The organism is Kitasatospora sp. NPDC001175, assembly GCF_053598215.1.
On the sequence record NZ_JBSFJU010000034.1, the window covers coordinates 1 to 87,277 of the forward strand.

General features: G+C 71.7%; 76 protein-coding genes, 4 pseudogenes and 1 riboswitch. Of the genes and pseudogenes, 32 read left to right on the forward strand and 48 right to left on the reverse strand.

What is annotated here, in order from left to right:
- Nucleotides 1–56 precede the first annotated feature (56 nt).
- On the reverse strand, nucleotides 57–461 hold the full coding sequence (locus tag ACWDAK_RS23340) for a cupin domain-containing protein (RefSeq protein ID WP_427394638.1): 405 nt from the start codon (nucleotides 459–461) through the stop codon (nucleotides 57–59).
- Nucleotides 462–515: 54 nt separating this feature from the next.
- The gene (locus ACWDAK_RS23345; RefSeq protein ID WP_449806497.1) at nucleotides 516–950 is read right to left on the reverse strand and encodes an alpha/beta hydrolase fold domain-containing protein; all 435 of its coding nucleotides are present in this window, start codon (nucleotides 948–950) and stop codon (nucleotides 516–518) included.
- On the opposite strand from ACWDAK_RS23345, the gene ACWDAK_RS23350 reads away from it, so the two are divergent.
- Both ACWDAK_RS23350 and ACWDAK_RS23355 read left to right on the forward strand, forming a co-directional pair.
- Nucleotides 901–1,329, forward strand: coding sequence for a TetR/AcrR family transcriptional regulator C-terminal domain-containing protein (locus ACWDAK_RS23350; protein WP_427394637.1), 429 nt, complete (start codon nucleotides 901–903; stop codon nucleotides 1,327–1,329). The genes ACWDAK_RS23345 and ACWDAK_RS23350 overlap by 50 nt on opposite strands.
- Nucleotides 1,330–1,427: 98 nt before the next feature.
- The gene (locus tag ACWDAK_RS23355; RefSeq protein WP_427394636.1) at nucleotides 1,428–2,045 is read left to right on the forward strand and encodes an SUKH-4 family immunity protein; all 618 of its coding nucleotides are present in this window, start codon (nucleotides 1,428–1,430) and stop codon (nucleotides 2,043–2,045) included.
- On the opposite strand, the pseudogene ACWDAK_RS23360 reads toward ACWDAK_RS23355, so the two are convergent.
- Nucleotides 1,943–2,224: pseudogene (locus ACWDAK_RS23360) on the reverse strand (transposase); the annotation flags it as partial. The gene ACWDAK_RS23355 and the pseudogene ACWDAK_RS23360 sit on opposite strands and share 103 nt — an antisense overlap.
- 345 nt (nucleotides 2,225–2,569) lie before the next feature.
- On the opposite strand from ACWDAK_RS23360, the gene ACWDAK_RS23365 reads away from it, so the two are divergent.
- Nucleotides 2,570–4,219: a phospholipase D-like domain-containing protein gene (locus ACWDAK_RS23365; protein ID WP_427394635.1), complete on the forward strand. Its 1,650-nt coding sequence runs from the start codon at nucleotides 2,570–2,572 to the stop codon at nucleotides 4,217–4,219.
- Nucleotides 4,220–4,360: 141 nt separating this feature from the next.
- Here ACWDAK_RS23365 and ACWDAK_RS23370 read toward each other — a convergent pair whose 3' ends face one another.
- Both ACWDAK_RS23370 and ACWDAK_RS23375 read right to left on the reverse strand, forming a co-directional pair.
- Nucleotides 4,361–5,833, reverse strand: a complete 1,473-nt coding sequence (locus ACWDAK_RS23370; protein WP_427394634.1) for a glutamate synthase subunit beta — start codon at nucleotides 5,831–5,833, stop codon at nucleotides 4,361–4,363.
- A gap of 270 nt (nucleotides 5,834–6,103) precedes the next feature.
- A complete protein-coding gene (locus tag ACWDAK_RS23375) occupies nucleotides 6,104–7,474 on the reverse strand; it encodes an amidase (protein ID WP_427394633.1) in 1,371 nt (456 codons plus the stop codon).
- Nucleotides 7,475–7,823: 349 nt separating this feature from the next.
- On the opposite strand from ACWDAK_RS23375, the gene ACWDAK_RS23380 reads away from it, so the two are divergent.
- Entirely contained in the window at nucleotides 7,824–8,489 is a 666-nt protein-coding gene (locus tag ACWDAK_RS23380; RefSeq protein WP_344639356.1) for a response regulator transcription factor, read from the forward strand.
- Nucleotides 8,490–8,612: 123 nt separating this feature from the next.
- Here the strand turns inward: ACWDAK_RS23380 and ACWDAK_RS23385 are convergent, their stop codons facing one another.
- Both ACWDAK_RS23385 and ACWDAK_RS23390 read right to left on the reverse strand, forming a co-directional pair.
- On the reverse strand, nucleotides 8,613–9,983 hold the full coding sequence (locus ACWDAK_RS23385) for a TrpB-like pyridoxal phosphate-dependent enzyme (protein ID WP_344639357.1): 1,371 nt from the start codon (nucleotides 9,981–9,983) through the stop codon (nucleotides 8,613–8,615).
- Between the two features lie 134 nt (nucleotides 9,984–10,117).
- Nucleotides 10,118–11,098: a DMT family transporter gene (locus ACWDAK_RS23390; RefSeq protein ID WP_344639358.1), complete on the reverse strand. Its 981-nt coding sequence runs from the start codon at nucleotides 11,096–11,098 to the stop codon at nucleotides 10,118–10,120.
- 182 nt (nucleotides 11,099–11,280) lie between these two features.
- Here ACWDAK_RS23390 and ACWDAK_RS23395 point away from each other — a divergent pair, with 182 nt between their 5' ends.
- From ACWDAK_RS23395 to ACWDAK_RS23420, 6 genes are read left to right on the forward strand one after another with little or no spacing between them, the layout of a single operon-like run.
- On the forward strand, nucleotides 11,281–12,432 hold the full coding sequence (locus ACWDAK_RS23395; RefSeq protein WP_427394632.1) for an aminotransferase class I/II-fold pyridoxal phosphate-dependent enzyme: 1,152 nt from the start codon (nucleotides 11,281–11,283) through the stop codon (nucleotides 12,430–12,432).
- On the forward strand, nucleotides 12,422–13,003 hold the full coding sequence (locus tag ACWDAK_RS23400) for a DUF6190 family protein (protein ID WP_344639360.1): 582 nt from the start codon (nucleotides 12,422–12,424) through the stop codon (nucleotides 13,001–13,003). Before ACWDAK_RS23395 ends, ACWDAK_RS23400 begins: the two co-directional genes overlap by 11 nt.
- The gene (locus tag ACWDAK_RS23405) at nucleotides 13,000–13,866 is read left to right on the forward strand and encodes a dihydrodipicolinate synthase family protein (protein ID WP_427394631.1); all 867 of its coding nucleotides are present in this window, start codon (nucleotides 13,000–13,002) and stop codon (nucleotides 13,864–13,866) included. Before ACWDAK_RS23400 ends, ACWDAK_RS23405 begins: the two co-directional genes overlap by 4 nt.
- Nucleotides 13,863–14,726: an iron-containing redox enzyme family protein gene (locus tag ACWDAK_RS23410; protein ID WP_344639362.1), complete on the forward strand. Its 864-nt coding sequence runs from the start codon at nucleotides 13,863–13,865 to the stop codon at nucleotides 14,724–14,726. Before ACWDAK_RS23405 ends, ACWDAK_RS23410 begins: the two co-directional genes overlap by 4 nt.
- Nucleotides 14,723–15,025 (forward strand): Rieske (2Fe-2S) protein, encoded by a 303-nt coding sequence (locus ACWDAK_RS23415; protein WP_344639363.1) that lies wholly within the window; start codon nucleotides 14,723–14,725, stop codon nucleotides 15,023–15,025. Before ACWDAK_RS23410 ends, ACWDAK_RS23415 begins: the two co-directional genes overlap by 4 nt.
- A 6-nt stretch (nucleotides 15,026–15,031) precedes the next feature.
- Nucleotides 15,032–15,775, forward strand: a complete 744-nt coding sequence (locus ACWDAK_RS23420; protein WP_427394630.1) for a DsbA family oxidoreductase — start codon at nucleotides 15,032–15,034, stop codon at nucleotides 15,773–15,775.
- Nucleotides 15,776–15,858: 83 nt separating this feature from the next.
- On the opposite strand, the gene ACWDAK_RS23425 is transcribed toward ACWDAK_RS23420, so the two are convergent.
- From ACWDAK_RS23425 to ACWDAK_RS23435, 3 genes and pseudogenes are all read right to left on the reverse strand, one after another.
- Nucleotides 15,859–16,794 carry an oxidoreductase gene (locus tag ACWDAK_RS23425; protein WP_344639365.1) on the reverse strand — a complete coding sequence of 312 codons (936 nt, stop codon included), beginning with the start codon at nucleotides 16,792–16,794 and terminating at the stop codon, nucleotides 15,859–15,861.
- Nucleotides 16,788–17,309 (reverse strand): annotated as a pseudogene (locus tag ACWDAK_RS23430) (NAD(P)H-dependent oxidoreductase); the annotation flags it as partial. The pseudogene ACWDAK_RS23430 and the gene ACWDAK_RS23425, both read right to left, overlap by 7 nt.
- Before the next feature lie 88 nt (nucleotides 17,310–17,397).
- Nucleotides 17,398–18,009 carry an ArsR/SmtB family transcription factor gene (locus ACWDAK_RS23435; RefSeq protein WP_427394629.1) on the reverse strand — a complete coding sequence of 204 codons (612 nt, stop codon included), beginning with the start codon at nucleotides 18,007–18,009 and terminating at the stop codon, nucleotides 17,398–17,400.
- Between the two features lie 123 nt (nucleotides 18,010–18,132).
- Here ACWDAK_RS23435 and ACWDAK_RS23440 point away from each other — a divergent pair, with 123 nt between their 5' ends.
- The 3 genes from ACWDAK_RS23440 to ACWDAK_RS23450 all read left to right on the forward strand — a co-directional run bounded on the left by ACWDAK_RS23440 (nucleotide 18,133) and on the right by ACWDAK_RS23450 (nucleotide 21,961).
- Nucleotides 18,133–19,398, forward strand: a complete 1,266-nt coding sequence (locus ACWDAK_RS23440) for an MFS transporter (RefSeq protein WP_427394628.1) — start codon at nucleotides 18,133–18,135, stop codon at nucleotides 19,396–19,398.
- A gap of 164 nt (nucleotides 19,399–19,562) precedes the next feature.
- A complete protein-coding gene (locus ACWDAK_RS23445) occupies nucleotides 19,563–20,426 on the forward strand; it encodes a hypothetical protein (RefSeq protein ID WP_427394627.1) in 864 nt (287 codons plus the stop codon).
- Nucleotides 20,420–21,961: an oxidoreductase gene (locus ACWDAK_RS23450; protein WP_344639367.1), complete on the forward strand. Its 1,542-nt coding sequence runs from the start codon at nucleotides 20,420–20,422 to the stop codon at nucleotides 21,959–21,961. The genes ACWDAK_RS23445 and ACWDAK_RS23450 overlap by 7 nt, the downstream gene beginning before the upstream one ends.
- Before the next feature lie 753 nt (nucleotides 21,962–22,714).
- Here ACWDAK_RS23450 and ACWDAK_RS23455 read toward each other — a convergent pair.
- Both ACWDAK_RS23455 and ACWDAK_RS23460 read right to left on the reverse strand, forming a co-directional pair.
- On the reverse strand, nucleotides 22,715–23,638 hold the full coding sequence (locus ACWDAK_RS23455) for a hypothetical protein (protein WP_344639368.1): 924 nt from the start codon (nucleotides 23,636–23,638) through the stop codon (nucleotides 22,715–22,717).
- Between the two features lie 3 nt (nucleotides 23,639–23,641).
- On the reverse strand, nucleotides 23,642–24,235 hold the full coding sequence (locus ACWDAK_RS23460; protein ID WP_427394626.1) for an RHS repeat-associated core domain-containing protein: 594 nt from the start codon (nucleotides 24,233–24,235) through the stop codon (nucleotides 23,642–23,644).
- 167 nt (nucleotides 24,236–24,402) lie between these two features.
- On the opposite strand from ACWDAK_RS23460, the gene ACWDAK_RS23465 reads away from it, so the two are divergent.
- Nucleotides 24,403–24,996 carry a hypothetical protein gene (locus tag ACWDAK_RS23465; protein ID WP_427394625.1) on the forward strand — a complete coding sequence of 198 codons (594 nt, stop codon included), beginning with the start codon at nucleotides 24,403–24,405 and terminating at the stop codon, nucleotides 24,994–24,996.
- Between the two features lie 227 nt (nucleotides 24,997–25,223).
- Here ACWDAK_RS23465 and ACWDAK_RS23470 read toward each other — a convergent pair whose 3' ends face one another.
- Nucleotides 25,224–25,400: a hypothetical protein gene (locus ACWDAK_RS23470; RefSeq protein WP_427394641.1), complete on the reverse strand. Its 177-nt coding sequence runs from the start codon at nucleotides 25,398–25,400 to the stop codon at nucleotides 25,224–25,226.
- Here ACWDAK_RS23470 and ACWDAK_RS23475 point away from each other — a divergent pair.
- A pseudogene (locus tag ACWDAK_RS23475) lies at nucleotides 25,332–26,223 on the forward strand (integrase core domain-containing protein). The gene ACWDAK_RS23470 and the pseudogene ACWDAK_RS23475 overlap by 69 nt on opposite strands.
- Nucleotides 26,224–26,340: 117 nt before the next feature.
- Here ACWDAK_RS23475 and ACWDAK_RS23480 read toward each other — a convergent pair.
- A complete protein-coding gene (locus ACWDAK_RS23480) occupies nucleotides 26,341–27,102 on the reverse strand; it encodes a hypothetical protein (RefSeq protein ID WP_427394624.1) in 762 nt (253 codons plus the stop codon).
- 378 nt (nucleotides 27,103–27,480) lie between these two features.
- Between ACWDAK_RS23480 and ACWDAK_RS23485 the strand changes: the two genes are divergently transcribed.
- The 4 genes and pseudogenes from ACWDAK_RS23485 to ACWDAK_RS23500 all read left to right on the forward strand — a co-directional run.
- Entirely contained in the window at nucleotides 27,481–27,930 is a 450-nt protein-coding gene (locus tag ACWDAK_RS23485) for a sugar 3,4-ketoisomerase (RefSeq protein WP_344639372.1), read from the forward strand.
- The gene (locus ACWDAK_RS23490) at nucleotides 27,927–29,102 is read left to right on the forward strand and encodes a DegT/DnrJ/EryC1/StrS family aminotransferase (RefSeq protein ID WP_427394623.1); all 1,176 of its coding nucleotides are present in this window, start codon (nucleotides 27,927–27,929) and stop codon (nucleotides 29,100–29,102) included. Before ACWDAK_RS23485 ends, ACWDAK_RS23490 begins: the two co-directional genes overlap by 4 nt.
- Before the next feature lie 52 nt (nucleotides 29,103–29,154).
- Nucleotides 29,155–30,252: an XRE family transcriptional regulator gene (locus ACWDAK_RS23495; protein ID WP_427394622.1), complete on the forward strand. Its 1,098-nt coding sequence runs from the start codon at nucleotides 29,155–29,157 to the stop codon at nucleotides 30,250–30,252.
- An 83-nt stretch (nucleotides 30,253–30,335) separates the two neighbouring features.
- Nucleotides 30,336–30,590: pseudogene (locus ACWDAK_RS23500) on the forward strand (transposase); the annotation flags it as partial.
- 149 nt (nucleotides 30,591–30,739) lie between these two features.
- Here the strand turns inward: ACWDAK_RS23500 and ACWDAK_RS23505 are convergent.
- Together ACWDAK_RS23505 and ACWDAK_RS23510 are read right to left on the reverse strand one after the other, a co-directional pair.
- Nucleotides 30,740–33,025: a tetratricopeptide repeat protein gene (locus ACWDAK_RS23505; protein WP_427394621.1), complete on the reverse strand. Its 2,286-nt coding sequence runs from the start codon at nucleotides 33,023–33,025 to the stop codon at nucleotides 30,740–30,742.
- Nucleotides 33,026–33,126: 101 nt separating this feature from the next.
- The gene (locus ACWDAK_RS23510) at nucleotides 33,127–33,603 is read right to left on the reverse strand and encodes a hypothetical protein (RefSeq protein ID WP_427394620.1); all 477 of its coding nucleotides are present in this window, start codon (nucleotides 33,601–33,603) and stop codon (nucleotides 33,127–33,129) included.
- A gap of 1,274 nt (nucleotides 33,604–34,877) precedes the next feature.
- Here ACWDAK_RS23510 and ACWDAK_RS23515 point away from each other — a divergent pair.
- Nucleotides 34,878–35,198 carry an integrase core domain-containing protein gene (locus ACWDAK_RS23515; RefSeq protein ID WP_427394619.1) on the forward strand — a complete coding sequence of 107 codons (321 nt, stop codon included), beginning with the start codon at nucleotides 34,878–34,880 and terminating at the stop codon, nucleotides 35,196–35,198.
- Nucleotides 35,199–35,372: 174 nt separating this feature from the next.
- Here the strand turns inward: ACWDAK_RS23515 and ACWDAK_RS23520 are convergent, their stop codons facing one another.
- From ACWDAK_RS23520 to ACWDAK_RS23540, 5 genes are all read right to left on the reverse strand, one after another.
- A complete protein-coding gene (locus tag ACWDAK_RS23520) occupies nucleotides 35,373–36,854 on the reverse strand; it encodes an MFS transporter (protein WP_344639421.1) in 1,482 nt (493 codons plus the stop codon).
- A gap of 755 nt (nucleotides 36,855–37,609) precedes the next feature.
- The gene (locus ACWDAK_RS23525) at nucleotides 37,610–37,984 is read right to left on the reverse strand and encodes a roadblock/LC7 domain-containing protein (RefSeq protein WP_344639378.1); all 375 of its coding nucleotides are present in this window, start codon (nucleotides 37,982–37,984) and stop codon (nucleotides 37,610–37,612) included.
- Between the two features lie 101 nt (nucleotides 37,985–38,085).
- On the reverse strand, nucleotides 38,086–38,517 hold the full coding sequence (locus ACWDAK_RS23530) for a roadblock/LC7 domain-containing protein (protein ID WP_344639379.1): 432 nt from the start codon (nucleotides 38,515–38,517) through the stop codon (nucleotides 38,086–38,088).
- A 52-nt stretch (nucleotides 38,518–38,569) separates the two neighbouring features.
- Nucleotides 38,570–39,454 (reverse strand): transcriptional regulator, encoded by an 885-nt coding sequence (locus ACWDAK_RS23535; protein ID WP_344639380.1) that lies wholly within the window; start codon nucleotides 39,452–39,454, stop codon nucleotides 38,570–38,572.
- Nucleotides 39,454–39,837 carry a hypothetical protein gene (locus tag ACWDAK_RS23540; RefSeq protein WP_344639381.1) on the reverse strand — a complete coding sequence of 128 codons (384 nt, stop codon included), beginning with the start codon at nucleotides 39,835–39,837 and terminating at the stop codon, nucleotides 39,454–39,456. The genes ACWDAK_RS23535 and ACWDAK_RS23540 overlap by 1 nt, the downstream gene beginning before the upstream one ends.
- Before the next feature lie 507 nt (nucleotides 39,838–40,344).
- On the opposite strand from ACWDAK_RS23540, the gene ACWDAK_RS23545 reads away from it, so the two are divergent.
- Nucleotides 40,345–40,908, forward strand: a complete 564-nt coding sequence (locus tag ACWDAK_RS23545) for a DUF4291 domain-containing protein (RefSeq protein WP_427394618.1) — start codon at nucleotides 40,345–40,347, stop codon at nucleotides 40,906–40,908.
- Nucleotides 40,909–41,152: 244 nt separating this feature from the next.
- Nucleotides 41,153–41,902, forward strand: a complete 750-nt coding sequence (locus ACWDAK_RS23550; protein WP_344639383.1) for a hypothetical protein — start codon at nucleotides 41,153–41,155, stop codon at nucleotides 41,900–41,902.
- On the opposite strand, the gene ACWDAK_RS23555 is transcribed toward ACWDAK_RS23550, so the two are convergent.
- Nucleotides 41,896–43,596: an alpha/beta hydrolase gene (locus ACWDAK_RS23555; RefSeq protein ID WP_344639384.1), complete on the reverse strand. Its 1,701-nt coding sequence runs from the start codon at nucleotides 43,594–43,596 to the stop codon at nucleotides 41,896–41,898. The genes ACWDAK_RS23550 and ACWDAK_RS23555 overlap by 7 nt on opposite strands.
- A gap of 176 nt (nucleotides 43,597–43,772) precedes the next feature.
- Here ACWDAK_RS23555 and ACWDAK_RS23560 point away from each other — a divergent pair, with 176 nt between their 5' ends.
- Nucleotides 43,773–44,504 carry a CPBP family intramembrane glutamic endopeptidase gene (locus tag ACWDAK_RS23560; RefSeq protein ID WP_344639385.1) on the forward strand — a complete coding sequence of 244 codons (732 nt, stop codon included), beginning with the start codon at nucleotides 43,773–43,775 and terminating at the stop codon, nucleotides 44,502–44,504.
- A gap of 481 nt (nucleotides 44,505–44,985) precedes the next feature.
- Nucleotides 44,986–46,701 (forward strand): AMP-binding protein, encoded by a 1,716-nt coding sequence (locus tag ACWDAK_RS23565; RefSeq protein WP_427394617.1) that lies wholly within the window; start codon nucleotides 44,986–44,988, stop codon nucleotides 46,699–46,701.
- Nucleotides 46,702–46,738: 37 nt separating this feature from the next.
- On the opposite strand, the gene ACWDAK_RS23570 is transcribed toward ACWDAK_RS23565, so the two are convergent.
- A complete protein-coding gene (locus ACWDAK_RS23570) occupies nucleotides 46,739–48,208 on the reverse strand; it encodes an NADH-ubiquinone oxidoreductase-F iron-sulfur binding region domain-containing protein (RefSeq protein WP_344639387.1) in 1,470 nt (489 codons plus the stop codon).
- Nucleotides 48,205–49,116: a hypothetical protein gene (locus tag ACWDAK_RS23575; protein ID WP_427394616.1), complete on the reverse strand. Its 912-nt coding sequence runs from the start codon at nucleotides 49,114–49,116 to the stop codon at nucleotides 48,205–48,207. Before ACWDAK_RS23575 ends, ACWDAK_RS23570 begins: the two co-directional genes overlap by 4 nt.
- Before the next feature lie 325 nt (nucleotides 49,117–49,441).
- On the opposite strand from ACWDAK_RS23575, the gene ACWDAK_RS23580 reads away from it, so the two are divergent.
- Genes ACWDAK_RS23580 through ACWDAK_RS23590 form a run of 3 tightly spaced genes read left to right on the forward strand, consistent with a single transcriptional unit; the run spans nucleotide 49,442 to nucleotide 53,309 of the window.
- A complete protein-coding gene (locus tag ACWDAK_RS23580) occupies nucleotides 49,442–51,382 on the forward strand; it encodes a LodA/GoxA family CTQ-dependent oxidase (RefSeq protein ID WP_344639389.1) in 1,941 nt (646 codons plus the stop codon).
- Between the two features lie 14 nt (nucleotides 51,383–51,396).
- Nucleotides 51,397–52,593, forward strand: coding sequence for an NAD(P)/FAD-dependent oxidoreductase (locus ACWDAK_RS23585; protein WP_427394615.1), 1,197 nt, complete (start codon nucleotides 51,397–51,399; stop codon nucleotides 52,591–52,593).
- Nucleotides 52,590–53,309 carry a hypothetical protein gene (locus ACWDAK_RS23590; RefSeq protein WP_344639391.1) on the forward strand — a complete coding sequence of 240 codons (720 nt, stop codon included), beginning with the start codon at nucleotides 52,590–52,592 and terminating at the stop codon, nucleotides 53,307–53,309. The genes ACWDAK_RS23585 and ACWDAK_RS23590 overlap by 4 nt, the downstream gene beginning before the upstream one ends.
- A gap of 163 nt (nucleotides 53,310–53,472) precedes the next feature.
- Here the strand turns inward: ACWDAK_RS23590 and ACWDAK_RS23595 are convergent, their stop codons facing one another.
- From ACWDAK_RS23595 to ACWDAK_RS23610, 4 genes are read right to left on the reverse strand one after another with little or no spacing between them, the layout of a single operon-like run.
- The gene (locus ACWDAK_RS23595) at nucleotides 53,473–54,117 is read right to left on the reverse strand and encodes a protein-L-isoaspartate(D-aspartate) O-methyltransferase (protein ID WP_344639392.1); all 645 of its coding nucleotides are present in this window, start codon (nucleotides 54,115–54,117) and stop codon (nucleotides 53,473–53,475) included.
- A 23-nt stretch (nucleotides 54,118–54,140) separates the two neighbouring features.
- On the reverse strand, nucleotides 54,141–55,568 hold the full coding sequence (locus tag ACWDAK_RS23600) for an RtcB family protein (RefSeq protein ID WP_344639393.1): 1,428 nt from the start codon (nucleotides 55,566–55,568) through the stop codon (nucleotides 54,141–54,143).
- A gap of 5 nt (nucleotides 55,569–55,573) precedes the next feature.
- Nucleotides 55,574–56,557 (reverse strand): CapA family protein, encoded by a 984-nt coding sequence (locus ACWDAK_RS23605; protein ID WP_344639394.1) that lies wholly within the window; start codon nucleotides 56,555–56,557, stop codon nucleotides 55,574–55,576.
- 27 nt (nucleotides 56,558–56,584) lie between these two features.
- Nucleotides 56,585–57,037 (reverse strand): archease, encoded by a 453-nt coding sequence (locus tag ACWDAK_RS23610; RefSeq protein WP_344639395.1) that lies wholly within the window; start codon nucleotides 57,035–57,037, stop codon nucleotides 56,585–56,587.
- Between the two features lie 245 nt (nucleotides 57,038–57,282).
- Between ACWDAK_RS23610 and ACWDAK_RS23615 the strand changes: the two genes are divergently transcribed.
- Both ACWDAK_RS23615 and ACWDAK_RS23620 read left to right on the forward strand, forming a co-directional pair.
- Nucleotides 57,283–58,794, forward strand: a complete 1,512-nt coding sequence (locus ACWDAK_RS23615; RefSeq protein ID WP_427394614.1) for an alkaline phosphatase family protein — start codon at nucleotides 57,283–57,285, stop codon at nucleotides 58,792–58,794.
- Nucleotides 58,791–59,378, forward strand: a complete 588-nt coding sequence (locus ACWDAK_RS23620) for a hypothetical protein (RefSeq protein WP_427394613.1) — start codon at nucleotides 58,791–58,793, stop codon at nucleotides 59,376–59,378. Before ACWDAK_RS23615 ends, ACWDAK_RS23620 begins: the two co-directional genes overlap by 4 nt.
- An 82-nt stretch (nucleotides 59,379–59,460) precedes the next feature.
- Here the strand turns inward: ACWDAK_RS23620 and ACWDAK_RS23625 are convergent, their stop codons facing one another.
- The 4 genes from ACWDAK_RS23625 to ACWDAK_RS23640 form a co-directional block, all read right to left on the reverse strand.
- Nucleotides 59,461–59,889, reverse strand: a complete 429-nt coding sequence (locus ACWDAK_RS23625) for an Hsp20/alpha crystallin family protein (RefSeq protein ID WP_427394612.1) — start codon at nucleotides 59,887–59,889, stop codon at nucleotides 59,461–59,463.
- 201 nt (nucleotides 59,890–60,090) lie between these two features.
- Nucleotides 60,091–60,231, reverse strand: a complete 141-nt coding sequence (locus ACWDAK_RS23630) for a hypothetical protein (RefSeq protein ID WP_344639399.1) — start codon at nucleotides 60,229–60,231, stop codon at nucleotides 60,091–60,093.
- Nucleotides 60,232–60,350: 119 nt separating this feature from the next.
- Nucleotides 60,351–60,524: a hypothetical protein gene (locus ACWDAK_RS23635; RefSeq protein ID WP_344639400.1), complete on the reverse strand. Its 174-nt coding sequence runs from the start codon at nucleotides 60,522–60,524 to the stop codon at nucleotides 60,351–60,353.
- A complete protein-coding gene (locus ACWDAK_RS23640) occupies nucleotides 60,524–60,802 on the reverse strand; it encodes a hypothetical protein (RefSeq protein WP_427394611.1) in 279 nt (92 codons plus the stop codon). The genes ACWDAK_RS23635 and ACWDAK_RS23640 overlap by 1 nt, the downstream gene beginning before the upstream one ends.
- A 288-nt stretch (nucleotides 60,803–61,090) precedes the next feature.
- Nucleotides 61,091–61,264: riboswitch (M-box (ykoK) riboswitch) on the reverse strand.
- Between the two features lie 174 nt (nucleotides 61,265–61,438).
- Between ACWDAK_RS23640 and ACWDAK_RS23645 the strand changes: the two genes are divergently transcribed.
- Entirely contained in the window at nucleotides 61,439–63,529 is a 2,091-nt protein-coding gene (locus tag ACWDAK_RS23645; protein WP_427394610.1) for an N-acetylmuramoyl-L-alanine amidase, read from the forward strand.
- Nucleotides 63,530–63,689: 160 nt separating this feature from the next.
- On the opposite strand, the gene ACWDAK_RS23650 is transcribed toward ACWDAK_RS23645, so the two are convergent.
- The gene (locus tag ACWDAK_RS23650) at nucleotides 63,690–65,120 is read right to left on the reverse strand and encodes a pyridoxal-phosphate dependent enzyme (RefSeq protein WP_427394609.1); all 1,431 of its coding nucleotides are present in this window, start codon (nucleotides 65,118–65,120) and stop codon (nucleotides 63,690–63,692) included.
- A gap of 145 nt (nucleotides 65,121–65,265) precedes the next feature.
- On the opposite strand from ACWDAK_RS23650, the gene ACWDAK_RS23655 reads away from it, so the two are divergent.
- The gene (locus ACWDAK_RS23655) at nucleotides 65,266–65,667 is read left to right on the forward strand and encodes an MmcQ/YjbR family DNA-binding protein (protein ID WP_427394608.1); all 402 of its coding nucleotides are present in this window, start codon (nucleotides 65,266–65,268) and stop codon (nucleotides 65,665–65,667) included.
- Between the two features lie 50 nt (nucleotides 65,668–65,717).
- Here the strand turns inward: ACWDAK_RS23655 and ACWDAK_RS23660 are convergent, their stop codons facing one another.
- The 11 genes from ACWDAK_RS23660 to ACWDAK_RS23710 all read right to left on the reverse strand — a co-directional run bounded on the left by ACWDAK_RS23660 (nucleotide 65,718) and on the right by ACWDAK_RS23710 (nucleotide 79,565).
- Nucleotides 65,718–66,467 carry a succinate dehydrogenase/fumarate reductase iron-sulfur subunit gene (locus tag ACWDAK_RS23660; protein ID WP_344639405.1) on the reverse strand — a complete coding sequence of 250 codons (750 nt, stop codon included), beginning with the start codon at nucleotides 66,465–66,467 and terminating at the stop codon, nucleotides 65,718–65,720.
- Nucleotides 66,464–68,386 carry a fumarate reductase/succinate dehydrogenase flavoprotein subunit gene (locus ACWDAK_RS23665; RefSeq protein WP_344639406.1) on the reverse strand — a complete coding sequence of 641 codons (1,923 nt, stop codon included), beginning with the start codon at nucleotides 68,384–68,386 and terminating at the stop codon, nucleotides 66,464–66,466. The genes ACWDAK_RS23660 and ACWDAK_RS23665 overlap by 4 nt, the downstream gene beginning before the upstream one ends.
- A 10-nt stretch (nucleotides 68,387–68,396) precedes the next feature.
- Nucleotides 68,397–69,215 carry a hypothetical protein gene (locus tag ACWDAK_RS23670; RefSeq protein WP_427394607.1) on the reverse strand — a complete coding sequence of 273 codons (819 nt, stop codon included), beginning with the start codon at nucleotides 69,213–69,215 and terminating at the stop codon, nucleotides 68,397–68,399.
- A 369-nt stretch (nucleotides 69,216–69,584) separates the two neighbouring features.
- Complete coding sequence (gene polX / locus ACWDAK_RS23675) at nucleotides 69,585–71,312, reverse strand: DNA polymerase/3'-5' exonuclease PolX (protein ID WP_427394606.1); 1,728 nt, start codon at nucleotides 71,310–71,312, stop codon at nucleotides 69,585–69,587.
- A 370-nt stretch (nucleotides 71,313–71,682) separates the two neighbouring features.
- Nucleotides 71,683–72,477: an amino acid ABC transporter permease gene (locus ACWDAK_RS23680; protein WP_344639409.1), complete on the reverse strand. Its 795-nt coding sequence runs from the start codon at nucleotides 72,475–72,477 to the stop codon at nucleotides 71,683–71,685.
- Nucleotides 72,474–73,121 (reverse strand): amino acid ABC transporter permease, encoded by a 648-nt coding sequence (locus ACWDAK_RS23685; protein ID WP_344639410.1) that lies wholly within the window; start codon nucleotides 73,119–73,121, stop codon nucleotides 72,474–72,476. The genes ACWDAK_RS23680 and ACWDAK_RS23685 overlap by 4 nt, the downstream gene beginning before the upstream one ends.
- A gap of 5 nt (nucleotides 73,122–73,126) precedes the next feature.
- Nucleotides 73,127–74,074, reverse strand: coding sequence for a glutamate ABC transporter substrate-binding protein (locus ACWDAK_RS23690; protein WP_427394605.1), 948 nt, complete (start codon nucleotides 74,072–74,074; stop codon nucleotides 73,127–73,129).
- A gap of 115 nt (nucleotides 74,075–74,189) precedes the next feature.
- The gene (locus ACWDAK_RS23695) at nucleotides 74,190–75,722 is read right to left on the reverse strand and encodes an ABC transporter substrate-binding protein (protein ID WP_427394604.1); all 1,533 of its coding nucleotides are present in this window, start codon (nucleotides 75,720–75,722) and stop codon (nucleotides 74,190–74,192) included.
- A 19-nt stretch (nucleotides 75,723–75,741) separates the two neighbouring features.
- Nucleotides 75,742–77,832: a P-loop NTPase family protein gene (locus ACWDAK_RS23700; protein WP_427394603.1), complete on the reverse strand. Its 2,091-nt coding sequence runs from the start codon at nucleotides 77,830–77,832 to the stop codon at nucleotides 75,742–75,744.
- Nucleotides 77,833–78,064: 232 nt separating this feature from the next.
- Nucleotides 78,065–79,255, reverse strand: a complete 1,191-nt coding sequence (gene glgA, locus ACWDAK_RS23705) for a glycogen synthase (protein ID WP_427394602.1) — start codon at nucleotides 79,253–79,255, stop codon at nucleotides 78,065–78,067.
- A 121-nt stretch (nucleotides 79,256–79,376) separates the two neighbouring features.
- Nucleotides 79,377–79,565 (reverse strand): hypothetical protein, encoded by a 189-nt coding sequence (locus ACWDAK_RS23710; RefSeq protein WP_449806495.1) that lies wholly within the window; start codon nucleotides 79,563–79,565, stop codon nucleotides 79,377–79,379.
- 258 nt (nucleotides 79,566–79,823) lie between these two features.
- Between ACWDAK_RS23710 and ACWDAK_RS23715 the strand changes: the two genes are divergently transcribed.
- Nucleotides 79,824–81,164, forward strand: a complete 1,341-nt coding sequence (locus ACWDAK_RS23715) for a helix-turn-helix domain-containing protein (RefSeq protein ID WP_344639415.1) — start codon at nucleotides 79,824–79,826, stop codon at nucleotides 81,162–81,164.
- Nucleotides 81,165–81,327: 163 nt separating this feature from the next.
- Here ACWDAK_RS23715 and ACWDAK_RS23720 read toward each other — a convergent pair whose 3' ends face one another.
- The 4 genes from ACWDAK_RS23720 to ACWDAK_RS23735 form a co-directional block, all read right to left on the reverse strand.
- The gene (locus ACWDAK_RS23720; RefSeq protein ID WP_427394601.1) at nucleotides 81,328–82,719 is read right to left on the reverse strand and encodes a phosphomannomutase/phosphoglucomutase; all 1,392 of its coding nucleotides are present in this window, start codon (nucleotides 82,717–82,719) and stop codon (nucleotides 81,328–81,330) included.
- Between the two features lie 32 nt (nucleotides 82,720–82,751).
- Nucleotides 82,752–84,977, reverse strand: a complete 2,226-nt coding sequence (gene glgB / locus ACWDAK_RS23725; RefSeq protein WP_427394639.1) for a 1,4-alpha-glucan branching protein GlgB — start codon at nucleotides 84,975–84,977, stop codon at nucleotides 82,752–82,754.
- A 241-nt stretch (nucleotides 84,978–85,218) separates the two neighbouring features.
- Nucleotides 85,219–86,727, reverse strand: a complete 1,509-nt coding sequence (locus tag ACWDAK_RS23730; protein ID WP_427394600.1) for a maltokinase N-terminal cap-like domain-containing protein — start codon at nucleotides 86,725–86,727, stop codon at nucleotides 85,219–85,221.
- Nucleotide 86,728: 1 nt separating this feature from the next.
- Nucleotides 86,729–87,277, reverse strand: a 549-nt coding sequence (locus ACWDAK_RS23735; protein WP_449806496.1) for an alpha-glucosidase C-terminal domain-containing protein, incomplete at its 5' end; no start/stop codon positions are given.

Consider the following 87,277-nt stretch of genomic DNA (forward strand, 5'->3'; position numbering starts at 1 on the left):
CAGATTCGACAAGCGCGGCTACGTCTACCTCGGCACCGTCACCGCAGCCGCACTCGTCATCTGGCTTCGCTCGTGATCGCCAGGACACTGCCTAGGCGGCTGCCTTGCGGCAGGGTGACGCTCAGGATGTCGCCCGGGGCGTCCAGTTCAATGCGGTGCCAGCGCCCGCGCGGCACGATGACCGCCTTTCCGGCCGCGAGTTCGACCTCCTCCTGCTCCCCGCCCGCCCGCAGGGGCCGGAAGCAGAGGCGTATCCGGCCGGTGAGGCAGGAGACGACCTCGTCCGCGCGGGTATGGATTTCCCAGTGGTCGGCGTGGAGGTCGGCGTCGGTGGCGACGTGGAACGCCATCACCTGCCAGCCATCCCGCTCGGGGTCGAAGGTCGGCTGCTCGGCGCGCACCTGGCCGTCGGGGCGAAGGTGTAGAAAGGACTCGAAGAGATCGATCGTGGTGATGGTCATGTCGGCATCTCCTTCTCTCCGTTGACGTTCGTCCCTGGTCTGTGGCCGTCTCGTTCAGGCCAGGGCGCGGCGCAGGACTGCGGTGAGCTCGTCGATCTGTCGCCGGGACACTTCGGCGGATACCGCCGCCGGTGACCCGTGGAAGGTGCCGGCCCACTGGTGCAGGTCGACGGGTACGCCGGCCTGCAGAAGCCGCAGCGCGTAGGCGATGGCCTCGTCGCGGTTCGGGTCGAACTGCGCGGTGGCGATGTGGGCGGCCGGCAGGCCGGACAGGTCGGTGGCCCGTGCCGGGGCGGCGTACGGTGAGACGGACGCCGCGTCCGGACTCGGGCCCAGGTAGTGCCGCCACGATGCGGAGACCTTCTCCCGTGTCATGAACCGAGTTGCGGTGAAGTGCCTTGCCGACCACGTCTGCTGACGGTCGTCGAGCGCGGGCTGGTTGAGTAGTTGGAAGCGGATCGAGGGCCCCTGCCGGTCGCGTGCCCGCAGTGCGGCGGCGGCCGCGAGCCGCCGCGCGGCGCAGGTGCGCGCCGAAGCCGGATTCCCGCCGAATCGCGCCTGGGAGCACACCTTCGCGGTGTTCTACTTCATCCTCGGCCACACCATCGAGGAACAGGCCCAGTCCCGCATGCCGACCGGCGACAACTGGACGGCACGTCTGGCGGCCGCCGGGCTGGACACCAACGACCCGCTCGCAACGGGACTGAAGACACTGGCCGCCACCGACCCCAGCGAGCGGTTCTCCTACGGCCTGCGCGTCTTCCTCGCAGGGGTCCAGCAGCACGCACCCGAGGCCGCAGTCGCCCGAACGAGGCAGAGACCACCCGCGATTCCTGATCTCCTTCTCAACAGGGCGAAGGTTCTCTGATGCGGCACTGCTGGACTTGAATGCGTGATGTCGGTGCAGCGCGGCGGCGACCAGCCCGCGAGTTCCCGGTGCCGGTGGGGTGCGAGGAAGATATTCGCGTGAGCCAGGACCTGCCGCCGTTGCCGCTGCCCCACTACGCCGTCGTCCGTATCGGCTGTTCATCAGGGGTGCCCGCCGAGATCGCCGATGAGCTGCTGCAGATCGGCGTCCCGGCCGGGCTGATCGGCTACGAGTACCGGCCGCTGAGCGAGGCGGCTCTCCTGGGCCAGATCGGCGACAGCGGGTTGGTCGTCTTCGGTACCAGTGGCCTGTTCGGACGAATCGGCATCGACGTGGCCTCGCGTCGCGTGGCGCACATCCCCAGGGCCGACTACGCGACCGCCAGTCATGTGAACAGGGACCTCGAAGCCTTCCACCGGTGCGTCGCGGCCGTGATCGCCCGTTTCCCGTTCTACGAGGAAGGCGAGGAGGAGAGATCGCAACAGGTGGCGGACGAGCTTCGCGACCTCATCGCCGCCCTCGATGACACCGCACTCGCGCACAACGGGTTCTGGGAGACCATGTGCGACGACGTCGAGATGGGCGACTACGCGACCTGGGGGGATGAAGCACCTCAGTCCTCCAGCGTCAGGCCGGTAGCCGCGAGACAGCCGTCGACCAGCTCCGGACGGTACTGGATCCGCTTGAGCCGGCGCTTCACGGCCCGGGTGATCTGACTGAGGTCGGCGGCGGCGGCGAGGTTGCCGATCTCGCGCTTCACCGGCGACCGGATTCCCTCCTGGGGATTGAGGTCGGGAGCGTCTGCGGGCAGATGGAAGACCGTGAGCCACTCGGCGTTTGCCTCGATGAACTCGCGTATTCCCGTGGTCAGATGAAGGCGGGGGTTGTCCCGGACGCCGCGCCCGGCCTACCGGTACCGTGCTCGCTCGGTTCCTCTCCGGCTTCCTCGCCGAGGAGGCGGAGATCCGCACCTGAGGGCCCACACCCGAGGCCGACCGGGGTCCGATCCGGAACTCGCCACCGGATGGCCGCCGGCGGCGGTCCCGGCCGCCTGCCGACCGCGCCCACCCCCGCCGGTCGGCGGGGAGTGCCGTCAACCCCCGGGGAGAGTGGCGGAGTTGGGTGGTCCAAGCACTATGACATGAGCCCGCCATTCGGCGGGTACTGACGAAAAATCAGCTTACCGTACAGTAAATGCACAGTTAACACTCAAACCGTTTTCCGAAGGACCACACACACCTTGTTCCGCCATCAGCCCCGCCGTCTGCGCCGAGTCACCGGGACGGTGCTCGCCGGCGCCGCCATCTTCGGTGCGATACCCGCCGCCGCTCCCGCCTTCGCGGACGACGCCGCCTCGGCCGCCGCCGGATCGGCGACCCCGCACCTGGACGCCGTCGAGAAGACGCTGCGTCAGGTCTCTCCCGGCCTCGAAGGCTCCGTCTGGCAGCGCACCAGCGGCAACGCGCTGGACGCGCCGGCCGGGAACCCGGGCGGCTGGCTGCTGCAGACCCCCGGGTGCTGGGGCGACGCGAGCTGCGCCGACCGGCCCGGGACTCAGGCGCTCCTGGCGAAGATGACCGAGAACATCGCCGGGGCGACCCGCACCGTCGACATCTCCAGCCTCGCCCCGTTCCCGAACGGCGCCTTCCAGGACGCCATCGTCGCCGGGCTGAAGGCCTCGGCGGCGGCCGGGAACAAGCTCCAGGTGCGTATCCTGGTCGGGGCCGCGCCGCTGTACAACATCAACGTCCTGCCGACCTCCTACCGTGACGAGCTGGTCCGCAAGCTGGGCAGCGCCGCACCCAGCATCACCCTGACGGTGGCCTCGATGACCACCGCCAAGACCGCGTTCTCCTGGAACCACTCCAAGCTGCTGGTGGTCGACGGCCGCAGCGTGGTCACCGGCGGTATCAACGGCTGGAAGGACGACTACATCGACACCACCCACCCGGTGTCCGACGTCGACCTCGCCCTCACCGGTCCGGCCGCCACCTCGGCCGGTCGCTACCTGGACACCCTGTGGAGCTGGACCTGCCGGAACACCGGTGTGTTCTCTGCCGCCTGGTTCGCCTCCACCAACGGCTCCGCCTGCCTGCCGACCATGGAGCAGGACCGGAATCCGGAGGCCGCGCCGGCCACCGGCAGCACCCCGGTGATCGCGGTCGGCGGCCTGGGCGTCGGCATCCGCGACAAGGACCCGCTCTCCACCTACCAGCCCGCGGCGAAGCCCTCCGGAGGGACCAGCTGCGGCCCGGTCAACCTGCACGACAACACCAACGGCGACCGCGACTACGAGACGGTCAACCCGGAGGAGAACGCCCTGCGCGCGCTGATCGGCAGCGCCGAGGGCCACATCGAGATCTCCCAGCAGGACGTGAACGGCACCTGCCCGCCGCTCCCCCGCTACGACGGCCGCCTCTACGACACCCTCGCCACCAAGCTGGCTGCCGGGGTCAAGGTGCGCATCGTGGTCAGCGACCCGGCCAACCGCGGTGCGGTCGGCAGCGGCGGCTACTCGCAGATCAAGTCCCTGTCGGAGATCAGCGACACCCTGCTGGCCCACCTCGGCAAGCTGAACGGCGGCGACGCCGGGGCTGCGCGGACCACCATGTGCCAGAACCTCCAGCTGGCCTCGTTCCGCGCCGCGCCGACCGCCACCTGGGCGGACGGCAAGCCCTTCGCCCTGCACCACAAGCTGGTCTCGGTGGACGGCTCCGCCTTCTACATCGGCTCCAAGAACCTGTACCCGGCCTGGCTGCAGGACTTCGGCTACATCGTCGAGGACAGGACGGCTGCGGCCCAGCTGAACACCGGGCTGCTCGCCCCTGAGTGGAAGTACTCCCAGGACACCGCCACCGTGGACTACACCAAGGGCCTCTGCAAGGGCTGACCTGACCCGTCCGGGGAACCGCGCGACACCTCGCGGTTCCCCGGCAGCCCGGGTGGCGCGGTGGGCGCAGGCGCCGCACCGTGACGGCCGGAACGCGGCGGGCAGCGGTAGCCGGGCGCGTCGACGCGGTGATCGGGCGGCCTACGCGGTGAGCGGGCGGTCCGCCGGGCTGACCGGCGCGAGCAGCTCGGTGGAGCCGGTCAGATAGCGGTCGACGGCGGCGGCCGCCGAACGCCCCTCGGCGATCGCCCAGACGATCAACGACTGTCCGCGACCGGCGTCGCCCGCGACGAACACTCCGTCCACACCGGTCGCGTACCCGCCGTCCCGCGCGAAGTTCCCGGCGCCGTCGAGGCCGAGGCCGAGCTGCTCGACCAGGCCGCTGCCGGGTTCAGGACCGGCGAAACCGAGTGCCAGCAGCACCAGTTCGGCCTCGATGGCCTGCTCGGTGCCCGGCCGGGGACGCCTGGTCCCGAGCTCGGCCTCGGCCAGACGGACCGCGCGCACCCGCCCCTGCCCGTCCCCCTCGAAACGCACCGTGGTGGCGGCGAACCGGCGCGGATCCCGCGCTCCGGCCAGCTCCCGCGCCTCCTCGTGCGAGGTGGTGACCCGGTACACCTTCGGGTGCACCGGCCACGGCTGGCCCTCGGCACGCCGCTCGGGCGGGCAGGGATTGATGTCCAACTGGGAAACCTCGGCGGCCTGTTGGCGCAATGCCGTGCCCAGGCAGTCGGCCGCGGTGTCCCCGCCGCCGACGATCACCACCCGCCGACCCTCGGCCGAGATCGCCGGGCTGCCGTCACCGGCCACCGCCCGGTTGGCCTGCGGCAGGTACTCCATGGCCTGGTGGATTCCCGCCAGTTCCCGTCCCGGCACCGGCAGTTCGCGGCAGACGGTGGCGCCCACCGCGAGAACCAGCGCGTCGTAGCGCGACCGCAGTTCGTCGGCGCGCAGTTCGGAGCCGACCGCGATCCCCGTACGGAATCGGGTGCCCTCGGTCCGCATCTGGTCGATCCGGCGGTCGAGGCGGTGCTTCTCCAGCCTGAAGTCCGGGATGCCGTAGCGGAGCAGTCCGCCGATCCGGTCGGCCCGCTCGTAGACGGTGGTGGTGTGGCCGGCCCTGGTCAGCTGCTGCGCGGCGGCCAGTCCGGCGGGGCCGGACCCGACGACTGCGACGGTCCGGCCGGACAGCCGTTCCGGCGGCTGCGGCTGCTCGAAGCCGGACTCCCATGCCCGGTCGGCGATCGCCAGCTCGATGTTCTTGATCGTGACGGCCTCGGAGTCGATGGCCAGCACGCAGGCGCTCTCGCAGGGCGCCGGGCAGAGCCGTCCGGTGAACTCCGGGAAGTTGTTGGTCGCGTGCAGCCGAGCGCTCGCGCTCCGCCAGTCCTCGGCCGAGACCAAGGTGTTCCACTCGGGGATCAGGTTGCCGAGCGGACAGGCGTCGTGGCAGAAGGGTACGCCGCAGTCCATGCAGCGGGCCGCCTGCCCGCTGATGATCGGCAGCAGTGCCCGTTCCCGGTAGACCTCCGCCCAGTCCCGGATCCGATCGGGTACCGCCCGCCGCTCCCGGAGTCTGCGGGGGTTGTTGAGGAATGCCTTCGGATCGCCCATCGGTCCGCCTCCAGCGTCTGCGCGCACGACACCGGGCCTGCCGGCCGCGCACCCCTCCGCCACGGGAACGGTGTGCGGCGCCGTCTGGCCACCGTACGCCCGTACGGGCCGGACCGGAAACCGCGGCGCCCGCCGGGAGCCATGGACGGTTTTGGAGCGGGAGAGTCCGGATCTGGACCGCGACTGCCCGCCGAGCACGGGTGGGACCGACCGGCCCGGCTCGCGGCCGCCCGCAACTGCCCCGAAGACGCCCGGCCCCGGGCTCCCGGCTCAGCGCGGGAGGTCCAGCGCCGTCCGCGGCCAGGGGCGGCGCTCCTCCAACTCCTCCGCCAGCCCGAGCAGCAGCCGCTCACCGCCGGGCGGTGCCACCAGTTGGACGGACATCGGCAGGGACTCGGCGAAGCCGGGGTGCTGTCCGGCCGGCAGCGCGAGCGCGGGCCAGCCGGCCAGGTTCCACGGGTGACTGAACGGCGCGTACCTGGCGTTGGACAGGACGTTGCCCGTCCAGCCCCGGGTGTGCCAGCGGTGCGCCGGCGGCGCCGGCTGCGCCAGGGTGGGGGTGACCAGCACGTCGTACCGCGCGAAGAACTCCTCCAACCGCCGCTGCCAGGCCGTGCGCTGGGACCGCCGGACCAGTCCGGCCCGAGTGACGGCCCGGCCGAGCGCGGCATGGCGGCGGGTACGCGGAGCGAGCAGTTGCGGGTGCAGCCCCCGCGCGTCGGCGGCCGTCCCGGCCAGCCAGCGGCCGACGGAGGCGGCCCCCAGCCACCACGGATAGGGCGCCTCGGCGCGGGCCACCCGGTGCCCCGCCCCGGCGAGGTGGCGGCCGGTGTCACGGACCGCGGCGGCCAGCTGCGGGGCGGCCGGGATCCCGGGGGTGGGGCAGTTCACGGAGAGCGCGATCCGCAGCGGGCGCCCCTCGGTCCCGACCTCACCGATCGGGTCGTCGAAGCCGGCGAGGACCGCAAGCATCAGCCGGGCGTCGGCGGCGCAGGTGGCGATCGGCCCGTTCTCCGACATCCCGGACCAGCCGTCGTGCCCCAGATCGGCGGGAACCGACCCATGGCCCGGCTTGAGGCCCAGCACACCGCAGTTGGCGGACGGTATCCGGATCGAGCCCATCCCATCGTTGCCGAGCGCGATCGGCACCATCGCGGCGGCCACGGCGGCGGCGCTGCCGCCCGAGGAGCCACCGGCGCTCCGGCTGAGGTCCCAGGGGCTCCGGGTGGTGCCGAAGACGCTGTCGGTGGTGCCGAAGACACACAGCTCGGGCACGTTGGTGAGGCCCACGACCACCGCTCCGGCGGCCCGCAGCCGGCGCACCGTCTCGTGGTCGGCGGTGGCAGGCGCATCCGAGGTCGCGGCCGAGCCGTTCCGGGTCGCCTCACCCGCCACCGGCAGGTTGTCCTTGACCGCGACCGGAACCCCGGCCAGCGGCAGCGCCGCCAGGTCGTCGCGGTCGGCCAGCGCGTCGGCCGCCGCGAGGGCCGGTTCGGCGAGCACCTTGCGGAACGCGCCGACCCGCGGCTCCACCCGCTCGATTCTGCCCAGGTGCTCGGCCACCACCTGACGAGGCGTCACCTCCCGCCGCCGGACCGCCTCGGCGATCTCCACAGCCGTCCGCCCGACCCAGTCCGCCACCAACCGCTCCCCTGCTGTCCGTAAACCCCCGAAGGGCCGCCCCGCAGCACGCTATCGAGCACTCCGGAGGCAGACAAGAGTTCGCAGCCGTACCGTTCCCCGGTGGACTGGACCACCGGAGCTGACGCCCGGTGGCGGCCGTTCCGCTTCGTCCCCGATGTGGCGAGTGCCCGCCTTTGACGGCAACTCCTAGCCGCGTGTGCTTGATTCTGAAAGACTGCTGATGATGAGCCGACCGGGGGGATTCTCTGATGTCCGGCTGCCGCCACATCGTTTCCCCACCCGGCGCTTTGAGTGTGGTCGAGTTCCTCTGTGTACGTGAATCACCCACTTCACCTCGGGGAGACCCATGGACAGCTCCACCCGACCGCAGCTGCGGCCGGTACCTGCCAGCATCCGCGTTCTGATCCTGGACGAGTCACCGATCATCCGCACGGGTTTACGGGCGGTGCTGCACCAGGACGGTATCCAGGTCGTGGGCGAGGCCGGCGATCAATGCGAGGCGGTCGCCCTGCTGGCGGACACCTCGCCGGATGTCGTGGTCGTGCACACCGGCGGCTGCCCCGCCGACGTCGCCGCGGCGCTCCGCGAGGTACGGGACTGGGACGGCAAGGTACTGGCGCTGGTCGGCGACAGCCTCTCCGACTCCAGCGTGGAGCTGGTCACGAAGGACGCCGACGGAACACTGTTGAGCAGCGCCGGGGTCGAAGACCTGATCGCCGCGGTCCGGGTGCTGGTGGCGGGATACTCGCTCTTCCCGACTCCGGCCACTCCGTCCTCCCGTCCCTCGGCCCCGGGCGACCTCCCCTCCCAGCAGACGCTGACGCCGCGTGAGCGCGACGTGCTGCGCCTGCTGGGGCGCGGACGCACCAACGCGGAGATCTCCTCCCAGCTTTCGCTCAGCGAGAGCACCGTCAAGTCGCACGTGCAGAACCTGCTGGCGAAACTGGGGCTGCGCAACCGGGTGGAGGCGGCACTGCACGCAGTCGAGGCGGGGCTGGTCGGCACTCGCTAGCCGTCGCTGACGGAGCCTGGGCCGGAGCCGCGCCACCGCGGCGGCCCGGCCGGCCCGCCGCGGTGGCGCGGCCGGCTCGCGCAGCCCCCGGCGCCCCTGGATGCCGGCTCGGGCGGCTGCCGCTCAGCTGGGGATCTTGGCCCCGGGAAGCTCGCTGAGGGCGCGCTCGATCTCCGACTGGTCCGGTAGATAGTCCGTCAGGGTCCCGGCCAGGTAGGAGTCATAGGCCGCCATGTCGAAGTTGCCGTGTCCCGAGACGTGCACCAGGATGGCACGCGACTCGCCGGCCTCCTTCGCGGCCAGCGCCTCGTCGATCGCACCGCGCACCCCGTGGGCGGACTCCGGCGCCATCACGAAGCCCTCGTTGCGGGCGAACTGCACCGCCGCGCTGAAGACGTCGCTCTGGGACACCGCGCGCGCCCGCACGTAGCCGTGCTCCACCAGCGCGCACATGGTCGGTGAACTGCCGTGGTGGCGCAGGCCGCCGGCGTGGATGGGCGCCGGGATGAAGCTGTGGCCCAGGGTGTACATCGGCAGTACCGGGCTGAGCGAGGCGGTGTCCGGGTAGTCGTAGGCGTAGCTTCCCCTGGTCAGGCTGGGGCATGCGTCCGGCTCGACGGCGACGAAGCGGGTGCCCGTGCGCTGCCCGCTCAGCACGTCGTACAGGAAGGGGTAGGACAGCCCGGCGTAGCCGGAGCCGCCGCCGACGCAGCCGACCACCACGTCCGGGTAGTCGTCGCAGATCTCCAGCTGCTTCTTGGCCTCCAGGCCGATCACACTCTGGTGCAGCAGCACGTTGTTGGAGATGGAGCCGAGCGCGAAGCGGGTGTCCTCACGGCTGAGCGCGTCCTGCACTGCCTCGCTGATGGCGATGCCGATGGAGCCCGGGGAGTCCGCGTCCTGCGCCAGGACGGCCCGGCCGGCCTCGGTGAGCGGGCTGGGCGAGGGGTGCACCTGGGCGCCCCAGGTCTCCATGAGGATCCGCCGGTAGGGCTTCTGCTGGAAGGAGGAGCGGACCATGTAGACCGTGACCTCCAGACCGAAGAGCGAGCCCGCGAAGGACAGCGCGGAACCCCACTGCCCGGCGCCGGTCTCGCTGGTCAGCCGGCGTACGCCGTCCTGGGCGGCGTAGTAGGCCTGCGCGATGGCGGTGTTGGGCTTGTGCGAGCCGGCCGGGGAGACCCCCTCGTACTTGAAGTAGATCCGGGCCGGGGTGTCCAGCGCCCGCTCCAGCCGCGTCGCGCGGTGCAGCGGGGAGGGCCGCCAGATCTGGTAGAGCTCACGCACCCGGTCCGGTATCTCGATCCACCGCTCCTCGGAGAACTCCTGCTCGATGACGCCCTGCGGCAGCAGGCCGGCCAGGTCCTCGGGGCGCAGTGGCTCCAGCGTCTGCGGGTGGAGCGCCGGCGGCAGGCTCACCGGGAGGTCGGGAACGATGTTGTACCAGCGGTCCGGTAGGTCGGCGGCATTGAGAACGACATGCGTGGTGGTCATGGAATTCGCATCCTCACAGGACGAGGGCTCGGTCGCGGCACGGCGGAGCCGGGACGCAGAAGCGGATTCGACGAGCAGTCGTCCCGATGCTAGGAATCGGGTCCGCCGACTACCACCAGGAGAAAGAACGAAACTCAGGAACCGTCGTCCGCCGTTGGTACCGGTACTTTCGAAGCCGCCTCGCCTACCGCGGCGCCGGTGGGCGCGGGCGCCGAGAGTCCTGCGCTGAGTCCCACCCCGACCAGCGCGCTGCCGGCCAGCTGCGCCGCGCCGAGGGTGCCGCTGCCCACGACCGGAGCCGCGAACGCCGCCGCGACCGGGATCAGCCCGGCGAAGAGACTGGTCGCCTCAGGGCCCAGCCGGCTCAGGCCGACGTAGTAGAGGATGAACGCGCCGGCTGTCACCGCCGCCGCCAGGTAGCCCAGGGCGGCCAGTTCCCCCGGGTGCGGCCAGCGCATCTGGCCGCCGGGCAGTTCGACGGCCGCGGCCAGGGCGCCCATCTCCAGCGTGGCAAGCCCGCAGACGTAGGTCGCGACCGGGATCGCTCCCAGCCGCGGCAGCAGCGGCACCGCCAGCAGGGTGAAGGACACCTCCCCCAGCAGGGCGAGCAGCGAGAAGGCGAAGCCCGTCAGGTCGCCCCGGCCGTAGCCCAGGACCAGGGCCGCACCGGCGACCACCAGTGCCGACGAGCCGGTCAGCCGCCAGGACACCCGACGTCCGCCCAGCAGGGGGCCGGCGATGGCCACCAGCAGCGGGGTCGCGCCCACCACGACGCCCAGGACGGCCGGCTCGGCGGAGCGCAGCGCCCTCAGGCAGGCCAGGTTGAAGCCGACCAGGCCGGTACCGGCCAGCAGCGCCAGCAGGCCCCACTCGCGCCTGGTCGGCCGCGGCAGGGGGGTCCGGGCGAGGGCGGCGAGCAGCAGCAGGCAGAGCCCGCCCAGGGCGAAGCGCACGGTCTGGCCGCTCAGGAACGGATAGTGCGTGAGCAGGCTGGTGGCCACGAAGGAGGTGCCGACCAGCGCGGTGCCCAACCCGGCACAGAGGGCACCGAGGGCCCGCGGACGAGCCGCGCCCTTGGCCGGGGCGGCCGGGCCCGCGGATTCACGTAATGTCATGGCGTGCAGGGTAATGGCGTAAAGCCGTGTCCCGCCACCACACTTCGGGGGGTCGCGCCGCGCTTCTCCGCCTTAGGTCCTGGTCATTTCTGACGTGGTGCATGCTGCCGTCGCGCTCCTAGGATCCCGGTCGGGACAGCGTTCGAATGCCACCCGCTCGAAAGGATCGCGACATGTCAGCTATGGAATTAGTCGATCTGACGCAGCACGAGATCAGGGCTCTCCGTACCAGGTACAACCTGGCCGACGCACACACCCACCAACGCCAGTCCAACAGCCAGGAGAAGATCGTCTCCCGACTGCCCGCATTGTGGTACGAGTCCGAGGAACGGCAGCAGGCCTATTTCGAGCGGCAGTTCACCGAGGCCTTCTTCCGCCTGCACGGCCAGACCACCGCGCTCGGTCTGGACCGGACCCTGCTGTCGTACTCCGCGAGCGTTTCCACCATGGTTGCCGCGATGTACCTGCGCCGGCACGATCTGACCGTCTCGCTGGTGGAACCCTGCTTCGACAATCTGGTGGACCTGCTCAGGCACCTGGGCACCCCGCCAGCGGCGCTGCCCGAGGAGGCGCTGGCGGACCCGGAGACCGTCTACACGGAACTCGCCCGTCTGGTGCGGACGGACGCGCTGTACCTGGTCGACCCCAACAACCCGACCGGCTTCACGCTGTTCACGGACGGCGGGCGCGGCTTCGCGGAGGTCCTGCGGTTCTGCCGGGAACACCGCAAGCTGCTGGTGCTGGACTTCTGCTTCGCCTCTTTCGCCCTGAACAACGGCCTGGTCCAGCGCCCCGACGTCTACCGGGCGCTGGAGGAGTCGGGGGTGAGCTACCTCGCCATCGAGGACACCGGCAAGACCTGGCCGGTACAGGACGCCAAGTGCGCTCTGCTGACGGCCAGTTCGGACCTTTACGAGGAGGTCTACAACCTGCACACCTCGGTGCTGCTCAATGTCTCGCCCTTCGTGCTGAACTTCCTCACCCACTACGTCGAGGATTCCATCGCGGACTCCTTCGCCTCGGTGCGCGAGGTGATCGACACCAACCGCGCCACGCTGCGGCGGACCCTGGCCGACTCGCCGCTCGAACTGCTGGACGGGCGCGTGGACACCAGCGTCGCCTGGCTGCGCATCCGCCCCGCCCAGCTCACTGCCGACGACGTGCACAGCGAACTTCTGGCGGCGGAGGTCTACGTGCTTCCGGGGACGTACTTCTACTGGGACAACCCCGGACGAGGCGAACGGTACGTACGGATCGCGCTGGCCAGGCCGCCGGAGCAGTTCGCCGCGGCGGTGCGGGTGATCCACGACACGCTCGCCGCCCATGAGCGCTGAGCCCGGGGCGGGTCCGGCTGCGGGGCAGGGCCCGGGGGCGGAGGTGCTGATCGACGCCTCGCTCTTCCTGGGCATGCACAGCCTCGACGAACGCGTCCGCTCCGCCTGCAAGAACTTCTTCGTACGGCACCTGGCGGCGCGGCACGCGCTGGCGATGACACTCGAACAGGTGGGGCTCTGCGACGATCTGGTCTGGCGCCGGACGCGCGAGGAGCAGGACGCCTACTACCCCTTCATGGACAATCTGCACAGCGAGCTGTCCATCACCCGATTCGGCTTCCGGCGAGGCGATCTGGCGGCCGCGCTCGACTCCCCCGGGCTCGAAGGCCTCCCGCTGTCCGACGCTCTACTGCTGGCGCCGGCCGTACACCGGGGTGGCTCCCTGCACACCGCGTCGCCGCGCCTGCTGGGCCGCCGACGGCTCGGGCTTCCCGTCACCGCGCCACCGGACGGTCCCGAACTCGCCTTCCCACCGCGGCTGGAGGCGCTCTACCGGGACTCGCTGGCCCTCAGGTGCGACCTGGCCGATCTCGACCGCATCTCCAGCCCTGACGACTTGGACACGACATGACCGATCCGCTGACTTCCCGGGACCGCCAGGACGGCCCGGACCTCCGAGGCCACCGCCGGTACTCGGGTGTGATCGCACCGCTGGTCACGCCGCTGGACCTGAGCGGCCGAGTGCCGGCCGATGACGTAGCCAGGCTGATCGACTCGATCCGCACCGAGGTCACCGCACTGATGCCGACGCTCAGTTCCGGTGAGGGCTGGCTGCTGACCGAGCGTCAGTGGCGCGACATGGTGGACGCCACGGTCCGCCACGCCGGCGGTCTGCCGGTCATCGCCGGAGTGCAGCTACCCGACACCGAGGCCGTGGTGGCACGGATCCGGCTGGCCTCCGAACTGGGCGTGGACGCCGTGGCGGTCACCACGCCCTTCGGCGCCGGGATCGACCAGGACGGCATCGTCGGCCACTACCGGCACGTGCTCGCGACCGGAGTGCCGGTGCTCCTCTACAACGAGGAGGCGGTGTCCGGCAACCGGATCGAGGCGGACACGCTGGCTCGGATCTGCCGGCTGCCGGGCGTGATCGGGATCAAGGAGTCCAGCGGCGAAGCGGAGTTCACCCGGCAGCTGGTGGCCTCGAACCTGGGCGTGCCGGTCTTCGAGGGCTGGGAGAACCTGCTCTCCCAGGTGCCCGGGGTGCACGGCTTCATCGGTCCGCTGGCCAACCTGGAGCCGGCACTGTGCAAGGCGCTGTGGCAGCGTCCGGGCCCGGAACTGCAGGCGCAGGTGGACGCGGCCTGCGAGAAGTACGGCATCCTCTGTGACGACTGGTACCTGCGGGTCAAACGCGAACTGGTGGCACGCGGGGTCATCGGCACCGATGCGACGGCGGGCGGCTCCGGCGCCGCCGCGGTGCCGGTGCCATGACCACGGCAGCCGGGGCCGCTTCGGCGCTGCCGCCGAACGCCACCGTGCAGCAGCGGCTGTACTGGCACAACCGCACCGTCCCCGATGCCGCCGACTACGCCGAACTGCTCGCGCTGGAGGCGCGCTGGCCGCGCGCCGAGGCGGACGCCCTGGAGGCGGCCGCACCGGGGTTCGGCTCCCTGGGCGAGCTGCTGGCGGCCCTGGAGCGGCGCCTGCGCGCCGAGGAGGCCGATCCCGCAGAAAGCGAGCACTACCTCGCCGAGCACGCCACCCTGCCGGAATTCGCCTTCGTCGCGGGCCAGTTCGCCGTGGACGGGCTGGTGGAGTCGCAGTCCCACCTCGGCATACTGCCACGGCTGCCGCACCGGGCCCGGATGGCGGTGATGCGGGTACTCATCGACGAGTTCGGCTGCGGCAACGAAGCCCAGGAGCACGCCCGGCTCTACGCGCGGCTGATGACGGAGCTGGGGCTGTCGACGGACCCCTTCCAGCACGCGGCCAGCGCGTGCGAGGAGACGCTCGCCTACGTCAACCTCTTCCACTGGCTGGCCTCACGGGCACCGACACCCGACTACTTCCTGGGCGCCTACGCCTACTTCGAGTCGAGCGTGCTCTACGGCTTCCGCTGCTACGCCTCGGCCTGCGCCCGGCTGGGCATCGCCAACTCCCACTACTACACCGAGCACCTGCACATCGACAGCTTCCACAGCCGTGAGATGCTCGCCGCGCTGCGAGCCTGGGACCACGAGCGCGGCGCGGACCTGGGCAAGGTCTGGGCGGGTGTCGAACTGACCAGTGCGACCATCGCACGCGCGACGGAGGCGGCGGTGCGCGGTGCCCGGGCGAAGGGCCGCTCGTGAGCCCCGCCGAACGGCGGGTGCGCCTGCGCCAGGTGGACGAGGACACGGTCGCCGTGGAGGCGGACGTCCCAGCGTCGGGGTCGGGGGGCGGGATGCTGGTCGAGGCCCGCTGCCCGCACCGGGGCGGTCTGCTCCGGTTCGCCCACGTGGACGCCGCGGCCACCCGGCTGGTCTGCCCGCTGCACCACTCAGCGTTCGACCTGACCGACCACGGCACCCAGCTGTCCGGCCCACCGTGCCGCGCGCTGCGTACCCGGCCCGTGCCCCCGGCCGCCCCAAGGCATTCCGAACAGGAGTGAACCGACATGTCCGACCACAGGACCACCGTCGCCGTCGACCCGCACGCCCGGCCCTTCGACCCCCGGCTGCCGCGCTCCCCGGACACCGTCGTCGTCTACTCGGACCTCAACTGCTCCTTCGCCCACCTGGCCGTGCACCGGCTGCACCAGGCGCGGGCCCGGCTCGGCCTGGACGGTGCGCTCTTCTTCGACCACCGCTGCTTCCCGCTGGAACTCTTCGACCTGGCGGTGAACGAGCGGCCCGGCGTCGACTCGGAGGTCTCGGTCGTGGGCGCGCTGGCTCCCGAGGCCGGCTGGCGGCTGTGGCAGGGCCCCGACTGGACCTACCCCGTCAGCACCCTGCCCGCGCTGGAGGCCGTCCAGGCCGCCAAGGAGCAGGGCTGGCCGGCCTCCGAGACGCTGGACCGCGCGCTGCGCCGCGCCTTCTGGGCCGAGGACCGGTGCATCACGTTGCGCCACGTCATCCTCGACGTGGCCGCCGGGACCGGGGCGGTGGACGCGGACCGCCTCGCCGCCGCGCTGGACTCGGGCCGGCACCGGCAGGCCGTCATCGACCAGTGGCGCACCGCCCGCGAGGACCGGGTCATCTGCAGCCCGCACGTCTTCCTGTACGACGGGACCAACCTGGCCAACCCGGGGGTCACCGCGCACTGGGTCAACGGCCGCTTCGGCGTCGGATTCCCGGTCATCGACCACGACGACCCGAGTGCCGTGGACACCCTGCTCAAGCAGGCCGCCGCGCTGCTGTAGACCGGCCCCGCCGCTCGGGGCCGTGCCCGGCGATCCGCGAAACGCGGTCGGCCGCCGCCCGCCCCGGGCGGCGGCCGCGTCGCTCACAGGTCGAAGACGACCCCCGTGATCCGCTCGGACTCCGCCCAGAGCCGCCGGCCGAGCCCGGTGTCGTACGCCTTGCGCCGGAAGGAGACCACCCCGGGGGCGCCGCGCAGCTCACCGGGCCCGAGCGGCCCGTAGTAGCTGCCGCCGATCGCGTAGGGGTCGGTGGCCGCGCGGAGCACGGGAAGTGCGCCGCGCTCGGCGGGCTGGCCTATCAGGCGGGAGCCCCAGGAGGTGGGGGCCGACAGGAGGCTGCCACCGCCGAGGCTCGGGCCCTTGTCGGCCAGTTCGGTGGCGGCGAAGCCGGGGTGGGCGCCGAAGCTGCCGACCGCCAGACGGGCAGCGGCGAGCCGGCGCTGGAGCTCCAGCACGAAGACCGCGTTGGCCAGCTTGGACGCGCCGTACGCCGCCCAGGCCTGGTAGCGGTGCTCGCACTGGAGGTCGCCGAAGTCGAGCCGGCCCATCCGGTGGGCCAGGCTGCAGACCGTGACCACCCGGCTCCCGGGGCGCGCGGTGAGCAGCGGCAGCAGCTGCCCGGTCAGCGCGAAGTGCCCGAAGTGGTTGGTGCCGATCTGGAGTTCCAGGCCCTGGGCGGTGGTCTGCCGGGTCGGGACGGCCATCACCCCGGCGTTGTTGATCAGCAGGTCGAGGCCGTCGAAGGTGCCGGCGACCTTCTCGGCCGCGCTCCGTACCGAGTCGAAGTCGGCCAGGTCGATCTGGAGCAGTTCGATCCGGCCGTCCGGGACCGCGGCCTGCAGGCCGGCGAGCGCCGCCTCGCCCTTGGCGGGGTTGCGGGCGCCGAGCAGTACCCGGCAGCCCCTGGCGGCCAGTTGACGCACCTCGTGGTACCCGATCCCACTGTTGCCGCCGGTGACCACGGCGGTCTTGCCGGTGAGGTCGGGTATGTCGCGCTCGTCCCACATGCTGTTCACCATGCGGGGAGTCTATGCCAGCACCCCGGTGCGCCAACCGGGGCCTGGCATACGGGCGTTGGCTGCCGATGGTTCCGCTGCTCGACCCTCAGCGCGGCCAGCTGCTGTTCGAACGGGACGAGCGGCTCCCGCCCGGGCCGGCCGGGTGCTCCCGGTTCCCGGCCGGGCTCTCCCGGGCCGGGCTCTCCCGGGCCGGGCTCTCCCGGGCCGGGCTCTCCCGGTGACCGGCCTACGAGAGGGCGCACGAGCATCGCCGCGGCGAGCTCCCGTGCCGCGCGGGCGATCCTGGGCGCCAGCTCGTCCTCGCCGCCCCAGTCCGCCGAGGCCGCGTACAGCGCGGTGGGCAGCACGATGGCGCGCAGGTGGGCGAAGAGCGGGCGCAGCGCGCGCTCCGGGGCGAGGGAGTGCCGGACGGTGCCGCCGGTAGCGGCGATCAGCACGGGCTTGCCGGTGAGCGCTTCGTGGTCGATGGCGTCGAAGAAGGACTTGAGCGGACCGCTGTGGGAGGCACTGAAGATCACACCTGTTGCTCACACCCCGGTAGTACATCCTCCGATCAGCGTGACGCAGACCCTGCCAACGCTATTCCCGGGCGGCGAGACCGTGTCAGGTCCGCTCCTCGGGCTTCACCGCGTACAGCAGGGCGAAGAGCGTGGCCTCCACGGCGTCCTCCTCATCGGAGTCACCCTCCCTGGCCAGTTCGTCGAGGATCCCGCGCAGCTGATCGCGCAGCCACACGAGCCGCTCCGGCCGCAGCCGCAGGGTGGAGTGACTGAACACCCCGGGTGCGGCCCCGACCTCGCCGTCGCGGATACCGAACTCGATCCGGTTGGCGAGGAAGTGCCCCTGGAAGTCGGCGCGGGCCACATCGATCGCCGCCAGCAGCGCTCCGAGTGCCTCAGGCCGCTCGGAGGAGTCGTCGGTGAAGATCGAACGGGACAGCCGCAGCGACCTCTGGGCGGCCCGGTAGCGGCTCTCGACGATGCCCGAGACGAGCCTGGTCTCGGCCACCAGGATCAGCCCGACCTGCTCCAGCTGCCTGACGTGCCGGTAGAGCTTGGTCGGCGCCTCGCCCAGCTCGGCCGCGATCTCCTTGACCGACGACGGCTCCGGCTCGCCCTTCATCAACGCGTTGAGGATCGCCAGCCGGACCGGATCGGCCAGGGCCTTCAGCGTCGCGACGTCGCTGACCTCGCGCTCTTTCATCTGATCAACCACGACGCCATTTATCCATACGCATCAACGCTTGCGCAATCAATCATGCTCCTGCAAGCATTCACGCAATCGCAAATGATGACGCGTACGTCAGCATGCATGCTCACGTGAAGGGTGGGGGCCCGTATGGACACGACCGCGACAGACCTGAACGACCCGATCGGACCGGCCCGAACGCCCGAGGTCCGTCCGCCACTGGTGCCGCTGCGCCGCAATTGGCGCTTCCAGGTCCTGTGGGGCGGCGCCGCCGCAAGCATGATCGGCACCTGCGTCGCCGATCTCGCCTACCCGCTCCTGCTGCTGGCGATGACCGGCTCGCCCTCGCTGGCCGGTTCCTTCGGCGCCGTCCAGTCCGCCACCATGGTGCTCGTCGGCCTGCACAGCGGCATGGTCGCCGACCGGCACGACCGCCGCCGCGTTCTGATCGCCGCCGACTCGGTCCGGCTGGTGGCCACCGCGACCATTCCGCTCGCACTCGCCCTGGGCTGCCTCACCGTCGTCCACGTCCTGGCGGTCGGCGCCGTGCTCGGCGCTGCCATGGCCTACGGCGGCACCGTCCGACAGCTCGCCATCCGCTCGGTCGTCGCGCCCGAGCAGCTCCGCCAGGCACTGGCCCAGGACGAGCTGCGCGTCAGCGGCAGCTCACTGATCGGCCCGCCCCTGGCCGGCTTCCTGCTCGGTCTGGGCCGGGCCGTCCCCTTCCTCACCACCGCCCTGGCCTCGGCGTTCTCCGTCTCCGCCGCGCTCGCCGTCCGCTTCGACGGGCGGCCCGCGGGCGCCGGTCCCGGCCCGCGCGGCGGCGCGTTCGACGGTCTGCGGTACGTGTTGCGCGTCCCGCTGCTGCGCTCGACCCTCGCGGTCTCGCTCGCGGTCAACCTGGCCGGCTCGGCGGCACTTCTGGCGATCCTGGTGCTGCTGCACCAGCGGGGCACCTCAGGAACCGGCATCGGCTCCGCCCTGGCCGGCGAGGCCGTGGGCGGCCTGCTCGGCGCGCCGCTGGTCCGTCGCCTGCACGGCCGTTTCACCCCGGGCGTCCTGCTGCTGGCCGTCGCCTGGCTCGCCGTGCCGATGCTGCTGGTGCCGGCGCTGGTGGCCGGGCCGGTCGCGGTCTTCGGCGCACTACTGGTGATGATGCTCGGGGTGCCCTCGCTGCGGGTGATGCTCGATGTGCTGATCTTCCAGCAGGTCGCGGACGAGCTCCGTGGCCGGGTGATCGCCGCGACCATGACGGTGCTGATGCTGGGCCTCCCGCTCGGCAACGCCCTGGCGGGTCTGCTGCTCGACCGTCTCTCCCCCGCCGGCGTGCTGGAGCTGTGCGCGGGGCTGCTCGGCCTCGGGCTGCTGCCGATGACGCTCGGACGACCGCTCTGGCGGACGGCGTGGCCCGCCTGACCCCCCAGCGGTGAGCGGAGGTCGGGCGGCCGAGGCCCCGCCCGCTACGCCGACCGGGCAGCCACCTCGCGCAGATACGCCCCAGCGCGGTGATCGCCGCCGGGTTGCGCTGGCTCTCCACCGGGTCGGCGTAGCGCAGCACGAAGATCCGGTCGTTCCTGGCCGTGGCCCGGTTCGTCGACCACCCGTCGGCGCTACTGCGTGAACTCGTCGCCGTACGCGAGGGTCTGCCGCAGCAGACCTACGCGCGGCTGGCCGCGGATCCGGTGCCGGGGGTCTGTGCGGACTTGGCAAGGAACCCATCGACCGACGAGGCCATGGTCCGCAGACTTGCCGAGGATCGCGGCCACGATGTCCAGCGGTCCCTCGCGTTCCACCCGGACCTGCCGCTCGACGTCCTGACGCGGCTCGCCCGCTCGACCAAGCTCGGCTCCCCGCTGCTCCCCCGCGTCGCTGCGGCCACGCCCGCGGAGGTCGCCGACCTCGCCGCGGCGGCCGACCCGACGCTGCGGATGCTGGTCGCCCTGCGCCGCGACCTGCCGGACGCGATCCGCGACGCGCTCGCGTGCGACTGCGACGCGAAGGCCCTCAAGGCGATAGCCCCGCACCCGGGTCTCGCGGAGGCACAACTGCTCGCCATGATCGACCGTCACGGTCCCCGTGTGGCCGCGAAGGCCGCCACGAATCCTGACGCGACTGCGCTCGTCCTGGAGCACCTGACCCGTCAGTCCGCTTCCGCACGGAAGGCCTTCCGCGAGATCGCCCGGCCCCCGAACGCGTCGCTTCCGGCACCCCTCGCGTGTCTGGTGGACCCTCAGGCCCGCCCCATCGCCGCCGCGCGTCCGGAGCTCCCTTCCAGCGCCCTCGTCGATCTGCTGGCCGACGAGGACTGGCAGATCGCGGCGGCGGCCGCTGGCAACCCCTCCCTCCCCGCCGACGCGATGAGCGCGCTCACGTCTCGTCGATCTTCGCGTGGCAGGTCCGCTAGGGTGCGGTGCGATCGCCGAGACCAGGGGGTAGCGTGCTGACGTACGAGGACTTGACCGAGCCCGAGCGGCAGGTGTGGGACGCGTTCCGCACCGGTGCCGTCGTCGACCTGCGCGCCGGAAGCGTTGCGGAGGACGATCCGGCCCGCGGGGCGGCCTGGGGCGCCGAGCGCACCGTACGGGCCGAAGCGGTCGCGGCCGTGCTGCTTCAAGCTGCCGAGCAGGGCGGCGCGGCCACGGCCCTACGGCTCACCGGAGCGCGGATCAGTGGGCAGCTGGACCTGGGTGGTACCCGGTCGGAGAGTGAACTCCGGCTGGAGGCCTGCCACTTCGAGCAGCACGTGGTGCTGCGCGCAGCAAGCCTGCGCTCCACCGGTCTGATCGGCTGCTGGATACCCGGGCTCGACGGCTGGCTGCTGAAGGTTGACGGCAATCTGTTCTTCGAGGATTCGGTCTTCGAGGGGCGGCTGACCCTCACCCGAGCCCAGATCTCGGGCGAACTCCGGCTCAGCGGGGCACAGCTGACCGCCACCGAGCTGCTCGGCCCGGACGCCGTCACACCGCGCGGCCTGCACGCGCCGGGTGCGGGCAGCGCGCCGGGCCCGTGGGCGCTGTGGGCCGGCGGGCTGAGGATGGAGGGTGGCTGCTTCGCCCGCAAGGGCTTCCGCTCGCGCGGCGGCCTGCGACTGGTCGGCGCCCGGTTCGACGGCGGGCTGTTCATGGAGCGGGCCCGGATCGACAACCCCGACGGCGACGCGCTGACCGGCGACGATCTCACGGCCTCGACCATCGTGCTCTCCGAGGGGTTCGCTGCCACCGGCGCGATCCGGTTGCCGGGCGCGACGGTGCGCAGCAGGTTCTCGCTGGACACCGCGGTGCTCGACGGTGGCGCGGTGGCTCTGGACGGCAGCCGCCTGAGTGCCGGCGACCTGCAACTGACGTTCGCCGCCACCCCGGTGGGCACCGTGGACCTGCAGGACGCGCAGGCGGCCGTGCTGCAGGACGGCGAGCACAGCTGGCCCGCCGATACCCGGCTGGACGGCTTCGCCTACTCCTCCATCCAACTCCCGCCCGGCGGCCCGGAACCGGTGGCCCGGCGCCTGCACTGGCTGGCCCGGCTGCCCGGCTACGCGCCCCAGCCGTACGAGCAACTCGCCGCCTGGTACCGGAAGATCGGCCATGACGACGACGCGCGCCGGGTGCTGCTGGAGAAGCAACGCCGACGCCGCCGGACCCTCGGCCCGGCCGGCCGGCTCTGGGGGCGACTGCTGGACGTCACCGTCGGCTACGGCTACCGGCCCTGGCAGGCCGCCCTCTGGCTGGCCGTGCTGGCCCTGCTGGGCACGGTGGTGTTCGCCCACGGTACGCCGCACGAGGTGCAGCCCGGACAGAGCGCGCCGTTCAGCCCGCTGATCTACACGCTCGATCTGCTCGTCCCGATCGGCGGCTTCGGCCAGCGCGCCGCCTGGTACTGGACCGGGCTGCACCAGTGGTTCGGCTACGGGCTGATCGCCGCCGGCTGGGTGCTAACCACCACCGTCCTCGCCGGGGTCAGCCGCTCCCTCAATCGGAGCTGACGGTACGACCCCGAGGAGACACCCGGGGGGTTGTTCCGGTAGGTGCTGCCGAGACATTCGCGTCGCACCGAGGGCCTGGACAACCTGGTCATCTCGCTGACCGCCAAGGGCCTGATCGCACGAGCAATACCGGTTGCGGAGTGACTAATAAGCATCAGCTTGGGATGACGCCAGCAGCGCAGCAGGCGATCCGGACCCTACGGAGGAGTGGCAGCGGCGGGAGGTCGCCCGGCTCGTGAGCCGCTCCTCCACCGTGTCGGAGGGGAGCAGCTGTTGAGCAGGGTGGGCCGTCAGGACTGGTGGACTTCCTCGGCTGTGCGCAACTGGGCCAGCTCCGCCTCCAGAGCCTCGATCGGGCCTCCAGCTACTGCTTGTCCCATACGGCGTCCCCGTAGCCTTCCTTGTGGCGCTTGGCGATGCGGCTGAGCCACCGGGCCGAGCGAAGCTGACCGCACCACCGTCCTCGCAGCCCCACAGCAGACCGCGGCAAGGGACTTTTTGCCCGCACGCGAAAGGCCCCGCCAACCCGGCAGGACCTTTCGCGTTCCCGGAGGGTCTCGTGACCGAGTACAACTGCACCTGGTTCAACCACCGGCATGTCCTCGACACCTACTGGAACCACGAGTCCGACCGGATCTCCGCAACCGTTCCTGGCCAGCGGGGGCGCGCGTCGAGTTCTTCCTCACCCAGGGCGACGACAAGCCGCAACCTGTCAGTGCGTCAGCAGTCCATATGCAGCTATGCCCTCGTCTCTCATGTCGGCCAGTCCGCCGTGACAGTCCCGGTAACACTATCGGGGACGACCGCGATCAGCAGTATAGTGCGACTCGAATAGGGGAACGACACAATCCTGACCGGTCGGTTCCACATCTCCGGATCGGCTGCGACCACAGCACTGGTCAGTGGTTGAATCCCCAAATCGAGCCCGTGTGATGTCGACGGCAAGTACCTGAGGTCAATTTCGTCGATTGCCAGAACACTGGTCTCGTCGAATCTCTCCGACAGGATGATATTTTCGAACTCGGGCAGTTCCTGGACGATGACCTGCGAGTGCTCTCGGATGGAACGGCGGATCCGATCGATCGTCTCGCCGGTTGCCAGATACCAGCTGTCGCCCCAAGTCCCATAGGCCCAGCGTTCGATCACGAGCAAACCGCCTGGATGTGCGGGAAGCAGATTCGAGACGGACTGCCAGAAGTGGTCGTCGGCCGCTTCGTTCTTGACGTCCGGCTGAGGCGGAGTCGGCTGACGAACGGCGACTCTCAGCTCCTGCGGTAGCAGGCTCAGGACCAGGGGCTCATGTCGGTCGTCGATGTCGACCCGGAGCAGCCCGTCGAAGTCGGTGCCGATGAGGACCGAGCCGTCGCCGAGACACGAGAGGGTGCACCCGATTGGGACACCGCGCAGTGACGAGCGCAGTAGCCGTAGGGCCTGGTCGGGGGAGAGTGCCACGCCGTTGCGGAAATCCGGGAGCCAGCTTGGCTTGGGAATGCCGAGCAAGGGTTCATGTACGAGGATCTCCTGCGACCCGACTGCCAAGCGAAGCGACTCCACAAACCGGAGCATGGCGTCCTCAGCTTCGAAGTACTCGCTGAAGGACGGCTCGTCCTCGTCCCGCGGGCTGACCGCGTCACTGAACGAGATCTGTTCCGCATTACCGATGAGATACTGGATCATTAGTCACCCACTCGCACGGTCAGGGGTTGTGTAGCGGGCGGGGTCGTAATAGCGGTTGAGATTGTAGTGGAGGCGGGTTTCGGGGTCGAAGTACTGGCCGGGGAACTGCAGCGGGGTGTAGGTGGTGCTGTCGTGTGGCCAGGTGGAGTTACCCCAAAGGGTGGGAACGGTGCGCCAGGCGACGCTGTCGGTGGCGGGGTCCAGGAGTTCGGTGGGAGTGCCGACGAGGTCGGTGATGATGGCGAAGAACCGGCGGTCGACATGCTCTTGTGCGCTGTCGGTAGTGGTGACGGTCTCGCTCTGGGCCAGGGGGTGGAGGCCGTTGTAGTCCCAGCTGAGGGTGTGCGGGCCGGGCAGGTAGGGAGCGTGGGTGGTGTGTTCGGCGAGGGTGAGGCCATCCCAGGTGAAATCGGTGCGTTCCTCCACGGTGACGCCGTCGGGCGCGAGGCCGTGTTTGGCGATGCGACGACCGAACGGGTCGTAGAGGTAGTGCCAGCGGGTGCCGTCGGGAGTCGCAACGTGGGTGAGGCGATCCTCGGCGTCCCAGGTGTAGTGCCAGGTGTCGGGTTTGCGGGAGAGCCGGGTGACCTGGCGCAAGGTGGTGCGGCCGGCCGGGTCGTATTCGTAGCGGATGCGGCCTGCGGTGGCCGGCTGGCTGCCGGTGAAGGTGCGGGTACCGAGCGCGGCCTTGCTGGCGCCGGTGGCTGGCCAGTCGGCAGTGGTGAGATTGCCGACGGGATCGTAGGCGTACGTCTCGGTCCAGGTTGTTCCTCGGCCGCCGGTGCGTCGTCGGGGACGACACCCGGCTCACCGAGCTGACGCTGCGCGCCGGCTACCGCACTGTGTTCCAGGGCAACGCCACGGTGTGGTCGCGGTATCCGGGAACCGGCCGGGAATTCCTCGGCCAGCGGCTCAGGATCGCCCGCAACTTCTGGCGGGTGAGACTCACCACCCTGGTCACGGGCTGGGTCTGGCGGCATCCCTACCTGGCCTTCGGCACGCTCGCCGATGTCATCGGCCGCAGCGGGTTCTGGCTGTGCGAGACCTACCTCGTCGTGCTGGCCGTCGACGGGCACGTGCTCATGCCAGCGGTCGCGGCGGGGTGGTATTTCCAGCGCCGTGCCCGCTCGGCACGTGAGTTCGTTCGTCGGCGGGCCCTTCCCCGGTGGCACGTGCCCGCCCAGGTCGCCATCGACCTCGTTCTGAGGAACCTCGACCTCGTCGGCCTGCTCACCATGCGACGCCAGACCTGGCTCACCCGCCGGGCACCTATCAGGACGACGGCCCCGACGTCCGAGCCGTCCGCTTCGCGCGAGGTCGGCTCGCGGCCAGGCGAGGGCCCGAATCCTGTTCCTTGACGGGGACGGGGGACGGGGACGGGGACGGGGCGGAGGTTGCTTGACGCGGCGCCAGCGGGCTCCGAGCGGCGGGGCTTCGCCCCCGCCGTCAGCCCTGTGGGTACCGATAGATCATCCGGCCTGGTCATAGCCTTGTCTGCTTGGCTATGGGTCGCGTCTGTCAGCCTCGTGGGTGTCTTCCCCGCGGGTCAGCACGGACTGCATGATGATCTGTTGTGCTGCTCCGCCTAGCCTACCTCGCCGTGACCAGCACCTTCACGCTGCTGCGGCTGCTGCCGATGGGCAGCCGGGAGAAGGACATCGAGATCCTCGCACTCCGTCACCAGCTGCTGGTCCTGCAGCGCCAGGTCGGCAAGCCCGCCTTCACCGACACCGATCGTGCCGTCCTCGCCGGCCTGCTCCATCACCTCCCCGCCGACAGACTGCGGCGCCTTGTGCTGCTGGCCCGCTTGTGTTGCTGGTCCGCCCGAACACGGTCCTGCGGTGGCACCGCGACCTGCTCAGGCGGCGCCATGTCGCGACCTGCGCACCGAAGCTTCGCGGGCGCCCACCCACCGCCCGCTCAATCCGCGCCCTGGTCCTACGCCTGGCCCGCGAGAACAACGCGTGGGGCTACCGCAGAATCCACGGTGAACTCGCCGCCCTCGGTATCCAGGTCGCCGCCTCCACCGTCCGAGAGATCCGTCGCGAGCACGGCATACCGCCCGCGCCCGAGCGGCAGAGCACGACCTGGGCCGACTTCCAGCGCGGCCACGCCGAGGCCCTGCTCGCCTGCGACCTCTTCGAGGTCCGCACATTGTGCAGCTCGGACGCAACCTCCTCATGGACCTCCAGGACGCCGGCAGCAGGGCCAGGTTTTTGATCCGCGACCACGACGCGAAGTTCACCGCCGCCTTCGACGTCCTGATGGCCGACGCTGGCTTGGCGGTCGTCACCACCGGCATCCGGATACCGCGGATGAACTCCCTCATGGAGCGCTGGATACAAACCTGTCGGCACAGACCGCTCGACCGCACCATCATCTGGAACCAGAGCCACCTCCTCCACGCGCTCGATGAGTTCGAGACCCACTACAACGAGCACCGGCCACACCGAGCCCTCAGACAAGCCGCACCACTCCGCCCACTCCCCCAACCGACCGACGAACCAGCACGGATCAGACGACTGGAGCTTCGCCGACGAGACCGACTCGGCGGCACACTCCACGAGTACCAACATGCCGCATGAGCTGCACGGATGATCGGCACCCGCACTGCTGGGAGGCGGGGCAGTCCACACCAGCTTCCCCTCCTCGTCGGTAAGCGCAAGGAGGGTGAATACCTTCCTCCATGACGGTGCTCGGCGTCACCGCGCATCCCACCGCGCGAGCAGCTGGGACAGGTCGTCGGGGAGCCCGTCAGGAATGCCCGACGTGCCCGCCACGTAACCGTGCAGGGTGGCGATGGCGCGTTCGCCGCACCCCCAGTGGCGCAGCCCTGAGACATTCGCTCCCACTGTTGTGGCCGGATTGCCGAGGTGTTTGGCCGCCGCTCCCACGTCGCCGAGGACTACCGCGCCCATGCAGACCAGTGACAGCGGGCCGATCAAGGTGTGGGGTCGGATCATCGCTCCCATCCCGAGATAGGAGCGCGACCAGATCCGGCTCTCCCCTCCTACGACCACGTTGGCAGAAATCTGGATGCCGTCTTCGAGGACCGCACCGTCGCCGATCACGGCACCGCTCATCACGAGGCAGTCACTGCCGATCCGGGTCGGCCCGCTCAGCAGTCCCTGAGCGACTTTGGTGTGTTCGCGGATGCGGTTCCGATCGCCGATGACGACTCCGAGGCCGCCGGTCTCACCTGCCCAGGTGGCCGGATGCGGATGGTCCCGGTGTCCCCCGGGGGCGCCGACCACGGCATGCGGAGCGATCCAGTTGTCGTTGCCGATCTCGCAGGGACCGGGCAGCACCGCGTACGGCCCCACGGTGTTGCCCGTGCCCAGCTTGACGCCTTCGCCGACGAAGGCGCTCGGATCCACGTTATTGGTCATGGATACCTCAACGGCTGTCCGCACTCGGGGTTCCGCCATGAACACGCCGTGGCTGCCGCCTTCATACGCGTGCACCGTGATCGTTCCCAGAACGCCCTCAACGGGACGGTTCCTCCCCCCGTCCCGGGCCGAAGGCCCGGCGCCGAATGTCGACCGCGCGCAGCCGCGACGGCGGATGGAGCCGAAAACCGGCTGTCGCGAACGGACAGGTCCACCCCGGCTCATTCCCATGGCAGTTACGTCCGCTCGCCGCGCGCTCCTTGAACGACCTCGGCTCGGGTCAACGGCTGCGACGCATCCGGCGTGCCCCTTCCGGAACCTCGGGGCTTCACGGTCGTTAGACGCATACCGCGCCGCCCACGGCACCGGCGGCCAAGCGCACGGAAGGCTCCGCAGCCGCAACGAGACGGTCGGTGGGCGAGCGCGCATCGACAAGAAGAGGAAGCAAGTTCGATGACGGCGAGTACCACCACTTCCGCAGGAACGGCCGAGCGGCGCGGGGTCTGCCGGCTGGTCCCGCTCGAACATCACCAGGACGAGCGGGGCATCCTGTCCGTCCTGGAGCCGGAGCAGGCACTCGGCTTCGTTGTTCGGCGCGTCTACTACCTGCACGGGCTGGAGGCCGGCGCCTCACGGGGCGGGCATGCTCACCGCCGTCTGGAGCAGTTCGTCATCGCGGTCCACGGCAGTTTCACAATCTCGCTGGACGACGGGTTCCAGACGACGGAGTATCGCCTCGACCAGCCGGAACTGGGCCTGTACATCGGGCCGATGGTCTGGGGAGAACTCAGCGACTTCTCGGCGGGGACCGTCTGCCTGGTGCTGGCGTCCGAGCCCTTCGACGAGGCGGACTACTTCCGGGACCACGCCGAGTTCTTGCGGATGAGCCGGAGGCGGCCATGACGAAACAGACGCGCCCTACCATCCAGGTCCCGTTCTACGACCTCCGGGACGTGCACGAGGCCATGGGCATCCAGCCGCAGATCGAGGAGGCCCTGCTGCGCGTCGCCGCCAGCGGGCGCTATCTGCTCGGCCCCGAACTCGCCGCGTTCGAAGAGAGGTTCGCCGACTACTGCGGCGCTGCCCACTGCGTGGCCGTGGGCAGTGGGCTCGACGCACTGCAGCTGACGCTCCGGGCGCTCGGCGTGGGCGAGGGAGAGGGCGACGAGGTGATGGTGCCCTCCCACACGTACATCGCCACCTGGCTCGCCGTCTCCGCGTGCGGCGCCACCCCGGCTCCCGTCGAGCCCGGCGAACCGGGACGGCGGGGGGCCGACACGTTCCTGCTCTCCCCCGACCGGCTGGAGGCCGCGCTGACCCCGCGGACCAAGGCCGTGATGCCCGTACATCTCTACGGACACCCGGCGGACCTGAACGCGGTCCAAGCGTTCGCCGACCGGCACGGGCTGCCCGTCGTGGAAGACGCCGCACAGGCCCACGGCGCGCGCTACCGAGGCCGACGCGTCGGCAGCGCCTACGCCGCCGCGTTCAGCTTCTACCCGGGCAAGAACCTCGGCGCACTCGGCGACGGCGGAGCCGTCGTCACCTCGGACGCCGAACTGGCCGACCGGCTCCGGCTGCTGCGCAACTACGGCTCCCGCGAGAAGTACCGGCACGAGCTGCGGGGTGTCAACTCACGCCTCGACGAACTGCAGGCAGCGGTGCTCTCAGTCAAACTCCCCTTGTTGGACGCCTGGAACACCCGCCGCCAGGAGATCGCCGCCCGCTACACCGAGGCACTGGCCGACCTGCCCGGCATCGACCTGCCTGCGGTCGCAGAGTGGGCCGAGCCGGTCTGGCACCAGTACGTGCTGCGCAGCCCGCATCGCGACCACCTGCAACACCGGCTGGCCGAGGCGGGGGTCGAAACGCTCCTCCACTACCCGGTGCCCGTGCACAGATCCGGAGCGTACGCCGCCAGAAGGCCGCGGCCCGCCGACGAACTCCCGCACGCAGAACGGTTGGCCCGCGAGGTGCTCAGCCTGCCCATCGGTCCGCATCTCTCCGACGCTGCCGTTGATGCGGTGATCGTCGCCACGCGCTCCGCCGCGCTGACCCTCACGGGAATGGAGTAGGTCGGCGAGGCCAACCTCGTACCGCACGAGCCGTGCCGCCCAGGGCTTGGGCATGACCGGCGACTACCGCACCCCAGCTCAGCCGCCTGCCACCGCCGCCGGCAATCTGCCGCTGGCTGTGACGACGCCCAACGCGGCCCGTCCTGCAGCACGAGCAACTGCTCCGATCCCCGCTGGTGATGCGGTGGATGTACTCGTGGACTCCCACCGTCGGGCAGTCGAGAGCACACTCGCCAGCACGACGGTCAGCGCGGGACGACTTGAGATCCTGGACGAGCGGCTGATGGATCTCCGCCGCGCCTACGTCGTCGCTCCGCCCGTAGAGATGCTTGGCCAGCTCCTGCGCGAGCTTGATGAGGTACGTCTTCTGGCCAGTGAGCGGCAGCCTGCCCACGTGCAGGTCCACTTGTCGGAGATGATCGCGGTCCTGGCCACGTTGATCGCCGACGCGCTGATGAAGCTCGGGCGCCTGGGACAGGCGCAGTTGTGGTACGGCACGGCACGCACTGCGGCCGACGACAGCGGCAGTTGGGAGTTGCGGGCGCGCGTTCGGGTCCAGGCCGCCATGCTGCCGTACTACTACGGGCCACTGGAACGTGCGGTCAGCTTCACCAACGAGGCGCGGCTCCTCAACCGCTACCGCCCCACGGCAACGGGCGCATTCGCGGCAGCGGCCGCAGCACGGGCCCAAGCCAGACAGGGCAACGCTGAGGCCGCTCGCGCGGCGATCAAAGAAGCACAGCAGCTGTTCGATCGATGCCGGAAGGTTGCATCGGAGTCCGATGACGCTTGGGCCTTCCCCCTGCGCCGGCTTCTCCTGTACCTGTCCGGCGCGTACACCTACCTCGGCGACACCACCCACGCGCGCGACGCGCAAGCCGAGGCCCTGATGCTGTACCCGGATCGGACCGGCATCGATCCGGCGCTGCTGCACCTTGAGCAGGCGATGTGCCTGATCCACGAGCGCAGCGTCACCGAGGCGTGTCAGCTGGCTGGCCAGACCTACCTGAAGGTTCCTGCTGCGCACCGGACTGAAATCCTCGGCGCGCGGGCCCAGGACATCATCGACGTACTGCCGGAGAACGTCCGGTCGGTGCGGGCTGTGCGCGAACTCGGCGAGATCCTGGCACTGCCGGCCAGCACGACGTGACAGGAGAGGCTCTCGCCCGTCAGCCTTGTAGGCATGAGTGCTCCGATTGTCCGAATCGGCGGCTTCGCCGAGTCCGAAGCGCCATGCGCGACTTGATCGGTGCGCGGGACTGGCTGACGGTGTTCATCCTGCCCGCCTACGCACCCGAGCTGAACGCGGTCGAGTACCTGTGGGCCAACGTCAAGCACAGTCTCGCGAACCTCGCCAGCGTCGCCCTGGACCGACTCGAAGCCCTCGTCTGCAACCGTCTCAAGCGACTGCAGTACCGCTCTGACGTCCTCGACGGCTTCCTCGCCGGCACCGGACTCTCCCTCGACCTCCCACCGCCATCACCTTGAAGCGCCGAGTCAGTAACCTTCGAGGGGCCGGGGAGCCGGTGGACACGGTACGCGCACGGTCATGGCAACACCCCCGAAGAACTCTCTCCTCACCGACACTGCTGACCTGACCACGTGTCAACAAACCACCGGTAAGCAGCCTGCGAAGGCTACCTCCCTCGTAGCCACCCCCTGCCCCGGGATTGTTCCTGCCAGTACGTGAGTGCCTGTTGAGTGGTCGCGAGGTCGGGATGGTCTGGGCGGAGGACACGCAGTTGCTCGTTCAGCAAGTCGGAGAGGAGGGCCACTGCGCCGCGAGGGTCGCCGGACTGGCCGCGCCAGCGGGCGAGGGCGGCGCGGGTGCGGAAGATTGCGGACCGGTCGGTGTTGGCTGCTACCGCGTACGGGTTGGACCACATGTCCCGAGCGCCCTGGGCGATCTCGCGCTGCTCCAGGCGAAGTTGGTCGTTGAGCAGGTCGGTCAGGACGGTCACCGCCCCTCGTGCGTCGCCCGACTCGCCGAGCCAGTGGCCGAAGCTGAAACGGGTGTCGAAGGTGCCTGAGTTCTCCCGCCCGCACGTGCGGAACTGCTCGTTGACGAGCTGGCGGTACACGACCACTGCCCCGGCCGCGTCTCCCGCCTTTCCCTGCCACTCGGCGGCATCGCGGCGCAGAGTGAAGTCGGGCGGGCCCGTCCGTCCGTAGACGGCCGCGATGTAGCGGTCATCGGCGAGCAGATCGCGATAGACGCGTGCGACGCCCGGCAGGTCACCGGCCTGTTCGAGCCAGTAGGCCAGGCGGTAGCGCAGCTCGGTGACCTCCTCGATCAGGCGGATCCGCTGGGAGGGATACAGCTCGTACTCCGGGGCCAGCAGGGCGAGTTGATCGCCGATCATCCGACGGTACTCGGTGATCGCGGCGGTGAGGTCGCCGGATTCCGCCCGCAGCCGCGCGATCCGGCCGCGCAGCTTCGTCACGGACTCGTGCCGGGCTCCCAGCCGGTCGGCCGTCGTCGGCAGCAGCGCTACGAAGTAGTCAAGTGCGGCCTGTGGTCGGCCGTCGTCCGCCAGCGTGTCGCCCACCCGGAGCACGAGATCGTGCAGCTCCTGACCGGTACTCCACCCGTACCGAAGCTCGGGCTCGCCGGCGCCCAGCATCATGGCCGGGGCATTGCGGGTCAGCGCCTCGACGTTGGAGCGCAGCACGTCCGGAGGGAAATCGAGGGCGCGCGAACGCAGGTGAGGCGCCCGATCCCTCCGGGGAACCAGGAAGAACGTCATCGAGTTCGCCTCGTCCGCCGACGTCCGGGACGCGACGAAGAGCAGGCTGGCGGCCACGTCGGCCAGCTCTGCGGCCCGGCTCGCGGGCACGCCCTCGCGGACGGCTCGCTGCACCACCGGGTGGACCCGCACCGACCGGTCCTGGTCCGCCGGGTCGTAGTCGAGCAGGCTCCACCGGTGCAGCAGCGCGAGCGTCTCGTCGGCGCGCTCGTCCGGCTCCGCGTCCTCTGCCGGACGGTCGGTCCGCTGCCGGTCGAGGTACCTGACCGCGGCGATCAGCACGGCAGCCGGGATGCCGTCGGAAGCCAGCGGCGCCGCCAGTTCCAGCAGCATCCGCGCCGTCCCGACCGGCGCCAGGGCGTCGGCGCGCTCCAGCGCGAGGTCCCAGGCGTGTGGCAGTGGCAGGCTCTGCTCGTCCGGCAGTCCGCCCGGGTCCGGCACGAGGTCGGCCAGCCGCCGACCGTCGTCGCAGAGCAGGCGGAGGTAGTCGGCGCAACTCAGACCGGTGCTGCCCAGGTAGGCGGCCGCCTGCGCGAGCGCGAGCGGCAGGTGCCCCAGCTCGCGGGCGAGCGCCTCCAGTTGCTCAGGCGGCTCGACCCGGCCGGACGCGGCGAGCACCGCCGTGAGGTAGCCGAAGGCCTCGGCGGAGCTGAACGACGGCACGGTGACCACCTGTCGGCCAAGCCCCTCGCGGGCCAGGTCCCGGCGCCAGGTGGTGACCAGGGTCCGCCCCACGGGTTGATCCGGCGGCCAGAGTCCGCGCAGGTCGTCGGGGTCGACCAGACCGTCCAGGACGATCAGCCGGCGAACCGTCGCCCCGGCCCCGCCCGGCCGGAGCCAGGCCAGGAACTCCCGCGCGCCCTGCTCCGGATCTGCCGGGTCGCCACCGGTGATCTCGGCGATGGCCTGGGCGTAGGCGGTCAGGATCGCCGCGCGGCTGTCGGCGGTGACCCAGACCAGCAGGTCGAGTTGCCCGGCCTGCCAGGCAGTGCGGGCCTCGTTCGCGGCCAGCTGGGACTTGCCGACCCCGGCGGCGCCAACCAGTATCCGGCAGCACGCAGGAGCGTCGTGAGTATCGACAACGGCCCGGCGCTGGAAGCAGCGCGCGGCGTTTGGGACCGCCCCGACCTGGTGCGGCCAGGCGGCCGGGGCATGTCGGCCGGCGTAGTAGGCCACCTGGTCGGCGTGGCCGACGGCGAAGCTGTGGTTGCTCGCCTGAACCCCTGTGAGCAGCGGCGGTGGCGAGGGTTGTGACGGGCCTGGCGTGCCCGGTCCGTTCAGCCCTTGGACGGATCCGGCACCTGAGGGTGGCCGATCTGCACACCCCCATGGATCACACCGGCGGCGACCGAGCCTTCCTGAGCGCTGATGTGCACGTTTCCGCCGACCGCGATCCCGCCGTCCCCGGCCGACACCTGGGCCTGGGCCGCGCTCTCAGCCAGCAGCTCGCGCAGCGCCTCGCCGGCGCGCTCGCGCTCGTCCTCCGGCAGGTCCTCCAGGAACGCCTCGAACCGGGCCTGCCAGGAGGCCTCCTGGCGGATCCGTAGCCGCTCCAGCTGCTCGCCCTCAGCTGCCGCGAGCTCGGCGGCAGTGCGACCCAGCCGCTCCAGCTCGGCACTCTCACGCTGGGTGTTCCCCCGCCCGAACCAGGCGGCCACCCGGCCTCGGACCCCCTCCCAGGCCTCGGTCCCCGCCGCGGTCATCACCGCCGTCCCCCCGGACATGGCCAGCGCGGTCAGCGCCTCGGACAGCATGCGCAATCCCCCCTTGTCGACAACCGTGACCCCGACCGTACCGCGAGCCGGGCGCCGTGCCCAGGCGGATATTCACGTGGCTGCGCAGGCGATCAACGATAAGTGACTAGGCAGCAATGCCTGCCAAATCGTCACCCTGGAGCGCCGAAGTCAGTAAGCATCAGCTTGGGATGACGCCAGCAGCGGAGCGGGCGGTCCGGACCCTACGGAGGAGTGGCAGCGGCGGGAGGTGGCCCGGCTCGTGAGCTGCTCCTCCGCCGTGTCGGAGGGGAGCAGCTGTTGAGCAGGGTAGGCCGTCAGGACTGGTGGGCTTCCTCGGCTGTGCGCAACTGGGCCAGCTCCGCCTCCAGAGCCTCGATCGGGCCTCCAGCTGCTGCTTGTCCCGTACGGCGTCCGCGTAGCCTTCCTTGTGGCGCTTGGCGATGCGGCTGAGCCTGTCCGGCGTGAAAATCCGAGCTCGGGGCGTTGACCTGCAGCGTTTCCCTGCGGGCACGAAGCGGGTCGGGGCATGACCGGTGGTCATGCGATGGTCCTGGATCTATCTGTTGACGCGCAGGTCGTTGGAGCTCGTGGGCCTACGGCTGCTCGGCAGCGCGGCGAAGGACGTCGAGCTCCTGGTCCTGCGACACCAACTCGCGGTGCTCCGACGCCAGCTCGGTCAACCGCGGCTGGAGCCAGGCGACCGGGTACTGCTGGCGGCCTTGTCGAGACTCCTGCCCAGGGAACGCTGGAACAGCTTCTTCGTCACCCCGGCCACGCTGCTGCGCCGGCATCGCGAGCTGATCGCTGACAGGTGGACCTACCCCCGCAAGCGTCCCGGCCGACCGCCGATACCCCAGCAGACCCGGGAGTTGATCCTGCGCCTGGCCCGAGAATCCGCTGTGGGGTCACCGGTGCGTGCAGGGCGAACTCGCCCGGCTGGGCATCACCGTGGCAGCGGCCACCGTCCGCGCGGTACTGCGTCAGGGCAACATCCCGCCCGCACCCAAGCGGGCGCAAGACAGCTGGTCCGTCTTCCTCCGCACCCAGGCATCAGGCCCGCTGGCCTGCGACTTCTTCCACGTGGACACCGCCTTCTGCCGACGCCTGTACGTGCTGTTCGTCATGGAAGTCGAAACACGACGGGTGCACATCCTGGGCATCACCGCACACCCGAACCGCGACTGGGTGACCCAGCAGGCCCGGAACCTGCTGATGCCCTTGGAAGACCCTGCATACGCTTCCGGTTCTTCCTGCGCGACCGGGACGGAAAGTTCTCCGACGCCTTCGACGCCGTGCTCGCCGGCGCAGGTGTACAGGTCCTGCTCTCACCGCCGAGATCGCCCAAGGCGAACGCCTTCGCCGAGCGCTGGGTCGGCACCGTCCACCGCGAGTGCACCGACCGCATCCTCATCATGAACGAACAGCACCTGCGTACTGTCCTGGACGCGTACGTCGACCACTACAACCGACACAGACCCCACCAATCCCTCCGCCAACAACCTCCCCACGCTGTGGAGGCCGCCCAGACGGCCACCGTGATCCCGCTCAGCGGCCCCATCCGCCGCACCCAACTACTCGGCGGCCTCATCAACGAGTACCAGCGAGCAGCCTAACCCCGACCAGGCAAACGACCTGGTCAACGAACCGAACCAGGGTTTTCACGCGGGACAAGCCCTCCGGGGGCGCGGAGGTTCGAGAGCCCTGGCCGTCTGCCGGCCAGTCGCTCGGCGCAGCTGTGCGACCCAACCGCCTCTGCCCTGCTTGTTCGGTCGCCCTAGGACTGGGCCTCAAGCCCCCCGACGGCCAGTTCCTGGCGACTGCTCGGGTTGGGCGCCGAGGGCCGATTGGTTCACGAGGCTCAGCGGTGCCGCCAGGGACTCCAGACTGCGCCGCTCGGCGCGAACGCCGATCGCCGCCTCGACCAGACCGGCCAGGACCATCAATGCCGCGCCGATGCAGAAGGCGAGCGTGGTGTCGCGGGTCTTCCCACTGCTCACCAGTCCGTTGAAGATCAGCGGGCCGGTGATGCCGCCGATCGCGGTGCCCACCGCGTAGAAGAAGGCGATGCACAGCGCCCTGGTCTCCAGCGGGAAGATCTCACTGACCGTCAGGTAGGCCGAGCTCGCACCGGCCGAAGCCAGGAAGAGCACCGCGGTCCAGCAGGCGGTCATCGTGGTCGCCGTCAGGTCACCGCGCTGGAAGAGGAACGCGGTGACGAAGAGCAGCGACCCGGAACCGATGTAGGTCCCGGCGATCATCGACCTCCGGCCGACGGTGTCGAAGAGCCCGCCCAGCAGCAACGGCCCGAGGAAGTTACCCACCGCGATCACCGCGAAGTAGTAACCCGTGTTGCCGGTCGGCACCTTGAAGAAGGTGGTGAGGATGACCGCGTAGCCGAACGTCACCGAATTGTAGAGAAATGCCTGGCCGATGAAGAGGGCGAGCCCCAGCGTGGTTCGGCGCGGGTAGCTTCGGGTGACCGTCCGGGCGATCGTCAGGAAGCCGATCGAGGCACGGGGACGGATCGTGATCGGCTCGCCCTCAGGCTCCGGGAGTTCCTCCCCACTCTGCTCCGCGACCGTGCGCTCCGCCTCGCTGACCACCTCTTCGGCCTCCTCAGCCTGCCCGTGCGTGAAGAGCCAGCGCGGGCTCTCCGGCACGTGCCGCCGCACCAGCAGGATCACCAGCCCGAGCACCACACCGGTCCCGAAGGCCAGCCGCCACCCGAGGTCGGTGGCGAACAGGGCGGTGTTCAGCAAGGCAATCGAGGCGAACGCGCCGACCGCCGCACCGATCCAGAAGCTGCCGTTGATGATCAGGTCGACGCGGCCGCGCACCCGGGCCGGGATCAGCTCGTCGATCGCCGAGTTGATCGCCGCGTACTCGCCGCCGATGCCGAAGCCGGTGAAGAACCGGCAGAGGAAGAAGAACCAGGCCGTCCAGGAGAACGCCGTCACCGCCGTGGCCGCCAGGTAGACGGCCAGGGTCACCATGAAGAGCTTCTTGCGGCCCAGCCGGTCGGTCAGCCAACCGAAGAACAGCGCCCCCGTGCAGGCGCCGGCCACGTAGAGGGCCGCCGCCGCGGTGGTCACCTGCTCGGTGCTGATCGAGATCCCGCTGCCCTGCTGCGCCATCCGGCCGGCCATGTTGCCAACGATCGTGACCTCGAGACCGTCGAGGATCCAGACGGTGCCCAGGCCGATGACGATCCGCCAGTGCCAGCGGGACCACGGCAATCGGTCCAGCCGGGCCGGCACATCAGTACTGATCAACGCGTCACCCGATCCCGGGGTTGCCACCCGCCTCACCCACCCGTCCACTCGCCAGCACGACGTGCCGATCCTGGCCTACGCGCCGGCCGGCACTGACCGGCTGCACTGTTCCGGATGCTGCTCCATGACTCCTTCGACCCCCGCAGAGCCCAAGCTCAGGGCAGGACACCCCCTCACGGACGAAGGGGGTACGGGGTGCGTCCACGCGGAATGGCTCGACCCTTGTCCTCGGCTTGCCGCCCTTCATCACTGCGGCGTCTGCCCTGACAGTCCCGGCGGAAACCTGACCGACTCGCGGCCGGTCGGCGCGCCCCTGACCGTTCAACAGCCCGTGAACGTGCGCACCTGATGGCCTCCTCACGTGAGCTTGCGCAGTTCATGATCGCCCTGGTGACGAAATTCGCCGACCGACTCGGCAGGCCGCGCGACCAGGTTCACCCAAAGGGGAGCTGCCCGTACATCAGTACGAGCATTGATCCAGGACCGCGATCAACTTGACCGCTGACGCCACCTCGACCCCGCGCTTGCGCAGGCCACCGGGTTCAGCCTGCCCGGCTCGCGCGGCAGCAACCTGACACCCACTCAGATTGGTCAGCAATCGGGGAGACGCGCCCCGGGACCCCGGGAGACCGCGTGGGTGACCCGACGGCGGCCCCGGACGCCCGTCGGACGGTGGGAGCCGGCCCGTGCGGCCCGTACCGGTGAGGCCGCCCACCGGTCGCGGGCCACACGGTGTCCCGGGGTGGGGCGGGTCAGACCTCCAGCTCGGCCTCGATGCGCTTGAGCTGGTGCCGCGCCATCGCCAGGTTGGCGCGCTGGCGGTCCAGCGCGAGGTAGAGGAAGAGACCCTTGCCGGACCGGCTGGTGAGCGGCCGGATCACGTGGTACTGGCCGGTGAGCGTGATCAGGATGTCCTCGATCGTGTCGTTCAGCTTGAGCATTTCCATGGTCCTGGCCTTGGCCCGGACCACGTCGGTATTGCCGGCCGCCGCGACGTTGAGATCGATGGTGCCCTCGCCGCCGAGCGTGCCGAGCGCCATGCCACTGCCGTAGTCCACGAGCGCGACGCCAATCGCGCCTTCGATGGAACTCATGACGTCCTTGAGGGCGCTCTCGGTGTTGGCCATCGGTTGGTCTTCCCTTCGGGGGTGATGGAACGGTCTCTGCCCGACCGGGCAGGTGGCGCAGGTCGGCGGGCGGGGGCCCGCCGACCGCGGAAGTGGGGGAGTCAGGAAGGAAGGCGTCCCAGCGCGGAGTCCGCGAGGGCCGCGATCCGGCCGCCGGCCTTGCGCGCCTCCAGGTGCAGCCGGCCGACGTTGGCCTCGGGCCCGGCGAGCAGCGTCAGCACCACGAAGGCGCCGACCGCGTAGGTGGCGATGTAGCCGTATTCGCCCCGGGTCAGCAGCTCACGGAAGCCGCCGCGCCCGGTGGCCTCGGTCAGCCTGGCGCCGACGCCGAGCGCGGCGGCGGTGAGCGCGGCGATGCCCTCCGGCTCAAGACCTGTGGTGTCGTGGGCGACCACCAGGCCGTCCGTGGTCGCGACCAGCGCGCCGGCCAGGTGCGGGATCCTGGCGCGCAGCCCGCGCAGTTCGATCAGCACCTCGTGCTCGGATATCACGGACTGCCTCTTTCCGGTGAGTTGGCGGAGTGCTCGCTTCATTCGGCGGCCACCGTGCACGGGGCGGGTCGAGCCGGCCGGGTGGACAGAGTGGTCACAGACGGGCCTCCAGAGCCGCGCGGAGTCGGATCAGCAGGGCGATATCAGGGTCCGCGGAACCCCCGTGCAACCGGACCGGACCGGCGGGGAGCGCGGTCGGCCGCACGGTCGGCACGGCGGGCGGCGACGGTCTCGGCGGCGCTGCGAGGAGGCCGCCGAAATCCGGCTCGGGCGGGCTCTCCACCAGCCCGGCAGCGGCGAGCCTGCGCACGTCGAGCAGGGTGGCGAAGGCCGGACGGCCCAGCAGCCGGGCGATCTCCAGCGGCGTCCGCCGCCCGTCCGCGGCGTGCATGACGGCCCGCTGGCCCCGGCTCCACCGCGTCCCGACCCCGGCCGTCCCCGCCGCACTCAGTCGCAGCGGAGCGACGTCCAGCCGGGGGCAGGGCCAGATCCGGTCGAGCAGCGCCCGCCGCCGTGCGACCGCCGCCCGCAGTGTTGGTACGTCGACGGTACGGATCACCCCGTCCTGCGGCCGGACGTCCTCCTGGAACCGGACCGGGCCGCTGTCCTGGGGCAGCGCGAGGAAGGCGGCGTCCGAGAGCGCGGTGAGGTGGCAGAGCTCCAGCACGCCCCGGCCCACCCGTCCGGAATCCAACAGGGCCTTCGGCAGCGGCTGTTCGCAGCTCCTGGCAAGGTCCAGCAGTTCCTGCGCGGGGATCCGTCCGGAACGGACCAGCAGGGTCGGCAGATCGAGTGCCCCGGCGCTCTCCACCTGCAGTACGGCGCCGTCGACCAGGTGGACCGCACCCGTGGTGCTCTGCACGATCCCGGTGCGGCGACCGGCCGCGAGCTCCGCGACCACGTCGCCTAACGTGCGGCCGGACGCCAGGAGTTGCGGCCGCCGACGGGACACCAGGGGCGAGCGGGTCTGCAGATCCATCAAACCAGCACCAGCCGTTCGGCGATACCTCGCAACCGCAGCCGGGCCATGGCCAGATTCGCGGTGTCGCGGTCCAACCGGAGATAGAGGAAGGCTCCGGTCTCGAAGCCGGCGTCCACGAAGCGCAGCAGGTGGTAGCGGCCGGGCGAGGTGACGATGACGTCCTCGGCGAGGGTGCCGGCCGAGTCCGGGTCGGCGAAGGACGGGTTCTGGACGACGGCGCGGGCGAGTTCGGTCGCGTCGGCCGCACCCGCGTCATGGTCTCCGGACGGGCCCTCCCCGGCTGCGCCGAGGGTCAGCCCACTGGTCCAGTCCACCAGGCTGACACCCAGCGCGCCGGGTATCGTCATCGCTTCGACGAGACACTCGTCGATTCCCGTCAACTCGCTTCACCTCTTCATCCGAAGGCACGCGCAATCACCGCGTGAGGCTGCTCGGGGAGCGCCCGTGCTCACCTGCGGTAGCCTCAACGCCACGAAACGCTATCGCGTGCGGCAGCCGAACATGCGATTTCCGGCAAAGCCGTCTGGCATATGACGAATCTTTGACACTCCGCTATCGGAAACGGCTCGGATCTGCCACCCTGTCAGCCGAGTTGCCTCCGAAGTGGCAAGTGGTCTGAACCACACTCAGGGGCTGGACTCCCCCGTCCGATCAACTCGATCACGCTCGACCAGCCGTGACGCGATCCGACCGGCCCCGGGCCCGGCGGTGCGGCCGTCAGGCCCGGCGGTGCGGCCGTCGGACCCGGCTACTGGAAGGCCGGACCACGGGAAGGCCGGGCCGTGGGAAAACCAGGTTGCCGGGCTGCCGGGCTGCCGGATGGCCAGGCTGCCGGACGGCCGGAAATCCGTTTGGCCGCCGGGGCGGTCCGGCCGCAGACTCTGCGAGTGACAGCCCTCCGCGAGATCCGCGCCGACCACGACGCCCACTCCATCGCGCTCTACCAGGCGTACGCGCCCACCATCGCGGAGCCCGCCGTGGCGGCCAGCCGCTTCGTGCCACCGTTCTCGCGCGGGCGGATGACCTGGATCAAACCCTCCTTCCGCTGGCTGATGCACCGCAGCAACTGGGCCCGGAAGCCCGGCCAGGAACGGGTGTTGGAGGTCCGCATCACCAGGGACGGCTGGGAGCGGGCGCTCGCCGCGGCCACCCTCACCACCGCCGGTCCGGCCGCCGTCGCCAAAGCGGCCGTGCACGTCCAGTGGGACCCGGAGCGCTCGCTGTCCGGAGCCGCGCTCAACCACTACAGCATCCAGGTCGGGATCGGGCGAGGCGTGATCGACGAGCTGGTGGACGAGTGGACGGTCTCCATCACCGACCTCACCCCGCGGGTCAGGAAGATCGCCGATCTGGTCCGCTCCGGCCGCACCGCCCAGGCCACCCGCTTGCTCCCGCCCGAACGCCGCTACCCACTGGATCCCTCGCTGGCGCGCAGGTTGGGCATGTCCTGAGCCGCGCCCGCCCACCACCCCGACCACATACGGGCTGGCCGCGCCGAGGCCGGTCATCGTCTCTCCTCGGGCCGGATCGCCCGGCCGCACCCGGGCCCGCCGCAGGTGCCTGGCCCCGGCATGGTGCCGGTCGGTGCACTCGTTGGGCTCAGCCCGCCGTGCCGTCCGCGCGACGGGAACGCAGCCTGGAGCCGCGAACAGGTTCACCGCCGTGGGATGGGCCGAGCGATCACAGGAGACCGTCATGGACATGCCCGAGCCGCGCGTACACCGCCATCCGGTCCGGCGGACGGCGACCGGGCCCCGCGCAGCGAGCGGGCCCCGCGCAGCGCGGAGGCTCCGCACCACGCTCGGCCCCGGACTGCGCGCCGGCGTGCTGCTCGCCCTGGCCGGCGCCCTGACCGCGGGTGCGGCGGCGTGCAGTTCGGAGCACACCAAGGGCGGCATCAGCCCGGCGGTGGTGTCGGCGGCCGCGGACGCGTCCCGGCGGGCGGCGTCGGCCGCGGCGGAGGCCTCCGAACTGGGCGGCCCGCAGCAGACCTCGGCGGCCTCCAACGCGGCGGCCCTGATCTCGCAGGCGGCCGCCGTCGCCTCGGCCTCCGCCGCGTCCGCGACGGCCTCGCTGCAGTCCCGGGCGGCCGCCTTCGAGTCCTCGGTGTCCGCCCAGGTCTCGAAGTCCAGGCAGCAGGCGACCGCCGCGCTGGCCGCCGCCTCCGGAACCGGCAACGCACTGGGTGACGTGACCCTCACCGGGGTGCCGACCACCGCCACCGACGGCTTCCCGGCGGCGCTGCTGACCATCCACAACTCGACGTCGGCCAGCGCCGGTTACGCCGCCCAGGTGGACTTCCTGGACAGCGCGGGCAAGACCGTCGAGTCGGTCGTGGTGGGCACCGAGAAGGTGGCCCCGGGCGAGAACCGCACCGTCCTCGCACACGGCGACAAGCAGGCCGCGGTCGCGAGCGCCAAGGTGGCCAAGGCCCAGCGCTACTGACGCCGGGCCCGACCGAGGGAAGGCACCCGCCGCTGGTAGGCGTCCAATCGCCGTGTCTCGGCCGCGCTCCACCCGGCCGGCGGTGCGATCTGCGCCCAGGCGTCGGTGGGCAGGGTGCCGAACCGGTGGCCGAACCCGTCGGGAACGCTCTCGCCGGCCGCGAGGTCGCAGGTCACCTGCCAGAAGGTGACCAGCGGATACCAGCGCATGACGTCGGAGACGTCGGGGGCTCGCGGCCGGTCCAGCCAGGCCGGGCGGCGCCAGATCAGACTCGGCTCCCACCAGGTCACCGGGTCACCGCCGTTCTGCAGGTAGACCACGCGCGGCGGCTCCCAGGTTGCCGCCGGGCGCTGGAGGTCCACGGGCCGCTGGGCGAACCTGACGGTCCGGCCGTCCTGGTAGACCGGCCGCCAGACGGCGCTGCCCGGGTCGCGACCGTCGGTGACGGTCCTGCGGATCGGATTGTCCGGGGTGGGCCCGACCAGCAGCGCGCCGTCCACCTCCCGAACCAGCTGGGCCACCCCGCCGGGGAAGGCCCGCTCGGTGGCGTACGAGCCGAGGCTCTCCCCCGCCACCAGCAGCCTGGGCCGCGCGTCGGCCGGCAGCTGCGCCCAGCGGGTGCGGACGGCGTCGATCAGGGCGAGGCCGGCCTCGGTGGCCTCGCCCTCCGCGAGGAACGAGACCCAGCTGGGCAGGTACGAGTACTGCATCGCGACCAGCGCGCTGTCACCGCCGTACATGTACTCCGGCGGCGTGGCGATCCGTTCGTTGACCCAGCCGGTCCCGGTGGTGCTGACCACCACCAGCACCCGGCGGGAGAACGCTCCGGTGCGTTCCAGTTCGCGCACCGCCAGTGCGGCCCGCTCCTGCAGGGTGCCGGCCGAGCGCAGGCCGACGTAGACCCGCACCGGGTCCTTGGCCGACTGCCCGGTGAACCGGGTGATCTCGGCGGCGGTGGGCGCCTTCCCGATGAAGTCGCGGCCCTTGGACCCGAGGCTGTCCCAGCTCTCCAGCGAGGCCGGACTGCCCGAGAGGGTGGCTAGTTCGGGCCGGACGATGCCGGGCGAGGTGCCGAGGTCGGTGGCCGAGGCGCCGCTCTCCACCATGGTCAGCAGCCCGCGCAGCAGGAAGCCCTGGACGAACCCGACGACCAGCACCGCCGCCAGGACCGCCGCCGCCGCCGTGGCCCACCGCGCCGGGACCACCCTGGCGATCAGCCGGGCCAACTGCCGGGTGCCCAGCCGCAGCGCCCGGGCGACGAGCACGAACACGGCGAACAGCACGGCGGTCAGCGGCAGTACCAGCACCCACTCCCACCAGGCGATCAGCGGGTCCATGTGCACCGCCCGGCGCAGGTCGCCCTGCCAGCGGACGCTCCACGCGGTGACGAACACCACCGCCGCGCCGCCCGCCCCGGCCAGCGCCAGCCAGCCGATCCGGCGCAACCGCTCCTCGGGCCGGATCCCGCAGCGGTGGACGATCAGACCGACCAGGGCACCGATCCCGTACGTGATCACCGCGGTGATCGCGCAGGCGGCGGCCTGCAGCCACCACGGGCGCGGCAGCAGGGACGGGGTGAAGGCCAGCACATAGCCGATCACGGCGCCGACCAGCGCGCTCCAAGTCGGCCATCGGCGCACCACGGGCCGGCGCGAGGGTTCGGGGAGGCATCCTTGCTCGGCGGCGGTGGGCATCAGACGGCGGGTGAGCTGGTAGAACCAATGACAGAAATGTCCATATTCACCCCAGATGCCGTAGTCCGTATTCCACCGCAGAGAATAGGGACGCCCGGCACCCGCGCCAGGGAGGCACGGCGCGTCGGCGCCGCTCCCGCTGGTCCGGCCCCGCCCGCCGGGGCACCATCGTCACCGTGGACGGCAGACCACCCGTGAACGCCCGGTTCAGGCGGCCGGCGGACACCCGGGTCGCGCTGGGGGCCGCCGTCGTGCTGCTGGTGCTGGTCAACCTCACCATCCACCGGTGGGCGCCCGGGTGGGGGCTGCTGACACCGGTGGCGGCGGCGGGCGCCCTGCTGGCCGTCGAGCACTGGAGCGGCGGCGACCGGACCGAGCTGGGCCTCGGCCGAGGGACCTTGAGGCGCGGCGCCGTCTGGGCGCTGGCCTGCGTCGGGGCGGTCGCGGCGGTCTACCTGGCCGGGGCCCTGCTGCCGTCGACCCGGCCGCTGTTCCAGGACACCCGCAACAGCGGCTTGAGCGGCGGGGACATCGCCTACCGAGTACTGGTCGCGGTCCCGGTGGGCACCGTCCTGCTGGAGGAACTGGCCTTCCGGGGCGTGCTCTACGGGCTGGCGCGCCGGCTCTGGGGGCCGCCGGGAGCGATGGCGTTCTCCTCGCTGCTCTTCGGCCTGTGGCACATCCTGCCCTCGCTCCACCTGACCGGGGAGAAACCCGCACTCGGCGCGCTGCTCGGCGGCTCCTGGGCCACCGCCCTGCTGGCGGACGTCGGCGCGGTGCTGTTCACGGCGCTGGCCGGGGTGCTCCTCTGCGAGCTGCGCAGGCGCAGCGACAGCCTGCTCGCCCCGGCCGGACTGCACTGGGCGGTCAACTCGCTGGGCTACCTCACGGGGTTCCTGCTCCGCTGATCCCGCGGCCCGTACGGACCGTCCGGCCTCAGTGGGCGGTGAAGCGGTCACTCGCACCGCCGTGCAGGTGCCCGGAGGGGAGCCTGCGGCCGTGCGCCACCAGCAGCAGGTCCTGGGCGGCGCCGTGCACCGGTGTGGCGGTGTCGAACGACCAGTCGCGTCGTCGACCTGGAGCCGGACGCCGTCCGGACCGGCGCGGAAGAACCGGAGGGACCTTCCGGACCCGCCGTGCGAGCCCTGCTGCGCGGCACGCTCGCGGCCTGGGTCGAAGCCGCGAAGCCGGCCCCGGTTCACCGATCGGTGCGGCGACCGCCGCCGCACTCGGCAATGCCTCAGCTGCCGTCGGCGGCAAGGGCAATCACGCGAGAGGCTGGTGGTACGGATCCCGCACCGGCTACGGTCATGCGCGAGATCATGTACGGGTCCGCCGTGCCCGCCGCTCGGTGGAGTGGCCGGCCAACCGCACCGGGAGCCGATAGCCGTGACCGCGAGTTCCGCCACCGAGTCCTACCGCGCAGCGCGCGACCAGCTGCTCCGGCTGTCGGGCCGACACCCCTCGACGATGGCGGAGTTCCGTTGGCCGCAGCTCACCGGCCGGTTCAACTGGGCCGTCGACTGGTTCGACGCCATCGCCCGCGGCAATGACCGCACGGCGCTGTGGATCGTCGAGGAGGACGGCCACCAGGCGCGGTACAGCTTCGGTGAACTGGCCCACCGCTCCGACCAGGTGGCGCACTGGCTGGCCGCCCAGGGCGTCCGGCAGGGCGACCGGGTGCTGCTGATGCTCGGCAACCAGGTCGAGCTGTGGGAGTCGATGCTCGCCGTGATGAAGCTGGGTGCGGTGATAATGCCGACCACCACCGCCGTGGGCCCCGCCGACCTGGTGGACCGGATCGAGCGGGGCGGGGCCCGCCATGTGGTCGCGAACGCCGCCGACACCGCCAAGTTCGCCGCGGTTCCCGGCGGTTACTCGCGCCTGGCGGTCGGCGGTCCGGTCCCCGGCTGGGCCTCCTACACCGAGGCGTACGAGATCGCTTCCCCGGAGCCGTTCACGGCGGCGACCTCGGTCGGCGACCCGCTGCTGGTGTACTTCACCTCGGGCACCACCAGTCGGCCGAAGCTGGTCGAGCACACCCAAGTCTCTTATCCGGTCGGGCACTTGACGACCATGTACTGGATCGGGCTGCGCCCGGGCGATGTCCATCTCAACATCAGTTCTCCCGGCTGGGCGAAGCATGCCTGGAGCTGCTTCTTCGCGCCGTGGATCGCCGAGGCAACGATCTTCGTCTACAACTACTCGCGCTTCGACCCGGCCCGCCTGGTCGAGCAGCTGCACACGGCCGGGGTCACCACCTTCTGCGCTCCCCCGACGGTCTGGCGGATGCTGATCCAGACCGACCTGTCGGCCGGCCCCGGTTCGCTGCGGGAGCTGGTCGCGGCCGGGGAGCCGCTCAACCCCGAGGTCATCGCGCAGATCGAGCGCGCCTGGGGGCTGACCGTCCGGGACGGCTTCGGGCAGACCGAGACCACCCTGCTGGTCGGCAACACCCCGGGCTCCCCGGTCAAGCCGGGCGCCATGGGCCGTCCGCTGCCGGGAGTTCCGGTGCTGCTGGTCGACCCGGTCCGCCAAGAGGTCGGCGACGAGGGCGAGATCTGCCTGGACCTGGCACGGCAACCGCTCAATCTGATGGCCGGGTACCTGGACGATCCCGACCTCAACGCGGCCGTGACGCGCGGGGGTTACTACCGCACCGGCGATGTGGCGGTCCGGGACGCCGACGGCTGGATCACCTACGTCGGCCGCAGCGACGACGTGTTCAAGGCCTCGGACTACAAGGTCTCGCCGTTCGAGCTGGAGAGCGTGCTGATCGAGCACCCGGCCGTGGCCGAGGCCGCCGTCGTCCCCGCACCCGACCCGATCCGCCTCGCCGTACCGAAGGCGTACGTCGCCCTCGCGCCGGGCTGGGAGCCCGACCGCGAGACCGCTCTCGCGGTCCTGCGCCACGCCCGGGAGCACCTGCCGCCGTACCTGCGGGTGCGCCGGGTCGAGTTCTTCGAGCTGCCCAAGACCATCTCCGGGAAGATCCGCCGGGTCGAGCTGCGCGGTCGCGAGCAGCAGGCGGCGGACAGCGGTACGGTGCTCGACCGGGAGTGGCGCGACGACCAGTTCCCCGAGCTGCGGGCTGACGCGGGCTGATTCCCGCCCGGTCGAGGCGGCCGCGGCGGCGTTCCCGTCAGCGCAGCCGCAGGGCGAGCGCCGGACACTGGCTCACCGCCCGACGGGCCCCGTGCTCCTGCCAGCCCGCCACCGGCGTGCTGTTCAGCTCGGGGTAGCCGTGCGGTCCGAGCCGGATCAGCTCCGGCGCCAGGACCGCGCACAGGCCGTGCCCCGCACACCGGGACCAGTCCACCTCCAGCCGCAGTCCCTCCTGGTGCGGGAGCGGCAGCACCCCGTGGACCGGGCGGCCGCAGCCGGCGCCCGCGGTGTGCGCGGCGACGTCCTGCTCGAACACCTCCAGTGCGGACAGGACGAAGCGGGCGGTGCCGTCGGGGTGCGCGCAGGCGCCCCGACCCTGGGTGGCGGAGACGGCGTACCGCGCCGTCTCCGCCGCGGCGGCGTCGGCCCCGGCCGCCAGGACGGCGAGCGCGTCGGCCGCGGCGGGCAGCCCGCGCCTGCACGGCCCGCACTGTCCGGCCGACTCCGCCGCCAGCCAGGCCGTCACCCGGGCGACCTCGCCGAGCGGGCAGGTGTCGGCCGGGAGCGCGACGATCGCGCCGGCGCCGAGCGCCCCGCCGAGTTCGGCGAGCCCGGCCCGGGAGAGCGGGGCGTCCATCGCGTCCTCCGGGCGCAGCCAGGCGCCGTGGTAGCCGCCGACCAGGACCCCCTCGCCCGGCGCGCTGCCGCAGCCGGTCAGCACCGTTCCCAGCCGGGACCCGGCGGGCACCTCCACCACCAGCTGCTCGGCGCCGGGCCGATTGACGGTCAGCAGGACCGTCCCCGGCTCGGTGGCGGTACCCGCTGCGGCGTAGGCGTCGGGGCCGAGCCGGGCGGCGACGGCGAGCTGCGCCCAGGTCTCGGCGTTGGAGAGCAGGGTCGGGCGGCCGCGCACACCGCCCGTGCCGCCGTCGGCCGCGCGGGCCTTCAGCGGCGGCGGCACGGCGGGCAGGCCGTTGACGCCCCGGATCAGTGCTCCGGCCTGGCCGGAGACGAACCGCTCGGGCAGGCACACCGTCCGGGCCGGGCAGGGCAGGTCGCTCCGCTCGGCGAGGGCGGCGGGGATCGAAACCTCCCCCGGCCCACCAGCGGCGACGCCGATCACCAGTTCCTCCGCCCCGAACGCGGCCGCCGCCAGACAGGCGCCGTCCAGCACCAGGTGCGGGGCGCGGGCGAGCAGCATCCGGTCCTTGGCACTGGGCGGCTCGCCCTCGGCGCCGTTCACCACCACCACGAGCGGGGTGCCGGTACGGTCCGCGGCGGCCAGCGCGGCGCTCGCCTTGCGCGCGAACGGGAACCCGGCGCCACCGCGTCCGCGCAGGTCGATCCGGTCGGCCAGGGCCAGCAGGCCGTCGCGGGTGGGCTGGGGAAGCGGCCCGTGGACGCTGCCGTGCGCGGAGAGGTCGAGGCGCTGGAGGCGGTCGAGGCCCGCGGTCAGCCGGGCGCTCCCCAGCTGCCGCACGGCCGGGATCTCCAGGACGGGGTTCATCGGCTGCCTCCCGACCGGTGCGGCCCCTGCTGGGCGGATCTGGGCCGGGGTACCGTCCGCGCCGCCTGCGAGAGGTCGAGCCAGGGCACCGGGCGGGAACCGCCGAGCGTCCGGACCTGCCTGGCGTGTGCCACGTGTGCCACGTGCGGCACGGACAGCTCGGCGAGTACGGCCGGGGACGGGGTCGCCGGACGGTACGCCTTCGCGCCGCGGCGCAGCCGGCCGAGGGTGCTGCGGCGTCCGAGGAAGGCCAGGCCGCGGACCAGGAGGGCCAGCGCCATCCCGGCCGCGCACAGGCCGTAGCCCCACAGCACCCAGGCGTGGGCCGCCCGCCCCGCGGTCAGCCCGTGCACCAGGGCGACGGGCCAGCAGGCGTACGCGGCGACGTGCAGCACCCGCCAGAGCCAGGGGCGGCGGCTGCCGGCGAAGCGGCCGCGCAGGACGCCGGTGGCCGCGACCAGCACCAGCAGGTCCGCGGCGACGGTGCCGAGGCTCACCGCGAAGGTGCTGCCACCGAACGGGAGCACGGCGGCGGCCGGGGCGGCGTGCCGCTCCAGGACCTTGACGGCGATGTGGGTGCCCAGGAAGCCGAGGGCCGCGACCGAGGTCGCCCGGTGCACCGACTGGACGGCGACCCGCAGCCAGGGGGTGAGTACGAGCCGGTCGGTGGCGAGGAGTCCGCACACCACTGCGGCGGTGAGCGAGAGCAGGGTGAAGACCCCGGCGAAGTAGTCCAGGAAGGCCGCGATCCGCGTCCCCGCCCCGCCGAGCGGGCCGGGCACCGGCCAGTGGAGTTCGGCCCCGGCCGCCACCGCCCCGCCGGTCAGCACGGCAGCCACCGCGCCGGGAACCAGGTACCCCGGGCGGCTAGCGGGCGCGCTGCGGCCATGTCGGGCACGGGTTGTCATACGGGACCTCCGGACGTCTGGCCCCCTGCGTCCCGGATCCCCCGTCCGGGCTGGCGCCGTCGATTTCCGGACCGCCGGCGCTGACGATCGGGCCAATTGTTAGCGAGCGGTCAATCCGCCCGCAACAATCCGGGCTGTGCCGTAACCGGGCTCACACCGTCGAAGCGCCCGGACGGGAATCCCGGAAGTCACTCCCTGTCCGCCGATCACCCGTGCGAGTGATGGCCCGTGTCCCTCCAATCGGAGCAGCGCCGCCTGCCATAGCGTTCCGCTGACGAACTTTCACTCAGAGTCAGCATTACCGGAATCGGAGGCACCGAGCCAGATGAGCGACGAGATCGTCCGCGCCGCAATCCACCCGTCCATCGGAATCGCCCGGGTCGGGAACTCACCGGAGGGGTACTTCATCGCACCCGAGGTCCCCGATCCCGTGCCGCAGGAACCCGGCTTCTACAAGGACTCCGCCGGTGCGATCAAGCGCGAGGTCGCGCGTTTCAGAATCTACGGATACAACGCAGCCGGTCAGGTCGTGGCCGAACTCACCTCCGACATCTCCGATATCAGCTGGACCGCGTACCTGGCGAACAAGAAGGCGGCCTGGTACCAGTTCCAGCTCGCCCTGGACATCCCCGATGCAACGCTCGCCAAGCCCTCCGAACTGCGCAACAAGGAGATCACCGGGGACCTCCGCAAGGACCTGGTGATCGACCCGGGCCCGATCACCATCAGCGGCAGGAACGTCTGTGGCCCCGACTTCCACTTCCGCGACGGCAAGTTCATGGGGAAGGAGGTCTATCTCGGCGAGCTGCGGACCGACGAGGACGGGCGTCTGCTGGTGTTCGGCGGTTTCGGGCAGTCGGCCTCCTACAACGGCAAGCCGGTGAACACCTACGCCAACAACGACGGCTGGCACGACGACATCGGTGACGGCCCGGTCACGGCGACCGTCACCGTCGGCGGCCGCGAGCTGCCGGTCGACCCCGCCTGGGTGGTGGTCGCCCCGCCGAACTACGCGCCCGCACAGAAGGGCATCCGCACCCTGTACGACCTGCTGTACGACGTGTTCGTCAGCAACGGATCGCTGCCGTTCCCCGAGCGGGTCTCCTTCACCCGCCACATCGCACCGGTGCTGCTGCGCTTCACCGACCACCAGTGGGTCAACCACGGCTTCGCCGGCTACTACGGCCACAACGGCCTGAACGACTTCACCACCCCGGCGATGCTGAAGCGGCTCAGCAGCACCGACCCCACCCGCCGCGCGCTGCGCCGGCAGGTGTTCAACGCACTGCGCGACTTCGCGCGCGACGGCCTCTCCCCCGTCCCGTGGCCGTGGCTGTACGGCGACGGCATGGCCATCCCGCCGCGCACCCCGCTGCACCACATGGCGTTCTCGCCGACCCAGTACCGGATGTTCCAGTACTGGGCGGACGGCGACTTCGAGGACGACTGGGGCACCCTCGGGGCCACGCCGCCGCCCCGGGACATCGCCGACCTCCCGCTCGCCGAGAGGCCGGCCGCGCTCGACCGCGCCGCGTTGGACTTCTGCCTCGCCGACGCCTTCCACCCCGGCTGCGAGGTCACCTGGCCGATCCGGCACCCCTCGATGTACATGGCACCGTTCCGGATCCGCCACCGCTCACCCGACCAGCCCGAGCCCCATTACGGCACGGTCCTCACCCCCGAGGCCGCGCTGTCGGTGAACGGACCGCTGTACGCCCAGGCGGCGGGTGACCTGTCCCGCTGGATGGCCGTGCCGTGGCAGAGCGACACCGCCAGCTGCCGCTCCGGCTACGAGCTGTCGCTGAGCCCGCGCCACGACCCGTACCTGCCGAGCTTCTGGCCGGCCCGGGTCCCCAATCACGTCCTCACCGAGGAGGACTACAGGGTGGTTGTGGACGAGAGCCGGCCCCTGGCCGAGCGCACAGAGGCCTTCGAGCGCCGGGCGGTGTGGCTGCGCGGGCTCCGCGGGCAGAACACCGATCAGCTGAACCAGATGATCGACGACTGGTACCGGCTCGGGATCGTCGAGGTGCGCGAGGGCGCCACGGGCTTCCCCGGCCGGATCCAGGTGGAGTCCAAGCCGTCCATCGACCTCGAGGGTGTTCCGCTCACCCAGAACCTGGTGACCCTGCACGTGCCCCAGGCAGCGGATCCGGCCGTCGCGTCAGTGGCCATCAACCAGGCGATCGCGGTCAGCGGCTACACCGCGGAGGAGGTCACGGCCGGGTTCATCGACAAGGTCGCGCCCTTCCGTGACAACGTCTGATGCGCCGGGATCCGATGCACCAGCGACCGACGCACCAGCACCTTCATCGGCCGAGCCCGCCGGCCCGTCGACGCGGCGGCGGGGACGGCCACTACGACGTGGTGGTCGCTGGCGGCGGCCCGGCCGGCTCGGCCGCCGCCCTGACCCTGGCCCGCGCGGGCCGCAGGGTCCTGCTCGCGGATGCCGGGAACGGGCCGCCCAAGGTCGGGGAGTCCCTGCCCGCGGCGGCCCGGCTCCTGCTGCACGACCTGGGCGCCGGCGAGGGGCCCGTCGCCACCGGCCATCTGACCTGCTACGCCAACCTCTCCTGCTGGGGCTCGACCGCCCTGGGCCGGACCGACTTCATCAACGACCCGCACGGACCCGGCTGGCACCTGGACCGTGCGCGGTTCGACAGGTCGCTGCGCGAGGCCGCCCGCGCGGCCGGCGCGGAGACCGCCGAACGCACCAGGGCCAGGGTGAAGTACCGTCAACCGGACGGGAGTTGGCTGGTCACGCTGCGCGGTCCGGGCGCCGAGCGGACGGTCGGCTGCGACTGGCTGGTGGACGCCAGCGGCCGCAGACGGGCGATCGTGTCCATCGGCCGGGCCGCCGTCCGCCGTACCGACCACCTGATCGCCACCTGCCTGGAACTGGCACCCGACCCAGCCGGCCGGATCGCCGAGAGCGCCTCGCTGGTCGAGTCCGCCGAGGACGGCTGGTGGTACACCGCACTGCTGCCGGGCCGCCGCCGCCTGGTCGCCTACTTCACCGACGCCGACCTCGCCCCGCCGGCGATCCGCAACCGCTCGGAGTTCGGCCGACTGCTGCGGCAGACCCGGCACATCGCCGCCCGGGCCGGGGTGCACCCGCTGCCCGCCGACGCCCTGCCCAGGCGCGCCCCCGCCCACTCCTCCCACCTCGACGTGCCCACCGGCGACGGCTGGATCGCCGTCGGCGACGCCGCCACCGCCTTCGACCCGATCTCCTCCCAGGGCGTCCTCACCGCCCTCTACACCGGAACGGCCGGCGCCTCCGCCCTGGCCGCCCACCTCGACGGCGACGGCCACGCCCTGGCGGCGTACCGCGCCAACGTGACCGAGATCCTCACCGCCTACCGGCGCAACCACCGCACGGTGTACCGGCAGGAGGGCCGCTGGAGCGACCGGCTCTTCTGGCAGCGCCGGCACGCCTCCCACCCGCAGAGCGACATCCGCAAGGAGCCCGTATGAGCACCCGGCACGACCACGAGCACGAGGACCCCTCGGTCCACTCCTTCATCCTGTCCGGCCGGGACACGGTCTTCGGCTACCACCTGGCCATGTTCGGCATGGCCGAGCACCGCTACCAGGTCGTGGTCGAGTACGACCTGCCCGCCGACATCGTCGACACCTACCTCAAGGACCAGGCGGAGCGCCCCGCCAGCTGGCACGCGGTGCGCAACACCGCGGACATGGTGCTGCCCCCGATCGGCGAGGGCACGGTCACCGAGTACCCGGCCCGGCTCGACCGGGTCACCCAGACCGGCAACGGCGAGGACCGGATCTGGGAGCCCATCTCGGGCGGCTTCACCGCGCGGATCAGGCGGGTGCTGAACTTCCGCCGGTTCGGCGAGGAGCCCTTCCCACCGCACCTGAGCTATCTGCTCTACGGCGCGGGCGACGAGGTCCACATCGCCCACCGCCTGGTCAAGCGCCCGCACTTCGAGCAGATCCTCACCCTCCGGGAGGTCCCCGACGGCGTCACCCCGGACGACCTGGCGAACGCCTTCGAGGTGAGCATCCCCTCGGTGCCCGACGACGGGCACGACGGCCGGCCGTGGACCAGCAGGCCGCTGCCCGAGCGCAACTACCCGGCCCTGCTGCACCGCGGCAAGGCGGCGCCCGTGCCGATCACCCTGGCGCCCGACGACGAGCGCTGGTGGAACATCACCACCCTCAACGCCTGAGACCCGCGGCTCCGCCCGCCGTCCACCGGGGCGGGCGGAGCCGGACCGGGCGTCAGGTGATCGTCCCGGAGCGCTGACCGTCCGAGACCTGTCGGACTATCACGTACTCTCAGGATCGCAGGGCTGCCGCAGGCCGCAACAGCGGAGCCGGGAGGCGTCGGGATCAGCGCGGGTAGCCGTACTCACCGTGCAGGCGGACGAAGCACGCCGGAGCCAGCAGTCGCCCGTGGTCAAGCCCTTTCCCCGTCCGCCGGAAGGACATGACGTCGTCCCGCCCGCCCGGTCCGATCGGCTGGACGAGACGGCCGCCCGGCCTGAGCTGTTCGACGAGCGGTGCGGGGACCTCGGGGAAGGCGGCCGACACCAGGATCGCGTCGAAGGGCGCGCGCTCCGGCACTCCCAGACTGCCGTCGCCGACGAGCAGTTCGACGTTGCGCACGCCCTGCCGGTCGAGGTTCCGGCGCGCCTGCGCCACCAGGTCGGGCCACAGGTCGACGCTCACCACGTCGGCCGCCAGGTAGGCGAGCAGCGCGGTCTGGAAGCCGTACCCGGTACCGACCTCGAGCACGTGCTCGGTACCGGCGAGCGCGAGTCCCTCGATCATCCGGGCCGACAGCGAGGGCTGGGTGGTCACCTGGCCGTGCGGGATCGGCACGGGCCGGTCCCGCGCGGCCGCGTTCAGCTGGGCGGGAGGGACGAACCCGGTGCGCGGGATCGCGGCGAGCGCCGCCAGCAGCCTCTCGTCGCGCACGCCGACGGCACGCGCGGCGCGTACCAGTTCCTCGCCGCCCCCGTCCGCCGCTGCCACCGCGCTCACGCTCCGCGGCCCGGTCAGCCCTTGACGACGCCCAGCGGGACCAGCCGGGCGACGATCCGGGCCAGTCCGGCGCCCTCGGTGGCGGCGGCGACCTCGTCGACGTCCTTGTACGCCCGGGGTGCCTCCTCCGCCAGACCGCGCCAGGACGACGGGCGCACCGCGATGCCCCGGGCCTCCAGTTCGCCCCGGAGCTGCTCGCCGCGGACCATGCGCAGGGCGTGGTGCCGGCTCCAGACCCGGCCGGCCCCGTGACAGGCGGAGTGGAAGGCGTCGTTGCCCGGCAGGCCGACCATCACGTAGGAGGCGGTTCCCATGGTGCCGGGGATGAGCACCGGCTGGCCTGCCCGGGCGAGGTCCGGCGGCAGGCCGGTGTCGCCGGGCGGCAGGGCCCGGGTGGCGCCCTTGCGGTGGACGCACAGGTGCCGGCTCACGCCGTCGATCTCGTGCGTCTCCAGCTTGGCCATGTTGTGGGAGATGTCGTAGACCAGGTCGAGTCCGACCCCCGCCGCCGTGACGAAGGCGCGCCGGGCGGCCTCGGAGAGCAACTGCCGGTTGGCGCGGCCGTAGTTGGCCGCGGCCGCCATCGCGCCCAGGTAGTCGCGGCCGGGCGGGGAGTCGACGGGGGTGCAGGCGAGCTGCCGGTCCGGGACGGAGATCCGGTAGCGGTGCAGCGCCTCGTCCATGGCGTGGACGTGGTCGGTGCACACCTGGTGGCCCAGGCCCCGCGAACCGCAGTGGATCATCACACACACCTGGTCCGCCCGCAGGCCGAACACGGCCGCGGTGTCCGGGTCGTCGATCCGGTCGACCGCCTGGACCTCCAGGAAGTGGTTGCCCGAGCCCAGAGAGCCGACCTGGTCGATCCCGCGCTGGACGGCCCGCCGGCTCACCTGGCCCGGGAGGGCCCCGTCCAGGACTCCGTAGTCCTCGCAGCGCTCCAGGTCGCGCGGCACCCCGTGGCCGTGCTCGACCGCGTACCGGGCGCCGCCGACCAGCAGTTCGTCCATCTCTTCCGAGCCCGAGAGCTTCCACAGGCCACCCCGCCCCATTCCGCGCGGGATGGTGACGTCGAGGATGTCCATCAGCCGCTGCAGCCGGTCGTGGCCGAGCTCCGCCCGTTCGACCCCGGCGGCCAGCAGCCGTACGCCGCAGGAGATGTCGAAGCCGACCCCGCCCGGTGAGATGACCCCGCCCTCCGCGATGTCGGTCGCGGCCACCCCGCCGATCGGGAAGCCGTAACCCCAGTGCACGTCGGGCATGGCGAACGAGGCCCGGACGATGCCGGGCAGCGTCGCGACGTTCGCCACCTGCTCCAGCGCCCGGTCCCCCGCGACCTGCGGCACCAGCGCCTGCGAGGCGAACACCACACCGGGCACGCGCATCTGGTCCCGCTGCTCGATCCGGAAGCGGTACGGGCCCTCCTCCACCAGCACGACCTCCATGTCCCTCACCTCCAGTCAACCGTCAGCCGTCCGCCGCGCTCGCCCACCTCGGTGCCGAAGCCGGCGCACGCGCTGGTGAACCGCTCGCGGATCCACTCCCGTTCGCCGTCGCGGGCCACCCTGGTGTGGCAGTAGTCCAGGAACAGCGGCAGCGCCTCCAGTCCGGTGGGTGCCAGGTGCGCGGGGTCCGGCCCGGCCAGCGTCACCAGGAAGAGCAGCCCGAGGTCGTTGCGCAGCACCGGGTCGACGGCGTAGTCGTCGACGAAGTCACCCATGTCGTAGAGGATCCGGTGGGTCACACCGTGGAAGACGTGCGACGAGTGCCCGGCCACCAGCGTCGCGCCCGCATCGAGCAACTCCTTTGCGGCTGGCGGCACATGGGCCGGCGGCCGGGTGGTCATGTTGGGTCCCCAGTGCGGGGTGACCAGCACGGCGTCGGCCTCGTCCGCAGCCCGGGCGACCAGCTCGGCGAGCCAGCCGGGGACGCTCCGGTAGAGGTCGGCGAAGGCGACCCCGGGCCGGTTCTCGCCGGCCGCGAAGTCCTCCGGGTCGTCCGTGACGCCGACCACGGCGATCCGCGCCCCGCTGGCCTCCAGGACCGCGAACTCCCGGGCCGCCGCCAGGTCCGCGCCGGCGCCCACCGCGCGGACCCCCGCCCGGTCCAGCAGCGTCCGGGTGTCCGCCAGGGCGTCGAAGCCGTAGTCCAGGGCGTGGTTGTTGGCCAGCGTCACGCAGTCCACACCGAGTTCGGCGAGGATGCCCGCGGCAGCGGGCGGGGCGCGGAAGAAGAACGGCTTGCCCGGGTCGGGCCAGCGGTGCCCGCGGCCGGAGACGCAGCACTCCAGGTTGAGCACGACCAGGTCGGCCTGGGCGAGGGCGACCCGGACCGCCTGGGAGAGCAGCGTGCCCGGCGAGGGCGAGCGGCGCAGCTCCTCGGCCACACCGCGGCCGAGCATCGTGTCACCGGCCAGCGCCAGCGTGAGCTCCATCGACTCGGCCCGCCTTCCGCCCCCCGTTCAGACGTCGACGGTCACCCGGCAGCTCCAGCCGCCGGGGCCGCCCCGCAGGTGCAGGCCGTGCAGCGAGACCGCCTTGGGCACGGCGCCGACCGGCACGACCGTACCGGCGTCCGCCATGCTGAAGCGGACCGACAGGCTCCGGCCGTCCTGTGACCGCCGGACCTCCGCGCCGAGCGGGATCTCGCCGTCGGCGTCCATCCGGTAGATGACCTCCTCCAGGACGGACACCAGCAGGTCCTCGTCGCTCTGCGCTGTGACCGTGCACTCCCGCTGGCCCAGGACCTCGGCCTTCGAGGTGTCGGCGAAGCCGTCCACCACGGCCCGCACCGCCTCGCCGATGCAGCCCTCGATGCTCGGTGACCAGGCCTCGACGCACAGATCCGCCGTGTGCGGCACGGTCCGGTGGCCGCTACCGGGCCACTGCCGCCCGGCGGCTTCCCGACTGTCCATCATCGGCGACTCTCCGTCCGTCGCCCCTCGCGGCGCTCCCCTCGCCCCTTCCAGCCTGGTCCCGGCCGCGATGGCGGGCAAGCCCGCCGGATCGTTCGATCACGGCTCGGTACGCCGGCTCCGGCAGCCCGCCCGACCGTGCCCTGGTCACTGCTCTGACCTGGCGAAAGCTCCCGCCATTGTTCAGACAAGTTTTGCCTTATCAGGGTCGAACGCGCGTAGACGGGACCGAGAGCATGTCCTTCATGAAACTCAGGGGAATCCGGCAGAGCCGGACGAGCGCCCGCCGCCTGTACCGGGTGGCGGCGCTCTCGAGTGCGGGGGTACTGGCAGCCGCAGGGCTGATGGCGAGCAGCGGGGCGGACCAGGCCGCCGCGAGCGCTCACAGCTTCCACCCGCCGAAGATCAAGCACGTCTGGCTGTTCGTCCTGGAGAACAAGTCGTACGAAGCCTCGTTCACCGGACTCAACCAGAACAGCTATCTCTGGAAGACGCTGCCCCAGTACGGCGAACTGCTGCGCCAGTACTACGGCACCGGGCACTACAGCCTGGACAACTACATCAGCCTGGCCAGCGGGCAGGCCCCGGCACCGGACACCCAGGCCGACTGCCCCCAGTACAAGAACGTCTCCCCGGGCACGCCCGCGGCCGACGGCCAGGTCCACGCGACCTCCGGCTGCGTGTACCCCCGCTCGGTCCAGACGCTGTTCAACCAGCTCGACCAGAAGCAGGTCGGCTGGAAGGCGTACATGCAGGACATGGGCAACACACCGGGCCGCGAGAACCCGTACGGCTGCGGGATCCCGGGCGACCCGTCCGGCAACGGCGTTCCGGACCCGGGCGGCGCCACCGCGCAGGACCAGTACGTGGCGAAGCACAACCCGACCGCCTGGTTCCACTCGGTGATGGACAACCCGAAGGACTGCGCCAGGGTCGCTCCGCTGAACGGCCTGCCGGCCAGCGCGGGCCACCCGGCGGTCAGCGGTCTGGCCCAGGACCTCAAGAGCGAGAAGACGACACCCGCGTTCTCCTGGATCACACCGAACAACTGCTCCGACGCGCACGACTCCACCTGCCAGGGCGACAACGGATCCGGCGATCCGAACAACCACCAGGGCGGCCTGTACGCGTCCGACCTGTTCCTGCAGAAGTGGATCCCCCAGATCATGGCCTCCCCCGCCTTCCAGGACGGCGGCCTGATCGACATCACCTTCGACGAGGCGTTCCCCCCGTACAAGCTGTACGGCAACTCCACCGGTGACTACACCGGCAACAGCGATCCCAAGCTCAACACCCCCACCGACACCGCGCAGTCCGTGGTGGCATGCTGCAACGAACTGCCGGGCCCCAACACCAGCCAGCCCGGCGACCAGGCGTTCGGCCAGGACACCACTCCCGGCGGCGGCATCACCGGCTCGGTCCTGATATCCCGCTACATCAAGCCCGGAACCATCAGTGACCAGCCCTACAACCACTACTCCTGGCTGCGCAGCATGGAGGACCTGTTCCACATCACCCGGGGCGGCGCCGACGGCCACGGGCACCTGGGCTACGCCGGCACCCCCGGTCTGCGCCCCTTCGGCCCGGACGTCTACAACAACCCCAGCGGCCGGGCCATGCAGCCCGCCGCCCTGGGCAGCAACGGCGTCTACTCGGCCACCTCGGGCCAGCCGCAGGACCAACCCGCCGAGATCGCACCGGACTTCACCGGGGCGAGCGCAGCGCAGGACAGCCTGAAGCCGGGAGCCGGCAAGTGAGCAACCGCTCCACCGGCCGTGGCCGCGCCCTCATGGGGCGCGGCCACGGCCGCCGCCGTACCGTGAGCGTTCTGCTGGCGCTGGCCGCGCTCACCGGTGCGGCCGGCTGCTCGGAGAACCAGGACGACGCGAGCCATCTCGGACAGGTGCCGATCCCCAGCGCGCCGGCCTCGCCGATCGTGCCCACCGCGTCCCAGGGGCACGCGCAGCTGGTCGCGATGGGCGACGCCGTGGCACTCGACCTGGGCACCGGCCAGGGCCGGATCACCGCCACCGGCCCCGATCTGGATCTGCCGGCCCCCTCACCGGGGAGCGCTCCGCCCGAGCGATCGAAGGGCACCATCACGGTCCGGCTGCACGCCACCGCCGGCAGTGTCGACCTCGATCCGGCCACCTTCGCCCTGACCGACGAGCTCGGCCACGCCGTGCCGTTCACCGCGGACCGACCGTCGGCAACCGCGAACCCGGCTCAGGACGCGGTCTTCACCCTTTCCGCGGTCTTCGACGCGGGCCACTCGACGTTGAGCTGGTCGTCCGCCGGAAAGCCGCTGGCGACCTGGGACTTCGAGGTCGAGCTCGACTAAGGACGCCGTCGGAATTCGTCCGGTGTCGACACGGTCAGGCAGCGGCCGGGCGCGGTTGGACGCACCCGGCCGACGCCCGTCCTCACTCGTCGGTCTCGCGGCTGATCGCGACCCGCCGGGACGGCTTCTCGATCGGGCCGATCGGCGCCTTCACGGTCAGCACGCCCTTGTCGTAGCTCGCGGTGATGCCCTGCTCCTGGACTCCCTCGGGCAACCGGACACTGCGGGTGAAGGAGCCGTAGCGGAACTCCGTGCGGTGCTTCTCCTTCTGCTCCTCACGGCGTTCGGCGTGGATCGTCAGCACTCCGTTCTCGACCGTGATCTCGATGTTCCTCTCCGGATCGATCCCCGGAAGCTCGGCCTTGACCACGTAGGACCCGCCCTCCTTGGTCTCCTCGACCCGGATGACGTGTTCGTCGGGCATCAGACGCAGCTCGGTGGGGAAGTCCTCGAACAGCTCCGGGAACGGAGGCCACCAGTGCGGACGCCTGTGGAGCAGTTCGCCTGCCATCTCGGCCCTCCTCACTCGTCGGGATTCCTCCTTCCATCCTGCTGCGCGGGTGTGCTCGCTGCGAGGCCCCCGCATTCGGCGGCAGCGGCGGTCACGGAGAGCATCGATCCACCAACATCGCTGGCGGATCGGACGCTTCAGGCAAGGAACACCGTGCGGCCCGCCGCGCCGGGCACCGGAGGGGAGGCCGCGCTGGGCGGCTCACATCTCGGGTTCCCCGTCCTCGACCCGGTACGTCCTGGTCCACGTCTCGCCGCAGCGGCAGTGGAACTGCTCCACCAGCTCGCCGTGCTCGTTCACCCCGACTCCGCCGCCGAGGCGCACATGCACGTGATCACTCATGGTCCACCGCTTCCTGCTTCGTATCGGAACAGATTCCTCCCATGGTCCATGAGCACGGGCCGACACGGAAGGCCGCCGGATACGGATCCCGCTCCGCGAGACCGGTGCCGGACCGTCCGCTACCGGGCCGGGCGCTGCCCGCCTGGCGCACCCCGTCGGCGGGCAGCGCGGACCGCCACCCGAACCCCGGCCGGGACGGCGGCGAGCGCGACCGCCCCGGCCAGCAGCAGGCCGAGGGCACCGAGCAGTATCGACCCCTCCGCCGTACGCGGGTGGAGTCTGGTCCTCGTCATCATCTGGAACTCCCCTCTTGCCTGGCCCTGGTGGGCGGGATCAGCTGTCCGAGTGCGGGCCCGGCGGCGACCGGTCGCCGCCGGGCCCGGGACCGGGCGGGCGGCCCGGCCGGTCGCTGGGCGGCGACGGCCCCCAGGACGGGGTGGTCGAGCGGGCTCGCGGCCAGCCGATCCACGACCTCGGACAGCACGGCGCGCAGGCCACGGCCGGCGGCGGCGTCACGGCGGGCGGCAGCGGAGGCCAGTGCGGCACGGTGGAGCACGGCGAAGACGGACACGTCAACTCACCTTCAGGAAGAGCACGGTGGGCATCCCGGAGATGCCTCGGCCCAGGAATCCGGCAGGCGGCGACCGCAGGCTGCCGAGCCCGCGGTCAACGTGTCGAGCAGACTGACGCGCCGTCAGGACATCTGGGCGGCTAGCGCACACCGAGGAAGGACGAGAACAGGCGGGGGCAACGGCAACTATGGCCGTGACTACCGCATTCCATGTCCCTCGCCTCCTCCCGGCCGGGCGCGGGCCCGCGCCGTGTCGACAGGGCAAGGAGCGGACCGGCCTCGGCGGCCGGTTCACCCCGACTCGTCAGAGCTCTGGCACTTCACGGCGCGATCCGGCCCGCGAGCCGGAAGTCACTTGGGATCAACCCATGGGGCGGGAGGATCCGGCCCCGCCCGGGCGTCTCTCGACAGCTGGGATCGGTGGCCGTGTCCGTGAAGACGCCTCACCGAACGAGGTGCCTCTTCAAACGACGCAGAGCATAGTCCCTCCACCGAGCCAGGTCCGAACCCTTTGCCAGAACTTGACCGCCAACACCCTTGGCGGCACTCGCCCCACCTGCGTACGGGCACTCACCTGCGGCCGACTCCGGGAGTGTCACTCGGGTGACATACCGTCAGCTGCGGTAGAACCGTGGCATGCACCGCTCCCCGACCGCCACCTCCCGGCCCCTCGAGACCTCGCCGGCCACCCGTCGCCCGTCGCTCCCGCCCGGTGCCCGCCGTTCGCGCCGGTCGGCCGCCCTGGTCGCCCTGGCCACCACCTGCGCAACGGCCTGCGCCACCGGCTTCGCCCCACCGGCGGGCGCCGCCGCCCCGGCGGACCAGCTCCTGCAGCGGCAGTTCGCCGCCGCGGCAGCGGAGTTCAAAGTGCCGCAGCGCCTGCTGCTGGCACTGGCCTACCAGCAGACCCGCTGGGAGTCGCACCGGGGGCAGCCGAGCACCACCGGCAACTACGGCCCGCTCGGGCTGACCCAGGTGGACGTGGCTGCCGTGAACGCCGCCGCCGAGCGCGCGCAAGCCGAGACACGGGGGCGCGGTGACGACCGCCCGCTGCCGCAGCGCTCCGCCACCCCTGCCGCTCGGCGACTCGTCGACTCCCCCGCGCTGCACACCCTGGACGCCGCCGCCGAGTTGATCCACCGCCCGGCCGGGCAGCTGCGGAGCGATCCCACGCAGAACCTCCGCGGCGGGGCGGCGCTCCTGGCCCGGTACCAGCGGGACGTCGGCGGACCTCACTCCGCCGACCCGGGTGCCTGGTACGGCGCGGTGGCCAGGTTCGGCGCGGGCAGTGCCACGGGGCCGGAGGGTACGGCGGCCGGCCGGGTGTTCGCGGACCGGGTGTACCGGACCGTACGCACCGGCGCCTCCCGGGCCACCTCCGAGGGTGCGCGGGTGACGCTGCCGGCCGCCCCGGGGCTGGTGGTCACCCGGCCGCCGGGCCAGCCCGTGGCGAGGGCCGAGCGGCAGACGCCCGAGTGCCCGGAGAGCCTCGGGTGCGACTTCGTCCCCGCCGCGTACGCGCTGACCGACCCGAACGACCCGACCTCGTACGGGAATTACAACCCGGCCAACCGCCCCGATGACGGCCAGCAGATCCGCTGGATCGTCATCCACGACACCGAGAGCAACTACGCCGGAGCGCTCGCCGCCTTCCAGGACCCGCGCGAACAGGCCGCCGCGCACTACCTGGTGCGCGCCTCGGACGGGCAGGTCACCCAGTTGGTGCGCACCCGGGACATCGCCTGGCACTCCGGCAACAAGACCGTCAACATGCACAGCGTCGGGATCGAGCACGAGGGCTTCGCGCTTCCGGAGGACCGGCCGACCTGGTACTCGGAGCAGCTGTACCAGTCATCGGCCGAGCTGGTGCGCTATCTGGCCGCGCGCTTCGGCGTCCCGCTGGACCGACAGCACATCATCGGCCACGACGACGTGCCGGGACCGACCCAGGCCGACGTCGCCGGGATGCACTGGGACCCGGGGACGTTCTGGGACTGGGGCCACTACCTGGAGCTGCTGCGGGCACCGATCGGGCCCGGCACCGACGCCCCGCCGAAGGCCGGTGACACCGTCATCATCGCCCCGGCCTTCGACTCCTCCAACCAGCCCCCGGTCAGCGGGGTGCCGAACCGGCCGGAGAACTTCGTCTACCTGCGCACCCGACCGGCCGCCGACGCCCCGCTGATCAACGGCGGCACCACCAGGGCCGACGACTGGAGCGACAAGGCGGTGACCGGGACCGGTTACGTCGTCGCCGACCAGCAGGGCGACTGGACGGCGATCTGGTACGACGGGCAGAAGTGCTGGTTCTCCAATCCGAACGGACGCTCCGCCCGGACCGAACCGGCGGCCACCGACCAGGCGGAGCCCGACGCTACGGCCGGGCGGACGGTACTGACCCCGCGCCCCGGCCTCGCCTCGATCCCGGTGTACGGCCGGGCCTACCCCGAGGCCGCCGCCTACGCCCCCTACCCGGCCATCAAGCCGCTGCCGGTGGTCGCACTGCAGGCGACGGTCCCGGCCGGGCAGGCCTACCTCGCCGCCGACGACACCCCGGAGCCCGGCGACTACTTCTACGACCAGAACATCAACGGCGACGCACCCGACGACCGGACCCTGGTGGTCGGGAAGGACACCTACTACCCGATCCGCTACGACCACCGGCTCGCCTTCCTGAGGTCCTCCGACGTCCAGGCGGTCCGGCAGTGCTCCGGCGGTACCCCGTGAGTTGACGTCCTCGCCCCCGGCGGGTTCGGCCGGGCCGTCGGGACGACGGCGGTGCCGTGCGCACCGGCCCGGCCACCCCGTCAGGGCGCCTGCCGATGACCCTGCCGTCAGCGGCACGGGGAGTCGTACGCCGGCCTCCGCGCGGCTCCCCGTGCGCCGGTCACCCCGCCGTCGCCACCGTCCCCGCGGCCAGGCATTGGCGCAGCTCGGCGGCGCCCAGCAGGGCAACCGCGTGGCCGTCGTGCACCACGACCGCCGCCTCCAGGCCGCACTCGGTGAGTTCGGCCAGCGCGGCCTCGGCGGGCTCCCCGGTTCCGAACCGGGGCAGTGGCGCACCGAGGTGCTCGCCCACCGGGTCGTCGAGAGCCGCCCGGCCGCTCTGGACGGCGGCTGTCAACTCCTCCAGGGTCACCGATCCCGCCAGCTCGAGTGCGGTGGGCCGTCGTTCGGGGCCCGCCGGGCACGGCCCGGCGGGCAGTGCCGTCCGCGCACCGGCCGCGCGCAGTGCCGCCAGGGCGTCGGCGACGCTGGTCCGCCCGTTCAGGTAGGGCAGCTGCTGCTCCCGGGCGGCCGCCGGCACCGCGTCACCGACCCGGGCCGCGGCCGGGTCACCGTCCAGGAAGCCCAGCCGCAGCAGCCAGTCGTCGTCGAAGTACTTGGTGAGGTACTGCCGTCCGGAGTCCGGCAGGATCGCCACCACCACGGCCTCGGGCCCGGCCTCGGCGGCCACCGTGAGGGCCGCGGCCACCGCGGTGCCGGCGGAGCCGCCGACCAGGAGCCCCTGCTCGCGGGCGAGTCGGCGGATCGTCAGGATCGACTGCCGGTCGGTGATCGGTAGGACCCGGTCCACCACCTCGCGGTGGTAGGACTGCGGCCAGACGTCCTCGACGGTCTCCGGGTGCTTCCAGTGCCCGGCCGCTTCGACGAAGTAGGGGCGGCCGTCGCCGCCGGAGTAGACCGAGGAGGCCGGGTCGGCGCCGATCACCTGGACGGTGCCGCCACTGACCTCCTTGAGGTAGCGGCCGGTGCCGCTGATGGTGCCGCCGGTGCCGATGCAGGACACCAGGTGGGTGATCCGGCCTCCGGTCTGCCGCCAGATCTCCGGCCCGGTGCTCAGGTAGTGCGCCTCGGGGTTGGCCGGATTGTCGTACTGTCCGGCGAGCCAGCCGCCCGGTGTCTCCTCCGCGATCCGTGCCGCCGCGTTCATCACGTGTTCGGGGTGCTCGCGCGGCACTCCGGCGGCTTTGAGTACCACCTCGGCCCCGAACGCCCTCACCGCCGCGACCTTCTCACTGCTCGCGCGGTCCGAGAGCACGGCCACCATCCGGTAGCCCCTGGCGGCTGCGACCATCGCCAGCCCGAGACCGGTGTTGCCGGAGCTGGCCTCGACCACCGTGCCGCCGGGTCTCAGCAGCCCGTCGTGTTCGGCCTGCTCGATCATGCGGAGACCGATCCGGTCCTTCACGCTGCCGCCGGCGTTCAGGTACTCCAACTTGCCGTAGACGGCGGCGCTCTGGCCTTCGCCGGAAGTGCGCAGCCGCAACAGCGGTGTGTTGCCGATCAGTTCGGTCACAGACTCGTTGGCTTCCATCTCGGCACAGTAGCGAATCCCCGGGACCTGCAGAACGTGGATCTTCGCCCGTCCGAGTTACCGGTCGCCGGCGCCCTCGCGCCCCTCGCGGCGGACCCAACGCCCCCGGCGGCGGTGCCGCCGCGGCAGGGGGCACACTTGACTCATGACGCCCGATGACCTGAAAGCCGCCTGCCTGGACCTGAACGGGACGGCCGAGACCTTCCCGTTCAACGCCGACACCTCGGTCTTCAAGGTCGGAGGCAGGATGTTCGCCCTCAGCGCGCTCGACGCCGTCCCGCTCTCCGTGAGCCTGAAGTGCGACCCCGATCTCGCGCTGCGGCTGCGCGCCCGGTACCCGGCGATCACCGGCGGCTGGCACCTCAACAAGCGCCACTGGAACACCGTCCGGCTCGACGGCTCCGTCCCCGACCGCCTGGTCCGCGAGATGATCGAGGACTCCTACGACCTGGTGGTCGCGAGCCTTCCGCGCGCCGAACACCTGCGGCTGGACTGGCCCGGCGAGCGGGCCCCCGAAGCGGACGAGCGGGCCCCGAAGGCACACTGACGCCGGTACCGTTCCCCTGGGAACGGTACCGGCGTCGGGAGGAGCAGGCCTCACCTACGGCGGGTGATCTTGCTGCCGAGCCAGACCAGCGGGTCGTACTTGCGGTCGGCGACCCGCTCCTTGAGCGGGATCAGCGCGTTGTCGGTGATCCTGATCCCTTCCGGGCAGACGTCGGTGCAGCACTTGGTGATGTTGCAGTAGCCCAGTCCGTGCACCTCCTGGGCGGCCTTCTGCCGGTCGGCCGTGTCCAGGGGGTGCATGTCCAGCTCGGCGATCCGCATCAGGTAACGCGGGCCGGCGAAGGCGGACTTGTTCTCCTCGTGGTCGCGCACCACATGGCAGGTGTCCTGGCACAGGTAGCACTCGATGCACTTGCGGAACTCCTGGGAGCGGTTCACGTCCTCCTGGCTCATCCGGTACTCGCCGGGCGCCAGCCCCTGCGGTGCGGCGAAGCTCGGGATCTCCCTGGCCTTGGTGTAGTTGAAGGAGACGTCGGTGACCAGGTCCCGGATCACCGGGAAGGCTCGCAGCGGGGTGATGGTGACCGGCTCCCCCGGCGGCAGCGCGGACATCCGGGTCATGCAGAGCAGCCGGGGCCGTCCGTTGATCTCGGCGCTGCACGAACCGCACTTGCCCGCCTTGCAGTTCCAGCGCACCGCGAGGTCCGGGGCCTGGGTGGCCTGCAGGCGGTGCACCAGGTCGAGGACCACCTCGCCCTCGTCCGCCTCGACCTGGTACGTCGCGAAGCCGCCACCCGTCATGTCCCCGCGCCACACCCGGATTTCGGCCTGGTAGGTCACTGCTGCACTCCGTTCAGTTCCTCGGGGGTCAAGTATTTGGCGAGTTCCTCACGGGTGAACAGGGCCAGCAACTCGGCCCGCATCGTCCCGTTCTGCTGCCGGACGACCTCGATGCCGTCGCCGGTGGCGGTGCAGACCAGGTTGACCCTGCGCCACTCACGGTCCATGACCGGGTAGTCCTCCCGGGTGTGGCCGCCCCGGCTCTCCTGGCGCAGCAGTGCGGCCCTGGCGACGCATTCGGAGACCAGCAGCATGTTCCGCAGGTCGAGCGCCAGGTGCCAGCCGGGGTTGAACTGCCGGTGTCCTTCGACCACCAGCCGGCCGGCCCGTTCCTTGAGCTCCTGCAGCCGCTCCAGTGCCTCCCGCATCTCCGCCTGGCGCCGGATGATGCCGACCAGGTCGTTCATGGTCTGCTGGAGCTCCTGGTGCAGGGTGTAGGGGTTCTCCGCCGGCCCGCCGCGCACCCGGGTGTCGTCGAAGGGCGCGACCGCCTCCCGCAGGGCGAGCTCCAGCTCGGCCTCGTCCACGGGCCGGTCCCCGCTCGACTCGGCGGCGTAGCGGGCCGCGTGCCGACCGGCGTGGCAGCCGAACACCAGCAGGTCGGAGAGCGAGTTGCCGCCGAGCCTGTTGGAGCCGTGCATGCCGCCGGCCACCTCGCCCGCCGCGAAGAGCCCCGGCACTCCGGGTGCCGCCGAGGTGTCCGGGTCCACCCGCACCCCGCCCATCACGTAGTGGCAGGTCGGGCCGACCTCCATGGCCTCGCGGGTGATGTCCACGTCCGCCAGTTCCTTGAACTGGTGGTACATCGAGGGCAGTCGGCGGACGATCTCCTCGGCGGACAGCCGGGTGGAGACGTCCAGGTAGACCCCGCCGTGCGGGGTGCCACGACCGGCCTTGACCTCGGCGTTGATCGCGCGTGCCACCTCGTCCCTGGGCAGCAGCTCGGGCGGGCGCCGGTTCTCCTCCGGGTCGGTGTACCAGCGGTCGCCCTCCTCCTCGGTCTCGGCGTACTGGCCCTTGAAGACCTCGGGGATGTAGTCGAACATGAACCGCCGGCCGTCACTGTTGCGCAGCACCCCGCCGTCGCCGCGTACCGACTCGGTGACCAGGATGCCCTTGACCGACGGGGGCCAGACCATCCCGGTGGGGTGGAACTGGACGAACTCCATGTCCTGCAGGCTCGCGCCGGCGAGCAGTGCGAGGGCGTGTCCGTCGCCGGTGTACTCCCAGGAGTTGGAGGTCACCTTGAAGGACTTCCCGATCCCGCCGGTGGCCAGTACCACTGCGGGCGCCTGGATCACGAAGAACCGCCCGCTCTCCCGGTCGTAGCCGAACACCCCGGCGGTGCACCGGCCGTCGGCCGGGCCCTCGGTGGTGCGGGCGGTGAGCACGCGGGTGACGGTGCACTCCTGGAAGATCTTCAGGCCGTCCTCGAAGTCGCCGCTCCGCCGCCGGTCCTCCTGCTGGAGCGAGACCACCTTCTGCTGCAGGGTGCGGATCAGTTCCAGGCCGGTGCGGTCGCCGACGTGGGCCAGCCTCGGGTACTGGTGGCCGCCGAAGTTGCGCTGCGAGATCCGGCCGTCCTTCGTCCGGTCGAACAGCGCGCCCCAGGTCTCCAGTTCCCAGACCCGATCGGGGGCCTCCTTGGCGTGCAGTTCGGCCATCCGCCAATTGTTGAGGAACTTCCCGCCGCGCATGGTGTCGCGGAAGTGCACCTGCCAGGTGTCGTTGCTGTTGACGTTGGCCATCGCCGCCGCGATGCCGCCCTCGGCCATCACGGTGTGCGCCTTGCCGAACAGCGACTTGCACACCACCGCCACCCGCATGCCCTGTTCGCGTGCCTCGATCGCGGCCCGCAGCCCCGCCCCGCCGGCACCCACCACGACCACGTCGTACGAGTGCCGCTCAATCTCGGCCATGCTGAGCCTCCTAGAAGAATCGCGGGTCGGCGAAGGCGCCCGAGGCCACCAGGTACACGTACAGGTCGGCGAGGCCGACCGAGGCCAGCGAGCACCAGGCCAGCAGCATGTGGCGGGCGTTCAGCCTACTGACGGCCTGCCACATCCGGTACCGCAGCGGGTGCTTGGAGAAGTGCTTCAGCCGGCCGCCGACGATGTGCCGGCAGGAGTGGCAGGAGAGTGTGTAGGCCCAGATCAGCGCGATGTTCGCGAGCAGGACGAAGCTGCCCAGCCCCGCGTGGCCCCACTTCCCGGCCGGGCTGCGGAAGCCCAGTGCCGCGTCGTAGGTGAGGATCGCGGCGAACGGGACGGCGACGTAGAAGAAGTACCGGTGCAGGTTCTGCAGGATCAGCGGGAGGCGGGTCTCCCCGGTGTAGCGGGTGTGCGGTTCGGCGACGGCGCAGGCCGGGGGCGCGAGCCAGACGGACCGGTAGTAGGCCTTGCGGTAGTAGTAGCAGGTCACTCGGAAGCCGAGCGGGAAGATGAGCACGATCAGCGCGGGCGACAGCCGCCACCAGTCGCCGAACAGCGCCCAGTCGGCCCCGCCGCGGATGTCCGTGCAGTTGGCCGCCAGGCACGGGGAGTAGAACGGGGACACGTAAGGGGCTGCGTAGTAGTGCGTGCCGTCGAACGCGCGCCAGGTCGAGTAGCAGATGAAGGCCAACAGCCCGGCCACGGTGGCCAGCTGCGGCAGCCACCAGCGGTCGGTGCGCAGTCGGCCCTGCGCGATGGCGGCGCGTCCCGGAGCGCGTACGCCGGTGGGGGTGGGTCGTTCCGTTCCAGTGCTCATGCCCGCACCTCTCCCCCGGCGCCTACGGCCGGGCGGTACCCCCTACGCTCGGCGCGCGCTTGGCACAACGCGCGCCTCCTGACTGTTCGCTCGCTGCGCTCGCTCACGACAGGACCTCCTCGGGGCTGCACACCGTAGAAGAGTCCCGGAACGTGGCACAGATCACAATATGGCGCGCCAGGAGAGGGGGCGGGTTGTGATCACCCAGGGCCTGTCCGGTGGATCTTTCCGGATCAGCGCGCGACGTTGGGCGCCCGGCTGGGCGTGCCAGCGGATCGGCCTCGTACTGGGCCGTACTTGGACGATTCGCCGGTGCGTTCAGGCGGGATGCCCGGCATCGTGCGCCCGGGAAGATCCACCGGACAGGCCCTACCGGTCCGGGTGGCCGCGCAGGAAGCGCCGCAGCCGGGTGAGCGGCCAGGCGTTGATGACCTCGTCCTTCGTCAGCCAGCCGCGCTGGGCCGTCCCGATGCCGTAGCGGAGGTTGGCCAGGTGCACTGTCGAGTGCGCGTCGGTGCTGACGGCGAACCGGACGCCGTGCCTGCGGGCCGCCAGGATCTGCTCGTCGCCCAGGTCGAGGCGCTCGGGCGAGGCGTTGACCTCCAGTGCGGTGCCGGTGCGGGCGCAGGCTTCGTACACCGCGTCCAGGTCCACGTCGATGGCCGATCGCCGGCCGAGCAGGCGGGTGGTCGGGTGGCCGATGATGTGCACGTACGGGTTCTCGCAGGCCCGGACCAGCCGGCGGGTCTGCTCGTCGCGGCCGGCCCTGAAGTGCGAGTGGATCGAGGCCACACAGAGGTCGAAGCCGGCTAGGAACTCGGGCGGCCAGTCGACGCCGCCGTCCGCGTCGATGTTCAGCTCGGTGCCGTGCAGCAGGTGCAACTTGCCGAACTTCCCGTCCAGTTGGCGCACCTGCTCGCGCTGGGCGAGCATCTTCTCGTCGGTCATCCGCTGCATGTAGAGGTTCGGGGCGTGGTCGGTGACGGCGTAGTAGGAGTAGCCGCGTTCGGCCGCCGCCGCCAGCATCTCCTCCAGCGGGGCCAGACCGTCGGTCAGGTTGGTGTGGGTGTGCAGGTCGCCGCGGATGTCGCGCTCGGTCACCACCGCGGGCAACTCGCCGGCCACCCCGGCGTCGAGCTCGCCGCGGTCCTCGCGCAGGGTGGGCGGGATCCAGGGCAGGCCGAGCGCCCGGTACACCTCCTCCTCGGTCCGCGAGACCAGCTTCCGACCGCTCTCCACCTCGAACAGGCCGTACTCGGAGAGCTTGAGCCCGGCCTTGACGGCCCGGGCGCGCAGCCGGATGTTGTGCGCCTTGGAACCGGTGAAGTAGACCAGCGCCGCGCCCCAGTCCTCGGGTGGGACGACCCGCAGGTCCACCTGCATGCCCTGGGTGGTGCGGATCGAGGTCTTGGTGGTGCCGTGGGCCAGCACCTCGGCGGTGTGCGGTAGTTCGGTGATGGCCGTCATCAGCGCGGTGGAGTCCTCGGCGGCGGCCAGGATGTCGATGTCGCCGATGGTCTCCCGCATCCGGCGCAGCGACCCGGCGTAGCCGCAGCGCACGCAGCCGCGCACCGAGGAGAGTTCGGCCACCAGCGTTTCGGCCAGCTCCAGTGCGGCGTTCAGCAGGGTGCGTCCGCCGCCCTGCCGCAGTTGCTCGATGCCGTGCAGGATGTTCTCCGCCGTGCGGGCACCGAGGCCGTGGAGGTCGTTCAGGCGCTCGCTCTCGGCCGCCTCCACCAGCTCGGCGACGGTCGTGATGCCCAGCTGCTGGTGGATCAGGGCCGCCTTCTTCGGACCGACGGTGGGGATGGCCATGATCTCGCGCACCCCGGCCGGCACCTGGGCGCGCAGCTGCTCCAGGGCCCCGATGTGCCCGCTGGTCAGGTACTCGGTGATCTTGTCGGCGGTGGACTTGCCGACGCCGGGGATCTCCAGCAGGCCCTTGGCGTCCAGACGGGCCAGGTCGTCGTGGTAGCCGCCGACCGCCCGGGCGGCCTTCTCGTAGGCGCGCGCCCGGTAGGCGTCCCCGCCGGTCAGCAGGATGAGGTCGGAGTACTCCTGCAGCAGGGCCTCGACCTCGTCGTTCAGCCGGGCCATGGGGCCAGTCTAGGCAGGGGGTGGGTGCCCCCCGCATCCGGAAGAGGCATTCCGGCATGCGAGAGAGGCCCGAGCCGCGGGGGTACCCCCGGCCGGAGGCTGGGGGCGGGTACCCCCGGCCGGAGGCTGGGGGCGGGTACCCCCGGCCGGAGGCTGGGGGCGGCGCGCCGGTGCCACAGTGCCGATGTGCGGGTCCGCCGCGGGGAGCGCCCGGAGGCGAGCGGGCGAGTCCCGCCCCGAGCCGGAGGGCGCGCCGGTGCCGAAAGGGAGGAGCGAGGAAGCGACCGACGAAGGAGGGAGCGCGGGAGCGACGAGTGTCGGCGCCGGGTCGGAGCGCCCGGAGGCGAGCGGGCGAGTAACAGCCGGGTGCTCAGGCCCGTCGGCGCCGCTCCAGCCGGCTGGCGATCCCGGACAGCGCCGTGTTGATCACGACGTAGCAGGCCGCCGCGACCAGGAAGCTGGGCAGCACGCTGTGGTAGTACTCACCGAGCACCTGGGCCTTGTGCAACAGTTCCAGATAGCTGACCACGTAGCCCAGGGTGGAGTCCTTCAGCAGCCGCACCAGCTGGCTCACCAGCGTCGGTACCAGCCTGCGCACCGCCTGCGGGATCACCACCCAGGTCATCGCCTGCCAGTACGTCATGCCGAGGCTGTAGGCGGCCTCCGACTGGCCGCGGTCCAGGGCCAGCACCCCGGCACGGAAGATCTCCGCCAGCACGGCGGCGTTGCCCAGCACGATCGGGATCACCAGCTGCCAGAACACCGGGAAGGTCAGCCCGGCCCGCGGCAGCGCGAACAGGAAGACGTAGAGCAGCAACAGCAGCGGTACGGCGCGGAAGAGCTCGGTGTAGCCCCGGGCCAGGGCGCGCAGCGGGCGGTTGCGGCTGAGCCTGAGCAGTGCGATCAGGCCGCCGAGCGGGAACGCGATGGCGGCGGCGACCGCCGTCACCAGCAGGGTCTGGCCGATCCCGCCGAGCAGGAAGTTGATGATCGGCCACGAGGTGAACATCCGCCACTGGCTGGCGGCGAGCTGTCCGTGGTCGGCGAACCGGCGGATCGCCAGGTACAGCAGTGCCGCGATCGCCAGCAGTGAGAGGGTGGTCGCGATCCGGATCCGCCGCCGGGCCCGGGGGCCGGGGGCGTCGAAGAGCGAGTCCTCGTTCACCGTCTGATCGCCACCTTCCGTTCGATCCGGCCGGCGATCAGGCCGGAGGTCAGGGTGATCGCCACGTACACCGCCGTGGTCACGGCGAAGCTGGTCAGCGGGTTGTCGTACTTGAGGGTTACGAACTGGGCCTGCCCGGTCAGTTCGGGGACCCCGACGGCGGCGCCCAGTGAGGTGCCCAGCGCCAGGCCGATGAACACACTGCCCAGCGGCTGCACCATCGAGCGCAGGGCCTGCGGCACGACGACGGAGCGCAGGGTCTCGAAGAAGGTCAGGCCGAGTGCCCGGGCCGCCTCGATCTGGCCCACCGGTACCGTCCGGATGCCGGAGCGCACCACCTCGCACACGAACGCGGCCCAGTACAGCGCCATGGTCAGGGTGACGGTGGTGAACAGCGGGTACAGCAGACCGATCTCGGGCAGCCCGAACACGAACAGCACCAGCAGGACCAGCAGCGGGACGTTGCGGAAGGCGGTGACGTACCCGGCGCCGACCAGGCGCAGCGGCGGCACCGGGCTGATCCGGCACACCGCCAGGAGCACGCCCAGCACCAGCGCGCCGGTGAAGGCGAGTCCGGTCATCGCCAGGGTGAGCAGCAGGCCGTGGCCGAGCTGGCGCAGCACGGCGCCGTTCTGGTCGGGCACCGGCCTCAGCTCCCGTCGACCGAGCCGATGGCGGGCGGCGTCGGCGCGTCGCCGGACAGTTCGGTGCCGATCGTCGCCTTCCACAGCTTGGCCCAGTCGCCGTTGGACTCGATCAGCTTCAGCCAGTCGTTGACGAAGGTCTTCATCTCGGGCGCGGCCAGCGGCAGTCCGATGCCGTAGGGCTCGGTGGTGAACGGCTGGCCGACCACCTTGACCTTCTTGTCCCGGGCCGCGTCGCCGAGCAGCAGCGCCTGGTCGAGTACGTAGGCGTCGGCGCGGCCCTGCTCGACGGCCTGCTGGCACTCGGCGTTGGTCTGGAAGAGGACCACCTTGGCGTTCGGCGCGAACTGCTTGATGTCGTTCGCGGCGGTCGAGTTGGACTCGGTGCACACCGACTTGCCGTTCAGGTCGGCCACCTTGGTGATCGACTGCTCCGAGGCCCGGACCAGGATGGCATCGCCCGAGGAGTAGTAGGGGCCGGCGAAGGCGATCTTCTTCGCCCGGGCCGGGGTGATGGTGTAGGTGGCCAGGACCGCGTCGACCGTGCCGTTCTGCAGCAGCGCCTCGCGGGTGCTGACGTCCACCTGGACCCGGTTCACGCTGGGACGGCCGATGATGTACTTGGCCAGCATGTCGGTGAGTCCGGCGTCGAAGCCGGTCACCTTGCCGGTGACCGGGTCCTTGAGCGAGAACAGCGCCGCGGCGTCGGTGCCGCCGACGTTCATCGTGCCGCTGCTCTTGATCTTGGCCATCAGGCTCCCGGCGGGGATCGCCGAGTCCGGTGCCACCGGTGCGCCGTCCACCACCTGCTGGAAGGCGTCACCGGAGCCGGAGGATCCGGCCGCCGGCGGCAGCTTGTCCGAGGACCCGCAGGCGGTCAGGCCGGCGGCCGTCGCCATCGCCAGCAGCGCGGCCGGCAGGGCGCGCCGGCGCTTGGTCGAACTGGTGGTCATCCGAGGATCTCCTTGCGCGAGAGCTGGACCGGGTCGCCTACCTACCCACAACCGACCTAGGTCAAAGGAAATATGAAAGACCGTTACGAACCCGCCTTCGGCACGTGCTGGGACCTTAGGGGTGCCCGTCCGGCGGGCTTCCGGTACGGGAGGAGACCGCGACGGTGCGCACCTGCCCGTCCGGGCTCAGCTCGACGATCGGGATCGCCTTGTTCATCGGATTGCCGTGGGAGTCCAGCGAGATCAGGCCGCTGGCCCCGGAGACCGCCTTCGCTCCGTACAGCAGGGTCAGCATCTGCACCACGTCCTGTCCCGTGACCCGGTCCGCCCCGCCGGTGGCCGCGGCCCTGATCGCGGACACCGCGGTCAGCACCGCGTCATGGCCCATGATGGCCTGGCCGTCGGCCAGTGTCTCGTGCGGGAAGGCGCTCGGGAACTCACCGCCGGCCTCGAAGGCCGCCGTCGCGGTCCGGGCGTAGGACTGCGGCCGCAGCTGCCAGGCGTCCGGGTGCGCGAGTCCGGTGTAGAGCAGTTTGATCTTGCCCAGCCGCAGCGCGTTCTTGACCTCCCCGACGCCCGCGGACTGCTCCACCTGTGAGGCGTCGTCCCCCGAGATGACGGTCAACTCCTTGTTCACACACTGGCGTTGGGAGAGCGGCGCGAGGAACCGCGGCAGGTCGATCCCGCGGCCGGCGAAGTAGACCACGTCGGGGTCGGACAGGCAGACGTTGGCCATCTGCTGGGTGAAGTAGGTGGAGACGTCCGACTTGGAGGAGTCGTACTCCATCGGCTGCGGGACGAGCTGCTCCGCCGGATAGCTCTTGCGGAACTGGTCCGCGAGGGTGCGGCTGTACAGGTCGTCGGCCTTGCGGTCCCGCACCAGCAGCACCTTGGCGCCCGGATGGTCCTGGGCCAGGTACTTCGCGGCGGCGGCCGCCTCGTCGGAGTTGGGCGGCGACACCCGCACCAGGCCCTGGATGTCGGCGAGGTCGTCGGCGGAGATCACCGAACCGAAGGCGGCGATGTCCTCGTGGGTGAACCGCAGGATGGCGGCGCGGGTGGAATCGGTGCTGGTGCCAAGCCCGGCGACCGCGACGATGTGGTCAAGGTCGCGGTGGGCCTCGATCTGCCCGATGGTGTAGTCGCGCTGCTCGTCGCTGCCCCCGCTGTCCGCGAGCAGCAGCCGGATCTGCGGCGAGTCACCGTAGGAGTGGCTGTGGTTGGCCACCCACTGGGCGGTGTAGGCGCCCTCGATCTCGTGCCGGATGGAGTCGGCGGTGGAGGAACCGCCGCGGCCGGCGACCATCGGCAGCAGGTAGACCACACCCACCCAGGGCGCGCCGCCCGGTTTCGCCGCGGCGGCGGCCACCTTGCTGTTCTCGTCGCGGACCAGCCCGAAGACCGTCGCCAGATCGTCGGTGAAGGGGTAGCTCCCGTCGGTGAGCCCGACGCATGCCTTGTCCGCGCCGACCCGGGCCACGCCGTCGGCGCAGCGGGTGCCCGCCGGGCGCAGGACGAGGTAGAGGCCGCCGGCGGCCAGTGCCAGTACGGCCGCCAGGGCGGTGATCCCGAGCCACCCCCGCCACCAGCGGCGGGGCGGGTCCCAGGGTTCCGGGTCGGATGTCTCGTGCGGGGAGAGCGGCGTCATCGCGGGCGGCCTCCTGGACTTAACCGGTGTGGGCCTCGTAGCGGGCGGCCTCGGAGCGCAGCACGGCGCTGTTCGCGTCGTCGGTGTGCCAGGCCAGGTCCCGGAAGGAGGCGCTGATGGTGAAGTTGAGCTCCGGCCGCGCGTTCGGCAGCCGGTTGCGCGGATCGACGGCCAGCCACAGCGAGGTCACCAGCAGTGCCAGCGCCCGGTGGTGCCGGAAGGCGTCGGGGGCGAGTTCACGGGCGAGCAGGTCCGCCCGGTGGGAGGCGGAGACCGAGACGTCCACCGGCTCGCGCATCGGTGCCGCGGTGATCGCGTACAGCTCGTACAGCCAGGCCTCGGTCGGCAGGGTGTGCAGGCTGGACTCGAGGCGGGCGACCACCTCCTCGACCTGTCCGAGCGAGAGCCGGTGGTAGTAGGCGTTCGGCAGGTGGCCCTTGCGGTCGGCGTGCCAGGCGTGCAGCCGCTGGTGCGCGGTGTCCCAGTCCGGGTACGGGCCGCCGGCCGGGCGGTCGGCCAGTTCCCGGAGCAGCAGCAGCCACAGCCAGGGCTGTAGGACGAGGGAGTCGGGCAGCGGGTTCGGATGTGCGGCCTGGCCGGTGGTGGGCAGGTAGTGCGAGCCCCGGCCGCCGCGGGTGCCCGCGTCCTCGGCCAGCTGCGGGACCAGCCACAGGCGCTGCGCGGTCTCCTCCAGCAGCGTCTCCCGGATGCGCGGGGAGAAGTCCGCCAGCAGCGGGGAGTTGACGGCCGACTCCATGTCCCGGGAGGCGGCGCAGGTGACCAGGCCGGCCAGTTGGTCGGCCTCCATGTCCTGCAGCAGGTAGCGCAGTGCCTCCTGCCGCAGCGTCGGGCGCGGCGTCCCGGGGCCGGTGTCGGCGGCGCCGTTCGCCACCGGGCCGGAGTCGAGGATCCCCCGCAGCCGGACGTCGGCGTCCGGGCGGTCGATCATCCGGGCCGCGGCCTGCTGCATCCGCAGCACGCTCCACGGGTGCCCGTAGGTCAGCCGGTGCACCAGCGGGGTCGCCTCCGGCAGCCGCGGCGCGATCGCCTCGGCCAGCCGGGACACCTGACCAGCCGTCAGATCGGAGAGCCGGACCGCGTACCACCACCAGGAGGAGTCCGCCGGGGACTGCGGGATGCCGGACCGCCAGTCCTCGTACGAGGCCTGGTGGGGGTCGCGGATGCGCAGGCCGGCCGGCCCCGGGTCGAACGGGCCGGGCACCGCCCGCGCACTGGAGGCGCTGGCCACCGTGAGCAGCGGGTCGCAGCCGCCGCCCTCCTTGCGGGCCAGGGACTCCCGCACCTCCAGCAGCAGCGCGAGGAACCGGCTTCCGCCGCCCTGGTCGATGTTGTCCAGCACCACCAGGCAGTTGCGGTCCGGGGCCGCCCCCAGCCGCCGGTGGTACGCGGCCCGCAGATCGGCGAGGAACGCCTCGCACAGCAGACGGTCCACCCCGTCCTGGTCGGCCGGATCCTCGCTGCGGCTGCGCTCGTTGAGCGCGACCAGGGCGTCAAGTGGCGCCTGGGCGCCGCCCGTGCCGTACCACTCGAGGCCGGAGCGCGAGGCCGCGTTCAGCAACCTCGGGCCCAGGCCGCGCAGGAGCAGCGCGGCCAGCAGCCCGGCCCCGGGCAGCGGGATGATGCCCAGGTCGTTGAGCAGCCCGACGCCCTCGGAGAGCGCGTCGGGGATCAGTCCGGCGCTGCGCTGCCTCGCCTCGCGCATCCGCTTGTCGAGCTGCCGCCTGGCGCGGTCAGGGCTGTTGACGTCCAGCAGCAGGTCGGGGTCGACGGCCACCAGGCCGTGGATCAGCCGCGGGAAGTGCAACCCCCGGGAGGTCAGCGAGAGCCGGAAGGCGAGCCGGGCCGCGACCTCGTGCGGGCGCAGCGTCCCGGCGGCGAAGTCGTGTCCGGCCTGGGGTGAGGTGGAGGCGCGGCGCGACAGGTGGCGCAGCACCGTGGTCTTGCCGCTGCCGTGCCGGCCCAGCAGTACGATGACCGGCAGGTTGCGGTCCGGGCGTCGGCCGGCCGGACCGGCGGCGCGCACCCAGCAGTCGCGCACCAGGTCCTCGACGGCCTGGACGCCCAGTGGGCGCAGCGGTCTGTCGGGCACGCTCCTGACCCCCGTTCAGCCTCGCCTGCGTGCTCATGGCACGCGGTCGCGGGCACTCATGGTGCCACGAAGTGTTCGGCTGCGTATTCGAGTTGTGCAGGATCGGTGCGCCCCGGAAGGTTCCGGTTCGGTTACGGCGGAAGGTGCCCGCCGGGCGCGGCGAGCCGGGCCCGGCGGGTGTTCCGGTCGGCGGAAGGTGGCGGTGGGGGCGGCGGCCAGGAGGAGGCGGCGATCAGGGGGCGGCGGTGAGGGCCCGGTACACCGCGAGGGTACGGGTCGCCACCTCGTGCCAGGAGAACTCGCGCAGCGCCCGTTCGCGGCCGGCCCGGCCCAGCTTCCGGGCCAGTTCCGGATCCTCGATCAGCCGGTTGACCGAGTCGGCCAGATCCCGGGCCAGCCGGTCGGGATCGGCGGGCTCTCCGGTGCCGTCGGGTCGCGGTTCGTAGTCGACCAGCAGCCCGGTGCGGCCGCCTTCGACCACCTCGGGGATGCCTCCCACCGCCGTGGCGACCACGGCCGTCTCGCAGGCCATCGCCTCCAGGTTCACGATGCCCATCGGCTCGTACAGCGAAGGGCAGACGAACACCGTGGCACGGGTGAGCAGTTGGCGCACGCTCGGGCCGTCCAGCATCTCGTCGATCCGGAAGACTCCCTGGCGCACCCGGGTCAGCTCCTCCACCAGGCCGGCCACCTCCGCCGCGATCTCCGGGGTGTCCGGCTGCCCGCAGCAGAGCACCAGTTGGGCCTCCGGGGGCAGCCGGAACGCTGCTCGCAGCAGGTGCGGCAGGCCCTTCTGCCTGGTCACCCGGCCGACGAAGACCACGATCGGGCGGTCGGGGTCGATACCGAAGCGGGTCAACGCCGCGGTACCGAGGTCGGGCCGGTAGACCTCCCCGTCGATCCCGTTGTGGATCACGTGCACCCGCTCCGGCGGTATCCCGGGGTACACCGCGAGGATGTCGTCGCGCATGGCGGCCGAGACCGCGATCAGCGCGTCGGCCTCGGCCGCCGAGGCCCGTTCCATCCAGCTGGACAACGAGTAGCCGCCGCCCAATTGCTCGGCCTTCCAGGGCCGCAGCGGCTCCAGGCTGTGCATGGTCATCACATGGGGTATGCCGTGCAGCCGCCCGGCCACCTGCCCGGCCGCGTTGGCGTACCAGGTGTGGCTGTGCACCACGTCGGCTCCGGCGCAGTCGGCGGCGATCCGCAGGCCGGCGCCGAGGAACCGCAGTGCGGCGTTGGCCTCGTGCAGTTCACCGGGCAGCGGATAGGCCCTGGTGCCGGGCTCCGTCCGTTCGACCCCGAAGCACCGCACCCGCACCTCGGCCCGCCGGCGGAGTGCCCGGGTCAGCTCGGCCGCGTGGACCCCGGCACCTCCGTACACCTCGGGCGGGTACTCCCTGGTGAGCAGGTCGACACGCATCACGTTTCCTCTCTCGGCTGTTCGGGCGCGGGTGCGCCGGCCCTGGCGGTTCCGGGCTCGGGCCAGGCCGGTCAGCGGCGCTTCGGGCGCGGGCGGGCCGGCCCCGGACGGACCCGGGCTGTCAGCAGCACGACCCGCCGCCGATGTCGGTGCTCGGAGTGGGGCCCGGGGTACCGGTGGCGGCGGGGGCCGCGGGTTCGACGGGCAGATCTGCGGCGGTCGCGGCATTCGGCACGAGGCCCAGCAGCAGGCCTAACCCGAGCAGCACGCCGGCTCCGGCCGCCGCCACGGTTGCAACGCACTTGGACATAGGTCGGGCCTTCCGTCGGTGCGACTATTTACAGCGAGAGTCAATGCTTTTTGACAACGCCTGTCAATCACAGTTTCACCACACTTCGGCCCGGCGTGGCAGATCAGCAGGTCGGCGATGCAGACATGCATGTACATCGTTAAGTTCGGGCAACAATCAGGGGGTGGACCACTTGGCTATGAGTGGTCACATCCTGTAAACCTGTAGTCAAATGGACACCCGGCTAGCGCCGACGCCCCACCGCCCGACCGGAGAGTCATGGAACAGCCGCAGAACGGAATCGGACAGCGCCTCCGCGAGCTGCGCCAGAAGCGCGGCCTGAATCAGCAGGACCTCGCATCCGCCGACATCTCGGTGAGCTATGTCTCGCTGATCGAGACCGGCAAGCGAGTGCCATCCGAGGCCGTGTTGCGGGCCCTCGCCGAGCGGGTCGGCTGCTCGGTGGAGTACCTGCAGACCGGTCGCGACGACGCACACGTCAAGGATCTCGAACTCAAGATCGCTTTCGGCGACATGGCGATGCGCAACGGCGCCAACGGCGAGGCGCTCCAGTCCTACAGCGAAGCACTCGCCTCGGCCCCCTTCCTCAGCGAGGGGATGATCCGGCGGGCCCGGATCGGCCAGGCCCTGGCGTTCGAGAAGCTGGGCCGCCTGGAGGCCGCCATCCAGCTGTTGACCCAGCTCTACCGGGACCCGGGCACGGTGCCGGGCTCCGCGGAGTGGGCGCAGCTGGCGATCGCGCTCTGCCGCTGCTACCGGGACGCCGGTGACTACACGCTGAGCGTGGAGATCGGTGAGCAGGCCATGCGCACCCTGGACGGGCTCGGCCTCGACCTCACCGACGACCACGTCCAGCTAGGCTCGACCCTGATCGGCTGCTACCAGGCCAGGGGCGACCTCACCCAGGCCCGGCTGGTGGCGGACCGGTTGATCAACGTGGCGGACGAAGCGGGTTCCCGGGTCGCCCGGGGCGCGGTGTACTGGAACGCGGCACTGGTCGCCTCCTCCCAGGGCCGCACCGCCGAGGCACTCGCGCTGACCGAGCGCGCCCTGCTGCTGATGGCGGAGACCGACAACCTCCGGCACCAGGCACTCCTCAAGATCGTCTACGCGAACCTGCTGATGGGGACCGAGGCGCCCGACGCGGTCCGGATCAAGACCCTGCTCGACGACGCCCACCCCGCCGTCCTCGAGGTCGGCACGGCCGCCGAGCAGGCCTGGACCGAGGCCAGTCTGGCCCGGTTCGCCCTGCTGGTGGACGAGCCCGCCGAGGCCATCGGCCATGCCAGCCGCGCACTCGGACTGGTGCGCAACGGCGACCCCGCGGAGTCCGCCAGGATCCGTACCCTGCTCGCCCAGGCCCAGCTGGAGGCCGGCGACCCGGAGGCCGCGATGACCACGCTCCGGGCCGTGATCCGCCAGCTCGGCACCGCCACCGTCACCCGGCACACCGCCGCGGTGTGGCGCCACGTCGCCGACCTGTGGAAGGAGCTCGGCCGGGAGACCGAGGCCATGGAGGCCTACGGCAGGGCGCTCGCCGACCTCGGACTACCCGCACTTCCGACGGTGAAGGCGCCGATCACCTCCAGCCTCGGCTGAGGCCGCGCACCGTCAACCGCGTCTTCCAAAGGGGAGCCCTCCCGTCCGAAGCCGCCCGGTCCCGGCCCATCCCGGTCCCGTCCCGGGCCGGGCGGCCTCGGCCGGTCGTGGTGGGGGCCGGGCCGCGCCGCCGGACGTGGCGCGGCGGCGCCGGGCCCGGCGGTCATCGGCCGTCCGCCGCCGCGATCACCCGCTGCACCTGGTTCAGCAGGCGCCGCAGTCCTCGCCGGTCGGCTGCCTCCGCGTTGAGGCGCAGCACCGGCTCGGTGTTGGAGGGACGGAGGTTGAACCAGGCACCGCCGCCGAAGTCGGCGGTGAGCCCGTCCAGATGGTCGAGGTGGACGGCCGCGTCGCCCAGTGAGTGCTCCACCGCTTCGAGCACCCGGGCCGGGTCGGTGACGGTCAGGTTGACCTCGCCGGAGGCCGGGTAGCGGCTGTAGTCGGCCACCAGCCTGGAGAGCGGCCTGCTGGAGCGGGACAGCTCTGCCAGCAGGTGCATGGCCGCGAGCATGCCGGTGTCGGCGAACCAGAAGTCCCGGAAGTAGTAGTGCCCGGAGTGCTCACCGCCGAAGACGGCCGAGTACTCGGCCATCAGCGCCTTCACGAAGGAGTGGCCGACCCGGGAGCGGACCGGCACACCGCCGGCCTCCCGGATCACCTCGATCGCCGACCGGGAGGTGATCAGGTTGTGCACCACGGCCGCCCCCGGCTCGACCGCCAGCAGCCGGTCCGCCACCAGCGCGATCAACGAGGAGGCGGGGACGGCCTCGCCCCGCTCGTCCACCGCGAAGCAGCGGTCGGCGTCGCCGTCGAAGGCCAGTCCCAGGTCCGCGGCCTCCCGGACCACCCGCTCCTTGAGATCCGCGACATTGGCCGGCTTCATCGGGTCGGCCTCGTGGTTGGGGAAGGTGCCGTCCAGCTCGAAGTACATCGGCACCAGCTCCAGTTGGGGCTGGTTCAGCACCAGGGGCACGGTCAATCCGGCCATGCCGTTCCCGGCGTCCACCACCACCTTGAGCGGACGCAGTCCGGAGAGGTCGACCAGTGAGTGCAGATGGGCGGCGTAGTCGTCCAGCAGCGCCGCGCTCCGGCAGCGGCCGCGGCGTTGGGCCTCGTCCGGGCCGCCGTCCGTCAGCCGCTCCCGGATCCGCTCCAGACCACTGCCCTCGCCGACCGGCACCGCGCCCGCCCGGCAGAGCTTGATGCCGTTGTAGGCGGCGGGGTTGTGGCTGGCGGTGATCATCGCACCGGGCAGCCCCAGCCGGCCGGAGCAGAAGTACAGGTAGTCGGTGGAACCGAGTCCGGCGTCCACCGCATCGACGCCCTGGGACATGACCCCGCGGATGAAGGCCTCGGCCAGGGCGGGTGAACTGTCGCGCATGTCACGGGCGACCACGACCGCGGGCGCCCCCGTCAGCTCGGCGAAGGCCGCGCCGACCCGGTGGGCCACCGACTCGTCCAGTTCCTCGGGCACCAGGCCCCTGATGTCGTACGCCTTGACGATCGAGGCTGCCCTCGCGGGGGCCGGGCTCGGATACGCGTGCTTGGTGGCCATCGGATCTCCTTCGTGGTGGTCGGTGCGGTGGATCACCGCGGGGTGGTGTCGGGATCGGGGGCCAGCCAGATCGTGGCGAGCGGGGGGAGGGTGAGTTCGGCGCTCTGCGCCCAGCCCCGCCAGGGCCGGGCGCAGCTCCGGACCGGGCCGGGATCGGCCGCGCCGCTGCCCCCGTAGCGGGCGGCGTCGGTGTCCAGCACCGGCTGCCAGGCGCCCGGGAGCGGCAGCCCGGTGCGGTAGCCGCGGCGCACCACGGGAGAGAAGTTGCTGAGGCAGACCAGCGGCCGGCCCGCACGGTCGTGGCGGACGAAGGACAGCACGTTCTCGTCGCCGGCCTCGGCGTCGATCCACTGGAAGCCGGCCGGGTCGCTGTCCTGCTCCCAGAGGGCGGGCGTCTCGCGGTAGATCCGGTTGAGCTCACCCACCAGCCGCTGGACGCCCAGGTGCTCCCCGGCGGCCGGCCACTGCTCCTCCAGCACCCACCACTGCGGTCCGCTGTCGTGGTCCCACTCCGCGCCCTGGGCGAACTCCTGTCCCATGAACAGGAGTTGCTTGCCCGGGTGGGCCCACATGTAGCCCAGGTAGGCACGCACGGTGGCACGCTGGCGCCACCAGTCCCCCGGCATCCTGGCGACCAGCGAGCCCTTGCCGTGCACCACCTCGTCGTGCGAGATCGGCAGGAGGTAGTTCTCCGAGTGGGCGTACACCATCGAGAAGGTCATCTCGTTGTGGTGGTACTTGCGGTGCACCGGGTCGCGCCCCACATAGCTGAGCGAGTCGTGCATCCAGCCCATGTTCCACTTCAGCCCGAAGCCCAGGCCCCCGCTGTCGGTGGGCCGGGTGACGCCGTCCCAGGCGGTGGACTCCTCGGCGATGGTGACCACGCCCGGGCAGCGGCGGTAGACGGTCGCGTTCAGCTCCTGCAGGAACCGCACCGCCTCCAGGTTCTCCCTCCCTCCGTGCCGGTTCGGGGTCCAGGCCCCCTCCGCCCGGGAGTAGTCGAGGTAGAGCATCGAGGCGACCGCGTCCACCCGCAGGCCGTCGACGTGGAACTCCTCGCACCAGTACACGGCGTTGGCGACCAGGAAGTTGCGCACCTCGGTGCGGCCGTAGTCGAACTCCAGGGTGCCCCAGTCGGGGTGCTCGGCGCGCAGCGGGTCGGCGGGCTCGTACAGCGGCTCGCCGTCGAAGCGGGCGAGCGCGAAGTCGTCCTTGGGGAAGTGCGCGGGCACCCAGTCGACGATCACGCCGATGCCGTGCCGGTGCAGGGTGTCGATCAGGTACCTGAAGTCGTCCGGGCTGCCGAGCCGGGCGGTGGGGGCGTAGAAGCCGGAGACCTGGTAGCCCCAGGAACCGCCGAAGGGGTGCTCCATCACCGGCATGAACTCCACGTGCGTGAAGTTCAGTCCGGCGAGGTACGCGGGAAGCTCGTCAGCCAGCTGACGATACGTCAAGCCAAACCGCCAGGAAGGAAGGTGCACCTCGTAGACGGACATCGGGGCGGCGTGCGGCGTGTCGGTCGCACGGCGGGCCAGCCAGTCGGCGTCCTGCCACCGGTAGCTGGAGGTGTGCACGACCGAAGCGGTGCCGGGCGGGCACTCGGTGGCCCGCGCCAGCGGGTCGGCCTTCTCCAGCACCCGGCCGCCTTGGGTGTGGATCTCGTACTTGTACCGGGCGCCGTCGGCCACGTCCGGGACGAACAGCTCCCAGACGCCGGAGGAGCCGAGCGAGCGCATCGGATGGCCGCTGCTGTTCCAGTGGTTGAAGTCGCCGGACAGCCGGACCCCGACGGCGTTCGGTGCCCACACCGCGAAGGCGGTGCCGCGGACGCCGTCCACCTCCCGGACGTGCGAGCCGAGCGCCCGCCAGAGCTGCTCGTGCCGGCCCTCGGAGATCAGGTGCAGATCGAGCTCGCCGAGGGTGGGCCCGGTCCGGTATCCGTCGTGCTGGCGGTGCTCGGCGTCCCGGTAGCCGACCAGCAGGGTGTAGGCGGGGATCTCCCGTTCCGTCGGCAGGCCGCCGGCCGGCCCGGTGGCGGGCAGCAGGCCGGTGAACAGACCGTCCCCGTCCGGCACCAGCCGGTAGGAGGCCTCGCCGACCTCCAGCGCCACCCGTTCGGCGAACGGGCGCAGCACCCGGATCGCGATCCCCTCGGCGGTGACGTGCGCGCCGAGCACGCTGTGCGGGTCGTGGTACCGCCCGGCGAGCAGGCGTCGGCGCTCCTCGGGGGAGGGTGGCGCCGCGGGGAGCTGCGGCAACGGCGGAGCGAGGCTTCCGCCGGTCGCGGCGTGGACGGTCGGCGAGGTCACGGAAGGCGGTCCTTTCGGGGACGTGAGGGGAGCTTGAGGGGGGACATGAGCGGGCGGGGACTTGAGCAGGCGTGCCCGGGCCCCGAACTGTCGACCGGCAGCGGCGCACGGGGGCAGCACGCGGCCGATCAAGGCAGGTCATGGCGGTCCGGGCAGGACGGGGCGGATCCAGGCAGGCGGCTTGACCGACTCATCGGCCGGAGACAAGCCGCTGCAAAGCCGCGAGCGGAATCGGGAGCCAGTCCGGGCGGTGCCGGGCCTCGTAGACGGCCTCGTAGACCGCCTTCTCCGCCTCGAAGGCGTGCAGCACCACCGGGTGGCAGTGCGGGTCCGCTCCTCCGGCGGCGGTGTAACCGGCCGTGAAGGCACGGCGGTTGCGGACCGCCCAGGCCTGGGCCCGGCGCGCCCGCCGGCGCCGCTCCGGGGCGGCGCTCGGCTCCTGGGGCAGCTCGCCGCCCGGCGGGCGGGCGGCGAATGCCTGCCGGGCCGCGTAGTCGAACGACCGGAGCATGCCCGCGACATCACGCAGCGCCGGCTGCGGAAGGCCGCGTTCGGCGACCGGGCGCAGCGGTTCGCCCTCGAAGTCGATGACCTTCCAGCCCTCGGCGGTCCGCAGCACCTGGCCCAGGTGCAGATCGCCGTGCAGACGCTGGGCCGTGAGGTTGCCGCGCAGGGCGACCTTCTCGTAGTCCTCGTACAGCCCGGCTATCCGGCCCGCGTAGGCCTCCAGTCGGGGTACCTCCCGGACGGCCGACCGCAGGCTGCGGGCGAGTTCCGCGGTCTGCCGCAGCACCTCGCCCGGTTCGAGCCGGACGGTCGGGAAGGCCTCGGCGAGGGCGGAGTGCAGCTCCGCGACGGCGGCACCCAGTGCCCGGGCCTCCACGTGGAAGCCGTCGACCGCTGGGGCCGCCGGATGGCGTGCCTCCAGGAAGTCCCCGGCCTGCCGGACCGCCAGTTCCCAGCCCGTGCCTTCGGCGGCCAGGAATTCGGTGAGCACGCCGAGCACGCTCTCCGCTCCCCCGCTTCCGTCCGCTCCGCCCCCACCGGGGCCGTCCGCCAGGCGCAGCCAGCCGACCAGCCGGGGCGTGCGGGTGGACCGGACCTCGGTGAGCGCCCTCAGCACAGCCACCTCCGGGTGCGGGCCGTCCTCCGGCCGGCGCAGTAGTTTGAGTAGCAGCCGGTCGCCGTAGACGACACTGGTGTTGCTCTGCTCCACGCGCAGTTGACGCGCCGCCAGATCAGCTCGCACTGGGGTGTCCAGGCAGCGGACGAGCTGGAGCGGTGAACTCGCCTCGTGGGCAGCCGAGTCCAGCAGCCTGCTCATTGACTCCGGGTCCTCGGTGGCTTCGTACAGCCACCAACCGTCCCACTCGCCGCCTACGGCCTGGCCGATCGCGGCGGCGGCGAGCCGGGCGGGCAGCTCCCGTCGCAGGCCCAGCAGCAGCTGGTAGCGGCGGGCTGCCGAGGAGGTGTGCCGGACGACGACGACCGCGTGCAGCAGGACGGCCCCTCCGCCCGGCAGGACGGCGGTGCTGACCGGCCGGATGTCCTGCAGGCAGCCGCTCTCCTGGCTGAACCAGCGCCTGGTCACCAGCCATGGGCGGAGCGCGGGCAGCAGCGGTCCCAGCAGCCGGTCGCCCTCCGCTGCCGTGGTGTGGCCGCGGGTGGTCCGGTCTTCGCGCGTAGCCGCTCCGGCCATCTCAGCGGTCCTGATCCACGGTCACGATGTGCGCGGGACTGACGGACGGGTCCAGCCGGACGTAGTTCTCCTGGCCCCAGGTGTAGGTGGCGCCGGTGAGTTCGTCGTGCACCGTCAGCGGCCGGCCGGCCGCCAGCGTCTCGGCGTCCAGTGTCACGGTGGCCTGCTGGACCTGGTGCGGGTCGAGGTTGACCACCACGATCACCAGGTCATCGCCGAAGCGCTTGCGGTAGGCGAGGATGCGGTCGTTGTCCGTCTCGAGGAAGGTGATGTTCCGTAGTTGCTGGAGGGCGGGGTGGCGGCGGCGGAGCCGGTTGAGGGTGGTGATCAGGGGGGTGAGGGTGTCGGGGCCGCTCCAGTCGCGGGGCCGCAGTTCGTACTTCTCGGAGTGCAGGTACTCCTCGGAGCCGGGGTGGGCGGGCTGGTTCTCGCAGAGTTCGTAGCCGGCGTAGATGCCCCAGGTGGGGGCGAGGGTGGCGGCGAGGGCGGCGCGGACGGCGAAGGCGGCGCGGCCGCCGGTCTGCAGGTACTCGGGCAGGATGTCGGGGGT

Bases quoted from the DNA above. Each gene is read 5' to 3' on its own strand.
- ACWDAK_RS23340 (WP_427394638.1), bottom strand. From the start codon at position 461: ATGACCATCACCACGATCGATCTCTTCGAGTCCTTTCTACACCTTCGC.
- ACWDAK_RS23370 (WP_427394634.1), bottom strand. From the start codon at position 5,833: ATGGGCGATCCGAAGGCATTCCTCAACAACCCCCGCAGACTCCGGGAG.
- ACWDAK_RS23380 (WP_344639356.1), top strand. From the start codon at position 7,824: ATGGACAGCTCCACCCGACCGCAGCTGCGGCCGGTACCTGCCAGCATC.
- ACWDAK_RS23385 (WP_344639357.1), bottom strand. From the start codon at position 9,983: ATGACCACCACGCATGTCGTTCTCAATGCCGCCGACCTACCGGACCGC.
- ACWDAK_RS23390 (WP_344639358.1), bottom strand. From the start codon at position 11,098: ATGACATTACGTGAATCCGCGGGCCCGGCCGCCCCGGCCAAGGGCGCG.
- ACWDAK_RS23395 (WP_427394632.1), top strand. From the start codon at position 11,281: ATGGAATTAGTCGATCTGACGCAGCACGAGATCAGGGCTCTCCGTACC.
- ACWDAK_RS23400 (WP_344639360.1), top strand. From the start codon at position 12,422: ATGAGCGCTGAGCCCGGGGCGGGTCCGGCTGCGGGGCAGGGCCCGGGG.
- ACWDAK_RS23405 (WP_427394631.1), top strand. From the start codon at position 13,000: ATGACCGATCCGCTGACTTCCCGGGACCGCCAGGACGGCCCGGACCTC.
- ACWDAK_RS23410 (WP_344639362.1), top strand. From the start codon at position 13,863: ATGACCACGGCAGCCGGGGCCGCTTCGGCGCTGCCGCCGAACGCCACC.
- ACWDAK_RS23420 (WP_427394630.1), top strand. From the start codon at position 15,032: ATGTCCGACCACAGGACCACCGTCGCCGTCGACCCGCACGCCCGGCCC.
- ACWDAK_RS23425 (WP_344639365.1), bottom strand. From the start codon at position 16,794: ATGGTGAACAGCATGTGGGACGAGCGCGACATACCCGACCTCACCGGC.
- ACWDAK_RS23440 (WP_427394628.1), top strand. From the start codon at position 18,133: ATGGACACGACCGCGACAGACCTGAACGACCCGATCGGACCGGCCCGA.
- ACWDAK_RS23455 (WP_344639368.1), bottom strand. From the start codon at position 23,638: ATGATCCAGTATCTCATCGGTAATGCGGAACAGATCTCGTTCAGTGAC.
- ACWDAK_RS23470 (WP_427394641.1), bottom strand. From the start codon at position 25,400: ATGGAGCAGGCCGGCGAGGACGGCACGATCGGTGTCGGTGAAGGCGGG.
- ACWDAK_RS23485 (WP_344639372.1), top strand. From the start codon at position 27,481: ATGACGGCGAGTACCACCACTTCCGCAGGAACGGCCGAGCGGCGCGGG.
- ACWDAK_RS23490 (WP_427394623.1), top strand. From the start codon at position 27,927: ATGACGAAACAGACGCGCCCTACCATCCAGGTCCCGTTCTACGACCTC.
- ACWDAK_RS23495 (WP_427394622.1), top strand. From the start codon at position 29,155: ATGACCGGCGACTACCGCACCCCAGCTCAGCCGCCTGCCACCGCCGCC.
- ACWDAK_RS23510 (WP_427394620.1), bottom strand. From the start codon at position 33,603: ATGCTGTCCGAGGCGCTGACCGCGCTGGCCATGTCCGGGGGGACGGCG.
- ACWDAK_RS23525 (WP_344639378.1), bottom strand. From the start codon at position 37,984: ATGGCCAACACCGAGAGCGCCCTCAAGGACGTCATGAGTTCCATCGAA.
- ACWDAK_RS23530 (WP_344639379.1), bottom strand. From the start codon at position 38,517: ATGAAGCGAGCACTCCGCCAACTCACCGGAAAGAGGCAGTCCGTGATA.
- ACWDAK_RS23535 (WP_344639380.1), bottom strand. From the start codon at position 39,454: ATGGATCTGCAGACCCGCTCGCCCCTGGTGTCCCGTCGGCGGCCGCAA.
- ACWDAK_RS23550 (WP_344639383.1), top strand. From the start codon at position 41,153: ATGGACATGCCCGAGCCGCGCGTACACCGCCATCCGGTCCGGCGGACG.
- ACWDAK_RS23555 (WP_344639384.1), bottom strand. From the start codon at position 43,596: ATGCCCACCGCCGCCGAGCAAGGATGCCTCCCCGAACCCTCGCGCCGG.
- ACWDAK_RS23570 (WP_344639387.1), bottom strand. From the start codon at position 48,208: ATGAACCCCGTCCTGGAGATCCCGGCCGTGCGGCAGCTGGGGAGCGCC.
- ACWDAK_RS23575 (WP_427394616.1), bottom strand. From the start codon at position 49,116: ATGACAACCCGTGCCCGACATGGCCGCAGCGCGCCCGCTAGCCGCCCG.
- ACWDAK_RS23580 (WP_344639389.1), top strand. From the start codon at position 49,442: ATGAGCGACGAGATCGTCCGCGCCGCAATCCACCCGTCCATCGGAATC.
- ACWDAK_RS23585 (WP_427394615.1), top strand. From the start codon at position 51,397: ATGCACCAGCGACCGACGCACCAGCACCTTCATCGGCCGAGCCCGCCG.
- ACWDAK_RS23590 (WP_344639391.1), top strand. From the start codon at position 52,590: ATGAGCACCCGGCACGACCACGAGCACGAGGACCCCTCGGTCCACTCC.
- ACWDAK_RS23600 (WP_344639393.1), bottom strand. From the start codon at position 55,568: ATGGAGGTCGTGCTGGTGGAGGAGGGCCCGTACCGCTTCCGGATCGAG.
- ACWDAK_RS23605 (WP_344639394.1), bottom strand. From the start codon at position 56,557: ATGGAGCTCACGCTGGCGCTGGCCGGTGACACGATGCTCGGCCGCGGT.
- ACWDAK_RS23610 (WP_344639395.1), bottom strand. From the start codon at position 57,037: ATGGACAGTCGGGAAGCCGCCGGGCGGCAGTGGCCCGGTAGCGGCCAC.
- ACWDAK_RS23615 (WP_427394614.1), top strand. From the start codon at position 57,283: ATGAAACTCAGGGGAATCCGGCAGAGCCGGACGAGCGCCCGCCGCCTG.
- ACWDAK_RS23625 (WP_427394612.1), bottom strand. From the start codon at position 59,889: ATGGCAGGCGAACTGCTCCACAGGCGTCCGCACTGGTGGCCTCCGTTC.
- ACWDAK_RS23630 (WP_344639399.1), bottom strand. From the start codon at position 60,231: ATGAGTGATCACGTGCATGTGCGCCTCGGCGGCGGAGTCGGGGTGAAC.
- ACWDAK_RS23635 (WP_344639400.1), bottom strand. From the start codon at position 60,524: ATGACGAGGACCAGACTCCACCCGCGTACGGCGGAGGGGTCGATACTG.
- ACWDAK_RS23645 (WP_427394610.1), top strand. From the start codon at position 61,439: ATGCACCGCTCCCCGACCGCCACCTCCCGGCCCCTCGAGACCTCGCCG.
- ACWDAK_RS23650 (WP_427394609.1), bottom strand. From the start codon at position 65,120: ATGGAAGCCAACGAGTCTGTGACCGAACTGATCGGCAACACACCGCTG.
- ACWDAK_RS23655 (WP_427394608.1), top strand. From the start codon at position 65,266: ATGACGCCCGATGACCTGAAAGCCGCCTGCCTGGACCTGAACGGGACG.
- ACWDAK_RS23665 (WP_344639406.1), bottom strand. From the start codon at position 68,386: ATGGCCGAGATTGAGCGGCACTCGTACGACGTGGTCGTGGTGGGTGCC.
- ACWDAK_RS23670 (WP_427394607.1), bottom strand. From the start codon at position 69,215: ATGAGCACTGGAACGGAACGACCCACCCCCACCGGCGTACGCGCTCCG.
- polX (WP_427394606.1), bottom strand. From the start codon at position 71,312: ATGGCCCGGCTGAACGACGAGGTCGAGGCCCTGCTGCAGGAGTACTCC.
- ACWDAK_RS23690 (WP_427394605.1), bottom strand. From the start codon at position 74,074: ATGACCACCAGTTCGACCAAGCGCCGGCGCGCCCTGCCGGCCGCGCTG.
- ACWDAK_RS23695 (WP_427394604.1), bottom strand. From the start codon at position 75,722: ATGACGCCGCTCTCCCCGCACGAGACATCCGACCCGGAACCCTGGGAC.
- glgA (WP_427394602.1), bottom strand. From the start codon at position 79,255: ATGCGTGTCGACCTGCTCACCAGGGAGTACCCGCCCGAGGTGTACGGA.
- ACWDAK_RS23710 (WP_449806495.1), bottom strand. From the start codon at position 79,565: ATGTCCAAGTGCGTTGCAACCGTGGCGGCGGCCGGAGCCGGCGTGCTG.
- ACWDAK_RS23715 (WP_344639415.1), top strand. From the start codon at position 79,824: ATGGAACAGCCGCAGAACGGAATCGGACAGCGCCTCCGCGAGCTGCGC.
- ACWDAK_RS23720 (WP_427394601.1), bottom strand. From the start codon at position 82,719: ATGGCCACCAAGCACGCGTATCCGAGCCCGGCCCCCGCGAGGGCAGCC.
- ACWDAK_RS23730 (WP_427394600.1), bottom strand. From the start codon at position 86,727: ATGGCCGGAGCGGCTACGCGCGAAGACCGGACCACCCGCGGCCACACC.